The following is a 115,343-nucleotide window of genomic DNA, read 5'->3' as shown; positions in this document are numbered from 1 at the left end:
GAGGGGTTATGCGGTGCGTTGGGCTTTCTCTTCTTCGCCCAAGCAGGCCGCAGCGGTAAACAGCACGTCGGTGGAGGAGTTCAACGCGGTCTCGGCCGAATCCTGCAATACCCCAATGATGAAGCCCACCGCAACCACCTGCATGGCGATCTCGCTCGGGATGCCGAACAGGCTGCACGCCAACGGAATGAGCAGCAGCGAACCACCGGCAACGCCCGACGCGCCGCACGCGCAGACCGCCGCGACCAAACTGAGCAAAATGGCGGTTGGAATGTCCACCGCGATACCCAGCGTGTGCACGGCAGCAAGCGCCAGCACGGTAATAGTGGTCGCCGCCCCGGCCATGTTGATGGTGGCCCCTAGCGGGATAGACACCGAGTAAGTGTCTTCATGCAGACCCAGACGCTTGCTCAATTCCAGGTTGACCGGAATGTTCGCCGCTGAGCTGCGGGTGAAGAACGCCGTGATACCGCTTTCGCGCAGGCACTTGAGGGTCAACGGATAAGGGTTGCGGCGCAACTTCCAGAACACGATCAGCGGGTTCATCACCAGCGCCACGAACAGCATGCAGCCGAGCAATACCGCCAGCAGATGCGCATAACCGATCAGTGCATCAAAACCTGACGTGGCGAGTGTCGACGCGACCAGGCCAAAAATGCCCAGCGGGGCGAAGCGAATCACCACGCGCACGATCACGGTCACACCGTTGGACAGATCGCCCAGCACTTGGCGGGTGGTCTCGCCGGCATGGCGAATGGCAACGCCCATACCGATGGCCCAGGCCAGAATGCCGATAAAGTTAGCGTTCATCAGTGCATGAATCGGGTTATCGACCGCACTCAGCAACAGGCTTTGCAACACTTCGGTGATGCCGCCCGGTGCGGTCACTGCGACGTTGTCCGTGGACAGCACCAGGTTCGATGGGAACATCATGCTGGCAACCACGGCGACCGCTGCCGCACTGAACGTACCCAGCAGGTACATGAACAGTATCGGACGGATGTGGGTTTCCTGACCGTGCTTGTGGTTGGCAATCGAGGCCATCACCAGCACGAACACCAGAATCGGTGCCACGGCCTTCAGCGCCGAAACAAAGACCTTGCCGATGAACGCCGTGGATTTCGCGGCCTCGGGCGCGACCAGCGCCAAGGCGATACCCGCGATCAGGCCGATGACAATTTGTGTGACCAGGCTCAGTTTGCTTAAGCGTTGCAAGAAAGAAGGGGATGAAGCATTCATAGCGGCATCTCTGATTTTTTATAGGGTGCAGGGTTGCGTAAATGCGCTGGCGAAACAGGGCAGGCCAGCGCCACGAACCGAAAGTGTTGACGCAATTTCAACGCCATTAAACCGGCCGCTGAACAGGGTGTACGTTTTGCAGGGCGCGGACTTTACCACAGCGTAGGCCTTATCCTTCAGGCATGTGACGATCTGCCACCCGATTCGCCGGCAAGATCGACAGGTTTGTGCAAGTCAGTCTGGAAACACTCTGTTAAGATTCTCCTTCCTCTTTTTCAAGTTCTGCCAGCGGGCCTTTTGGTCATCGCTGGTGTCGTCGTTTCGTTGGAGTTTCCCATGCTGTTGCCCATCCTTCTGTTGTCCGCCGCTGGCTTCACGGTGCTGACCACAGAGTTCGTCATCGTTGGCCTGTTGCCGGCGATTGCCCGAGACCTCGCGGTCACCATCCCGCAGGCCGGTCTGCTGGTGACGCTATTCGCTTTTACCGTGGCAATGTTCGGCCCATTCTTGACCGCGTATTTCGCCCGCTTCGAGCGACGCAAGCTGTTCATCACCATCCTGATCATGTTTGGCCTGGCCAATACCGTTGCTGCATTGGCGCCGAATATTTGGGTAATGGCGGTTGCGCGGCTGATCCCCGCGCTGGGTTTACCGGTGTTCTGGGCTTTGGCCAGTGAAACCGCAGTGGACATCGTCGGTCCGGACTACGCCGGGCGCGCCATCGCCAAGATCGGCTTCGGCATTGTCTGCGCCACGGTGTTTGGCATTCCTGTCGGTACATTGATTTCCGATGCTTTCGGCTGGCGCAGTGCCTTCGGTATTCTCGCGGTGATCGCGTTTGCCAAGGCGTTGCTGCTGTTTGTATATCTGCCGAAAACCAGTCTGCACCAGCATCAGGTCAGCTTCCGCTCGCAGTTCAAAATCCTGCGCAGCCCTTTGATGATCGGCCATATTGTGCTGTCGATTCTGGTGTTTAGCGGCATGTTTACCGCTTACACCTATCTGGCAGACATCCTTGAACGCCTCGCCGGTTTCAACGGCGCGGTGGTCGGCTGGTGCCTGATGGGCTTCGGCGCGGTCGGGCTGATCGGCAACTCGCTGGGCGGACGTGCGGTGGATCGGCATCCGCTGGGGGCGTCGGTGTTGTTCTGTGCGTTCATGATTGCCGGCATGGTGTCGCTGGTGCCAAACATTCATTCGCCGCTTGGGTTGGCAGTGGCGATGGGGATTTGGGGCGTGACCCAAGCGGCGTTGTTCCTGGTCAGCCATGTGCGCCTGATGAAAGCCGCACCACAAGCACCAGCCTTTGCCGCTTCGCTGAATATTGCCGGGGCTAACCTTGGCATCGGCCTTGGCGCCATGATCGGTGGACGGGTGATCGACAGCGCGGGGCTGGGCTTCCTCGGCTTCGCCGCTGCCGGGTTCATTCTGCTGTCGGTATTGCTCGCCATGGTGTTGATGACGCTCAAGCCGCGCGAAGTCTGCGCTGAACTCTCATAACGCGGTAAACAGCTCGCGTCGGGCACCTTCGGTAATCGCAACGATGCCGGGGTGCTTGACCTTGCGCTCCACTGAAATGGCATAGAACGACTCGGTCACTGCGTCAGTCTGACCCATTAATTCAACGCCGTACTGGCGCTTCACTTCTTCGGCAATCACGCTCGGGCCGATAAAAATCCCGCTGCCGGATTGGCCGAATGCCTGCATCAAGGCACTGTCATCGAACTCGCCGACGATTTTCGGCTGGATCTGCTGCTCGGCAAACCAGCGCTGCAAACGGCTGCGCACCACGGTTTCTGCGCCGGGAATCAGCAGCGGTGCGCCATGCAGGCTGCGCGGGAAATCCTGCCCATAGCGTGCCACCAGTTCGGCGGTGGCGAAGAAACTGATCCCGCATTCGCCGAGTTTCTGGCTATAGCCCTTGATATCGAGATGTGATGGCATCGGGCTGTCGGAGATCACCAAATCCAGACGCTGGATGGCCAGATCTGCCAGCAAGCGTTCGAGTTTGTCCTCGCGGCAGGTGATGCGTAGCGGCTCGCTCAACTCCATGGTTGGCGCGATCAGACGATAGACGATGGATTTGGGTACCACGTCGGCCACGCCGACGCGGAACAGAATCTGCTGCTCGTTGGGTTGCGCGCGCAGCATCAACTCCAGTTCGCCACCGAGCTGAAACATCTGCTCGGCGTAGGGCAGGGCTTGGCGCCCGGCTTCGGTGAGTTCAAGTTGCCGCCCCACGCGCTTGAACAAATCGACGCCGTAGGTTTGTTCGAGCAGGGAGATCTGCCCGCTGATGGTCTGTGGGGTCAGGTTCAGTTGCTCGCAGGCACGCACAATGCTGCCGGTCTTGGCCACGACCCAGAAGTAATGCAGTTGTCGATAGTTGAGCATGAGGGTCTACAGTTCGTGAAAATCGAAGTATAGCCGCTAAAAATACGAATTTTCCTGAAGTGTCTCCCTCCCTAGAATGCCCAGCCATTGAGGGCCGGTCTGTGGCCCTGTCTGTTGATTGGGAGGAAACCTCATGAAATACGCATTTCCTGTGCTGATGTTTACGTCTTTACTGGTGCTGGCTGGTTGCGATCAGGCCGAGAAAAGCGCCCAACAGTTAATGGGTAAAGCCGCCGAAAGCGCCAAGCAGGCGATCGACGATACCCACAAAGCCGCCGAACAAGCGCTCAGCGAAGCCACGGGCGGGTTGATCGAGAAAAAAGAAGCACCGGAAAAAGATACGCAAACATCTGAATCTTCCTCAAAGACTATCTAAACCGTCTTACAACGAGTCAGGACTGACCCATGGAATATCTGTTAGAACTAGCCGCCAGCCCCGCTGCCTGGGTTGCTTTGGCCACACTGGTGGTCATGGAGATCGTGCTCGGCATCGATAACCTGATCTTTATCTCGATTCTGACCAACAAGTTGCCCGAGCAGCACCGCCAGAAGGCGCGCCGCATCGGTATCGGCATGGCGTTGATTCTGCGTCTGGCGTTGTTGAGCACCATCGCCTTCATCGTGCAGTTGACCGAGCCTGTGATCGAAATCCTCGGCCAGGCGTTCTCCTGGAAGGACATGATCCTGATCGCCGGCGGTTTGTTCCTGGTCTGGAAGGCTACGACCGAGATTCACCACAGCATGGATCCGGCGCCGGAAGACCCGAAATCGGCCACTTCGACGGTGACCCTGGGCTTTGCAGCGGCAATCGGGCAGATTCTGATGCTCGACATGGTGTTCTCGATCGACAGCATCATTACGGCAGTCGGCATGACCGAACACTTGCCAATCATGATCATCGCGGTAGTGGCCTCGGTGCTGGTGATGCTGTTTGCGGCTGAGCCGCTGGCCAGGTTCATCAACGACAACCCAACGGTGGTGATGCTGGCCCTGGGCTTCCTGATCATGATCGGCATGACGCTGATCGCCGAAGGCTTCGGCGCCCACGTACCGAAAGGTTATGTGTATGCGGCCATGGCGTTCTCGGCGGCGATTGAGGTGCTGAACATGATGTCCCGTCGAGCAAGGCAGAAGAAACTGGCTGAGCAAGCGTAATCGTTAAGCCGTAAAAAAGCCGCCCGAACTCCCAGAGTAAAGGCGGCTTTTTTGTTTGCAGTTTTACCGACAGTCAGTGTGCAGTCGCAGGGTGCGCGCGGTGCTTGCCCGGTTTCTCGATCGGTGCAGGTTGGGCGGGGTGATGATGGTGGCGTCGGGAAATACGCAACACGCCCCACAGCATGGCAGTAGCAACGGCCAGCCAGCCGGCAATCAACATTACGATAGTCATGGTCAGGCTCATGAGTGCCTCCTCTTTGCCCAGGCTCGGGCACACATTTCTCTCAAATCGCTCTATGTCAGTGACAGTCTAGTCAATGGGGTGTTTCAAGCTATTGACCAAAGGTCGGTGGCGACCAATCAGTTTGCTCTATGCAATCGTTGAGTCTGCGGTTTAAGGCTATACCGCAGCTTTTTGCGGCCCTATGATCGCAGGCACTGCCGGAACACGATGACCGGCGTCTTGAACAGAGAGTGATGATGGTGCAGGTATTTTCTCGAATTCGCGCGGCGCTGCTGGTGGCTGGTTGCGCAGCCGTACTGGCCGGGTGCGCAGGTAGTGTGGCACCAGAGGTGAAGCGTCTGCCCGAGCGGGTTGAGCTCAGTGGTACGTTCTATCGCGGCGACGCCAATCAATCAGGGCCGCAAGTGTTGGCCAGCCTGTTGTCGCAGCAAGGCATCGTGATCACCCCGGGGTTGTTGGCAAAACCGCTGCACCTGCCGGGCGCCGAAGATAAATTGCAGCAGAACATGCAGAAGCTTGCACGGGAATATGGCTTGGTCGTCTATCCGCTGGACCGCAATCTGCCAGCGCTGCTGACGCAGGTTGCTGCGGGCTATCCGGTGATGGTGCGCTTCAGCGAAGGTTCAGCGTTTTGGGCGCAACCGCGCTATGCCATTCTTTCCGGCTACGACCGCAATAAACAGAAAGTGCTGCTGCGCGCGGGCATGAACCGTCGCGAAATCATGAGCTTCAGCGCTTTTGAATCGGCATTCGAAAAGTCCGGTGGCTGGGCAATCTTGATTCAAAAGCCTTCGCAGATTCCGGTGGCGGTTGATCGTCAGCGCTGGCTCAAGGCCGCCGATGAGTTGTCACAGGCCGGTCAGGAGCCGGAAGCCGCGCAGGCGCGCAAGGCATTGGCGGCGCACTGAGCTCCATTCGTCATCTGCCGGGCACGACTGCGCCCGGCCAGCCTCTTAGGGTTATAGCCCGGTTTTACGGGTGAATCAGGAGGCAACATGACAGATTCCCCATCCCCGAAAGGCCCGCATTCTTCTGAGCATTCTTCAGGTAACGATCTGGGGTTCGATCCCGACTCGCCGGATCTCGAAGATCCGCAAGTCGACCCCATTGGCCCTGCAAAGGCGCCCAAAGATGTGAAGCCTGGCGAAGACGACACCAAACCGGCCCAGCCCTACGATCCGTTAGCCGATCTCAAACCTTGATGCGAGGTGCGTATGAGTACCGATTCAAGCTTCGATGACCAAAAGCCCGACAGTGTGCCGACCACGCCTGAACAGGAAGTGGACCCGGTGCTGGATCCTGAGAGCCCGCTGCGTGATCCGTTGGCGCGACCCAATGTAGTTACGCCGCAGCCTGCGCGGGATCCGAGTGCCGGTGACGGGATTCCTGATGACGACGAGATGCCGCTGCCTAACGACTGATGTGCAGATGAGAAAAAGCCCCGAAATTTCGGGGCTTTTCCTTATGGCGCGAATTACTTGGAGGCTTCGACCACGCCACTCTGGCGCGCCTTGAGGTTTTTGTCGGCTTTGTACTGTTGAGCCGCCGCTGGAACGCTAGCGCTCCTGCCGGTTTCCACCCAACTGCGGATGCGGCTAGCATCGGCAAAATGGGTGTATTTGCCAAACGCGTCGAGAATCACCAGCGCGACCGGGCGGTTGCCCATTTTCGTTACCAGTACCAGGCAATGACCGGCAGGATTGGTGAAGCCGGTTTTGGTGATCTTGATGTCCCAGTCGGCCTTATTGACCAAGTGATCGGTATTGCGAAAGCCCAGTGTGTAATTGGGTTTACGGAAAGAGACGGTCTTTTCCTTGGTGGTGGTGAGTTCGCTGAGGATCGGGTACTTGCTGGCGGCTACCAGCAACTTGCTCAAGTCACGGGCAGTCGACACGTTGCGCTCAGACAAACCGGTCGGCTCGACGAAGTGCGTGTTGGTCATGCCCAGCGCCTTGGCCTTGGCGTTCATCGCCGCGATAAAGGCTGCGTAACCGCCCGGGTAGTGATGCGCGAGGCTGGCGGCCGCACGGTTTTCCGAAGACATCAGAGCAATCAACAGCATCTCGCGGCGCGGCAGTTCACTCTTGAGTTTGACTCGGGAGAACACGCCCTTCATTTCCGGCGTATTGCTGATATCGACATTGATCCATTCGTCCATGTTCTGTCGGGCTTCAACCACCACCAGGCCAGTCATCAGCTTGCTGACGGAAGCGATCGGCACAATCACGTCAGGGTTGCTGGAATAAATGACTTTTTGGGTCTGCATATCCATGAGCAGGGCGCTACCAGAGGCGATCTTCAATTGCGAAGCGTCACGGGGGGCAGCGATGGTTTGCGCGGCATTGATCGATGGCGTGATGAATGTGCCTGTAAGTGCAAAAAACAGGCTCAGAATCGAAAGACGAATTTTCACGCGGGCGAACTCATAAAGGTTGGATATTCCGTTAGTTTGTAACGGGTTATTTCTTAAAAGCGTCGCATTTTAGGAGTATGGCTGAATAACTGTCGATGGTTGTTTGAGTGGCCTGAAAATCTTGTGAAAAGGCCTGTAGAAATAGGGGTTTCCGGCGAACGGTTACAGTTTTTTCTCAGGCATGAAAAACCCCGCACGCGGCGGGGTTCTCGGGGGTATTGCTAGCGCGTGAAAAATACCACTCAGGCGTGCAGGGTTTCCGCTGCGTAGAGGGTGTTTTCCAGCAGGCAGGCACGGGTCATCGGGCCGACGCCACCCGGTACCGGCGTGATCCAGCCAGCGCGGGGCAGGGCGGTTTCGTAGACAACGTCACCGACCAGTTTGCCGTCGTCCTGACGGTTGATTCCGACATCGATTACGATCGCGCCTTCCTTGATCCACTCGCCTTTGACCAGGCCCGGCTTGCCGGCAGCCACAACGACCAGATCAGCACGGCCGACGTGCTCGGCCAGATCCTTGGTGAAGCGATGGGTCACGGTCACGGTACAGCCGGCCAGTAACAGCTCCATCGCCATCGGGCGACCGACGATGTTGGAGGCGCCGACCACAACTGCGTCCAGTCCGTAAAGATCAACGCCTGTGCTTTCCAGCAAAGTAATGATGCCTTTAGGGGTGCACGGACGCAGCAGAGGGATACGTTGGGCCAGACGCCCGACGTTATAAGGATGGAAGCCGTCGACGTCTTTGTCCGGGCGAATGCGCTCCAGCAGTTTGGAGGCATCCAGATGCTCGGGCAGCGGCAGTTGCAACAGAATGCCGTCGATTGCCGGGTCGTCGTTGAGGCGATCAATCAGATCGGTCAACGCTTCTTGCGTGGTTTCAGAGGGCAGGTCGTAGGCTTGAGAGAGGAAACCGACCTCTTCACAGTCTTTACGCTTGTGCGAGACATAAACCTGAGAGGCAGGATCGCTGCCGACCAGGATCACCGCGAGGCCGGGAGTGCGCAGGCCTTGCTGGCGACGCTCGGCAACTCGTTTGGCGATCTGCTGGCGCAGGCTGGCGGCGATCGATTTGCCGTCGATTAGTTGTGCAGTCATTGCGCGTGATTAACCATCGAGAGGGGAAAAAAAGAGAACGCATTCTCGCATGTCGAGCGTTGACGGCAAAGGCGCTTGGTCAGCAAATTCCTCTAACTCCTTTAATTAAATGAATTTTTTTTAAAAAGGATTTGACGACATCCGGAGCGCTCTATACTATTCGTCGCACTTGTCGGGCACAGCCTAGCACTGGTTAAGAAGGTGGAGCGGAATCAAGGTTCTGCGACACTGGAAAGCACTTAGTTTGTAGTCCTTTAAGAGTACAGATTAATAAGGCGCCCGTAGCTCAGCTGGATAGAGCATCCGCCTTCTAAGCGGATGGTCGCAGGTTCGAGTCCTGCCGGGTGCGCCATTAGGCAGCTTTGGCACAAGTAACGCGATATGGTGGGCGTAGCTCAGTTGGTAGAGCACGGGATTGTGACTCCCGTTGTCGTGGGTTCGATCCCCATCGTCCACCCCATATTTCGAAAGGCGCCAGATGTAACAGTCTGGCGCCTTTGCTTTAAAAGCTTGATCCGCGGATGTGGTGGAATTGGTAGACACACTGGATTTAGGTTCCAGCGCCGCGAGGCGTAAGAGTTCGAGTCTCTTCATCCGCACCAATTAAAGCTTCATTCATGTCTTCGGGCGGGTGAGGTTCAACAAAGAAGTTGTTTGGCTTTTTTGTTACGCAATATGGTGGGCGTAGCTCAGTTGGTAGAGCACGGGATTGTGACTCCCGTTGTCGTGGGTTCGATCCCCATCGTCCACCCCATATTTCGAAAGGCGCCAGATTTAACAGTCTGGCGCCTTTTTTGTTTTAGCGATTTGAAGACTTGGCGATTGCCGGCTTCGATTCGCAGGAGTGGGGCGTTTCGTCGTGTTTATGTTGCTCGATGATTCTGTGCTGCTCGCCGGGCTTGCTTGCAGGGTCGGCCGTCAGGGCGTGATTGGCGGTCTCTTCTATATATAGAGGAGATCGGCGCGGAGCCCTGGCGTGATTGGTTGTATTCGCCTGTGGGGCGCGACGCATTCGTGCAACGGTCCCTATAAATTGCCTGCTGTTTTTTTACCCGTTTTCAGTAGGGTGACTTCTTGAGTTTGACCCACTAGAATGCATGCCCTTGATTCTGGGGTCGGAAACGGCCGGCTAACGTCTGTGCAACGAGGAATATCCATGCAAGTTTCTGTTGAAAATACTACTGCTCTTGAGCGCCGCATGAGCGTCACCGTGCCGGCTGAGCGCATTGAGAGCCAGGTCAACAAGCGTCTGCAGCAGACTGCCCAAAAGGCCAAGATTGCTGGCTTCCGTCCAGGCAAAGTGCCAATGAGCGAAATCAAGCGCCGTTTCGGTGCTGACGCTCGCCAGGAAGCTGTTGGTGATGTCATCCAGTCCTCCTTCTATGAAGCTGTGGTTGAGCAGAAGCTGAACCCGGCTGGTTCGCCTTCGATCGAGCCTAAATCGCTCGAAGCTGGCAAGGATCTGGAATACGTTGCTGTATTCGAAGTGTTCCCTGAGTTCACCGTTGCCGGTTTCGAAGGCATCACCGTTGAGCGCCTGAGCGCTGACGTGGCTGACGCTGACCTGGACAAAATGCTCGACATCCTGCGCAAGCAGAACACCCGTTTTGAAGTGGCTGATCGTGCTGCCCAGAACGAAGACCAACTGAACATCGATTTCGTTGGCAAGGTTGATGGCGAAGTGTTTGCAGGTGGCTCCGCCAAAGGTACTCAGCTGGTTCTGGGTTCCGGCCGCATGATCCCGGGCTTCGAAGAAGGCCTGGTGGGCGCTAAGGCGGGCGAAGAGCGCGTTCTGAACCTGACCTTCCCTGAGGACTATCAGAACCTGGATCTGGCGGGTAAAACCGCTGAGTTCACCGTGACTGTCAACACTGTCTCCGAGCCAAAGCTGCCTGAGTTGAACGAAGAGTTCTTCGCTCAATTCGGTATCAAGGAAAGCGGCATCGACGGCTTCCGCACCGAAGTTCGCAAGAACATGGAGCGTGAACTGCGTCAGGCGATCAAATCCAAGGTGAAAAATCAGGTAATGGACGGTCTGCTGGCCACCAACCCGATCGAAGTGCCTAAGGCTCTGCTGTCCAATGAAGTTGACCGTCTGCGCGTGCAGGCTGTTCAGCAGTTCGGTGGCAACATCAAGCCTGACCAACTGCCGGCCGAGCTGTTCGAAGAGCAAGCTAAGCGCCGCGTAGTGCTGGGTCTGATCGTGGCTGAAGTGGTCAAGCAGTTCGACCTCAAGCCTGACGATGCCCGTGTTCGTGAAATGATTCAGGAAATGGCTTCGGCTTACCAAGAGCCTGAGCAGGTCGTGTCGTGGTACTACAAGAACGACCAACAACTGAACGAGGTTCGTTCGGTTGTGCTGGAAGAACAAGTTGTGGATACTGTTCTGCAGAAAGCTAGCGTGACCGACAAATCGGTCTCTTACGAAGAAGCGGTCAAGCCGGTAGAAGCTCCAACAGCCGACTGATTGTTTTTGCGTTAAGAAGTGCACACCATAAGCCAGCTCTCGAGCTGGCTTATGCGTATTCAAGACATAACTATTTGGGAGTGACTGCAGAGCATGTTCCGTAATTCGTATATTCAGCAGAACTCTGATATCCAGGCCGCAGGCGGCCTGGTCCCTATGGTTGTCGAGCAATCTGCTCGTGGCGAACGCGCCTATGACATCTACTCGCGCCTGCTCAAGGAACGAGTGATCTTTCTGGTTGGTCCGGTAGAGGACTACATGGCCAATCTGATCTGTGCGCAACTGCTGTTCCTTGAAGCGGAAAACCCGGACAAGGACATCCATCTCTATATCAACTCCCCGGGCGGTTCGGTGACAGCGGGCATGTCGATTTACGACACCATGCAGTTCATCAAACCCAACGTATCGACCACTTGCATCGGTCAGGCATGCAGCATGGGCGCGTTCTTGTTGACCGCCGGTGCTCCAGGCAAGCGTTTTTGCCTGCCGAACTCGCGCGTGATGATTCACCAGCCACTGGGTGGTTTCCAGGGGCAGGCATCGGATATCGAAATCCATGCCAAGGAAATCCTCTTTATTCGCGAGCGCCTGAACACGCTGATGGCCAAGCACAGCGGTCGTACCCTTGAAGAAATCGAGCGCGATACCAACCGCGATAACTTCATGAGTGCAGAAGCTGCGAAGGAATATGGCTTGATCGACGAAGTGATCAACCAGCGCCCAGCTTAAAATAAGCAGCTCAAAATAGGCTTGGTCGGCGCGTCTGATCAGCGGCGGGCTTGAAAAAGCCCGCAATAGCCTTCATCTTGTGTTGCAAGCCTATCGGATTTGGATCGAACGAATGACTGACACCCGCAACGGCGAGGACAACGGCAAGCTGCTCTATTGCTCCTTCTGTGGCAAAAGCCAGCATGAAGTGCGCAAATTGATTGCCGGCCCCTCGGTCTTTATCTGCGACGAGTGCGTCGACCTGTGCAATGACATCATCCGCGAGGAGGTGCAGGAAGCCCAGGCCGAAAGCAGCGCGCATAAATTGCCTTCGCCTAAAGAAATCAGCGGCATCCTTGATCAGTATGTGATTGGTCAAGAGCGTGCGAAGAAGGTTCTGGCCGTAGCGGTGTATAACCACTACAAACGCCTGAACCAGCGTGACAAAAAGGCTGACGACGTCGAACTCGGCAAGAGCAACATCCTGCTGATCGGCCCGACAGGCTCTGGTAAAACCCTGCTGGCCGAAACACTGGCCCGCTTGCTGAACGTTCCGTTCACCATCGCTGACGCAACCACCCTCACCGAGGCGGGTTACGTAGGTGAAGATGTCGAGAACATCATTCAGAAGCTGCTGCAGAAGTGTGATTACGACGTAGAGAAGGCCCAGATGGGTATTGTCTATATCGACGAAATCGACAAGATTTCCCGCAAGTCCGACAACCCGTCGATCACCCGGGACGTTTCCGGTGAAGGCGTGCAGCAGGCCTTGCTCAAGTTGATCGAAGGCACGGTCGCTTCCGTACCGCCGCAAGGTGGCCGCAAGCATCCGCAGCAGGAATTCCTGCAGGTCGACACCCGTAACATTTTGTTCATCTGCGGTGGTGCGTTCTCGGGTCTCGAGAAGGTTATCCAGAATCGTTCCACCAAAGGTGGCATCGGTTTCAATGCAGAAGTTCGCAGCAAGGAAGAGGGCAAGAAAGTCGGCGAGTCCCTGCGTGAAGTCGAGCCTGACGATCTGGTCAAGTTCGGTCTGATCCCGGAATTCGTCGGTCGTCTGCCAGTCCTTGCGACACTGGACGAGCTGGACGAGGCTGCGCTGATGCAGATCCTCACCGAGCCGAAAAACGCTCTGACCAAGCAGTATGCAAAGCTGTTCGAGATGGAAGGCGTGGATCTGGAGTTCCGCTCCGACGCGCTGAAATCGGTCGCCAAGCGTGCCCTGGAACGTAAAACCGGTGCCCGTGGCCTGCGTTCGATTCTCGAAGGTGTGCTGCTTGATACGATGTACGAAATCCCCTCGCAGTCCGAGGTGAGCAAAGTCGTCATCGATGAGAGTGTGATCGAAGGCAAGTCCAAGCCACTGTATATCTACGAGAACAGTGAGCCGACTGCCAAGGCAGCACCGGACGCTTAAGCGTCTACGCTGCCGGAACAAAGAAGGGGCCTTCGGGCCTCTTTTTTTTTAGTCGTTTTTTACATCCGCTTTGCGCTTGTTTTTTTTCAAGGCAGCCCCCATCTTGGTTTCAAGCTTAATTCCATCTGATTACGGCCATATGGCCGCCGTAGAGGCGAAATCATGAAGACAACCATCGAATTGCCTCTCCTGCCATTGCGTGATGTCGTCGTTTATCCGCACATGGTTATCCCGCTGTTCGTGGGGCGCGAGAAATCCATCGAAGCCCTCGAGGCAGCGATGACGGGCGACAAGCAGATTTTGCTGCTGGCCCAGAGAAACCCGGCTGATGATGATCCCGGTGAAGACGCTCTCTATCGCGTAGGTACCATTGCCACTGTTCTACAGCTGCTCAAGCTGCCTGACGGCACCGTCAAGGTTCTGGTCGAGGGTGAGCAGCGCGGTACCGTTGAGCGCTTCAGCGAAGTCGACGGCCACTGTCGTGCCGAAGTCTCCTTGATTGAAGAAGTCGACGCTGCCGAGCGCGAGTCCGAAGTGTTCGTGCGTACACTGCTGTCTCAGTTCGAACAATATGTGCAGTTGGGCAAAAAAGTCCCCGCGGAAGTCCTGTCGTCGCTCAACAGCATCGAAGAACCGGGCCGTCTGGTCGATACCATGGCCGCCCACATGGCGCTGAAAATCGAGCAGAAGCAGGAAATCCTCGAAATCATCGATTTGTCGGCCCGGGTTGAGCACGTCTTGGCGTTGCTGGACGCCGAGATTGACCTGCTGCAAGTCGAAAAACGCATTCGCGGTCGCGTTAAAAAGCAGATGGAGCGCAGTCAGCGTGAGTACTACCTGAATGAGCAGATGAAGGCCATTCAGAAGGAACTCGGCGACAGCGACGAAGGCCACAACGAAATCGAAGACCTGAAAAAGCGCATCGACGCTGCCGGTCTGCCGAAAGACGCCTTGGCCAAAGCCACTGCCGAGTTGAACAAGCTCAAGCAAATGTCGCCGATGTCCGCAGAGGCCACTGTGGTGCGCTCGTACATCGACTGGTTGGTGCAGGTGCCGTGGAAGGCCCAGAGCAAAGTGCGCCTGGACCTTGCTCGCGCAGAAGACATTCTCGATGCTGATCACTACGGTCTCGAAGAGGTCAAGGAGCGCATCCTTGAATACCTCGCCGTACAAAAACGCGTGAAGAAAATCCGTGGCCCGGTGTTGTGCCTGGTCGGTCCTCCGGGCGTGGGTAAAACTTCGCTGGCGGAGTCGATTGCCCACGCCACAAACCGTAAATTCGTCCGCATGGCCTTGGGTGGCGTGCGTGATGAAGCGGAAATTCGAGGTCACCGCCGGACTTACATCGGTTCGATGCCCGGAAGATTGATTCAAAAGATGACAAAGGTAGGCGTCCGTAACCCGCTCTTCCTGCTCGATGAAATCGACAAAATGGGCAGCGACATGCGTGGCGATCCAGCATCGGCGTTGCTGGAAGTGCTCGATCCCGAGCAGAACCACAACTTCAACGACCACTATCTGGAAGTCGATTACGACCTCTCGGATGTGATGTTCCTGTGCACCTCCAACTCGATGAACATCCCGCCGGCGCTGCTGGACCGGATGGAAGTCATCCGTCTGCCGGGCTACACCGAAGACGAGAAGATCAACATTGCGGTCAAATACCTGTCGCCAAAGCAGATCACTGCCAATGGTCTGAAGAAAGGCGAGCTGGAATTCGACGAAGAGGCGATCCGCGACATCATCCGCTACTACACCCGTGAAGCCGGTGTGCGTGGCCTTGAACGTCAGATCGCCAAGGTCTGCCGCAAGGCCGTTAAAGAGCACGCGATGGAAAAACGCTTCTCGGTGAAAGTGACAGCAGACTTGCTGGAACACTTCCTCGGTGTGCGCAAATTCCGCTACGGTCTGGCCGAGCAGCAGGATCAGATCGGTCAGGTTACTGGCCTTGCCTGGACTCAGGTGGGGGGCGAATTGCTAACCATTGAAGCCGCTGTTGTGCCAGGTAAAGGCCAGTTGATCAAGACTGGTTCGCTGGGCGATGTAATGGTCGAATCGATCACTGCTGCCCTGACCGTGGTGCGCAGCCGTGCGAAGAGTCTAGGCATTCCTTTGGACTTCCACGAGAAGCGCGACACACACATCCACATGCCGGAAGGGGCGACCCCGAAAGATGGACCGAGCGCGGGTGTAGGCATGTGCACGGCATTGGTTTCGGCCTTGACCGGCATTCCGGTGCGCGCTGATGTCGCCATGACCGGCGAAATCACTTTGCGTGGTCAAGTGCTGGCCATTGGTGGTCTGAAGGAAAAACTGCTTGCGGCGCACCGCGGCGGAATCAAGATTGTGATTATTCCGGAAGAGAATGTGCGCGATCTGAAGGAGATTCCTGACAATATCAAGCAGGATCTGCAGATTAAACCGGTTAAATGGATTGACGAGGTCCTGCAAATTGCGCTGCAATACGCGCCGGAGCCCTTGCCGGATGTGGCTCCGGAGATAGTTGCCAAGGACGAAAAACGTGAGTCTGACTCTAAGGAAAGAATTAGCACGCATTAATACGTTTTTGCTTGGGTGGCTTCCTTGACAGCTTTTTAGAGCCCTTGTTATAAAGCGGCTCTTAAGTGTCTGTAGGCCATTCAGCACACGTTTTTGCTTTCACCAAAAAACTTAGAATCATCTCAAAATAGATATAAGGGGACTTAGAGTGAACAAGTCGGAACTGATTGATGCTATCGCTGCATCCGCTGATATCCCGAAAGCTGCTGCTGGCCGTGCGCTGGACGCAGTAATCGAATCCGTCACTGGCGCTCTCAAGGCTGGCGACTCCGTTGTTCTGGTTGGTTTCGGTACTTTCTCCGTGACTGATCGTCCGGCTCGCGTTGGTCGTAACCCACAGACCGGCAAGACGCTGCAGATCGCAGCGGCCAAAAAACCAGGTTTCAAAGCCGGTAAAGCACTGAAAGAAGCTGTTAACTAAGTTTTCAGGTTTTTACCTATCCGGGTCGGGGTCATGCCTGACCTGGCAGCGGAGCGGTAGAGCAGGTCGCTGAAACAGCTGCCTGTAACGCCGGGATCGAGGGTTCGAGCCCTGTCCGCTCCGCCAGTTACGAGAAGGCGCATCCTCGGATGCGCCTTTCTTCTATCCGGATTCTACCCACGCTCCACGGTTGCCTAATTTTGAAGTTCAACCGTTTCTGGGGGACGCATGCTGCAGAATATCAGGGACAATTCACAAGGCTGGATTGCCAAGACCATTATCGGAGTCATCGTTGCACTGATGGCTCTGACCGGTTTCGACGCCATTTTCAAGGCCACGACGCACTCTAACGAGGCGGCCAAGGTCAATGGTGAGGAAATCAGCCAGAACGAGCTGAGCCAGGCCGTTGACATGCAACGCCGTCAGCTGATGCAACAGCTGGGCAAGGATTTCGATGCTTCCTTGCTCGACGAAAAGATGCTGCGCGAGTCGGCTCTCAAGGGGCTGATTGATCGCAAGCTGCTGCTGCAAGGTGCCGAACAATCGAAATTCGCTTTCTCCGAAGCTGCTCTGGACCAAGTGATCTTGCAAACACCTGAATTTCAGGTGGACGGCAAGTTCAGCTCTGATCGTTTCGACCAGGTGATCCGTTCGCTGGGATACAGCCGTATGCAGTTCCGCCAGATGCTGGCTCAGGAAATGCTGATCGGCCAACTGCGAGCCGGTGTCGCTGGCAGCGGTTTCGTCACCGACGCTGAAGTGCTGGCATTCGCCCGTCTGGAGAAACAGACCCGCGATTTCGCCACCCTGAACGTCAAGTCCGATCCGGCTGCGATCAAGCTGACCGACGATGAGGTCAAGGCTTACTACGACGAACACGCCAAGGAATTCATGACCCCGGATCAAGTGGTCATCGATTACCTCGAGCTGAAGAAGTCTTCCTTCTTCGATCAGGTCGCCGTCAAGGACGAAGACCTGCAAGCGGCGTATCAGAAAGAGATCGCCAACCTGTCGGAACAACGTCGTGCGGCGCACATTCTGATTGAAGTGAACGACAAGACCACCGAAGCGCAGGCCAAGGCGAAAATCGAAGACATCCAGGCGCGTCTGGCCAAGGGCGAGAAGTTCGAAGCACTGGCCAAAGAGTTCTCGCAAGATCCGGGTTCAGCCAACAATGGCGGTGACCTGGGTTATGCAGGTCCTGGCGTTTACGATCCAGCTTTCGAGAAAGCCCTGTACGCCTTGTCCAAGGACCAGGTTTCCGGGCCGGTTCGCACCGACTTCGGTTTCCACCTGATCAAGTTGTTGGGCGTGGAAGCACCTGAAGTGCCGACCCTTGCAAGCCTGAAAGACAAGCTGACCCGCCAACTGAAAGAGGCGCAAGTCGAGCAGCGTTTTGTCGAGGCGACCAAGCAACTGGAAGACACTGCGTTCGAGGCATCTGACCTGGCTCAGCCAGCGGCGGATCTGAAGCTGACCGTGCACACCTCCAAGCCGTTTGGCCGTGAGGGTGGCGAAGGTATTGCGGCCAACCGTGCCGTGGTCACTGCCGCGTTCAGTACTGAAGTGATCGATGAAGGCGCCAACAGCACTGCCATCGAACTGGATCCTGAAACCGTGGTCGTGCTGCGCTCCAAGGAGCACCTCAAGCCTGCGCAACTGCCTTTGGAAAGCGTGAGTGCGGCCATTCGTACACAACTGACCAAAGAGCACGCCAGCGCTGCTGCCAAAACCAAGGCCGAGAAGCTGATCGCTGATCTGCGCGATGGCAAGGCGGTTGATGGTCAGAGCTGGAAAACCACCGAAGCGGCAACCCGTGCTCAGGAAGGTGTTGATCCTGCTGTGCTGCAAGCGTTGTTCCGCATGCCGAAGCCGGCTGCCAAGGACAAGCCTACGTACAGCAGCGTGACCCTGCCGGACGGTAGCCTGATGATCGTTCGGCTGAACGGCGTCAACGAAGCGGCTGCACCGACTGATGAAGAGAAGGCTCAATACCGTCGCTTCCTCGCGTCTCGTGAAGGTCAGCAGGACTTCGCTGCGTATCGCAAGCAGTTGGAAGCCCAGGCAGAGATCAAGCGTTATTGATGTCTGACTGAGCGGCAAGACAAGAGCCCCGGCCTGACAGCCGGGGTTTTTTGTGTGCGCTGTTTGTTGGCAGTTCAGGCGACATAGCCTTTTCAGAGGCTCAACGAGCGACCTTCCCTGAGTCGTTTTCCTCACCGCTACCGCGAAGTCGCGGATTTTTATCGATGATTTATCGTTGCGGCTTTCTCCCGCAACTGAAGGGCGATAGCGTTGTAACTGTTTTAAGACACTAATCCATACGCCGCCGGGCCGCGATCTGTTGCACAATACGCCCCGGACTGTTTTCCCTCAGGATGTTCAATGTTGATTTCCACTCCCCTGCGTGTTGTCGGGTTGGCGCTGTTGTTGACCGCTGTTGCTGGCTGTTCGAAGGACAAGCCGATTTATGAGCATGAGAGCTTCGACGATTCCGGCACGTTTTCGCGTAACTATCCGGTAAGCGACACGGGCAGTTGCGAAGCGGCCCGTCGTGCGCTGCTCAGTCAGGGCTACATCATCACCAGCAGTGACCCGAAACTGGTCAGTGGCCACAAGAGCTTCCAGCAGACCGGTGAAACTCACTTGGAGATCAGTTTCAACGTGGTCTGCGCCGAAGATGGTAGTGGCAAGCACCATGCGACGGTGTTCGCCAACGCCCTGCAAGATCGCTACGCACTGAAGAAGACCAACAACTCGGCCAGTCTGGGTGTCGGTGTGCTGGGCTCCGTGTCTATGCCGATCGGCTCATCGGACGATTCGATGGTCAAGGTTGCCAGCGAGACGGTGACCGCGCAAAAGTTCTACGAGCGTTTCTTTACCCTGGTAGAACAGTTCCTGCCGGCAGAAACGAAGAAAGCGGCGCATATCGAAGAAAAGCCAAAGACGGATCTGGGCATGCCTGAGCCTAAAACAGCTCTTGCCGCAGAACCTGCTCCTGCGCCCGCCGCTGAGCCTGTTCCTGCACCCACGCCAGCTCCAGCGGTTACCGCGCCGGCGCCAGTTGAAACCGTCCCGGTCAGTTCAGAGCCGGTTGTACCGCCAGCCGAGTCAACCCCGATTACCCCAGCGCCGAGTGCTGAACCGGTGGCGCCAGCCACGCAAACCATCACGCCACCCGCCAACCCGACGGACATCCCGCCGCCGTCCGAGCCGATTCCGGCGATGCCAGCCTCCGGCCAATAATTCGCCTACCGGAGCTCTGTGGGAGCAGGCTTGCTCGCGAATGCGGTTTGTCAGTCTGGATTTCCATCGACTGACACAACCTCTTCTCGAGCAAGCCCGCTTTTGTTTTATGGGCTGTCAAAAAAACTGCGATAAATTCCTGACCACCTGCTACGTTTTATTCATGAAGGCGCTGTTTCATTTTTCCTTCACACGGGCGCGCTATGCTCGGGACACTATCGAATAGAGCAGTAGGGGGATGACACAATGGACGACTATCAAGAAGAACTGCTCGAATTCCAGGCCTATGAACTGGATCAGCCCGAGCCGGCCGAAGACGCCACCGAGCTATAAGGCTTCAAGCTGTTTTGCGATGACTGCGGCGAAATTCGCCCGGGGTTTGTCCGCTCCAGCGTTTGAACGCTCGCTGGAACGCTTCGGCTGAGGCAAAGCCCAGCAGGTAGGCGATTTCGCCGAACGCCAGTTCGGTGTCGCGGATGTAGGTCATCGCCAGATCACGGCGAGTGTCATTGAGGATCGCGCGAAACTGTGTGCCTTCTTCGGCCAGTTTGCGCCGCAAAGTCCAGGTAGGCAGCTTAAGGCGTGCCGCCACTTCTTCCAGGTCCGGTTCCCGGCCTCCACTGAGCAAAGGCCCGAGCAATTGCGTGATGCGTTCGCGCAGGCTGCGAGTGCGGGTCAGTTGTTCCAGTTCTCGTTCACACAGTTGCAGCAGGTGCCGCCAGGTGCTCGGGCAGTGCTGAGGGTTGCGCAGGGCGAGGCTGCTCAGGTTCAGGCGCAATTGATTGCGCTCGGCGCCGAACTGGATTGGGCAATCGCCCAGCACGCGGTAGGCGTCGTGGTAATCCGGCGCGTCGAATTCGATTTCGATGCGCTCGGCCTTGAGCACTTCGCCGCCGACACTGGATAGCTGATGCAGCCAGCCGGCGATGATTGAATCCACCACAAAGCGGTTATAGGCGTTGTATGGGCTGATCGAATAGAAACGCAGCCACGCGCCGTTGGCGTCCTCGTGGAAACTCGACTGGCCGCGGTAATTGGAGCCGTACAACGGTTCAAAACGGATCAGACATCGGGCCGCTTCGCGCACCGTGGGGGCCTGCGACGCTGTGACACCGGCCAATCCCGCCTGGCTCAGGCGACTGAGTTGGCCCATGCGCAAGCCCAACGCCGGATCTTCCGTCAATTGAATCGCGCTATAACCCAAACGCATATAACGCGGGATCGAAAGCCGTGCACCGGCCTCGGCCAATCGCGCCGCATCCAGACCGTACTGGTCCAACAACGGCAGTGGGTCGACGCCATGACTGCGCACGGCGTCGGCGAGGCTATGGACAAAGCCTACCGACAGATCCCCGAGGCGCATCGGCAGCGGCTTCATGGCTTACAACCAGATATTCAGCAAACATGCACCGCGTGCATCGCCTGCGGCAAACTGCTGACCGTTGCTGCTGAGGAAGCTCTGACCCGAACTCGCCTTGTCCCAGAATTGCCCACGCAGGAATACGCTCATCCCGGCAGTCGCCCGGCTGCTGGGCGGCTGCGCGGTCAGGGTCAGGCGATGCCAGGCTTGGCCTTCGCTGACTTCACCGGGTTTGAGGCTGACTGAACTCGGTGTACTCGAACCCTTATAGCCGCGCCACGGCTGATCCCATGCACCATGTCCGAGCACCTGCGCCGGCACCGCCACCAGTTGCGCGCTTTGTTCATCGAGTTTGCGGTAGTTGTCCGGATACCAACTGTCGCTGCCGATCAGCACGCCGAGGCGTCCGGCCGGGGTGTCGACGACGTTGATCGTCTGTTCACTGGCCTGGATGACGTCACGCTGGTCGAAGACCGGATGCATCTGGCGTTGCGGCTGGCCGAGGGGCACACCGTCGCGGCCAAAGACCACGCTGCTGTTGTAGAGCGCGCCGCTGCCGGGTTTGAGTTGGCCGTCGCGGATGCTCGGCTCAGGCAGCACAATGGAGCCAGCCACCAGGGTCACATGAAACTCTTTGGCCAGACCCCCGAACAGCGCCTGATAGTCTTTGGCCATGGCGCGCGATTTCATGCGCAGGTGAGCGTCGTCGAGACGGTCGCTACCCTTGGCGCTGAGCCAAGCCCTGGCGAACAGCAGCGGATTGCTCGCCGCCAGCCAGTTCATCGCTTCGGCAAGAGTCGGTGCCTGATACAACTCGTCTTTCTCGCCGCTGATCATCAGCCAGGTGCCGACATGTTCGGGCAGCACCACCACGGTTTTGTCATTCAACAAGCCCTGATCCTGCGCTTGCTGCAAATAAGCCGCGAGCTTGCGGTGCAGTCGCTCGGGGTTTTGATAGTCGGTAGGAAACAGCTCTGGCTGGATACCCAGCAAATTGCCACGGTCGGCAGGCGTGCCCTGATCGACCGCCAGTTTGATGCGCAAGTCCGACAGGTAATGCCCCGCAGGCCGGTCTGCCGCCCACATGGCATAGGTGGTGAGAACGGCCACGATGGCCATGGAAAAAAACAGGTACAAAAGTTTGCGCATGAAAACCAACAACAGCCGGGTGCAGGGTGTGGCGACTAGGGTAGGGCCCATGGCGGGACTTGCCAAGGGGCGCTGCGCATTTGGATCAATAAGTTGTCAGTTACGGTCATTGAGTGACAGCGATGCGACTCTTAGTCTGTCGAGCATGACTGATGGGGGACAAAGAGCTCCCGCAATTTTTCCGTGATTGCTCGTTGTGGAGTTACCGATGACCGCCGCTCATTACCCGCACCTGTTGGCCCCGCTGGACCTGGGATTCACCACGCTGCGCAACCGCACCCTGATGGGCTCGATGCACACGGGCCTTGAAGAAAAACCGGGCGGTTTCGAACGCATGGCGGCGTACTTCGCCGAGCGTGCCCGCGGCGGCGTCGGCCTGATGGTCACCGGCGGTATCGGCCCGAACGACGAGGGCGGCGTGTACTCCGGCGCAGCCAAGCTGACCACCGAGGAAGAAGCGCTCAAGCACCGCATCGTCACCCGCGCGGTGCACGAGGCGGGCGGCAAGATCTGCATGCAGATCCTCCACGCCGGACGTTATGCCTACAGCCCGAAACAGGTCGCGCCGAGTGCGATCCAGGCGCCGATCAACCCGTTCAAGCCCAAAGAGCTGGACGAGGAAGGCATCGAGAAGCAGATCAGCGACTTCGTCACCTGCTCGGTGCTGGCGCAGACTGCCGAGTATGACGGCGTTGAGATCATGGGGTCGGAAGGTTATTTCATTAACCAGTTCCTCGCCGCGCACACCAACCACCGCACTGACCGCTGGGGCGGCAGCTACGAAAACCGTATGCGCCTGCCGGTGGAAATCGTTCGCCGCGTGCGTGAAGCGGTCGGCCCGAACTTCATCATCATCTTCCGTCTGTCGATGCTCGATCTGGTCGAGGGCGGCAGTACCTGGGATGAAATCGTGACCCTGGCCAAAGCCATCGAGCAGGCGGGTGCGACCATCATCAACACCGGTATCGGTTGGCACGAAGCGCGGATTCCGACCATCGCCACTAAAGTCCCGCGTGCGGCGTTCAGCAAAGTCACGGCCAAGCTGCGTGGGTCGGTGAGCATTCCGCTGATCACCACCAACCGCATCAACACCCCGGAAATCGCCGAACAGATTCTTGCTGAAGGCGATGCCGACATGGTCTCGATGGCCCGGCCGTTCCTCGCCGACCCGGACTTCGTCAACAAGGCCGCTGAAGGCCGTGCCGATGAAATCAACACCTGCATCGGCTGCAACCAGGCGTGCCTCGATCACACCTTCGGCGGCAAGCTCACCAGTTGCCTGGTCAACCCGCGTGCCTGCCACGAAACCGAGCTCAACTACCTGCCGGTGCAGCAGATCAAGAAGATCGCCGTGGTCGGTGCCGGGCCTGCCGGTCTGGCCGCCGCGACCGTGGCGGCCGAGCGCGGCCATCAGGTGACTCTGTTCGATTCGGCCAGCGAGATTGGCGGCCAGTTCAACATCGCCAAGCGCGTGCCGGGCAAGGAAGAGTTTTTCGAAACCCTGCGTTACTTCAAGCGCAAGCTGCAGACCACGAATGTCGAGGTGTGCCTGAACACCCGCGTCGATGTGGCGAAACTGGTAGACGGCGGCTACGACGAAATCATCCTCGCCACCGGTATTGCGCCGCGAGTGCCGGCGATTCCGGGGGTGGAGAACGCCAAGGTGCTGAGTTATCTGGATGTGATCCTCGAGCGTAAACCGGTCGGCAAGCGTGTGGCGGTGATCGGCGCGGGCGGGATCGGTTTCGACGTCTCGGAATTCCTTGTGCATGAAGGTGTGGCCACCAGCCTCGATCGAGCCGCGTTCTGGAAAGAATGGGGCATCGACACTCACCTTGAAGCCCGAGGTGGCGTGGCCGGCATCAAGGCGGCTCCGCACGCGCCGGCCCGCGAAGTGTTCCTGCTGCAACGCAAGAAAACCAAGGTGGGCGATGGCCTGGGCAAGACCACTGGCTGGATTCACCGTACCGGTTTGAAGAACAAGCAGGTGCAGATGCTCAATAGCGTCGAATACCTGAGCATTGATGACGAAGGTCTGCACATCCGCATCGGCGAAACCGGCGAGCCGCAAGTGCTGGCAGTGGACAACATTGTCATCTGCGCGGGACAGGACCCGCTGCGTGAGTTGCACGATGGCTTGGTGGCAGCAGGCCAGAATGTGCACCTGATCGGCGGCGCCGATGTGGCGGCGGAGCTGGATGCCAAACGCGCGATCAATCAGGGTTCACGCCTCGCCGCCGAACTCTAAGCAGGGCAAATTCCCCGCCCCCACTGGGGGAGTGTCTCTGGCTGCTAAGATGGCGGTTCTTGTTCTGGAACCGCCATTAATGCTTTTCCCCTCCAACGATTGGCTTGCTCAAGCCCCCCTCGAACGCCTCCAACTGGACTGGCTCAGTGCCGCGAATGTGGAAGTGGCGATCCTGCGTCTCGATCAGATCGATCCGCTGATCAGCGGCAACAAGTGGTTCAAACTCGTCGAGCACCTGAAAGCTGCCGATCTTGCCGGTGCCGAGGGCATCATTAGCCTTGGCGGGGCACATTCCAATCATCTGCACGCGTTGGCGGCGGCGGGCAAGCGTCTAGGCTTCAAAACGGTCGGGCTGTTGCGTGGCCATGCCCAGGAAACGCCCACCGTAAAGGATCTGCAAGCGTTCGGCATGCACTTGCACTGGCTGGGTTACGGCGGTTATCGGGCGCGGCATGAACCGGGATTCTGGCTGCCGTGGCAGGCGCAATATCCCACGCTGCATGCGGTACCGGAGGGGGGCGGTGGATTAAGCGGCGCCCTCGGTTGCGTCGCGCTCAAAGCGCAGGCCAATGCGCAACTGAGCCATTTGGGCTGGAGCGATTTTCACGGCTGGTGGTTGGCTTGCGGCACAGGAACGACGCTGGCGGGACTGGTGCTGGCAGAGGCGGGCGAACGTCCGGTATACGGCGCATTGGCCGTGCCCGACGACCACGGCGTGGCACCACAAGTCGAAGCGATCATTCGCGAGGCCGGGCTGTGCAAGGCGCAATATGAGCTGCTGGACGCCAGTCGTGGCGGTTTCGCCAAGGTTGATCCGCCATTGCTTGGGTTCATCGAACAGACCGAACAGGTCAGCGGTGTGCCGTTGGAACCGCTGTACACCGGCAAGGCGTTGCTGGCGCTCAGGCAGCAAGTCGAAGCGGGCAGGTTCACCAGCGGCACGCGACTGATCTTCGTGCATACCGGTGGTTTGCAAGGACGGCGCGGATTTGCGGCCGCGCCGTGAGGTTCAGTTGCGTTTGGGCATCATCCGCACCAGCGTGTTATCGCGCACCACATAGTGGTGATAGATCCCCGCCAGTGCATGCAGCCCGATCAACCAGTAGCCAATCGTGGCGATGAGTACGTGCCAGTACTCCACCTGTTTGGCGAGTGCCTTGTCCTCATTCACCAGCAACGGCAGGTCAAAACCATAGAACATCACTTGATGCCCCTCGGCGCTGGTGATCAACCAGCCGAGAATCGGCATGCTGATCATGAACAGGTACAACGCCCAGTGCATCAGACGCGCCAGCACGGTTTGCCATGGCGGCGAGGCCGGGAAGATTTTCGGTGCCGGGCCGACGCTGCGGGCCAGCAGACGGAACCACACCAGCACGAACACCGTCAGGCCGAGCATGTAGTGGGCTTCTTTGATCAGCGTGCGACCGCCGCTGCCTTTGGGGAAGATGCCGCGAAATTCCATGCTGGCGTACACCAGCACCAACAACACCAGCATCAGCCAGTGCAACATGACTGAGACGGTGCTGTAACGAGATTCGGAACTGGTCCACGGCATACGGTGTTTCCTCACAGATCAGGGGGCAAACGCACCGTTCTTGTATGACGGCATGTCTTAACTGTAATCCGCTTTGGCGGATTTGCCTGTTGCTGATCGGCGTTTCAATGCGCTGTGTCAGGAAGTGGTCAAAAAAAACACCAAGGTCGGGACAGACACTGGCGTTTTCGTTTGCAGCAGGCGATGAATCAACTCGATTGCGGCATTTCACCCTTGGCCAGACGCTTGTTGATGTCGGCAATCACCTCGGGCAGATCCGTAATGGTGTCGATCATGTAGTGCGGGCGCGAACCTTCGAACAGTGCGTGGATGCGCTTTCGCTCGCTGGCCAGTTCATCGCTGCCCAGTGCGCGGAACCCCTCGTAGTCCAGACCCAGTGCGTTACCGGAGCAGATCAGCGCCACCGTCCACATCCCGGCACGCCGACCTTCGAGAATGCCCGGCACAGTGTCATCGATCTTCACACAAGCGCCGACGTCGTCGATGCCCAGCGCAATCACGTTGGCCAGTGCCTGGGCCGGCCATGGGCGGCCATTCGGCACTTCGTCAGTGGCGACGACGTGGTCGGCGACGTAGCCGTTGGTGGCGGCCAGTTCGACGACTTTGTCCATCACCTGCTTCGGATAACCGGAGCAGGAGCCGATTTTGATCCCTCGCTCGCGCAGGTGGGCGATGGTGTCCAGAGCGCCTGGGATCAGCGCCGAGTGTTCGGCGATCTTCTCGATCTGCAGCGGCATGAAACGGTTATAGATCGCGGTGACATCGTCGTCGGTCGGCGTGAGACCGAACACTTGGCGATAACGCTCGGCGACCTGTGGCTGATCGCACAGAGTGCGGATGTGATCCCACTTGCCCATGCCCATCGGGCCACGGGCTTCTTCGATGGAGACCTGAACGTCGAACTCGGCGAAGGCTTCGACGAAGATCTGGGTCGGCGCGAAAGAACCGAAGTCGACCACGGTGCCGGCCCAATCGAGGATGGCGGCTTGCAGCTTGTTTGGATTTACATAGTTCATGGCAAAAATTCCTGAGTTGGCAATGCGGTTCTTTGTGGGAGGGGCTTGCTCCCGAAGGCGGTGTGTCAGTCGACATCAATGCTGAATATTCAGCCGTCTTCGGGAGCAAGCCCCCACCCACAGGGATTTGTGGTGAATCAGATGTCGAGGACTTCCATCTCGCGCAACGCTTCACCGACTGCTGCGACGGCCTGGCGCATTTCGTCCGGGCTGACGTGGCCGATGCAGCCGACGCGGAAGGTTTCAACCTGGGTCAGTTTGCCGGGGTAGAGGATGTAGCCCTTGGCCTTGACCCGTTCGTAGAAGTCCTTGAACTGATAACGCGGATCGGTCGGCGCATGGAACGTGGCGATGATTGGTGCCTGAATCGCTGCCGGCAGAAAACTGCGTAAACCCAGCTTGCCCATCTCTTCCATCAGCGCCTGGCAGTTGGCCGCGTAGCGCGCATGCCGTGCCGGCAGGCCACCTTCTTCGTTGTATTGCCGCAGGGCTTCGTGCAGCGCCGCGACCACATGGGTGGGCGGGGTAAAGCGCCACTGGCCGGTCTTCTGCATATAGGTGTGCTGGTCGAACAGGTCCATCGCCAGCGAGTGCGAGTTACCGGCAGCAGCGGCCAGCGACTCTTTGCGAGCAAAGACGAAACCCATCCCCGGCACACCTTCCAGGCATTTGCCGGACGCGGCGATCAGCGCGTCGAACGGCACTGTCTGCGCATCCACCGGCAGCGCACCGAAGGAACTCATGGCGTCGATGATCAGGCGTTTGCCGTGTTGCGCGATAACGTCGGCAATTTCTGGCAGCGGATTGAGAATCCCGGTGCTGGTTTCGCAGTGGATCAGCGCGACGTGGGTGATGGCGTTGTCGGCACGCAGCAGGCGGTCAACGCCGGCGGCCGTGGTCGGTTCGTCTTCAGCGGTTTTGAAGGTGCTGAACGAGCGGCCGAGCACCTCGCAGATTTTCGCCAGACGCTGGCCATAGGCACCGTTGATCAGCACCAGCACTTTGCCGTCACGCGGTACCAGCGTGCCGATGGCCGCTTCGACGGCAAATGTCCCGCTGCCTTGCAACGTCACACAGTGGTGGGTGGCGGCGCCGTTGAGGATCGCCAGCAGTTGTTCGCAAAGGATGGCGGTCAGTTGGTTGAAGCGGTCATCCCATGACCCCCAGTCGATCATCATCGCCTGGCGGGTGCGGGCCGAAGTGGTCAACGGGCCGGGAGTCAGCAGGATGGGTTCGGCGATACTCATTGGTATGTCCTTGGATAGCGCTGTGGGGTGAAGCTACGGGGCATACGTTGCAATTCGCCGTTGCATCAATCAAATTGTTTGTTGTTATGCCAGCCATCAGTGAGGGTTATTCATGAACCTGTTTCAGCTACGGGCGTTCGACGCCGTAGCCCGGGAGGGCAGCTTCACCCGCGCCGCCGCGCGTTTGTTCATCAGTCAGCCGGCGGTCACCGGGCACATCAAAGCGCTGGAGGAGCACTACCAGATCACCCTCTTGCGGCGTACCGCGCGGCGCGTGGAATTGACCGAGGAGGGCACCAAACTCGCGGCGATCACCCGGGCGATGTTCGGCCTTGCCGAAGAAGCGCAGGCGATGCTGGAGGCCAACCGGCAGTTGCTGACCGGGCGCCTGGAAGTGGCGGCAGATGGGCCGCACATGGTCATGCCGATGTTGGCGAGTCTGCGGGCGAGGTATCCCGGGATCACGGTGAATTTGCGCTTGGGCAATGCGCAGGAAACGCTGGCAGCGCTGTTATCTGAGCACGCGGACGTTGCAGTAATGACCGAAGTCGAACCGCGCAAAGGCTTGCATCTGCAAGCGCTGAGCGAGTCGCGGATATGCGCCCTGGTGCCCGCGGGCCATCCATGGGCGGCGCGGGCCGGGGAGGTGAAACTCAAAGCGCTGGATCAGGTGATCATGGTCTTGCGTGAGCCAGGTTCGATTACCCGGCGCACGTTTGATCAGGCTTGCGCGCAGGCGTCGATTCATCCACGGGTCTTGCTGGAACTGGACAGCCGCGAGGCGGTGACCGAAGCGGTCGCCGCAGAATTGGGAGTTGGTGTGGTGTCATCGGTGGAGGTTAGCCATGACCCTCGGGTGGTGGCCATTCCGATTGCCGGCGAAGGGCTGGGAAACCGGCACATGATTGGCTGCATGGAGCGGCGGCGGGAGCTGCGCTTGATTCAGGCGTTTTTTGGCTTGGCGCCGGCCTGACAGGTTCGCTTCAGGCCCCCAGCAGGAATTGTCGCAGGCTGCGACAACGCCAGCAGGGAGGACTGTCATGGCGCGGTGCTGTTGAGTAGCCAATCCAGTAAAAGGCTGCTGTCAGGCATCGGCGCTGTCTCGCGTGGCGGCGGACTGCGTCTGCTGTCGAGGCACAGGATTGGTCGGTCCGGATCGCTGTCGAGGAAGCTCACCCAGACTTCACTGCCAGCAGACGGCAGTTCATCCGCTGCCAGTCGTCTGTTGGCCCGGGTCATGGCTATGGGCAGCCACAGCGCGTCGGTTTCAGTGGTGTTCGGGTCTTGCGCAGGCCATAGAATGACGGCGACGCGCCCCTGTTCATCGAGTTGCGCGGGTTGCCCCGACGCGCCAAGTATCTGCGCCAGATGAAAGCCTGCGACGCTCGGACGCGGTTCTTTGAGGGGCGGGCGATAGTCAGTTGACCAGGGCTGGGCAGTGAAGTCGTTGTAATAACGGTGCTGGGTCGGGGTTGTGTCAAGAATCGATGGGTGTTGCCCGTGATGGCGTATGGCAATGATTCGCCATTGGTCGTTGAAGTTGCTGATCGGGTGCTCTGTCACTTGCAACAAGTGCCCACTGAGCAAACCGACGCAGTCGCTGCGGCCATTGATTGAGCGATGCTGGCAACGTTGTCGCTCCAGATGGCGGCGACTGCGTTGTTCGGCATGACGTTGTTCAAGCGACAACGTGGGCTGCGGCGCGATAGGCGAAGTCTGATTGGCTGCATCCTCGCCGAGAGCCTGTTGCCCTCGATTGCGCAAGGCGTGGAGCGTCGCAATGGGCGTGGCGTGATGATGCTGGTACAGCGCACTGACGCAGGGCGAGGCTGTTTGCTCGTCGACGTTGAATGGCACCAATGCGGGTTCTTGCGGCAAGCTCAGGCTGTCATCGGCGAACACGACAACGTGACCGTCCACCCGGTGTTCGAAGTGATAGTGAATGCCTTCCTCTTCGCAAAGCCTGTGCAGCAGCGCCAGATCGCTTTCCTCGAACTGAATGCAGAACGGCCGCGTCGGGTACTGACCCACGGTCATTTCAATACGATAACTATTGCTCGGCAGGGCATTTTCAACGAGCAACTGCTGGAGAATTTGCGGCACGCTCAGTTGTATAAACACGCGCCGTTTAATCGTTCGCGACAGTCTTTGCAGGTGTGGCACCAAGACAAGTCGATAGCCAATCCGATGCGTGCCACGGTGTTCGCAAGTGGCACTGTGGATCATGCCGTGGATCCCGTGATGGTCGTTCAGGCGCAGAAATGCCGGTTGCTGCAGCAGTGTACCCGGGGGCACGGCGGGTGCCAGGCCGATCAGGTCGATGTCGAAACGGTAGGTCTGGTTGAGCGCTTCCTCGCCTTGAAAACGCAGCACTGGCAGGCATAACCCGCTGTCGGTCAGGGTGAGGGTGAGCGGACTTTCCTTGTCATTGAGCATTCGAACAGGCTCTGTCAGGCAATACGGGCCTCAGAGGGTACGAAACCCCAGCGTTGAATGGTTATGTCAAAGGGGTTTTTCAGAATCCCCCTACAAGGTCTGGTGAATAAGTCGATTCCACATTGGATTTTTTTGGTCGATTGCCGACTTTAGGCCGTATAAACTTGGCGCCACGCGTCGGCCAATAGATGTCTCGGCGCCACAGATCAAGAGAGTGAGTAATGGGCGCACAGTGGAAGGTTAAACACAAAGAAGCGGCAGCCAACGCCAAGGGCAAAATCTTCGGCAAACTGGTGAAAGAAATCACCATTGCTGCCCGCAACGGTGCCGATACCGCCACCAACGCACACCTGCGTCTGGTGGTCGAACAGGCCAAGAAAGCCTCGATGCCGAAAGAAACCCTGGATCGCGCAATCAAGAAAGGCGCGGGCCTGCTGGGTGAAACCGTGCAATACCATCGCGTGACTTATGAAGGCTTCGCGCCGCACCAGGTACCGCTGATCGTCGAGTGCGTGACCGACAACATCAACCGCACCGTCGCGGAAATCCGTGTGGCGTTCCGTAAGGGGCAACTGGGCGCTTCCGGCTCCGTTGCCTGGGACTTCAACCATGTGGGCATGATCGAAGCATCGCCGGACACCCCGGACGCTGATCCGGAAATGGCTGCCATCGAAGCCGGTGCCCAGGATTTTGAACCGGGTGAAGACGGCGCAACCCTGTTCCTGACCGATCCGACCGACCTCGACTCCGTGCAGAAAGCCCTGCCGGAGCAAGGCTTCACCGTGTTGTCGGCCAAGCTTGGCTACCAGCCGAAGAACCCGGTCAGCGGTTTGAGCGATGAGCAGATGGCTGAGGTTGAAGCGTTCCTGGAAGGCCTCGACAACCATGACGACGTACAGGATATGTTTGTCGGTCTGGCGGGCTGATTCGTTTTACCGGTAACGCGGTCAATCGCGGGCAAGCCCGCGATTGACCGCGTTGCGGTCACTGCTTGTCCAGTACCGCAATCACTTCACTGAACCCCGGCCGCCCCAGCACATCGGCCTGACAGCAGCGCCGCTGCAAATCCTCCAGCACCCCACGCCGCTCATCACTCAACCCCGAGTCGATCCGCGCGAGCAGTTCCCCGAGCAAAACCCCGAACGCACGCACTTCGATGCGTTGCAGTGATCGTGTCTCCAGATTGTCCGTGGTGGCATGGAAGGACGCCGCGCCGAAATCTCCCAGCAAACAATCGCCCTCGTCGTTCAACAGAATGTTGTGCCCGTAGAGGTCGCCGTGGGTGATGCCCTGTTGATGCAGATGTTCGGCCGCCGACGCGATGCCCTTGGCAATCCTTAGCGCAACGTCGGCCGTGAAGCGGCAATCTTCGGCGTAAACGTCCCGTGAGCAGGACGCCAGGCTCGGCAATGCCGCCAGATTGCGAAAGCTCGGATCAATCAATTGCATCACCAGCCCTTGCTGGCCTTCGGGATGGCCATCGATACGACCTTCAACCCGGATCAGATTCGGGTGCAGCCCGGCCGTGATGCAGGCGTTCATTTCATGCAGCGGCGAGCCATCGCTGGTCATTTCACCTTTGTATAACTTCACGGCGACCGGCTTCAGTGAGCCCTCGGCTTGCTGCCAGGTCGCCCGGGAAATCACCCCCGAAGCGCCTTCGCCCAGTTGCTGCTCCAGGCGCAGCGTTGACCAGTCAATCTGCGGTGTGGCTCGGAGGGCGGCGGCGTCGGCTTCGGTTTCCAGTGGATTACCGGCATAGGCCAGCCACGTCAGGCTCGGCAACGCCAGCAGAAAGGGTGGCAATTGGCTCAGGCGGTTGGCGGCGATGCGGATCAGCTCCAGCCGATGGCAGTTACCCAGAGAAGCGGGTAGCGATTGCAGGCGATTGCCCGCCAGCATGAGTTTTTGCAGGTCAGGACGTTCGCCCAGTTCGCTCGGCAGGGTTTCGATGCAGTTGTCGGTCAGGATCAGCCAGCGCAGCCGCGTTGGCAGGGCGGCACCCGGCACATCGACGATGCGGTTAGCTTTAAAACCGATCATCGTCAACGCGGCGCATTGGCCGAGGCAGGCGGGCAGCTCGGTGAACTGATTGTCGGAGCAGAACAGTACGCGCATCCGAGTCAGCCGATGCAAATCATCCGGCAGACTGCTCAAGGCGTTGCCGCTGAGGTTGAGCACCTCGAGGGTGTCGGCCAGATCAAAGATCTGCGGCGGGAACTCGGTCAGCCCGCAGGACAGATCCAGCCGCGTGATGCCCGACAATTCGCCGGCGCGCAATTGAGCAAGGGTATGCATAAAGGTCTTCGCAATAGAGGAGTCGCAAGGAATGGGCGACATGATAACGGCAGATTCAACACTGTCGAATTCTTCCGCTGCACTGCGATCGCGCTTTCGCAGGGGAACTCGGCTTGTCAGGTAATGGGGCGGACTTCCTGCAACTGCCCCAACCGGCTCCGCGTGCGGGCCAGGTCAATGGCATTGCCGCCCAGACTCTCAAACAGCGGCAGTTGACCGAGCAGGGTCAAGCATTTGTCCTGATCGTAGAGCACGTCGATCAGATTGATGAAACGCTGTTGCGCGGCGATCGAGCATTCAGCCAGTGCCGGCAGATCATCAATGACCCAGTGGTCGAAACGCCGACAAAGCTCCAGATAATCCATCACCGCCGTCGGCTGTTCGCACAGATCACTGAAGGTAAAACCGACCCGCTGACTCTCGCACAACCGTGCCTGCAATTGCCGGGTGCCGACCGCTAGGGCGAGAGCTGGAGCATCGTGCGGTGGCAGGTTCAGGATGTGGCGCTGAGCTGGCGTGGCCGGCCACACATAGTGACCTTGCGTGAACAATTGATGCGCCTGGTTGCGCGCCTGGCTTCGGTAATCGTGCGGCCCGCCGACTTCCATGACCTGCATGCGTGAGTTGATCAGTTCGATGACGGGTTTGAAGCGGGCGTGATAGAGCGGGTTGGGCAGCAAGCCCTCAGGTGGGTAGTTCGAGGTCACCAACAGCACAATCGCGCGCTGGAACAACGCCTTGAACAACCGGTTGATCAGCATCGCGTCGCCGATGTCATGCACATGAAACTCGTCGAAACACAGCACCCGGCAGTCTTGCAGCAGTTCATCGAGCGTGAGGGCGAGGGCATCGCCCTGTTCGCGATGGCGGAACATGCCCTGATGCAGATGAGCAAAGAACTCATGGAAATGCAGCCGCCGTTTCTGCGTGATCGGCAGCGCCTGAAAAAACCCCTCCAGCAGCCAGCTCTTGCCGCGTCCAACGGCGCCGTACAGATACAGACTCGGCGGGGTGTGTGATTCTGCGCCGAACAGCAGACTGGCCTGCTGCGCCAGACAATCGATCACGCGCTGCTGGCTGTGGCTGAGGGTGTAACCCTGGCTGTGGGCCTTGTGCCGGAAGTAGTCGCGGATCGACTGGGCACTGGCGTCATGGCCAGCACCGGCGGGCAGGCGTTTGCCGAACCAGCGGCGTAACACTGGCCAGCGCTGGATCAATCGCGTTCGTTTTGGCGGTCGGGCGGGCACTTTGTGGTGACTCCGTGTTCGTCAAACCGGCTCCCCGGAGCGCGGCGGCGTAGTGTAACCACACGCAGAGCGCGTCTTCTACTGCAGCCGCTCGAGAGTGGGCGGCCATTGAACACAAATCTGCGTCCGGGCCCGCTGTATTGGTCGCGTCCGCTCCCACAGGGTTATATCGCGTTTCACAGTGGCAGGGATTGCTTGAGCAGTGGGGCGACCGGCGTATCAACCGGGCTGACCATCGCATAGTTATACCCGTGCCCGGACCAGTATTCGGCCTGCAGATCCCCATCGTTGCGGCTGCCACGCGGCAGAAAGGTATTTTTAGGTCCCGGTGGTCGCACATAAAAACTGACTTTGTGCCCACCTCCATCCTCATACATCACCATCGCCGCCGGGCCTTCGTCGGTGCTGAGCAACCGTCCGCTGACCGGTTCAAACCCGGCAGCCTTGAGATCCGGCAAGCGACTCGCCTGAGTGAAATAGCGGTCGAGCCAGCGCTGCATGTCGCCGTTACTGTCGACCTTGTAATCGGCCGGGAGCATTCCCTGCTGGGCAATCAAGCGATAGGCCTGCAAGGCGTCGGTCATTGGTAATGCCGAGGCGCGCACGAGGGTCATTTCTCGCGCTTGCCAACCACTGAAACCACCCACACTGACAGCGATCAGCAACACGGCGGCGCTGGCCAGGTGTCGACGTGACTGACGTTTGCGGCGCTGGCGAATCAGTGCCGGGTCAAGCTCCGGATTGGCCGGCTGCTGCAACGCGCCCCCCAGTGCCGCACGTAATTGCTGGGCGTCGCGTTGCCAGGCGCGAACCTGCGCGGCTTGGTCTGGGTGATTCGCCAGCCAGGTGTCCAGCACACGCCGGTCGGCGTCGCTGAGTTGGTGGTCGACGTAGGCGTGCAGGTCATGCTCGCTGGGAGGCAGGCTGATCATTTGAGTATCCGCAAAGAAGGGCTGCTGATTTCACCATCGCTGAGTTGGCGCAAGGCCTGGCGCGCGCGGGACAGGCGCGACATCACGGTGCCGATCGGGGCGCCAAGGATCTCGGCGACCTCCTTGTAGGAAAGGCCTTCAACCGAGACCATCAGCAGTAGCGCGCGCTGTTCGGTGGGCAATCTATCAAAGGCTTGCAGTGTCGATTGGGCGATGACGGTGCGCTCAACCGAAGGTTCGGCATCGTCGCGCCCGGTGAAAAATTCGAGCATCCGCGCATAGCGTCGGGCGCGGCGATGCGCATCGAGAAACTGTCGGTAGAGGATCGCAAACAGCCAGGCGCGCAGATCACCGTCGACGCGTTTGCCGCCCCAACTCGACAAGGCCCGCTCCAGGCTTGCCTGCACCAGATCGTCGGCGCTGCTGCTATTGCGCGTCAACGACACGGCGAAACGCCGCAATCCGGGAATGATTTCTCTCAATTGTTCGTCGAATTCGCTCATGAAATTCTGCTGGTTACTACGCTGTGGACTAGGGAGACGTCCGCCGTTGGAGGTTATTCCACGTTCGGAAAAATAAATACCGGACTGTGGAATAAATCCAGACGGGGTGCGTCTTGCTGACTCTTCCTACTTGTGGCCGATGGTCCTGGAGTTATTCATGGTTGATCGCACTTCACCCTCAGGCGGGCCGCAGCGCCCGCCACTGAGTGCCGCGAGCCTGGTACTGCGTCTTGGCGGCATTGCCGTGGTAGTCGCCGCAGTGGCCGGGGCGTTTGCCTACGTTCACGGCACCTTTGACCCACAACGCCTGACGCCAAAGGCGCTGGTCGATGTGCTGGAGAAAAACAACGGCGTGCATCCCGGATTCCGTCGCAATCATGCCAAAGGTGTGTGTGTGATCGGGCATTTCGAGAGCAGTGGCGAGGCGCGGGTGTTCTCGGCTGCGCAAGTGTTCAACGAGCCGCGCACCCCGGTGGTGGGGCGTTTTGCGTTGCCGGCGGGTAATCCCTATGCGCCGGACAGCAGCGTGCCGATTCGCAGTCTGGCGCTGCGCTTCACCCAGGCCAATGGTCAGCAGTGGCGCACCGGGATGAACAGCATGCCGGTGTTCCCGGTGGGCACGCCTGAGGCGTTCTATCAGTTGCAGCAGGCGCAGTCGCCGGATCCGGCCACGGGCAAACCTGACCCAAGCAAGGTGCCGGCGTTCTTCGCCGCGCACCCGGAAGCTGTGCCGTTTCTGACTTGGGTGAAGACCGCGAAGCCATCGGCCAGTTACGCCACCGAAACCTATAACAGCGTCAATGCGTTCTATCTGGTGGACGCCAGCGGGAAGAAGCAGGCTGTGCGCTGGAGCATGACGCCATTGGCTAAAGACGCGGCGGGTGACAGCGCACCCGAGGGCGGTGACTTTCTGGAAAGGGATCTGGTGCAACGGCTTGCCGCTGCACCGTTGCGTTTTCAGTTGAATATCACGTTGGCTAACGCCGGTGACCCGGTGAACGACGCCAGCAAGGCCTGGCCCGAAGGGCGCAAGGTTGTGAACGCCGGCACCCTGGTGCTGGAAAAGACTCAGCCGCAACTGAGCGGTGAGTGCCGCGACATCAATTACGACCCGCTGGTGTTGCCGGCCGGGATTCAAGGCTCCGACGACCCGTTGCTCGCGGCCCGTTCCGCCGGTTACGCCAATTCCTATCTGCGTCGCACCCGCGAAGTCAGCCAGTTGCCCGCCGCCAAACAGGAGGCTCGTCCATGAGCGCTCAACCGACTCATTTCGCGCTGTTGGCGCGCCTGCTGCATTGGCTGATGGCGCTGATGATCATCGCGATGCTGTTTATTGGTGCCGGCATGGTCACCTCGGTCTCCGAACGGCATGAATGGCTGATCCACCTGCACAAGCCCTTGGGCATCGCGATTCTGTTGCTGGTGATCGTGCGTCTGTTGGTGCGTTTCTCCACACGCCAGCCGCCGCTGCCGGAGGATCTACCGGGCTGGCAGGTGATGGCTGCGAAGGCCTCGCATGTGTTGCTTTATGCGTTGATGCTGGTACTGCCACTGCTCGGTTGGGCGATGATCAGCGCCTCGGGCGAGCCGGTGATGCTCAGTGCGTCGCTGCAATTGCCGTCGATTGTCCCGGCCGATGCGCAGTTGTTTGCGTTGCTGCGCAGGGCCCATGGTTATCTGGCTTATCTGCTGTTTTTGACGGTGCTGGTGCACTTGGCGGCGGCGTTGTTCCATGGCTGGGTGCGCCGCGACGAAGTGCTGGACAGCATGTTGCGCGGTCGCAATCGCGGTTAGCTGACCGCAATGGCGCATTGTGACGATGCGCCATTTTTCAGGGGCAGCTACCCAATCTTTTGGTCAGGCGAGGGAGAGTGGATCGCGCAGGGTATCGACCATGCTGGCAATGGTCGTCAGCACGTCTTTGCCTAGCTGGCTGGAGCGTTTGCCCGACCAGCCGGTTTGCGGGTTCGGCGCGTCGTCGTGATCCTTGAACGGCATTTCCAGGGTCAGTGACAGGCAATCGTACTGTTGGCCAACGCTGTTGCACGCCAGGGTCATGTTGGCTTGGCCCGGTTCGTCACGGGTGTAGCCGTATTTGGTCTGGAAGTCTTTGGTGGTGTGTTTCAGATGGCTGCGGAAATGTTCTTCGAGTTTCTCCAGCCGCGGCGTATACCCCGGATTACCTTCGCAACCGGCGGTGAAGACATGAGGGATTTCCTCATCGCCGTGTACGTCGAGAAACAGATCGACGCCGTACTTTTCCATCTGCTGCTGCACGAAAAGGACTTCAGGGCTGATTTCCTGACTGGCGCTCTGCCAGGCACGGTTCAAGTCTTGTCCCATGGCGTTGGTGCGCAGATGCCCATGGAAGGCGCCGTCCGGGTTCATGTTTGGCACCAGGTACAGATCGGCACTGGCGAGCAGTTTATTCAGCACCGGATCGTCGTGTCTTTCCAGGCGTTCGATCACCCCTTCCATGAACCACTCGGCCATGTGCTCGCCCGGGTGTTGCTGGGCGATGATCCAGATTTTGCGCTGACCTTGCGCGCCGCTGCCTTTGCGCAGTAACTGAATATCGCGGCCCTCGACACTTTTACCTGTCGCCAGCAACTCGGTGCCGGCCTTGGTCAGCGCTTGTTCGATCAACCAGTCGTGGCGGCCGCGGCTGTAGGGTTCGAAATAGGCGAACCAGGCGTGAGTCTGGGTGGCTTCGAGGCAGAAACGCAGGCAGTCGCCTTCGAAAATGGTGGGTACACGGAACCAGTTGACGTGATCGTAGGAGGCTACGGCCTGATAACCATCCCAGGCTTTGTTGTACGAAGATTGGCTGGCGTTGTTGAGGCGAAACCAGTGTTCCTGGCCGACATGAAGACCACTGGCCTTGAAGTGGAACCACTGAAAGTGGGCGCTTCGGGTGTCCGGGCGGATGGCCAGAACCGGATTGAGCGGATTGCTGATATCGATGACTTGAATATTGCCGCTGTCGAAGTTGGCACTGATGTCGAACGAAGATTTGGCCACGGTCATAATCGATTCCTGAATATGATTTTTATGGTGGCTACTTTACACGCAAGACAGAGATGAAACCGAGGGGAAATGCTGGGGCGTGGCGGGGGCGTCCTCCATGACGCTCATGCAGCTTAGAGGCTATGCGATTGATTCTCAAGCGCTAATTGCTATTAGTTTGCCCCAATGTGCTCGGGCTTCGTTTGCCAAGCAATACTCTTTTGATACTATCCGCGTCATCGAATTTGCAGCACTTAAAGACTTCATTAGCCTGAAGCCATAAGCCCGAAAAACGGGTAAAAAAAAGACCCGGCAAAAAGCCGGGTCAAAAACCGTGATTAGCCTGATGAGGAGATAGTCCAGAAGACCGACCTAAGGTCTCTGGTCCATCGACTGATCTCGCGACCAGTTGCTTGCAATAATAATCATTATCATTTGCAAGTCAAATGTTTTTATTGGCGTGATTGGAAAATTCTTTCCCGCGCCACTGGCCCCCGTTCCTCAGACTTCATCGCCATCGAGCGAGTGGTCGACCATCGCCCGCGCCATATCCACCATGTGCACCACTGAAAAGGCCAGGTCGCGATTCGCGCCTTGCAGGTTTTCCGCTGCCTTGAAAGCAGTGGCGGCCGCGCAGCGCAAGAGATCAGAGGCATGCACCAAGGCTTCTTCGCCACTGAGATGCCGTTTGACATCGAAAAAACGCTCATCGACCTCGGGTTCTGACACAGCTGGTTTCAAGTAGTAATCCAAGGCTCGCTGCGCCGCGGCGTTGCCTTGCGGCGAAGTAAACGTGGTGTCCATTTGCAGATCGGGCAAGTCTTTGCTGCTGATATTCATGATGAGAGGCCGCTCCTTGTTCGATTGAAAATCCGTGCCTTCAGGATAGTACGAAGTGTATTTGTGACCATAATTTAAATACTACAATATGTGTTTTGTTGGCCGGAGGTGTCCGAGTAAGGTGCCGCACATGGATAAATGGATTGAGTTGGTCAAGGCCAAGATGAGTGAGCTCAAAATCACTCAAACAGAGCTCGGAGAGCGTGTCGGCATGTCCCAGGGGGGCATCGGTCATTGGCTGAACAAACGTCGCGAACCCGGTATCACGGAAATGAACCGCGTGCTGCAAGCGCTCGGCATGGATTTCCTTGAAGTGGTGCTGGTGATTCGTGAGCCGCAGGTGACGCCGGATGACGAGATGCCGCTGGCGCAGAAGTACAACCCGTACTTTCGTTACCCGGTCAGCGACTGGAAGACACCCTGCGAGGTGCGCGAGAACGAACCCGTCTACGTCCCGGCATCAGCCCGCCAGCGATTCGCACTCACGGATTATCATGCCCGTGGCGCGGCGTTCTGGCTGACGGTGGTGGGCAATTCGATGACCGCTCCCAGCGGTCAGAGCATTGCCGAAGGCATGCTCATTCTGGTGGATCCAGAGGTGGAGGCAGCGCCCGGTAAACTGGTGATTGCCCAGTGGACGGACAGCGATGAAGCGATTTTTCGCAAGCTCGACGAAGAGGGCGGCCAGCGTTACCTGGTGCCGCTCAATCCGACTTGGCCGAAAGCCCTGTTTACCGATGAATGTCGAATCATCGGCGTCGTGGTTCAGGCAACGGCGCGTTTCTAGTCAGATCGATCCTCGCCAGGTGCAGGATCGATCCTTCATTCACGCTTCTTCCAGTTCAACCAAAGCGCTGCCTTCGCCGACCATTTCGCCTTCCTGGCAATACAGCGCTTTGATCACCCCGGCATGTGGCGCGCGGATGCTGTGTTCCATCTTCATGGCTTCCAGCACCACCAGTTGCGCACCGGCCTCGACCTTCTGCCCGGCCTCGACCAATACCCGTACGATGCTGCCGTTCATTGGCGCAGTCAGGCCGCCCTGATGAGTGTGACTGGCTTCGACCGCGCTGATCGGGTCGTACGCCTCGATACGCCGCAACTCGCCATCCCAACGCAGATACAGCGAATCTCCCTGACGAATAGCGCGCAACGTGCGACGTACGCCGTCTTGCTCAACCACCAGTGCCTCGCCCGAGAGTGTGGCGTTGCCACCTGAACTCAGCGTCAGCGCTCGATCCTGGCCCTCACAGCTCAAGTGCAGGGTGATTTCCTTTGGCAGGCCGGCGCGCAAGCCGCTGTTAAGCGACCACGGCGAAGAAGGATCGTCCGCCCGCAAAACACTCGGCAGACTCTGCGCGAACGCCTGCGCCGCTGCATCCCAGAACGCATCGCTCAACTCGCCCGGTGCCGGCAGTAGTTGCTCCTGATAACTCGGAATAAACCCGGTATCCAGTTCTGCTGCCGCAAACGCCGGGTGAGCGATGATGCGTCGCAAGAAGTTGATGTTGGTCTTCAATCCGCCAATGGCGAATTCGTCGAGCATGCTCAACAAACGCAGGCGCGCCTGTTCACGATCCTCGCCCCAGGCAATCAACTTGCCGAGCATCGGGTCATAGAACGGCGAAATTTCATCACCTTCTTCAACGCCGCTATCAACCCGGCGCCCTGGACCTTCAATCGATTCGCGATACAGCGCCAGGCGCCCGGTCGCCGGCAAGAACTCATTCGCAGGGTCTTCGGCATACAACCTAACCTCAATCGCATGGCCATTAAGCGGCACTTGATCCTGCGTGATCGGCAGCGTTTCACCACGGGCAACGCGGATCTGCCAGGCCACCAGATCGAGACCGGTAATCGCCTCGGTCACCGGGTGCTCAACCTGCAGCCGGGTGTTCATCTCCATGAAGAAGAATTCGCCGCGTGCGTCGAGCAAAAACTCCACCGTCCCCGCGCCGACATAGCCGATGGCCTGTGCCGAACGCACCGCCGCTTCACCCATGGCCTTGCGCAGTGTCGGCGACAGGCCCGGTGCCGGGGCCTCTTCGACCACTTTCTGGTGACGGCGCTGAATCGAACAGTCACGCTCATTGAGGTACAGGCAATGGCCGTGCTGATCGGCAAACACCTGGATTTCCACATGACGCGGTTTGAGCAGGTATTTCTCCACCAGCATCCGCGAGTCGCCGAATGACGACTGTGCCTCACGCTGAGCGGAGGCGAGGGCTTCGGCCAGTTGACTGACGTCCTCAACCACTTTCATGCCTTTGCCGCCGCCACCGGCCGTGGCCTTGAGCAACACCGGGTAACCGATGCGTTCGCAGGCGTCACGGAAGGTGTCGATATCCTGTGCTTCGCCGTGATAACCCGGCACCAGCGGCACACCGGCGGTTTCCATGAGCGCTTTGGCGGCTGATTTGCTGCCCATGGCGTCGATGGCCGAAGCCGGTGGACCTAGAAATATCAGGCCTGCCGCTTCGATAGCGCGAGCGAAACCGGCGTTTTCGGAAAGAAAACCATAACCCGGATGAATCGCTTGAGCGCCGCTGGCCTTGGCCGCCGCGATCAGTTTGTCGATTTGCAGATAACTGTCAGCCGCTTTGCTACCACCGAGATCAACACGGATATCCGCTTCTCGGCTGTGCCGCGCTTCACGGTCGGTAGCGCTGTGCACAGCGACGGTGGTCAGGCCCAAGGCTTTGGCGGTGCGCATGACCCGGCAAGCGATTTCGCCACGGTTGGCCACCAGCAGGGTGGTGAGAACAGGTGCGCTCATCAACGCGGCTCCTTGGTGGTGGTTGCGGCTTGCCAGTTCGGCGGACGTTTTTGCAGGAAGGCACGCAAGCCTTCCTGGCCTTCGGGGCTGACGCGGATGCGCGCGATGGCGTTTTCGGTGTAGCGGCGCAGGGCCGGGGTCAGCGCACCGTTGCCGACTTCGCGCAGCAGATCTTTACTGGCGCGCAGCGCAGCGGGGCTGTTGAGCAGCAGGTTGTCGATCCATTGCTCAACCTGTTGCTCCAACTCAACGGCCGGATAGCTCTCGGACAATAAACCGAGTTCTCGCGCTCGCTGGCCGCCAAAACGCTCGGCAGTCAGGGCATAACGACGTGCTGCGCGTTGACCGATGGCTTGCACCACGAACGGACTGATCACTGCGGGCGCCAGACCGATGCGTACCTCCGACAGGCAGAACTGCGCATCATCGGCGCCGATGGCCATGTCGCAGCAACTGATCAGGCCCAATGCGCCACCGAACGCCGCGCCTTGCACCACGGCCAGCGTCGGGATTTTCAGTTTGGCGAGGTTGTACATCAGCTCCGCCAACTCGCGGGCGTCGTCCAGGTTGGTGTGGTAGTCGAGTTCCGCCGATTGCTGCATCCAGGCCAGATCGGCGCCGGCGCTGAAGTGCCGGCCACGGCCGCGCAGCAGCAGGAAGCGCAGGCTGGCATCGCTGGCAACTTTGTCGAGGGCCAGGATCAGTTCGCGGATCATCTCGGCATTGAAGGCGTTGTTCTTTTCTGCGCGGTTGAGCCACAGCGTCGCGAAACCCCGTGGGTCACTGTGCAGTTCGAGGGTGTTGAAATCGCTCATATTCGTCCGTCTCCACGGTCCTTGTGGGAGAGGGCTTGCTTGCGAAGGCGTCTATTGAGGTACATCCATAGTGGATGTGCCGCCGTCTTCGCGAGCAAGCCCGCTCCCACAAAAAATCACATCCGGAACACGCCAAAGCGGCTCGGTTCGATAGGCGCGTTCAGTGACGCGGACAAGGCCAGGGCCAGCACATCGCGGGTCTGTGCGGGGTCAATGACGCCGTCGTCCCACAGGCGTGCGCTGGAATAGTAGGGGTGGCCCTGTTCTTCGTACTGGTCGAGGATCGGTTGCTTGATCTCGGCTTCCTGCTCGGCGCTGAACGCTTGGCCGCTGCGTTCGGCCTGCTCGCGCTTGACCTGCACCAACACGCCTGCTGCCTGTTCGGCGCCCATCACGCCAATTCGCGCATTCGGCCACATCCACAGGAAGCGCGGATCGTAGGCCCGGCCGCACATGCCGTAGTTACCGGCGCCGAAGCTGCCGCCGATGATCACGGTGAATTTCGGCACCTTGGCGCAAGCCACGGCGGTGACCAGTTTTGCGCCGTGCTTGGCGATGCCGCCCGCTTCGTATTTCTGACCGACCATGAAGCCCGTGATGTTTTGTAAAAACAGCAGTGGAATGCCGCGCTGGCAGGCCAGTTCGATGAAGTGCGCGCCTTTTTGGGCGGCTTCGGCGAAGAGGATGCCGTTGTTGGCGAGAATCGCGATCGGATACCCGTGCAGATGCGCGAAACCGCACACCAGCGTGGTGCCGAACAGCGCCTTGAATTCATCGAACACTGAACCGTCGACCAACCGCGCAATCACTTCGCGCACATCGAACGGTTGCTTGGCGTCCGCCGAAACCACGCCATACAACTCGTCGCTGGCGTACAGCGGAGCAATCGGTGTGCGCTGCTGCACTTCGCCGAGTTTGCGCCAGTTGAGGTTGGCGACGCTGCGGCGGGCGAGGGCGAGGGCGTGTTCGTCGCTCTCGGCGTAATGGTCGGCGACCCCGGAAATCTTGCAGTGCACATCGGCACCGCCCAGCTCCTCGGCGCTGACCACTTCACCGGTCGCGGCTTTCACCAGCGGCGGGCCTGCGAGAAAAATCGTCGCTTGATTGCGCACCATGATCGCTTCATCGGCCATCGCCGGCACATACGCGCCGCCCGCCGTGCACGACCCCATGACCACGGCGATCTGCGCAATGCCCATCGCGCTCATGTTGGCCTGGTTGAAGAAAATCCGCCCAAAGTGCTCGCGATCCGGGAACACCTCGTCCTGACGCGGCAGGTTGGCGCCGCCCGAGTCCACCAGGTAAATGCACGGCAGCCGGTTTTGCTGGGCGATGGTTTGTGCACGCAGGTGTTTCTTCACCGTCAGCGGGTAGTACGAGCCACCTTTTACGGTCGCATCGTTGGCGACGATCATGCATTCGACGCCTTCCACGCGGCCGATCCCGGCAATCACCCCGGCGGCTGGCACGTCCTCACCATAAACGGCGTAAGCCGCGAGTGGGCTGATTTCCAGAAACGGCGAACCCGGATCGAGCAAGCGATTGATACGCTCGCGCGGCAGCAATTTACCGCGCGAGGTGTGGCGTTCCTGGGCTTTCGCGCCGCCACCTTGTGCCACTTGGGCGAGGAGGGTGTGCAGGGCGTCAACCTGTTTGAGCATCGCTGCGCTGTTGGCGGCGAATTCCGCTGAACGGGGATTGAGCTGAGTGTGCAGGGTAGCCATGGTCAGCTCCGTTTAGCGGGTTTCGTTGAACAGTTCGCGACCGATCAGCATGCGACGGATCTCACTGGTGCCTGCACCGATTTCGTACAGCTTGGCGTCACGCAGCAGGCGGCCAGCCGGGAATTCGTTGATGTAACCGTTGCCGCCAAGAATCTGGATCGCGTCGAGAGCCATTTGTGTGGCGCGTTCGGCGGTGTAAAGGATCACGCCGGCGGCGTCCTTGCGCGTGGTTTCGCCGCGTTCGCAAGCCTGAGCCACCGCATAGAGGTAGGCACGGCTGGCGTTCAGTTGGGTGTACATGTCGGCGACCTTGCCCTGAATCAGCTGGAATTCGCCGATGCTCTGGCCGAATTGTTTGCGGTCGTGGATGTACGGCACGATCAGGTCCATGCACGACTGCATGATCCCGGTCGGGCCGCCGGACAGCACGACGCGTTCGTAATCGAGGCCGCTCATCAGCACTTTCACGCCGCCGTTGAGCACGCCGAGGATGTTTTCTTCCGGCACTTCGACGTCATCGAAAAACAGCTCGCAGGTGTTTGAGCCGCGCATGCCGAGCTTGTCGAACTTGTTGCTGCGGCTGAAGCCTTTCCAGTCGCGTTCAACAATGAAGGCGGTGATGCCGTGAGGGCCTTTTTCCAGATCGGTCTTGGCGTAGATCACGTAGGTATCGGCGTCAGGACCGTTGGTGATCCAGGTTTTGCTGCCGTTGAGGACGAAGCGGTCGCCACGTTTATCGGCGCGCAATTTCATCGAGACCACGTCGGAACCGGCGTTCGGTTCGCTCATCGCGAGGGCGCCGACATGCTCGCCGCTGATCAGCTTCGGCAGGTATTTGCTTTTCTGTTCGTGGTTGCCGTTGCGGTTGATCTGGTTGACGCAGAGGTTGGAGTGGGCACCGTAGGACAGCGCCACCGAGGCCGAGCCTCGGCTGATTTCTTCCATCGCGACCACGTGCGCCAGATAACCCAGGCCAGCGCCACCGTACTCTTCCGGCACGGTAATGCCGAGCAGGCCCATGTCACCGAATTTTCGCCACATGTCGGCGGGGAACAGGTTGTCGCTGTCGATCTGCGCCGCGCGCGGGGCGATTTCTTTAGCGACAAAGGACTGAACCTGATCGCGCAGCATGTCGATGGTTTCACCGAGGGCGAAGTTCAGGGATGGGTAGCTCATGGGTCACCTTTTGGCTTTTTTGTAGGGTGGGGAGGGCGGTCGCTCGGCTCTCACCTTTACGTTAACGTAAGCCTGCGATGAATGACTGTCAATCACCCTTTACGTTAACGTCAACTTGAGCGAGAGTAGGAGCAGTTCAAGATCGAAAACGGATTGTCTTTTGTGGGAGGGGGCTTGCTCGCGAAGGCGGTGGTTCAGTCGCCATATTGGTTGAATGACACGCCGCCTTCGCGAGCAAGCCCCCCTCCCACCAAAAATAGAACTCCGGTAAACCCACTAATAAAGATAATAGGGGTCGTCATGGATCAACCCAGTGCAAACCCGCAGCGCAGCTACACCCGCGGTTCCCAGGACAAAGCCTTGCTGGCGATGACCATCGGGCAGAAGTTCGACCAGACTGTCGCGCAATACCCGAACGGCGAGGCGCTGGTGGTGCGTCATCAGTCGTTGCGCTATTCCTGGCGGCAACTGGCGGATGCCGTGGATTTGCATGCCAGAGCCTTGCTCGCATTGGGGTTGCAGGTCGGTGACCGCCTCGGTATCTGGGCGCCGAATGGCGCGCAGTGGTGCATCACGCAAATCGCCACGGCAAAAATCGGCGTGATCCTGGTCAACATAAACCCGGCCTACCGCAGCTCCGAACTTGAATACGTATTGAAACAATCTGGCTGCCAATGGCTGGTCTGCGCCGGGTCGTTCAAGTCCTCCAACTACCACGCCATGTTGCAGGGGCTGGTGCCGGAACTGGCCGAGCAATCCATCGGTCAGTTGCGCAGCGAGCGCCTGCCGGATTTGCGCGCAGTGATCAGTCTCGACAAACAACCGCCTTCAGGTTTTCTGCCGTGGTCGCAACTGGCCGATCTGGCAGCCAGTGTCCCCCCAGAGCAATTACGCGACCGCAGCAACAGCTTGCACTTCGATCAACCCATCAACATCCAGTACACCTCCGGCACCACCGGTTTTCCCAAGGGTGCGACCCTCAGTCACTACAACATCCTCAATAACGGTTACATGGTCGGCGAAAGCATCGGCCTGACGCCGCTTGATCGGCTGGTGATCCCCGTGCCGCTGTACCACTGTTTCGGCATGGTCATGGGCAACCTCGGTTGCATCACCCACGCCAGTACGATGATTTACCCCAGCGACGCCTTTGATCCGCTATTGACCCTGCAAACCGTCGCTGAAGAGAAAGCCACCGGTCTGTACGGCGTGCCAACCATGTTTATCGCCATGCTCGATCAACCACGGCGCGCCGAGTTCGACCTGTCGAGCCTGCGCACCGGGATCATGGCCGGCGCCACGTGTCCGATTGAAATCATGCGTCGGGTGATCAACGAGATGCACATGAGCGAAGTGCAAATCGCTTATGGCATGACCGAGACCAGCCCGGTGTCGCTGCAAACCGGTCCAAGTGACGAACTGGAACTGCGCGTGACCACCGTCGGCCGCACCCAGCCGCAACTGGAAAGCAAGATCATCGATGAGGCTGGCAACCTCGTACCTCGCGGCACCATCGGCGAACTCTGCACTCGCGGTTACAGCGTAATGCTCGGTTACTGGAGCAACCCGCAAGCCACGGCCGAGGCTATTGATGACGCGGGCTGGATGCACACAGGTGACCTGGCGAGCATGAATGACGAGGGTTACGTGAACATCGCCGGGCGTAACAAGGACATGATCATCCGTGGTGGCGAAAACGTTTATCCGCGCGAGCTGGAAGAATTCTTCTTCACGCATCCAGCAGTGGCGGACGTGCAGGTAATCGGCATTCCCTGTTCGCGTTACGGGGAAGAGATCGTCGCCTGGATCAAGTTTCACCCCGGCCACAGTGCTTCGCAGCTGGAACTGCAAACCTGGTGCAAGGAACGCATCGCGCACTTCAAGACGCCGCGGCACTTCAAGTTCGTCGAAGAGTTTCCGATGACGGTGACGGGCAAGGTCCAGAAATTCAGGATGCGTGAGATCAGTATCGAGGAGTTGAAAAGCATCGAGCGGTAACCACTACCCCTGTGGGAGCGGGCTTGCTCGCGAATGCGCAGTGTCATCCACCAAAGATGTTGACTGACCTGATGCATTCGCGAGCAAGCCCGCTCCCACAAGGGACGCGGTGAAAATACAAATCGCAGAAAGCACAAAGGGGAGCCGAGGCTCCCCTTTAATTTTGTCGTCGCGTGCTCTTTTTATTATTGAGGCTCGGTCTATTGTTGTTTTTAGCAACCGTGGCCTTCTACCGCTTTTTTGGCGACCCCCATCCGGGGTCAAGAGCAAACGTATTTTTTTGAGCGCTGATCTGCTTTCTCGTTAAACGATCCAACCGATTCGGGAGCTACCTGAAGGTAGTTTTATTGTTCTCTGCCCGGTTGCGGGTCACTCCTGAGAGCACCCTGAAAAGCACACCTTCTCCAAAAAAATCTGTTAGCTGCGTCTCTGCCGTGTTGTTTTTGTTATGTCAGAGTCGGTACGTCTTATTTTTATTGGTTTGCCGCTTTTTATTCTTGTTATGCCATAGAGATAGCAGAACGCGTGCCAACTTTTAAAATGCCTTATAAATCAATAGCTTAATATTTTTCAGGGTTTTTTCGTTCTGCCAAAGCCAGACAATTTGTTTCCGTGTTACTCGTTTAAGCCCACATCGGCGACACCGCGGTAACACAGTCCTTCATCACTGTGCGCTACGTGCCTTGGCCACACGCGAACCGCTTGGGCGACCGAGCACCGCGCTGATCTGTTGGCCCGCGTCAATCAAGGCGTCCAGGTCGATACCGGTTTCGATCCCCAGGCCGTTGAGCAGGTACACCACGTCTTCGGTCGCCACGTTACCGCTCGCGCCTTTGGCGTAAGGGCAGCCGCCGAGTCCGGCGATAGAGCTGTCGAACACCGCAATGCCTTCGAGCAGACTGGCATAAATGTTGGCCATGGCCTGGCCGTAAGTGTCGTGGAAATGCCCGGCGAGTTTGTCCCGTGGCACCTGTGCCGACACCACGTCGAACAGACGCCGGGTCGCGCCTGCCGTGCCAGTGCCGATGGTGTCGCCAAGCGATACTTCATAGCAGCCCATGGCGTACAACTCCCGCGCAACCATGGCCACTTGCTCTGGCGCGACCGTGCCTTCATAGGGGCAGCCGAGCACGCAGGAAACGTAACCGCGCACGGTAACGCCGTGTTGTTTCGCCGCATCCATGATGGGTGCAAACCGCGCCAGGCTTTCGCTGATCGAGCAATTGATGTTGCGCTGCGAGAACGCTTCCGACGCGGCGGCGAACACCGCGACTTCCTTGACCCCGGCCGCGATAGCGTCTTCGAAGCCGCGCAGGTTCGGCGCCAGTGCGCCGTAGGTCACGCCGGGTTTGCGCTGGATCTGCGCGAAGACTTCGGCGGAGCCGGCCATCTGCGGGACCCATTTGGGCGAGACGAAACTGCCGACTTCTATATAGCCCAGACCTGCGGCGCTCAGAGCATCGACCAATTGCACTTTGTCAGCGACGCTGATGGGCTGGGCTTCGTTCTGCAGGCCATCGCGCGGGCCGACTTCGATCAGGCGTACTTGGGAGGGGAGGGACATGGCGTTGACCTGTTCTTTTGAATTCGAGGTGACCCCCCTTGTGGGAGCGGGCTTGCTCGCGAATGCGCAGTGTCAGGCGACAAATTGCTATCTGATACACCGCATTCGCGAACAAGCCCGCTCCCACCGGGGAAATGTTGTGCTCAATTACTGCGCGATCTGCTGGCTCTTGAGCGTCTGCTCCAGCGCCTGCACGCAACGCTCTTCGGCGGTATCGAGTTCCAGCTTCATCTGTTCGATGTCGAGCAACTGCTGCTCTAGCTGTTCGCGGCGTTCGCTGATCTTCGCCAACATGCTGTTGAGCTGTTTGGTGTTACCGCTGGACGGGTCGTAGAGCTCAATCAATTCGCGACATTCGGCCAGCGAGAAACCGATGCGCTTGCCGCGCAGGATCAGCTTCAGACTGACTTTGTCGCGTGGTGAATAGATGCGTTCCTGGCCACGACGCTCGGGGCTGAGCAGGCCTTGCTCTTCATAAAAGCGGATCGCCCGCGTGGTGATGTCCAGCTCGCGGGCGAGGTCGGAAATGCTGTAGGTCTGGCTGCTCATCAAAGCGCTCGAAAAAAGGTCTTGGCGCTAAGCTAATGGCAGGTTGACGTTTACGTCAAGGCTCAAAATTTGCGCTGTGTTTGCTGGTCTCTTCGCGAGCAGGCTCGCTCCCACATGGAAATGCGATCCCGTGTGGGAGCGAGCCTGCTCGCGATGGCAGCGCCGCGGTAAAACTTCCTACACCTTATCGAGCTTCTTCTCATACGCCGTCACCTGCTGGCACAACTCGATCATCTGTTCGCGCATCCAGCGGTTGGCCGGGTCCTGATCGGTGCTTTCGTGCCAGTAAAGGTGTGTCTCGACCGGCGGTACATCGTTGACCGGCAAATTGAACGAATGCAGTTCGTGCCGACGGGCGAAACGCTCCGGCACGGTCATGACCATGTCGGTCTGCTGCATCACTTGGGACGCCATCAGGTAATGCTGGGAGCGCAGGGCGATCTTGCGCTGGATGCCCATTTTGCCCAAGGCCAGATCGACATAACCCAAGCCGCTGCGACGGCTGGAAATATGGATGTGGGTCAGCGAGAGATAGTCATCGAGGCTGAGTTTTTCCTTGCCCGCCATCGGATGCCCCTTGCGCATCGCACAGACGTAACGGTCTTCCATCAGTTTGACGTGGCGCACCTGCGGGTCGGTGTTGAGTGGCGCGTCGACGGCAAAATCCAGCCGCCCGGCCGCCAGTTCCTTAGTGGTTTCCCGGCGTTTGGACAGAAAGCTTTCGATGATCACCGTCGGTGCCAGTCGGCGCAGACGCTGGAACAGCGGCGGCAGAATCACCGCTTCAGTGAGGTCGGTCATGCTGATGCGGTAGGTCTTGGCCGCTTGCGCCGGATTGAAAATACGGCTTTCCTGAACCGACACTCGCAACAGCGACAGCGCGTTGCGCACCGGGCCGATGATGTTCTGCGCCATCGGCGTCGGCACCATGCCTTGGGCCGTGCGCACGAAGAGTGGGTCGTTGAAGGTCTCGCGCAACCGCGCCAATGCGTTGGACACCGCTGGCTGAGTGATGCCGACAATCTGCCCGGCGCGGGTCAGGTTGGCTTCGGTGTAGATCGCGTCAAAGACGATGAAAAGGTTGAGGTCGACCTTGCTCAGATTCATAACGCGGCTTCTCTTGTTTTTAAGGGCAGGTGTTTTAGGGGCTGACGATCACTGGATCATATATCGGTGATGAATGTTTATACACGCCGAGAATAGGCTAGGTAAATTATCAACGCTGTTCTAGCATCGATTGCATGACCTGAACAACCTCTCCAAAAAGAAGGTACTGCCCATGGATTTCGCTTATTCGCCCAAGGTGCAAGAACTGCGTGAGCGCGTGACCGCGTTCATGGACACTTACGTTTACCCGGCCGAAGCCGTGTTTGAGCGCCAGGTTGCCGAGGGCGACCGCTGGCAGCCGACCGCGATCATGGAAGAGCTCAAAGCCAAGGCCAAGTCTGAAGGACTGTGGAACCTGTTTCTGCCCGAGTCGGAACTCGGCGCCGGCCTGACCAACCTCGAATACGCACCGTTGGCGGAAATCATGGGCCGCTCCTTGCTGGGGCCAGAGCCGTTCAACTGCTCGGCGCCGGACACCGGCAACATGGAAGTGCTGGTGCGCTACGCCAACGAAGAACAGAAGCAGCGCTGGCTCGAACCGCTGCTGCGCGGCGAGATCCGCTCGGCGTTCGCCATGACCGAGCCGGACGTTGCCTCGTCCGACGCCACCAACATGGCCGCCCGTGCTGTGCGTGATGGTGACGAGTGGGTGATCAACGGCAAGAAGTGGTGGACCTCCGGCGCCTGCGACCCGCGCTGCAAAATCCTGATCTTCATGGGCCTGAGCAATCCCGACGCGCCGCGCCACGCCCAGCACTCGATGATCCTCGTGCCGGTCGATACCCCCGGTGTGAAAATCGTCCGTCCGCTGCCGGTGTTTGGCTACGACGATGCACCGCACGGACACGCCGAAGTGTTGTTCGACAACGTGCGCGTGCCGTACGAAAACGTCCTGCTCGGTGAGGGACGCGGCTTCGAAATTGCTCAGGGCCGACTTGGCCCCGGCCGGATTCACCACTGCATGCGGTCGATCGGCATGGCTGAACGGGCGTTGGAGTTGATGTGCAAACGCTCGGTGAACCGCACGGCATTTGGCAAACCATTGGCACGCCTGGGCGGTAATATCGACAAAATCGCCGACTCGCGAATGGAAATCGACATGGCCCGTTTGCTGACGTTGAAAGCGGCGTACATGATGGACACCGTCGGCAACAAAGTCGCCAAGAGCGAGATCGCGCAGATCAAAGTCGTCGCGCCGAACGTGGCATTGCGCGTGATTGACCGAGCGATTCAGATCCACGGCGGGGCCGGGGTGTCGAACGATTTCCCGCTGGCCTACATGTATGCCATGCAACGCACCCTGCGCCTGGCTGACGGCCCGGACGAAGTGCACCGCGCGGCGATCGGCAAGTTCGAGATCGGCAAATATGTGCCGAAGGAAATGCTGCGCAGCGAGCGCTGATCCAGCACCGCGTTATCGTTCTTCGCGAGCAAGCTCGCTCCCACATTCAACCGCATTCAACCGGAAGAAATGCGATCCAATGTGGGAGCAAGCCTGCTCGCGAAGGCGTCAATGCAGGTGCCAATGAACACTCAATACACCCAAACCTCCACCCGCCGATTCTTGATCCGCCCCTCATCGGCACTGTTAGTCGCCACCGGCATCAGCGCGCCAAAGCCGCGAACTTCACGCAACACCACGCCGTTCTTGACCAGTTCGCGCCGCACCGCCATCGCCCGCAATTTCGACAGCAGATCCGCGCGCGCCGGGTCATCCTTGGCATCACCAAACCCCACCAGTGTTACCGCGCGATCGGTCTTGTCGTGACCCTTTATATAGTCGAGCACCCGCGCCAGATCTTGCCGCGCCTTGTTATCCAGGCTGGCGCTGCCTTCTTCAAAACGGAAGTTCACGGTCAGACGTTGGGCGTGGCGGCTGAGGGATTGATAACCCTCGGGCATCAGTGAATTGGGGGTGACGCTCATCGCACGTACGGTCTGACTGATAAAGCCGTTGGCGGCGACAATCGTCTGGCCCTGAGGGCTTTGTGCAAATGCCACCAACGCTGTCGCCCACAGGTTTTTGCTGTCTGGCGGCAGATAGAAGAACAGCCGTCGAGACAGCGGATAGTCTTCGGTGGCAATCAGATTGTTAAGCGCCAGCATCGATTGCGAAGCGCCATCAGCGATTGCCACGGCTTTTGCCTGGCGCACATACGGCAGGCCAATGAAGCCAATGCCTTGCGGGTCGCTGCTCACGGCGTCGGACAACTGCTCGCTGGATTCGAACCTTTTCGCCGAACTGTTCAGACTTTTCCCGCGAGGGCTGAGGACCAGTTCCTTAAACGTGTCGTACGTGCCGGACTGATCATCCCGCGCATATAAATGAATCGGGCCGCCACGACCGCCGAGGTCTTTCCAGGTTTTCACCTCGCCACTGAAGATGCGCGCCAGTTGCTCGGTGTCCAGTTGCTGCAGCGGGTTGTCGGGGTGAAGGATGATCGCCACACCATCGATGGCAATGACTTGCTCGGCAGCGGGACTTTTCAGATCGCCCAGCGATTGCAGGCTGAGCAACTCGCTGTCCTTGATCTCTCGGGAGGAGGCCGCCAGATCGGCGCTGGCGTTTCCCAGCGCGGTGAAACCGGTGCTGGAACCGTGGGCGGCGACTTCCACCACGACGCGTTTACCTTGGGCGGTCAGGCCGACGATGCGTTGTTCGTTGGCGGTATCCGGGGGCTCGCGGTGGATTTTCAGCAGGCCTTGTTCCTGCAAAAGACCTTCGACCAGCGCCGGGCCGAGTTCAGCGCCGATGGTGTTGGAGCCTTGAATGCGCAACGCCGGGCCGTTTTCGGGTATCGGCAGGGCAGCGGCAGAGACCGTCAGCCCTGCACTCAATAGAAAAACGAACAGAACACGCAGGATCATGCCGGCACCGAATCAAGCCAAGGGGATTGCCCGGGAGATTAAGTCAGTCGCATGACCAAAAGATTACAGCGCGTCAGCGTGGGCGCGGGCGTGCTCGCGGATGGCGGCGTATCAGCGACATTTTCGTCAACTGACACACCGATTTCGCGAGCAAGCCCGCTCCCACAGGGGAATGTGTGATGTCCTGAATCAGCTCAATTCAAGCCAGATCGGCGCATGATCCGACGGTTTTTCCATACCGCGCAGTTCATAGTCCACGCCCGCCGCTTTCACCCGTGGCAGCAGACCGTTGGAGGCCAGGATCACGTCAATGCGCAGGCCACGCTTGGGCTCGTCTTCAAAACCACGGCTGCGGTAGTCGAACCAGCTGAACATGTCGGTCACGTCCGGGTTCAGGTGGCGATAGCTGTCGGTCAGGCCCCAGTTTTTCAGACGCGCCATCCACTCGCGCTCTTCCGGCAGAAAGCTGCATTTGCCGGTTTTCAGCCAGCGCTTCATGTTGTCCGGGCCGATGCCGATGTCGCAATCTTCTGGGGAAATGTTCACATCGCCCATCACCACCAGCGGCTGTTCGTTGTTGAACTGGCTTTCCAGCAGTGCTTGCAGATCGTTGTAAAAACGCTGCTTGGCCGGGAACTTGGTGGGATGGTCGCGGCTTTCACCCTGAGGAAAGTAGCCGTTCATGATCGTCACCGGCACGCCGTTGGCGTCGGCGAAGGTGCCCCAGATGAAACGGCGCTGTGCGTCTTCTTCATCGGTGGCGAAACCTTTATGGATGGCAATCGGTTCCTGGCGCGAGAGCATGGCCACGCCGTAATGGCCTTTCTGGCCATGGTAATAGACGTGGTACCCGAGGGCGCGTACTTCCTCGAGCGGGAACTGGTCGTCGTGGACTTTGGTTTCCTGCAGGCCGATCACGTCCGGCTGATGTTTTTCGATCAGCGCTGCCAGCTGATGCGGACGGGCGCGCAGTCCGTTGATGTTGAAGGAAACAATCTTCATGGTCGGCAGTCCTGGCAAAAGGGCGATGCTAGCTGACATGTGGGATGGGGGCCAGTGTGGGGTGGGAGAAATCATTTTGGCCTGTGGGATTTGTATTGCCTGGGAGGGCCTCTTCGCGAGCAGGCCGGCAAAATCGATGAAGATCCCGAGTTGGTCTATACCTGAGGGGAACCGTGCCAACACCAAAAGGTTCGTACCAACAAGAGCGCAGCCATTTGAGCCGTGCCCCGGGGAGAATCCACGTCATGCCTGAAACCCAGACCGCCATCGCCGACATTCATATGCTCGACCGCGGCTATTCGCGTGAAGCCCGATCACTGCTGTATCAGGCCTACCGCCACGAGCCGACTTTCGGTTACCTGTTCGAAGCCGAGCGCCCCGGCTACGAGCAACGCGTGCGGGCGACGGTGCGTGAATTGGTCAAGCAACACTTCCTGCAGGATCTGCCGGCCATTGGCCTGTTGGTTAACGACCGCTTGATCGGCATCGCCCTGATCGCGCCGCCGCAACGTCGCTTGGGCATCACCGACAGCTGGGCGTGGCGCCTGCGGATGGTGCTCAGCACCGGTTTGCGTTGCACTCGGCGCTATCTGGAGTATCACGATGCCGTGTCCGCGTGCGTGCCCGGCGATTCGGTACACATGCTGCCGCTGCTGGGGGTTCATCCGCAGTTCCAGGGCAAACACTTCGGCGAACAATTGCTGACGGCTGTGCACAACTGGTGCGCGGTGGACGAAACGTCCCAAGGCGTGGTGCTCGACACCGGCAATCCGCGTTACCTGGACTTCTATAAACGTCAGGGTTATCAGGAGATTGGCGAAGTTGCCGTAGGTCCGGTGCGCGAACACGTTTTTTTTCACGCCAATCCGCAGCTGTTACAAACTGCAACAGCATAACAATCGAACTTCTTGGGAAATTTCCTGTTCTATCACGCTCCCAAGCCCGTGATAGCATCCGCGCCTATGAAGTTTCCAGGAAGATTTACCAGTGGCGTGCTCGTGCTGTTAACCAGCTGCGCGGCGCTGGCGCAAAGTGAATTGGACGTGCGGATCAAACCGTCCAACGACGAACTCAAAGCCAATATCGAAGGGTATATCGGCGGCTTGGGCGACCGTGACGAAGAAGCCTTGCAGCGCTTCAGTCGCGGCGCCGAAGAGCAGGCGCGCAAGGCCGCTCAGGCATTGGGTTATTACCAGCCGCAGATTGAAAGTGACGTCAAGGGCGGGGCAAAACCGCGCCTGGTGCTGAACATCGATCCCGGTGAGCCGATTCGCCTGCGCAACGTCACCCTTCGCATCGACGGCCCCGCGGCCTCTCTCAAATCCTTTCGTGTGCCGAAAAGCGACGTGCTCAAGCCCGGCGCGGTACTCAATCATGGCCGTTACGAAGACGCCAAACGGCTGATCCAGAATCAGGCCTCGCGCTTCGGTTTTTTCAGTGGCCGCTTCACCCGTCAAAAACTCTTGGTGGATCCTCGTGCCGGGATTGCCGACGTCGAATTGATCTACGAAAGCGGCCCGCGTTATGCACTGGGCAACGTCAGTTTCGAGGGCGACACGCCGTTCGACGAAGACCTGCTGCAACGCATGGTGCCGTTCAAGGAAGGTGAATCGTACGATTCCGAGTTGATCGCCGAATTGAACCGCAATCTGCAATCAAGTGGCTATTTTGAAGGCGTGCGCGTGGATGCCGCACCGACTGCTGCGAAAAACAACGTGATCCCGGTGGAGGTCAAACTCGACACCCGCAAGCCGCGCACCATGGGCCTGGGCCTCGGTTACTCCACCGACGTCGGGCCGCGAATCAAGGCCAACTGGACGCGCCACTGGGTCAATCCGAAGGGCGACAGCTATGGCTGGGAAGCCGAATTGTCGGCGCCACGGCAAAACGTCGGGCTGTTCTATGACATTCCACTCGACCCGCCGCTGACCGACAAACTGCGTTGGGCCGGCGGTTATCAGTTCGAAGACATTGATGGCTCCGACACGTCGAGCAAGCTTTTGACCTTCGGCCCGGAATGGCACAGCAAGTTGCCCAGCGGCTGGCAACGGGTGATCTCGCTGAAATGGCAGCGCGAAGAATACGAACTCGGTGATGACTCCGGCCTGAGTACCTTGCTTATGCCTGGCATCAGCTATTCGTACCTCAAAAGCGACAACCGCATCGACCCGCACAACGGTTATCGCCTGGCCTTTGAAAGCAAAGTGGCGAAGGAGGGCGTCGGCTCCGACAACAATCTTCTGTATGGCACCGCGTTGGTCAAAGGCTTGACCACGGTGTTCGATAAGCACCGCTTCCTTGGTCGCGTGCAGGTCGGCGGCAGCGCCACCAATGGCTATAACTCGGTGCCACCGTCGCTGCGATTCTTTGCCGGTGGTGATCAGAGTGTGCGCGGTTACGACTACCAGAGCCTGTCGCCGGAAAACTCCAAGGGCGACCGCATCGGTGGCCGCTACATGGTCGCCGGTAGCGTGGAGTATCAATATTCGGTCGCCGAAAAATGGCGAGTCGCGACGTTCGTCGATCAGGGCAACTCTTTCAACAAACTCGAACTGCCGAACCTCAAGACCGGGGTTGGCATCGGTGTGCGCTGGGTTTCACCGGTGGGGCCGATCCGCCTCGACCTGGCCCGCGCGCTGGACGACGATGGCGGCTTCCGGCTGCACTTTTCCATGGGGCCTGAGCTGTGAAGCGTGGTTTGAAAATAACGGCGCTGGCCCTGTTGGCGCTGGTGTCGTTGATTCTCTTGAGCATCGCTGCGGTGCTGGGTACGCAGGCTGGCAGCCGTTGGGCGCTGAGTCGGGTGCCGGGCTTGAGCGTGGAAAATTTCCAGGGTCGCCTCGGCGGACAATGGAGCGCCGACCATCTGGTGTGGCAGCAGGACAGCAGTCGTGTCGAGCTGGACAAGCCGATCTTCGCCTGGTCACCGCTGTGCCTGACACGCATGACGTTGTGCATCGAACAGCTCAAGGCTGATCAGGTCATCCTTCAATTCCCGCCGAGCGAAGAGACCACCGAAAGCGGCCCGATCAAACTGCCGGATCTGCAATTGCCGGTGGCTATCGAGTTGGGCGACGTCGAGGTTGGCAGTTTGCTGTTCAACGGCAGCGAGCAACTCAAAGGCCTGAAACTGGCGGCGCACTGGACGGCCAAGGGCCTGCAGATCGACAGCGTGAAATTGCAGCGCGACGACCTCAGCCTGAACCTGTCGGGCCTGTTGCAGCCGAATGCCGACTGGCCGCTGAACATCGCCGGTGATCTGACGTTGCCTTCGCCGGGTAGCGATCCCTGGACACTGGCCCTGAAGATCGACGGCGATTTGCTCAAGACCCTCAACCTGCACGCCGACAGCCATGGCTATCTTGATGGCCAGTTGAGTGGTGAGCTGCAACCGCTGGCAGATAATCTCCCGGCCAAAGTGCGCATCACCAGCGAGGCGTTCAAACCGAGCGCCGACCTGCCAGACACTTTGCAACTCAATCAATTGCTGCTGACCGGTGAAGGCGACCTGAAAAACGGTTACCAGTTGCTCGGTCACGCGAAGCTGCCTGCTGAGCAAGGTCCGGTGGCGCTGTTACTCAAAGGCAAGGTCGACGCCAGCGGCGCGCAAATCGCCGGCCTGGACCTGAGCGCCAATGACAAGCAAAGCCTCAAGCTGACCGGCAGTGTTGACTGGAGCAAAGGCATCACCGCTCAGGCCAACATCAATTGGCAGGACTTTCCGTGGCATCGGCTTTATCCGGTGATCGACGAGCCAGAAGTCGCTTTGCGCACCTTCAATGGCGAAGTCTCCTACACCGACGGTCAATACATCGGTAACTTCGCCGCCGCGCTGGATGGCCCGGCGGGGGCGTTCAGCCTGAGCAGTCCGTTCAGCGGCAGCCTCAAACAGATCGCCCTCCCGCAATTCAAAATGGAAGCCGGGCAGGGCAAGGCCGAAGGGCATGTCAACGTGCAGTTCGCCGATGGCATCGCCTGGGACACCGCGCTAGACCTGTCGGCGTTGAACCCGGCGTACTGGGTCGCGGAACTGCCAGGCACCTTGGCAGGGCCGCTGAAAAGCAAAGGCGAGTTGAAGAATGACCGCCTGAGCCTGACCGCCGACCTCGATCTCAAAGGCAAACTGCGTGGCCAGCCGGCCGTGCTGCAAGCCAAGGCTGACGGTGCTGGCGAACAGTGGAACCTCAATGCCCTGCAAATCCGTCTCGGCGACAACAGCATCAACGGCAAGGGCAGCCTGCAAGAGAAACTCACCGGGCAGATCGACATCAAGCTGACGCGCTTGGCCCAGCTCTGGCCGCAATTGCGCGGGCAGGTCAACGGTCAGGTCAACGTCGCCGGCACCTTGAAAGCGCCGCAAGGCAAACTCGGCCTGCAAGGTTCGCAACTGGCCTTCCAGGACAATCGCCTGCAAAGCCTCAACCTCGACGCCACGCTCGACAGTGCACAGCGGGCGAAAATCGATCTGAAGGGCAGCGGCATTCAGGCCGGCGATACCAATCTGGGCGTGTTGACCGCCAGCGCTCAGGGCGACATCAAGAACCAGAAACTCAGCCTCGACCTGCTCGGACCGAAGCTGAAACTGGCCTTGGGCCTGGACGGCAATCTGGACAAGGGCAACTGGCGTGGACGCCTGGCCAGCGGTGACATTCAGGCCGGTGGCCAGGATTGGAAGCTGCAAACCCCAGCCAGGCTGGAACGATTGGCCGACGGCAAAATCAACTTCGGCGCGCATTGCTGGGTGTCCGGCAGCGCCAGCCTGTGCGGTGAGGATCAACGGCTGATGCCCGATCCGAAGCTGCGCTACCACCTCAAGCAGTTCCCGATTGAAAGCCTGGCGCAGTGGTTGCCCAAGGACTTCGCGTGGCAGGGCAAGCTCAACGCCGATCTAAAACTGGACCTGCCGGCCAGCGGCCCGAACGGTGTGATCAGCGTCGATGCCAGCGGCGGCACCTTGCGCGTGCGTGAAAAGGATCAGTGGCTGGATTTCCCCTACCAGACCCTCAAGCTCACCAGCAAACTCACGCCGAAGCGCATCGACACCGACCTCAACTTCGTCGGCGGCAAACTCGGTGAATTGAGTGTGCAGGCGCAGCTCAATCCCTTGCCGAAGAACAAACCCCTGAGCGGTACCTTCCGCCTCACCGGGCTGGATCTGTCGGTGGCGCGGCCGTTTGTACCGATGGTCGAGAAACTCACCGGCCATCTCAACGGCAGCGGCACGATATCCGGTGGGCTGCTGGCGCCGCTGGTCAACGGCACGGCAAAGCTCAGTGAAGGCGAAGTGTCCGGTGCCGAGTTGCCGATGGAACTCAAGGATCTGCAACTGCAAGCGATCATCGCCGGGGAATCCATACGCCTCGACGGCGGCTGGAAAAGCGGCAAGACCGGGCAGGGCAGTCTCAATGGCAACGTTGCCTGGGGTCAGGCACTCATGGTCGATCTGGCGCTCAAGGGCACGCAGTTACCCGTCAACGTCGAACCGTACGCCAAGCTCGAAGTGGCGCCGGACCTGAAGATTTCCATGGCGGGCGACGAGCTGAAGATTGCCGGCAAGGTGCTGGTGCCCAAGGGCGAAATCACCGTGCGTGAATTGCCGCCATCGACGGTAAAAGTCTCCGATGACACGATCATTGTCGGCGCGCAGACCGAAGAGGGTAAACCGCCGATGGCCATGAAAATGGACATCGACGTGGTGGTCGGTGACGACAGACTCAGCTTTGCCGGGTTCGGCCTCACGGCCAACCTGAAAGGGCGTGTGCACATCGGCGACAACATGGACACGCGTGGCGAGTTGTGGCTCAACGACGGCAGATACCGCGCCTACGGGCAGCGGCTGACGGTGCGGCGTGCGCGTCTGTTGTTTGCAGGTCCCATCGATCAGCCGTATCTGGACATCGAAGCGATTCGCCAGACTGACGACGTGATCGCCGGTATTCGCCTGAGCGGCAGTGCTGAGCAACCGACCACGCAGATCTTCTCGGAACCGGCGATGAGCCAGGAGCAGGCGCTGTCCTATCTGGTCCTGGGGCGTCCGCTGAGCACCAGCGGTGAGGACAACAACATGCTCGCGCAAGCGGCGTTGGGCCTTGGCTTGATGGGCAGTTCCGGAGTGACCAGCAGCCTGGCCAAGGATTTGGGGATTCAGGACTTCCAGCTCGACACCCAGGGCAGCGGCACCACCACCAGTGTGGTTGCCAGCGGCAACATCTCCGAGAAGCTCAGTTTGCGCTACGGCGTTGGCGTGTTTGAACCGGCCAGCACCATTGCCTTGCGCTACAAGCTGAGCAAGAAGGTTTATATCGAGGCGGCCAGTGGCGTCGCGAGTTCGCTGGATATCTTCTACAAGCGCGATTTCTAGGTCGCGTTGCCCATAGCCGGGTCGCGACACTGCGATCCGGCTTTTCCAGAATGAATTAGACTCACCGCAACTCGAACGCTTTGCGGTATAAGGCTGCCCGAAGATAACAGGGGTGCATATGGTTCGCTTGAGTAGGGTCTTGCTCGGTAGCGATTTTGTCCGCAAGCGTTGGTCTGCGCTGGCGCTGACGGGCATTGTCTGGGGGGCGGCCGGTGTGGCCATCTTCATTGATGCGCTGGACGGCGTTCTGTATTTCCCGTTGCATCTCTTCGGCTATCTGTTGTTGCTCGAAGCCCTGATCATTCTGTTTGTACCGGCACCTCGAACCGGGACTGCCGCCGCTCTGCGCAAGGCGCGAGGTTTGGCGTTTCTGGTGTTGGGGTTGCTGATCGTCGACAGACAACACGCCGCCGGCCTGATTCTGGCGGTGCTGTTTGGTGTGGCGTTTTTGCTCGACGGGGGCTTTCGACTGGCAGCGGCGTTGGTGGTGCGCTTTGTCGGTTGGCAAGTGTCCCTGCTGACGGGGTTGTTCGAAATCGGCTTTGGGCTGTTCATCCTTGAACCGTATCCGACGCTCTATAAGGGCACGGTGCCGTTCTGCATTGGCATGAGCGTTTTTCTCTCAGGCTGCGCGCTCTTGCGGCAGGCGTTGCGCTTTAAAAACTGGCAGTCGCCGGTCAGCCCTGCTTCGGTCAGTGCGCCGGCATGCAGCGCCGCGCTGGTGATCCACGTCTGGACACCCAGCGGCACCGTTGATGACACCCTGGTGCGCAACCGGCTGCTCAACCGCTATATCGCGGCGGTCGACATCAACGGCGTGATCTCCGCCGGCCACGCGGCATTGGAATGTGGCCCGGATATCTACATCAGTCATTACCCGCAGGACGACATTGATCGTTCAGCGGGGGATTTCGTGCGCTTGCTGCGGGCGACGCCGAACAATGATGTCGCCGGCAGGTTTCTGCCGGACTATGCGGGTGAAGTGGCTGACTGGTGTCCGTCTTCGGTTCAGGTCAGTTTTGCCCACTACGATGCCCGCCGGCTGAATGCGTTCTGGGCGCAATATCGCCAGAACGGCACTTACAACCTCACCAGCCGTAATTGCTCCAGTGCCGTCGCCCACAGCCTTGAAGCGGCCCTTGAAGGGGCGATGAATCGGGGGCATTCAAGCATGCTCGACTTTGTCCGAGTCATCATCAGTCCCGAGTTCTGGGTGGCGGCTCAAGTGCGCAAGCGCGCCGAGGTGATGGCCTGGACCCCCGGGCTGGTGCTCGATTATGCGCGGGCATTGCATGCGGCCATCGAGCCGGCGCCACCGGGCTGGCACAGCATTTACGCGGTGACCAAGCGTGCTTGTGGTTATGCGGTGACGGCCTTGCGGGGGCGCGAGGTGCATCCGGTGCAACCGCCAGCGCCTGCCCATCCTTCCGACGAGTCCTGATCGGCCTCTCTATAAGCCGGATTTCTGGATCGCTTTCATTTCTTAAACCGAGTCGCTGCCTTCGCGAGCAAGCCCGCTCCGACACTGGATCTGCGTTCGACGCGAAATCCTCTGTGGGCGCGAGTTTGCTCGCGAAGGCGTCAGTGTGTTCATCGCAAAAAGCTAAGTCCGCTGGTCAACTAATTACAAAGCAACCTAACTATTACGTTGACATTCGCTGCCTAGGCAGTAACATCTCGACATACATTCACTGCCTAGGCAGTTATTAGGTGAGCACATGAAGCATTTCACCCCGGACGAATTCAAACACTGCCACCTCGGCCTGTTGCTTGGCCGTGCTGCGCTGCTCAAGGACCGGATCATCGACACCCACATGGAACCCCACGGCATCACCGCCGCGCAGTTCAAGGTGTTGATCATCATGGCCCAGTTCGGCGTCGACACCCCGGCCGAACTCTGCCGGCATCTGTCGCTGGACAGCGGTTCGATGACGCGCATGCTCGATCGTCTGGAGCAGAAAGGCTTTCTCGCTCGCCAGCGCAGCGAAGGCGATCGCCGTCAGGTGCAACTCAAGCTGACCGAACAAGGCCAGCAACTGGCCGATCGTCTGCCGCACATCGGCGCCAATGCGATGAATGAACTGGCGGGCGCCGTCACTCCGGACGAGTTGAAGACCCTGGAATACATCCTCAAGAAAATCCTGCTGGCAGCCGGTGACCCGATCACCCTCCAGCGGTTAGGTGAACACAATGAGCGGTAAAACCTTGCGCAGCAGCCTGACGCTGGTGTTGTCGGCGATGATCCTCGCCGGTTGCGCCAACTACAGTGGCCTCGACACCCAAGGCCAAAGCCTCGATGCGAAAAGCCTCAAGGCTGGCCAATCCCTCAACGGCGTAACCCTGTCGCCGGCCGCGTGGCCGAAAAGCGACTGGTGGACCAGCCTCGGTGATCCGCAACTCGATGGCCTGATCCGCGAAGCGCTGCACGATAGCCCAGACATGCAGATCGCCGAAGCCCGCGCCCATCAGGCCAGCGCCGCCGCGTATGCCGCCGATGCCGCGCGCTATCCGACCCTCGACGCCAGCGCCGGCATCAGCCGTTCGCGCCTGGCCAAGGATCAGGATCCGCGGGGGCAGGGCGATGCCTACGCCACCGTGCGCAACATCAGCGCTGGCTTCAATTACAACTTCGATTTGTGGGGCGGTCAGCGTGACGCCTGGGAAGCTGCCCTCGGTCAGGCCCGCGCCGCCGAAGTCGACCGTCAGGCTGCGCAGTTGACCCTCGCCGCCGACGTGGCTCGGGCCTACAGCGATCTCGGTCAGGCACACATCGTCTATGACCTGGCCAGCGAAGACCTCAAGCGCACTCAACAAATGCTTGACCTGAGCCAGCGTCGTCTGAGTTCCGGGATCGATAGCCAATACCAGTTCCAGCAAACCCAAAGCCTGGAAGCCAGTTCCGAAGCCAGCCTGATCGATGCGGAAAAACGCCTGAACAGCGCGAAAATCACTTTGGCGGTTTTGCTCGGCAAAGGCCCGGATCGCGGCAATGAAATCGCTCGCCCGAAAGTCCTGCAAGCGAGCGCCGTGGCTGTGCCGTCTGTGCTGCCGGCGGAACTGCTCGGTCGTCGCCCGGATCTGGTCGCTGCGCGTTGGCGTGTAGAAGCGGCGAGCAAAGACATCGATTCGGCGAAAACCCAGTTCTATCCCAACCTCAACCTGACGGCCTCGGCCGGTGCCGAATCCCTGTTGGGTGATGCGATGTTCGGTTCGGCCAGTCGCTTCTTCAGCATTGCGCCGACTGTCTCGGTGCCGATCTTCGATGGCGGGCGACTGCGCGCCAACCTTGATGCGCGTGACGCCGATTACGACCTGGCGGTGGCGCAGTACAACAAAAGTCTGGTGAAAGCACTGGGCGATGTCAGCGACACGATCAACCAGTTGCGTGACATCGGCCGGCAGATCGGTGCGCAGCAACACGCCACCGACATTGCCCGGGACTCTTACAACACGGTGGTCCAGCGTTACGGTTCCGGCATCGGCAACTACCTGGACGTGCTCAGTATCGAGCAGCAATTGCTCCAGGCCCAACGTCAGTTGGCCAACCTCAATGCCGAGCAGATCGACCTGTCGATTCAACTGATGCAAGCGCTGGGCGGCGGCTTCCAGGGTGAAACCCTGACCGCAGCCAACGCCACCCCAGCCACGCCGCACAACTAATTCAAGGTATTTGTCATGGCCACTGCCCAAAACACCCAAGCTCAAGACAACACCCCGGACACCGGCAATCCACGCAAGCGCAAAGTCATGCTGCTGGTGCTGGCTGTTATCGTCCTTGTCGCCTGTGGCGGCGTCTGGGCGTATCACGAATTCATCGGGCGCTTTAACGAAAGTACCGACGACGCCTACGTCAACGGCAACGTCGTTGAAATCACGCCGCTGGTCACCGGCACCGTGGTCAGCATCGGCGCCGATGATGGCGACCTGGTCCACGAAGGCCAGGTGCTGATCAACTTCGACCCGAACGACGCCGAAGTCGGCCTGCAAAGTGCCCAGGCCAATCTGGCCCGCACCGTGCGTCAGGTGCGCGGCTTGTACAGCAACGTCGACGGCATGAAAGCCCAGGTCAACGCGCAACAGGCCGAAGTGCAAAAGGCTCAGGACAACTACAATCGCCGGAAAAATCTCGCCGCTGGCGGGGCGATTTCCAAAGAAGAACTGTCCCACGCCCGCGACGATCTGACCTCGGCGCAAAACGCCTTGGCCAATGCCAAACAGCAACTGAAAACCTCCAGCGCGCTGGTCGATGACACCGTGGTGTCGTCGCACCCAGACGTAATGGCCGCTGCCGCGCAGCTGCGTCAGGCCTACCTGACCAACGCCCGCAGCACGTTGATCGCGCCGGTCACAGGTTACGTTGCCAAGCGCACCGTGCAACTCGGCCAACGCGTGCAACCGGGCACCGCGCTGATGGCGGTGATTCCACTGGATCAACTGTGGATCGACGCCAACTTCAAGGAAACCCAACTGAGCGACATGCGCATCGGTCAGCCAGTGGATATCGAATCCGACATCTACGGCAGCGATGTGAAATACAGCGGCACCGTCGACAGCCTCGGTGCTGGCACCGGTAGCGCGTTTGCCCTGTTGCCTGCGCAGAACGCCACCGGTAACTGGATCAAGATTGTTCAGCGTGTGCCGGTACGCATTCACATCAACGCCGAAGAGCTGGCCAAGCACCCGCTGCGCGTCGGTCTGTCGACCACTGTCCAGGTCAATCTGCATGACCAGAGCGGCCCGGTACTGGCTCAACAATCGCCGCAAAAAGCGTCTTTCAGCACCAACGTCTACGACCGTCAACTGGCCGAAGCCGACGCAATGATCGCGCAACTGATCCACGACAACAGCGCTGCGGTCAGCAAAACCGCGCAACGCTGATTCACCACTGACCCTGTGGGAGCGGGCGTGCTCGCGAAAGCGGTGTGTCATTCAACATTGATTTGTCTGACAGGCCGCCTTCGCGAGCACGCCCGCTCCCACAAGGGCGGGGGCAACGCTATTCAGGTTCCAAAGGATTCGCGATGAGCAATAACGCCTCTTTTACGCCGCCCAGCCTGTTGCTCAGCACCATCGGCCTGTCGCTGGCGACTTTCATGCAAGTGCTCGACACCACCATCGCCAACGTGGCGTTGCCGACGATTTCCGGCAACCTGGGGGTGAGTTCGGAGCAGGGCACTTGGGTGATCACCTCGTTTGCCGTGAGCAACGCCATTGCGCTGCCGCTGACCGGATGGTTGAGCCGGCGTTTCGGCGAGGTGAAGCTGTTTCTATGGGCCACCATTCTGTTTGTGCTGGCCTCGTTTCTCTGCGGTATTTCTACGTCGATGCCCGAGCTGATCGGTTTTCGCGTGTTGCAGGGACTTGTTGCCGGGCCACTGTATCCGATGACGCAAACCCTGTTGATCGCCGTGTATCCGCCCGCGAGGCGAGGCATGGCATTGGCACTCTTGGCGATGGTCACGGTGGTTGCACCGATAGCAGGCCCCATTCTCGGTGGCTGGATCACCGACAGTTACAGTTGGCCGTGGATCTTCTTCATCAACGTGCCGATCGGGATCTTTGCGGTGATGGTCGTGCGCTCGCAATTGGCCAAGCGCCCGGTGGAAACCAGCCGTCAACCGATGGACTACGTCGGGCTGATCTCGCTGATCATTGGCGTGGGGGCGTTGCAGGTGATCCTCGACAAGGGCAATGACCTGGACTGGTTCGAGTCGAACTTCATCATCATCGGCGCGGCGATTTCAGTGATCGCGCTGGCGGTGTTCATCATCTGGGAAATGACCGACCAGCATCCGGTGGTCAATCTGCGCCTGTTCGCGTACCGCAACTTCCGCATCGGCACGCTGGTGCTGGTGCTGGGTTACGCCGGGTTCTTCGGCATCAACCTGATCCTGCCGCAATGGCTGCAAACCCAGATGGGCTACACCGCGACCTGGGCCGGCCTGGCCGTGGCGCCGATCGGGATTCTGCCGGTGCTGCTGTCGCCGTTTGTCGGCAAGTACGCACACAAATTCGACCTGCGTTTACTGGCCGGGCTGGCGTTTCTGGCGATTGGCCTGAGCTGCTTCATGCGCGCCGGGTTTACCAACGAGGTGGATTTCCAGCACATCGCTCTGGTGCAACTGTTCATGGGGATTGGCGTGGCGCTGTTCTTCATGCCGACCCTGAGCATTCTGATGTCGGACTTGCCGCCGAGCCAGATCGCCGACGGCGCGGGCCTTGCGACATTCTTGCGGACGTTGGGCGGTAGCTTCGCGGCGTCGCTGACCACCTGGATCTGGATTCGCCGGGCCGATCAGCACCATGCGTACATGAGTGAAAGCATCAGCACCTATGAGCCCGCGACGCGGGAGGCGTTGAATCAGTTGGGCGGGGCGAGCAATCCGGCGTATGCGCAACTCGATCATGTGTTGACCAGTCAGGCGTACATGCTCTCCACCGTGGATTACTTCACGCTGCTCGGGTGGGGGTTTATGGGGTTGATTCTGATTGTGTGGCTGGCGAAGCCGCCGTTTGCTGCCAAAGCAGGCCCAGCAGCCAGCGGTCACTAAGTTAAACGCGGTCAAAAATGTGGGAGCGGGCTTGCTCGCGAAAGCGGTGTGTCATTCAGTAGAGATGTCGACTGAACCACCGCCTTCGCGAGCAAGCCCGCTCCCACATTGGGTTTTGTGTGTGGTTTAGAGGGTGGGAGCGGGCAGTGCCGGCGGCGGCGCAAAATCAAACGGCGCCAACACATACCCGTTCTCATCCACCTGCAACGCCCAACCTTGACGATCCCAGTCCCCCAGCACAATCCGCTTTGCCGCCTGCTCTCCCAGCTGCAGCTTGTGAATCGCCGGTCGATGGGTGTGCCCGTGAATCAGGGTCTTCACGCCAAACGCCTGCATGATCCGCGGAATCTCTTGCGGCGTGACATCGACAATGTCATTGGCCTTCATCCGCGTCTGCGCCCGGCTTTCGCTGCGCAGTTTGCGCGCCAGTTTGTGACGGGTGCTCAGCGGCAGGTGGCGCAAGATGAACAGGGTGATCGGGTTACGCAGGTAACGACGCAGCTTCATATAGCCGACGTCGCGGGTGCAGAGGCTGTCGCCGTGCATCAACAGCACCGGCTCGCCGTAAAACGGCACGACACTCGGGTCCTTCAACAACGTGCAGCCGGCCTGTTTGCAGAAGGCCTTGCCGAGCAGGAAGTCGCGATTGCCGTGCATCACAAATATGGCCGTGCCGCTGTCGCTCAATTCGCGCAGGGCCAGGCAGATGGAACGCTGGAAGGGCGTCATGGCATCGTCGCCAATCCACGCCTCGAAGAAGTCGCCCAGAATGTACAACGCACTCGCCGAGCGGGCGCGTCCGGCGAGCAAATTCAGAAACGCCCGGGTAATGTCCGGGCGCTCCTCTTCCAGATGCAAGTCTGAAATCAGCAGTATCACGCTTCGATGATCTCGGCTTTCTCGATGATCACGTCGTCTGCTGGTACGTCTTGGTGGCCGGCCTTGGAAGTGGTCGAAACACCTTTGATCTTGTCGACAACTTCAGTACCGGCGGTCACTTTGCCGAACACGGCGTAGCCCCAGCCCTGAACGTTCTTGCCACTGTGGTTCAGGAAGGTGTTGTCGGCCACGTTGATGAAGAACTGCGCGGAAGCCGAATGCGGCTCCATGGTGCGCGCCATGGCAACGGTGTATTTGTCGTTGGAAAGACCGTTGTCGGCTTCGTTCTGGATGCTTGGACGCTTGTCTTTCTTTTCTTTCATGCCTGGCTCGAAACCGCCGCCCTGGATCATGAAGTTACCGATGACACGGTGGAAAACGGTGTTTTCGTAGTGACCGGCGTTAACGTACTCGATGAAGTTGGCGACGGTGATCGGCGCCTTTTCAGCGTTCAGTTCGATGACGATGTCGCCATGGTTTGTTGTCAGTTTGACTTGAGTCATGATCGCTACTCTTGATAGGAATTCGTGGTTTTGGGACATTGCGCCCCGCAACCGGTTCAGCCAGCGTCGGCCAAGGTGCGCAGTTTAGCGTGACAGGCGCGAATTTCGAGGCTGTTTTTCAAATCCCGGCGATTAAATGCACGCCTTTATAAGGCCTGCTCTGTCAGCCCCTTGACAGCATCGGCTATGATAGCGGCTTTGTTTTGTCTGGCCCCTCTCTGCGGCCGCGCACATGTAAGTCAAGGATCCTATGAGCAAGCCCACTGTCGACCCTACCTCGAATGCCAAGTCCGGCCCTGCCGTGCCGGTCAATTTCCTGCGGCCGATCATCCAGGCAGACCTGGACTCGGGCAAGCACACCCAGATCGTCACCCGTTTCCCGCCTGAGCCCAACGGCTACCTGCACATCGGCCACGCCAAGTCGATCTGCGTGAACTTCGGCCTGGCCCAGGAGTTCGGCGGCGTCACGCACCTGCGTTTCGACGACACCAACCCGGCCAAGGAAGATCAGGAATACATCGACGCGATCGAAAGCGACGTCAAATGGCTGGGCTTCGAATGGTCCGGCGAAGTGCGCTACGCCTCGCAGTATTTCGACCAGTTGCACGACTGGGCGGTGGAGCTGATCAAGGCCGGCAAGGCTTACGTCGACGACCTGACCCCTGAGCAGGCCAAGGAATACCGTGGCAGCCTGACCGAGCCGGGCAAGAACAGCCCGTTCCGTGACCGTTCGGTTGAAGAAAACCTCGACTGGTTCGCCCGCATGCGCGCCGGTGAGTTCCCGGACGGCGCCCGCGTACTGCGCGCCAAGATCGACATGGCCTCGCCGAACATGAACCTGCGTGACCCGATCATGTATCGCATCCGTCACGCGCATCACCACCAGACCGGTGACAAGTGGTGCATCTACCCGAACTACGACTTCACCCACGGTCAGTCGGACGCCATCGAAGGCATCACTCACTCGATCTGCACCCTGGAGTTCGAAAGCCATCGTCCGCTGTACGAGTGGTTCCTCGACGCACTGCCAGTGCCGGCGCAACCGCGTCAGTACGAGTTCAGCCGTCTGAACCTCAACTACACCATCACCAGCAAGCGCAAGCTCAAGCAACTGGTCGATGAAAAGCACGTCAATGGCTGGGACGATCCGCGCATGTCCACGCTGTCGGGTTTCCGCCGCCGTGGCTACACGCCGGCGTCGATCCGCAACTTCTGCGACATGATCGGCACCAATCGCTCCGACGGCGTGGTCGACTTCGGCATGCTCGAATTCAGCATCCGCCAGGACCTGGACGCGAACGCCCCGCGCGCCATGTGCGTGCTGCGTCCGTTGAAAGTCGTGATCACTAACTACCCGCAAGACCAGGTCGAGAACCTCGAACTGCCGCGTCATCCGCAGAAAGAAGAACTTGGCGTGCGCAAGCTGCCGTTCGCCCGTGAAATCTACATCGACCGCGATGACTTCATGGAAGAACCGCCAAAGGGCTACAAGCGCCTGGAGCCGAACGGCGAAGTACGTCTGCGCGGCAGCTACGTGATCCGTGCCGACGAAGCGATCAAGGACGCCGACGGCAACATCGTCGAACTGCGTTGCTCGTACGACCCGGACACCCTCGGCAAGAACCCTGAAGGCCGCAAGGTCAAAGGCGTGATCCACTGGGTGCCGGCTGCCGCCAGCATCGAGTGCGAAGTGCGTCTGTACGATCGCCTGTTCCGTTCTCCGAACCCGGAGAAGGCCGAAGACAGCGCCAGTTTCCTCGACAACATCAACCCTGACTCACTGCAAGTGCTGACCGGTTGTCGTGCTGAGCCATCGCTTGGCAATGCACAGCCGGAAGACCGTTTCCAGTTCGAGCGCGAAGGCTACTTCGTTGCGGATATCAAGGACTCGAAACCAGGTCAGCCGGTATTCAACCGTACCGTGACCCTGCGTGATTCGTGGGGCCAGTGATTTAGCGTCAAGGAAATTAAAAGTGCTGACGATTTACAACACGCTCACCAAGAGCAAAGAAGTCTTCAAGCCGCTCGATGGCAATAATGTGCGCATGTACGTCTGCGGGATGACCGTGTACGACTACTGCCACATTGGCCACGGCCGCAGCATGGTCGCGTTCGACCTGGTGACCCGCTGGTTGCGGTTCAGCGGTTACAACCTGACCTACGTGCGCAACATCACCGATATTGAAGACAAGATCATCAATCGCGCCCGCGAAAACGGCGAGCCGTACGACGCACTGACCGAGCGCATGATCACGGCGATGCACGAGGACGAGGCGCGCCTCAACATCCTCAAGCCGGACATGGAACCGCGTGCCACCGACCATATTCCGGGCATGCTGAGCATGATCCAGACGCTGATCGACAAGGGTTACGCCTACGCCCCGGGCAATGGCGACGTGTACTACCGCGTCGCCAAGTTCATGGGCTACGGCAAACTGTCGCGCAAGAAGATCGAAGACCTGCGCATCGGCGCGCGGATCGAAGTCGACGAAGCCAAGCAGGATCCGTTGGACTTCGTACTGTGGAAAGCCACCAAGCCGGGCGAGCCAAGCTGGGAATCGCCGTGGGGCGCCGGGCGTCCGGGCTGGCACATCGAATGCTCGGTGATGTCCACCTGCTGCCTCGGCGAGACTTTCGACATTCATGGCGGCGGCAGCGACCTTGAGTTCCCGCACCACGAAAACGAAATCGCCCAGAGCGAAGCGGCCACCGGCAAGACCTACGCCAACGCGTGGATGCATTGCGGCATGATTCGCATCAATGGCGAGAAGATGTCCAAGTCGTTGAACAACTTCTTCACCATTCGCGACGTGCTGGAAAAGTACCACCCGGAAGTCGTGCGTTACTTGCTGGTGTCGAGCCACTACCGCAGCGCGATCAACTACTCGGAAGACAACCTCAAGGACGCCAAAGGTGCACTCGAGCGTTTCTACCACGCGTTGAAAGGCCTGCCGAACGTGGCACCGGCCGGCGGCGAAGCGTTCGTCGAACGTTTCACCACCGTGATGAACGACGACTTCGGCACGCCGGAAGCCTGCGCGGTGCTGTTCGAGATGGTTCGCGAGATCAACCGTCTGCGTGAGAGCGATCTCAATGCAGCGGCCGGTCTGGCGGCGCGTCTGAAAGAGCTGGCCAGCGTGCTGGGCGTGTTGCAATTGGAAGCCGATGACTTCTTGCAGGCGGGCGCCGAAGGGCGAGTTGATGCGGCTGAAGTCGACGCGCTGATTGCTGCGCGTCTGGCGGCACGGGCGGGCAAGGACTGGGCTGAATCCGACCGCATCCGCGACCAGCTCACCGCCATGGGCGTGGTGCTGGAAGACGGCAAGGGTGGCACGACCTGGCGTTTGGCTGACTGATTGGCTGATCCGCTAAAAACAAAACCCGCCTTGTGCGGGTTTTTGTTTTTGGGTTATCTCAGGAATCTACAGGGACAGGGCTGAAATCATCGCAGGCTTGCCAGCGATCAGAACCGCCCAGACATCTTGTCATTCAGCCTGACGCAACCGCTTGTAAAGGGTATTGCGGCTCACACCCAGCCGCCGCGCCAAGTGCGAAATATTCCCCCCAGCCGCCTTCAACTCCCGGTTCAACGCTTCAACATCATTCAAATCCAGCCCCAGCGGCTGCGCGCGTTCAACCGGCTCCATTTCCAGATCGACAAAAAAATCATCCGGCAAATGCTCCGGCCGCACGGGTTGCTCTTCAGCCATGGCCAGCGCCACCTGCATCACGCTGCTGACCTGACGCAGATTGCCTGGCCACGGATGCTTATCGAACAGTTCCAACACTTCGCGGCTCAGCCCCGCCCATTGCGTCGGTTCACGATGCTGTTCCCACAGTCGTTTGAATAACGCCTCTTTGTCACTGCGCTCTCTCAATGGCGGCAATTCCAGGGTCAGCCCGCCGATGCGGTAATACAAATCCTCGCGAAACCGCCCCAGTTGCACCTGCTCCCGTAGCGAGCGGTTGGTCGCCGAGATGATCCGCAGATCCACCGGGAACAACTCACTGCTGCCCACCGGTTGCACGCAGCGCTCCTGCAACACCCGCAGCAACCGCGCTTGGGTCGGCAACGGCATGTCGCCGATTTCATCGAGGAACAGCGTGCCTTTGTCAGCCTTGCGGATCAGGCCGATGCTGCCTTTCTGGTTGGCGCCGGTGAATGCGCCTTTCTCGTAGCCGAACAATTCCGATTCGACCAGTTCGGCGGGGATCGCCGCGCAGTTGACGGCGATGAATGCCTGTTTGCTGCGGGAGCTGGCCTGGTGCAAGGCTTTGACGAACACCTCTTTGCCAACGCCGGTTTCGCCGTGGATCAGCAGCGGGATGTCTTTTTCCAGCAAACGCTCGGCCTGGCGCACGGCTTTTTCCACGCGACTGTCGCCGAAGTGGAGTGTGTTGAGGCTGATCGCGGTTGGCGCGGCGGCTTTGGGGTCAGACGTAAACACTCGCGCCTCAATGGGCGCCTGTTTCGGCCGCTTCAACAAACACTGAAAACGGTTACTCCCGCAGGTCTGCAAGGCAAACGGCAAGCCGTCCGGCTGATTGATCAACTCAAGCAGCGACACCTTGAACAGGCTCTCAACGCTGACCCGCGACAAGCGCACACCCAATAGATTGTCGGCCCGGCGATTGGCCGACAGTACCTGACCGCTCTCATCGAAAATCAACAAGCCTGCCCACTGACTGTCGAGGTTGTTCAACCCGGTGTTGAAGGTCAGTTGAAAGTGCTGGCCGTGGAACAGGTTGAGGATCAGCCGGTTTTCCACGGTCTGGCTCATCATTTTGACCATGCCCAAGGTGTGTGATGGCGGCAGATAGCTGTCGCTGGACACATCAAGCACCGCGATCACCTTGCGCTCAGCGTCGAAAATCGGCGCAGCGGAACCGGTCATGAAGCGGTTGGCTTTCAGAAAATGTTCATCGTGTTCGATGTGTACCGCTTGCTCGCAGGCCAGCGCCGTACCGATTGCGTTGGTGCCGCTGCAGCGTTCCATCCAGCTCGCCCCGGCCTGAAAGCCCCGGGCCAGATTCGGCGCGATAAACCGTTGCGTGCCCCACGACGTCAGCACCTGGCCCTGGTTGTCGGCGAGCATGATCAGGCAATTGGAATTGCTCAGGATGTTCTCGTAGTAGGGCAACACTTCCTGATGGGTGGTCTGCACCAGCGAGTGCTGACTGTCGAGCAGGTGCGCAATGCCGGCGGCGGGGAGCTGATCGAAGGCTGGAGTACTTTGATGATCGAGACCGAACGCGCGGCAGCGTTGCCAGGAACTCTGGATGATCGCGTCGTGGGACAGCGGCGGGGCAGGTGCGGCCATGGCAGTCAGCCTCTGATGCAGCGATTTTTATTGTTGTTATGAACCCATCTCTTGAACACAACACAGATCAACTGTGGGAGCGGGCTTGCTCGCGAATGCGGTGGATCAGTCAATGAATCAGTTGAATGACACACCGCATTCGTCGGATCGCCGCCCGGAGCAAGCCCGCTCCCACATTTGGATCTTCAGCGGTCATGAGATCGGGCAAAAAGCATCCATAGAGTGTTGTTCACTATTGTTCATTGTCAATCGCGCAACTGTTCAAATGTGTTCAGCAATGAACGCCGTTTCCCGGCGGTTTCAACGATTTTCACAACAAATCAACAACTTGCCATTTCTGGCACGAATGTCGCTCTACTGCACAGGTCGCTTGACTCCAATAATAAAAAGGCCGAGCCATGTCACTCACCCTGGAGCACGTCTGCCGCACCGTCGAGGGCCAGAGCTGGATCGACGATGCGTGCCTGAAATTCGAACCCGGATCCTTCAACGTTTTGCTCGGTCGCACGCTGTCCGGCAAAACCAGTCTCATGCGCTTGATGGCCGGTCTGGACAAGCCCGACAGCGGCCGAATCCTGATGAACGGCGTCGATGTCACCCAACGCCCGGTACGTCTGCGCAATGTGTCGATGGTCTATCAGCAGTTCATCAACTACCCGACCATGACGGTGTTCGAGAACATCGCCTCGCCGCTGCGTCAGTCCGGTGTGTCGAAAGAGATCATCCACAGCAAGGTGCAGGAAACCGCGAAGATGCTGCGCATCGAGAAGTTTCTGCAGCGCTATCCGCTGGAGCTTTCCGGGGGGCAGCAGCAACGCACCGCCATGGCCCGGGCGCTGGTCAAGGATGCCGAACTGATCCTGTTCGACGAGCCGCTGGTCAACCTCGACTACAAACTGCGCGAAGAACTGCGTCAGGAAATGCGCGAGTTGTTCAAGCTGCGCCACACCATCGCCATTTACGCCACCACCGAGCCTAACGAAGCGCTGGCGCTGGGCGGCACCACGACGATTCTTCACGAGGGGCGAGTGATCCAGAGCGGCCCGTCGACCTCGGTGTATCACCAGCCGAAAACCGTGCTGGCTGCCGAGTTGTTCTCCGAGCCGCCGATCAATCTGATGCCGGGGCGCATCGCCGGTAACGAAGTGAGTTTTGCCAACTTCGTACACTTCCCGTTGAACGTTGATCTGCGTCCGGTGGGCGAGGGTGAGTTCCGCTTCGGCGTGCGCCCCAGCCACATCTCGCTGGTGCCGAGCAACGATGACGATCTGGAATTGGCCGTGACGGTGGAAGTCGCCGAGATCAGCGGTTCGGAAACCTTCCTGCATGTGCGCAACGAGCATTTCCTGTTGGTGCTGCACCTGTCCGGCGTTCACGAATACGACGTCGACGAGCCGATCCGCATTTATATCCCGACCCACAAACTGTTTGTTTTCGATGCGCAGGGCCGCTTGGTGCAAGCACCTAGCCTGCGTGTCGCGAGGGTTGCCTGATGGCCGAAATCCGTTTGCAACACCTCGCCCACAGCTACAGCAAAACCCCCAGCGGTGCGGAGGATTATGCGATCCGCGAGATGGATCACGTTTGGGAGCAGGGCGGCGCCTATGCGCTGCTCGGCCCGTCCGGTTGCGGCAAATCGACGTTGCTCAACATCATTTCCGGCTTGCTCAGCCCCTCGCAAGGGCATGTGTTATTCGACGGCAAAGCGGTCAACGACCTGACCCCCGAGAAGCGCAACATCGCTCAGGTTTTCCAGTTTCCGGTGGTCTACGACACCATGACCGTGTTCGACAACCTGGCGTTTCCCCTGCGTAATCAGGGCATGGCCGAGGCGAAAGTGCACAGCAAGGTGCAGGAAATTGCCGAAGTCCTCGATCTGCAAGAGTTGCTGAGCAAAAAGGCGCGCAACCTCACCGCCGACGAGAAACAGAAAGTCTCTATGGGCCGGGGCCTGGTGCGCGACGACGTGTCGGCGATCCTCTTTGATGAACCGCTGACAGTGATCGACCCGCACCTGAAGTGGAAACTGCGGCGCAAGCTCAAGCAGATCCACGAGCAATTCAACATCACCATGGTTTATGTCACCCACGATCAACTCGAAGCCTCGACCTTCGCCGACAAGATCGCGGTGATGTACGGCGGCCAGATCGTCCAGTTCGGTACGCCACGGGAGTTGTTCGAGCGGCCGAGCCACACCTTTGTCGGCTACTTCATCGGCAGCCCCGGCATGAATCTGATCGACGTGCAGCCGCAACCGGGTGGGGTCGGTTTCGGCTCGACGCACCTGCCGCTGTCTGACGCCTTGCAGCGTCATATCGAACACGGTCAGTGGAAAAATCTGAAGGTCGGTATCCGTCCCGAGTTCATTCATGTCTGGGATGAGCCGTTTGACGACGCGATGCAGGCACACGTCGTACACGTCGAAGACCTCGGCACCTACAAGATCATGACCCTCGATCTCGACGGCGTGGCGCTGAAAGTGCGCCTGGCGGAAGACAAACCGGTGCCGCAGGGCACGGCGTACATCAGTTTTCCGGCGCAGTGGCTGATGGTCTATGCCGACGAATTCCTGCTGCCAGTCACTGAAGACAATGAGGTGCAGCCATGAACAAGGTGCAGAACAACAAGGCCTGGTGGCTGGTGTTGCCGGTGTTTTTGCTGGTGGCGTTCAGTGCGGTCGTCCCGATGATGACCGTGGTCAACTACTCGGTGCAGGACATCTTCGACCAATCCAGCCGCTACTTCGTCGGCACTGAGTGGTATCGGCAGGTGCTGCTGGATCCGCGTCTGCATGATTCGCTGCTGCGCCAGTTCATCTATTCGGCGTGCGTGTTGCTGATTGAAATCCCGCTGGGCATTGGGATTGCCCTGACCATGCCGACCAAGGGCCGCTGGTCGTCGCTGGTGCTGATTATTCTGGCGATTCCGCTGCTGATCCCGTGGAACGTGGTGGGCACGATCTGGCAGATTTTCGGCCGCGCCGACATCGGCTTGCTCGGGTCGAGTCTCAACGCGATGGGCATCAGCTACAACTATGCGGCCAACACCATGGACGCCTGGGTGACGGTGCTGGTGATGGACGTCTGGCACTGGACCTCGCTGGTGGCGCTGCTGTGTTTCTCCGGATTGCGCGCCATTCCCGATGTGTATTACCAAGCGGCGCGCATCGATCGGGCGTCAGCCTGGGCGGTGTTCCGGCACATTCAGTTGCCCAAGCTCAAGAGCGTGCTGTTGATCGCGGTGATGCTGCGTTTCATGGACAGTTTCATGATCTACACCGAGCCGTTTGTGCTCACCGGGGGCGGGCCGGGTAACGCCACGACCTTCTTGAGTCAGACGCTGACCCAAATGGCCGTAGGCCAATTCGACCTGGGTCCGGCAGCGGCTTTCTCGCTGGTGTACTTCCTGATCATCTTGTTGGTGTCCTGGCTGTTCTACACCGCCATGACGCACTCCGACGCCAACCGCTGAGGCCCGGCCATGAGCAAAAGAAAGCTGATCCCGTTGCTGGTCTACATCCTGTTCCTGCTGGTGCCGATCTACTGGCTGCTGAACATGTCGTTCAAGAGCAACACCGAAATCCTCGGCGGTCTGACACTTTTCCCACAGGACTTCACGCTGGCGAACTACAAGGTGATCTTCACCGATCCGAGTTGGTACAGCGGGTACATCAACTCGCTGTACTACGTGAGCCTGAACACGGTGATTTCCCTGAGCGTGGCACTGCCGGCGGCGTATGCGTTTTCACGCTACCGCTTTCTGGGCGACAAGCACCTGTTCTTCTGGCTGCTGACCAACCGCATGGCGCCGCCGGCGGTGTTCCTGTTGCCGTTCTTCCAGCTCTATTCGTCGATTGGTCTGTTCGACACGCACATTGCCGTGGCCTTGGCGCACTGCCTGTTTAACGTGCCACTGGCGGTGTGGATTCTCGAAGGCTTCATGTCCGGCGTGCCGAAGGAAATCGACGAAACCGCCTACATTGACGGCTACAGTTTCCCCAAGTTCTTCGTGAAGATTTTCATCCCGTTGATCGGTTCCGGCATCGGCGTCACGGCGTTTTTCTGCTTCATGTTTTCCTGGGTCGAGCTGTTGCTGGCGCGCACGTTGACCTCGGTAAACGCCAAGCCGATTGCGGCGGTGATGACACGCACGGTCTCGGCCTCGGGGATCGATTGGGGGGTGCTGGCGGCGGCGGGGGTGTTGACCATTTTGCCGGGCATGCTGGTGATCTGGTTTGTTCGCAACCATGTGGCCAAGGGCTTTGCCCTCGGCCGGGTCTGAGGAGCTGATGATGGAATGGATGAGTTGGACCACCCCCACAGCGGCATTCTTCATTGTCATAGGCTTGCTCCTGGTGGGCATGACGACGTGGGAGCTGCGTTCGCCGAGCGTCCTGCGGCGAGGTTTTCTGCCGATTGCCACCACCCGTGGCGATCGCTTGTTTATCGGTCTTCTCGGCAGCGCCTACCTGCATTTGCTGGTCATCGGCGCCACCGACTGGAGCATCTGGGTGGCGTCCGCGTTGTCCCTGGTGTGGCTGTTGGCTGTGATGCGTTGGGGCTAGTCGAGTCGCTCGACAACCGTGCTCCGAAATCCTAAACAGGAGGTCTCTATGTTCGACAAAAACAATAAGCTGCGACATAGCATTTCATTGGCAGCCATGCTGGCACTCAGCGGTTTGAGCGCGTCTGCCTGGGCCGATGCCTACGAGGACGCTGCGAAAAAGTGGATCGGCAGCGAATTCAAACCGTCGACCCTGACGGCCGATCAGCAACTCGAAGAGTTGAAGTGGTTCATCAAGGCTGCAGAGCCGTTTCGCGGGATGGAAATCAAGGTGGTTTCGGAAACCCTGACCACCCATGAATACGAGTCCAAGGTGCTGGCCAAGGCCTTCAGCGAAATCACCGGGATCAAGCTCACCCACGACTTGCTGCAAGAAGGCGACGTGGTGGAAAAAATGCAGACGGTGATGCAGTCCGACAAGAATATCTACGACGGCTGGGTCAATGACTCGGACTTGATCGGCACGCACTTTCGTTACGGCAAGACCGAATCGATCACCGACCTGATGGCCAACGAAGGCAAGAACTTCACCTCGCCGACCCTCGACATCAAGGACTTCATCGGCATTTCGTTCACCACGGCGCCGGACGGCAAGATTTATCAACTGCCCGACCAGCAGTTCGCCAACCTGTACTGGTTCCGCGCTGACTGGTTTGAACGCGCGGACCTGAAAGCCAAGTTCAAGGAAAAGTACGGCTACGAATTGGGCGTACCGGTGAACTGGTCAGCCTATGAAGACATCGCCAAATTCTTCAGCGAAGACGTCAAGGAAATCGACGGCAAACGTGTTTACGGGCACATGGACTACGGCAAGAAAGACCCGTCGCTGGGCTGGCGCTTCACCGATGCCTGGTTCTCCATGGCGGGCGGCGGCGACAAGGGCTTGCCTAACGGTTTGCCGGTGGACGAGTGGGGCATTCGTGTCGAGGATTGCCACCCGGTGGGTTCCAGCGTGACCCGAGGCGGCGACACCAACGGCCCGGCGGCAGTGTTTGCCACGACCAAATACGTCGATTGGCTCAAGGCGTACGCGCCTCCGGAAGCAGCGGGCATGACGTTCTCCGAGTCCGGCCCGGTGCCGTCGCAAGGCAACATCGCTCAGCAGATTTTCTGGTACACCGCCTTCACCGCCGACATGACCAAACCGGGTCTGCCGGTGGTCAACGACGACGGCACGCCGAAATGGCGGATGGCGCCATCGCCGCGCGGGCCGTATTGGGAGGAGGGCATGAAGCTTGGTTATCAGGACGTGGGTTCGTGGACGTTCATGAAATCCACGCCGGAGAAACAGAAACTCGCGGCGTGGTTGTACGCGCAGTTCGTGACTTCGAAAACCGTATCGCTGAAGAAAACCATCGTCGGTTTGACGCCGATTCGTGAGTCGGACATCAACTCGCAAGCGATGACCGATCTGGCGCCGAAACTCGGTGGTCTGGTCGAGTTCTACCGCAGCCCGGCCCGCGTGCAATGGACCCCGACCGGGACCAACGTGCCGGACTATCCGCGTCTGGCGCAATTGTGGTGGAGCCACATCGCCGAAGCGGCCAGCGGCGAGAAGACCCCGCAGCAAGCGCTGGATGGTTTGGCCAAGGATCAGGACGCGATCATGTCGCGTCTGGAACGCTCCAAGGCCCAAGCCACGTGCGCACCGAAAATGAACCCGGAACGCGACGCGCAATACTGGTTCGATCAACCGGGCGCGCCGAAACCGAAACTGGCGAACGAGAAGCCGAAGGGCGAGACCGTGAGCTACAACGAACTGCTGAAATCCTGGGCAGATGCGCGTAAATAAAAGCTGATGTGTGAAGGGCAAACGGCACCGCAAGGTGCCGTTTTCAGTTGTGCCAGAACCACCGCCATCGAACGCCCACAGGTTTCGCGTTGATCCAATAGAGCGGCGACGCATTACGAATAGGTAATGCCCTCGCCCAAGTCATTGCCTTCACAACAGTCCTGGTGCTGGCGAGTATTTCGATTCGGGATGTTTAAAGGTTTTCCGAAAATACAGAACCTTCCCACAATGTTTTCAGGTTGTCCGTCGGACGTCGGCTCTCTAGGCTGTGAACGTCGCTGCCAAATCAGCGATCGGGATTGGAACCCCGGAGAACGTATCAACGCCAAAGCGTCTTTCATGACGTATGCTTGCCCACCTTCATGGTGTGCAGTCTGTTATGGCGGCTGTACGCGGGAGACTTTCGAGTCTGCCGGGTTTCTCCGTTCCCCGGGTTCCAACCTGCGTACAACTGCCACCCCTTCGCGTGGAACCGAATGGATCAGCTTCAACGTTCAGAAGGAGAAACAACATGAAAAAGCCAACACCCAACCCCCCGGCAACAACCGTTCCTGCGGACGCCAATACAACGTCCCCCTACGCGGGCGAAGACACCCGCAAACTCCACGAAGCCGCCGACCGCGCCCTCGACTTTTACCTCAAACCCACGGCCGCCATCATGGCCACGCCCTATGTCCAGAACCAGATGTTCCTGGTCAACCCCACCGCCGACACCGAATCCCTGCTGGCCAACGCCAGCGAGTCCCTGTCCTCGGCCAGCGTCATGCTCGGTGACTTCGCCGCGTTGCTCGAAGGCACGCACCGCAAGACGTTGCTGGGGATTGCACAGATCGTCATGCTCGGCGAACTGGCGGTGAACAGCGCGCTGGATAAGGTCGAACCAGCCGCCTAAACCTGTGGGCGAGAGCCTGCTCGCGAAAGCGCTGGGGCCGCCAACGAAGATGCTGGCTGTGCTGACGCCATCGCGAGCAGATTCGCTTCGCCTATCAGGCTGACGCACCACCCGGCGGCGTCATGCTGTTGAAGCGTGATGCGCGCCTCGGTTTCAGCCGCCTGGCGCCAGTAAGCAATCTGCCGCACGGGCAAGCCGCGGCTGTCGATGGCTGTCAGGCGCGGGGAAGATGAATCAATGCCGATCTTCATGACCACCAGTTGCCACGCCGTTGTTCCGGTGGCGGTTCAAACAGGTCGTTCTCATCGAAGGCCACCGTGCACCAGATCCAGTACCAGATTTCCCGGCGCAAGGGCTTCAATGTCGCCGGGTTGCCTTGCAGCATTTTCTTGGCCAGCACGGTTTCGGTCGGGCGCCCCGCCGCGTCGTAGAATTGCTGGTCGTGATAGGCATGTTCGCGCATTGACCGGTCATTGATGTAGCGCGGCTGGTCGGCGAAGTAGGGCCGGTAGATCCGCACTTTTTTGCCTTTGTTGTTGTACTCCACCGGTTCGTTGACGCGCCACCGTCTCGACACCTGGGCTTGCTCTGGCGTGCCGTCAGGCTTGAGGATCAGTTCACCGTTTTCATGGGTCAGCCAGGCCAGGCCAGGTTCGACTTCCTGTTTGGTTTGCAGGGTCCGGCCAAAGCCGTCCAAACAGGTGATGCTGACCCGCACTTGCATCTTTTCAACATCGTCGGGATAGCGGTCGGCCAGCATGGCAACGGCGTAAACCGGTTCACGTTGTGCCACGTCGATTTGTTGTTTGAGAATCGTCTCGTTCGGGTCGGGTTTTTCCAGGGCGGCAATATGTTGCCGGGCCCTGTCGCAGAGGTGCCCGCCAGGCAATACAAATCCTTCAGCCCTGGCCCATTCGAACCATGCCGGGGAGGGTGGTGCGGTTCGTGAGAGACGGCCCATCCAGCTGAAAGTATCGGAGAACCCGGCACTGGCAAAATTGCCGATGGCGTTGTGCGGATCGGCGATGGCGATGGCTGGGTCACGGTCAGGCGCAGGCACATAGGTCTCCAGCGGATCGAAGCCCACCGGCTCTCCCAGTTCCGTGCCATGGAAACTGGTAATCAGCGGTTCGCCGAACGCGTTGTAGCGCGCCTCTTGGATATTGTGATTGGCGTCCTCGATGGCGGCCGGCAGGAAGGTGCGGTAATCCACATCGAGGCTGCGCGTGGTGCAACCGTCCGGCAAGGTCACGGCGATGGTCAGGCACCAGTGTGTGTCGTAGGTGATCAGGGTTTCGCCGTGGCTGCGGGTTTCCCGGTACTTCTGGACGTTATAAAAGCCATCCAGCGTGTGGTAGGTGGGAAAGCCGTGATGCACCGACCACAGATAATTTTTGGCGTCCCCGGGATCTTGCACCGCTTGCCGGGTTACCTCGGGCAGGAACCGATCCATGATGTGGTAACCCACTTGCGGTGATTCGAGTTTCTCTTTCAGGTTGAAGGGCATGTTGCCTTGATCATCCTTGAGCCTGTCGTAGGCGCTCAGGGCGATTTCATCGAGTTCGGCTGTTTCAAGGTGAGCGGTCAACCCTTCGAAGGTCGCGGCCCCAGGCGCCAGGGGCTGGCCGTTCTCGGGGTCCATGTAGTGCTGGCGGGACAGACTCGTCAGCATCGCCTGTTTTGCCCATTCCCCATTTTCCTGGCTCAGTTCAAGAAACCGGTCATGGTGGATACTGGCGGGGCTCAGTGCGGTATTTTTCAGAACCAGGGCATTCGTGCGGTTTTGATAGGGCAGGCCCAGGCGCCACGCCTGGGTGTTCGGCAAGTGGATGGGCAGCGATCTGGTTTGCGTCAGGTACCAGTTCTGTTGCGCCTCGTCATGGGCATCCTTCCACCAGTTTTTCTGATGTTCGTCACTGAAGGGCGGCGTATCGTCAACGTGCTTGCGTCGTGCGTAGTGGACGTCGAAGCTGTGGACGCAGGCGCCATATTCGTCCCACTCAAGGTTGATGTGATGCTGGCACAACGGGTCGTCCGCGATGGCTGGCTCATATTGGTAACTGATGGACTCCAGAGCCAGAGGTTGAAGCACCGCGTAGGGCTGATGCTTGCCTTTGGGACGCAGCACCCGCACCAGATGGCGGTGTTCCTGAACCGCGTACGGCACCGCGGTGAGGGGGTCGTCATCTGCCGCATAGGTTTCCGAGCGCAGTACCCTGCCGCTCAGGGCTCGGGCTATTTCACGGTTGATGCTTTCATCATCGGCGGTGAAGGGCTGCGTCGCCCGATCATTGAAGTGGTAGTTCTGCAGCAACGTGGGTTGCAGGGCAACAGCCAATTCATCTCCAACGTAATAACCGTCCCTCGCAGGATCGATGGCATCCCCCGTGTGGAACCAGGTCTTGCTGAGGATTGGCGCGGTGAAACCGACTGTTGCGCGCTCCGCCGCCGAGGCTTCGGTATCGGTCTGCAGCAGTACACGAAAACCGCGGAACTCGCGTTCAAGGCGATCGTAATAACCACCCCGATAGCGCAAGCCCTGGCTCAGTCGATTACCCGTGATGTCGTCGAATTGCGTTTGCCGGCTGACCAGATGCATGGCGAACGGCAGGCGGGAGACCGGGTTTTCGACCTTGGCGGCATGTTGCTCCTGTTTTTCATCGAGCCATTCCTGGGCCGAGCTGCGATAGGTGACGCCGGTACTGGCACCCATATTGTTGCAGGTGCGATTCATCAGGTAAGGCTTGGCTTTGACGAAATCATAGCGCCAGTGTTGGGGCGTCATGTGCGGCACCGTCAGGACGATGCTGGAGCAACCGAGCCCTTGCAGGTCGGCGGTGCTGACCTGGCAGAGCCGATCGTAGTGCACGCCTTCGGGCCAGGACAATACGTCCCAGGTCTGCTCGTAACCGTTGCCACCATGGTTCATGAATACCCGCAGGCCATCGGGCTCCAGGTAGATCAGATCGGTCGCCCCCGAGCCGTCGAGGTCGGCCAGCAACACCTGCGCGCAATTGAATTCGCTGTCGACAAATGGCAAGGCACACAGCACAAAACCCTTGCCGAAACGCCCATGGCCCAGGTTGGGCCAACATTTGACTTCGTTATAACGGATGCGCACCAGATGTTGTTGGCCGCTGCCGAGTACATCGGCGAAGGCCACCAACTCGGTTAGCGTATTACTCGGTGTTGGCAGTTCATCGTCATCCCCTTCAGTTGTTTTTACCGAATGAGGCACGTCGACGCCGTTGGCAAACCCTGCCGCACGGCGGTTGGCGTAAAGGCGCACACTGCGGGTGCCGATCAGCGCAAGGTCGATCAGGCCATCACCGACCAGATCGGTCATCTGCGCCTTCGGGTGGAAAAACTCGTTGGGAAACGCATCGAAGGGCACGAAAGCGGACCAGTTACGGTCCGGATCAAGGGTGAAACAACCACACATCCCCGGCATGGCAATTACCCAGTCGAGCTTGCCGTCGCCGGTCTGGTCAGTCAGCGAATGGTGAATCGGCTTGCTGCTGTCTGTCACAGGAATGTGCTCCAGACGTTTCCAGTCGCTGTAGCCCACGTTGTCGCCGCCGGTCTCGCTGCGTAACGGTTCGCGGTAATACCAGGCCTGGTCGTAACGACGCAGCACCCCCGGAATACCTTCGCCGTACAGGTCCACCAGTTGATAGTGCTGGCCGTCGTTGAGCCCGGGCATTTGCGCGAACGGTGTCCAGTTGCGATGCGTCGAGTCGAGTTCGAACGGGTTGTAGCTGAACTCCATCGGCGGTCGGCTTTCTGTCTGGCCCAGGCCATCGTAAGCCTGAATATGAGCCGCGGTCAGTTGGTTGTAACCCAACGGACTGACCCGGTGTTCCAGCAGCAGACGCTGGACCAGTGCGGGCGAATCCCCCAGTTCCTTGGTGAAATGATGAAACATCAACACTTGCCGACACAGGCGTTGGGTACCCAGTCCGAAACCGTAGCTGTAGTTCCAGAACGGGTCGCCGCGACCGGACCAGGTTTTTTGTTCAGCGAAGGTCGGTACCTGCTCAAGATCGGTGCTGCGCTCGCCGTAATCGAACACCAGTTGAAAGTGCCAGTGCTGCTTTTTCCAGCTATCGGTTTCCCATGCGTACAGGTGCGGGTTGGCCTCGGCATTGCCGTAACACACGCGCTTGAGATAGCGCTGAGCGCGGTAGTCATGCCATTGCGGGGCTTGGGGCGGGTCGGTTTCGACTTTGTACTCGTAGACGATGTGCTCGCCTCGGGTGTTGAGGCTTTCGTCGATCATCCACACGCCGACATGCTGCGGGTTGTTCGGGTCGCTGCGACGCGAGCTTTCGGTTTTGCCATACACATGCAGACTGCCATCTGCGCCGTGTATCAGCCAGAAACCCGCAGTGTCGGTGGCAGAGGACCAATGTTCGATCAGGGCAAACTCACCCTCGACCCGCGGCCAGTGACGCACCACGTTGTACTCGCCGGCCAGTGGCCGGTGGTTGTATTCGGTGACGCTACGGAAAATCGGTTTACCGTCACTTTCGTCACGCTCGGGCATCCACACATCGCCACCAGGCCCCACCACCTGGTCGGTGCCATCGTACATTGGCGTACCTTGAGTGGTGCGCAGGCTGATGGCATTGTTCGTCATTTGCCAGCCGATTCCGAACGGGCTGTTGCCGACATTGCTGCTGTAACCCAACCCCAGCGCTGGGGCAAAGCCGCGGCCGGGAGAGATCGGCAGGGCCAGTTCCAGGGACGCCGTGCCGGAGGTGCCAACGCCTCCCCAGCCCTTGCCAACGCTTTGAATGGCGCCGCCCATTTTCGGTAGAGCAGGGGTGTTGATTTGCATCGTCGACTGTTGCGGTGGCTGTTGTCCGTTCATAGCGAACCGCCCTCGCGTCTGGCCGTGTAACACAGGTGCAGGATGATGTCCTGGAGGGAGAGGATCATGGCCTTTTGGGCTTCGTGGTTGGGTAAGGTCAGAACCCAGCGCGAAATGGCCCCGGTGCATTCAAATGGCAGGTAGCGTTCGTCCTGGAAGTTGAGCTGGAACAGGCCGTTGTCGTCGGTGCCGTGGGAGAGGGCGATCTGTTGGCTCGCGCGCAGGTTTTCCTTGGCGTTGCCGAGGGTGGCGGCCATTTCAACTTTGCTGTAGGTCTGAGTCAGCACGGCGCAGATATCTTTATAAGGCCCAATGCTGATCGGCAGGGTCGCGCTGATCGTCTTGATCCGACGCAGGTAGTGGTTTTGCCCGGCGTAATCGTCGTCGAACATTTTTTGCGTCAGTTCGAATTCACAGGTGCCATTGTCCGTCAGAGTCTGCTTGATCTCTTCCCAGGTCTTGTTGCCAGCGACGTCTGGATACTTGGTCTTGAGTTCTTTGAGCGAGACGGTTTTGCGGATCTCCAATTCGCGTTTATTGTTTTTCAGGTAATCGCCGTGCATGCGCTGCAGGCTCATTTTCAGCTCTTCGCCGGCACCGAGGCCGCGGTAGGTGGCGTTCCACCCACCGGGCCGGATGAAGGTTTGCGTGAAATCGCCCATTTCGTACTGCCAGCAGGCCTCGGCCGCCTGGCACAGCGATTGCGCGGTGGTATAAGCACCGTTGTAGAACCCGGCGAACTTGCTGTTGAGCCAGTCATAGGTCTGTGAGCGGCTGAAGCGGTTGCTGCTGAGCAGGAAGTCGTGGGTCGCTTTGGCGTGGTTCAGCGCGGTTTGTGCCTGGCGCAGTTGCAGTTGGGTGGCCTTGTGCTGTTCTTCGTAGACGGCGAGTTGTGCTTCGATCTGTTCGGCTTCGAGTTTTGCCTGGTCGTACATGTACTTCCAATCCGCACCGCGTCGGTCGAACTGAGAGGTGAGATCTGCATTCTCAGCAGTAGCTCGATCAACTATGACTGAGCCTTCAACGGTATGAACAACTGCTTGTGACGCAGCTCCTAGGTCGATCCCGCCCAACGCAAATCCGAAAATGTTTGGTATCGTTTTAGCGAGGGATGAGGCCTTTTGAGTTAAGCCAACTCCTGATTCATATGTATTGGCATTCAAGCGTGCATCGTTGGAAATCTTTTCATTACGGCTCAATCCTTGTTCTGCTAACTCTTGGTAATAGGCAAGTTTCCCCTCAGTGATGACCTGACTCGCCAGCAACGCCTCCTTGTTTTTTTCATCAATTTTTCCAGCCTGAACCTGTATATCCACCGCCACCTTCGCCAGATTCCACGCCTGCTGCTGTTGCAACTCAAGATACTGCGCCTGCTCCTTGCGCTCGATCAGTGACAACAGCGTCGAGCCGAACTGGATCACACTGTCCACCGCGTTCTGCGCCAGAGCGAACATGAAGCTGAAGCGGTAATGGGGAATCTGTGGGTTCAACAGCCGACTCAGCGCCGCCCCGGACAGGCCCTGGCCCCAGGCAGCGAGCAGGGCGCGCGGGTCCAGTGGCGCGGCGAACAACGGCAAGTTCAAGGGATTACCCGCCATGTCGAGGTTATGGCGCAGGTTGTACAAGCGGCCTTCGGCCCTGTCCCAGCGCTTGATCAGTTCAGGGTTGAACGGACGGCGCAAATACGGATTGTCCACGGTGGACAACGATGAATCCTCGCGGTAAGGCCGCAGACACAGCAATGGCGCGTCCTGCGATTGCGGGGCCTTGCCGATGCGCAGCGGCGGCTGCTCCTGAAGTTGTCGTTGGGTGGCGATCAGTTGTTGTTCGAAGGCACGCAGGTCGTCATTTTTCGCAGCACTCAACTCATCCAGCGTAATCGGTGACCAATCGTCTACTTGCCGCACATCCGGGCGCGGCCCGAGCAAATCGAGGATATGGACATAGCGCAACTTGGCTTCTGCCAAACCGTCCGGTGTCAGTTCTCGGTACACCTGATCAGCCTGATTGCTCTCGATATCGATATAGAGTCCGTACAAGGCCTTGCGAAAGTGCACGGGAAAACTGAGTGCAATCTGATGCGGATCGTCCGGATACACAATGGCCTGGCTGGGGTCTGGCGCACCGGGCCAGACGGGCGTTTCAAGAGGCACAGCCTGCCAATAGCCGGGATGCCCCGGATCTGCGTTTTGCCGTGAAGGGTTGAAGAGATACGCCAGCCAGTGTTTGGCTTCTTCGTATTGCTGTTCCTCATTCAAGCGATACGCCACCAGCCATGGCAAGTACAGGAACAGTTCGAGGAAATACAGGTAGTACGCGCCGGAGAAATCCATCGATTGCGCGCCGAGACCATCGGGAATGGGCGGTTCTGTCTGCTGTGTCTGGGTGTGCCAACTCAGCAGCGGATCCATGCCGCTTTCGGCGAGCTGGATCAATTCCCGGGCGAAGGTGGTGTTCATGCGGATGGGCGCTCGATAACCTTCTTTAGATTCACATCCGTCACTGAAATTGATGCTTGATTCGGTAAAGTCGATGTATTGAGCATTGCCCAGAGAAGCGTTGTCGTTGTTGTTGATGAGCGGCGCTTTTTTTTGCTCTGCTGCGAGAGTCTCTCCCCAAGTGATGGATACCGCTTTGAGGGCTGCGCCAACGAGTGAATGGCCTAAGCGATGCTTGTTGTGGATCAAGACGCCGTACACGAGTGGAATTTTCAGCTCATTCGGTTTGTCGGGCCATTTAACCGGCCAGCCGACGGGTTGGTAGCTAATCTTGTCGACGGGGACTGTGATTCCTTCCCCGCCTGAGTTTTCGGGCAGTTTGTCGACGATCCCGGAGCTATACAGGGGACGTATATCTTCAAGTTTTGCAGGAAACTCAGTGGCCGTTACGTCCAGAGGGTGCCCTATGAAAAGCTGGTAACCATAAGTCTCGACGACATGATTTTGGATGAGCGGAAAGATGGACATCGTAGATTGCTCTTCACCTCTGGGAACGCGCCAGACATCAGAGAGCCAAATTTCATTAGGGGAATCGCGCAATCGGTCGAGTATGTACGAACCCGCCAATTTCCCTGCCAGAGATGCGCTGCCGCCCGGCGCTATGGGAGGAACGGAGAATTCAGTTCGGTTGTTTCTGTCAGGATCGGAAATAAGACTTCTGATGCTGTCTGGCCAGCCTCTGAAGCAATACACCGTATCGTGGCTATTCATGAATTCACCGAAGGACTTGATCTCCGAACCTTCGAGCAGCGTGAGCCATTCACGCTTGTCGGTATGACTGAACACTAGAGTTAAGTGGAAGAGCTCCTCGTTGGAATAACCATAAACAGAGAACTTGATCGTGGTGACATCCGGAAAGCCTTCATTCAGTCTCAAGGTCAATCCGATACTTGAATCGCCAGGATGGTAGACAAGCTCGACATCTTCTTCACAGGTCTTGATGCGCGACTGCCAATCGTTGAAGTCCCAAGTGTCCTTTTCTGTTTCCGGTGTTGCGTGCTCGATAGCACCAAACACCGGGGTGCTGGAGGGAAGCCAGTACTGAAAACGGCCAGCGTTTTTATTGGCGAAGATGTGGCCGATCAGCAGCACATGCCCTGAGCCATCCTGCAACGCCGTGGCGGATGGAGGCGCGCCTGGTTTGACATTGGGCACCACGCCATATGACGGAAACAGCGACGTCACATTGAAGTTCTTGTCGATCCGCACCGTTCGCAGAAAATCATATTCGTCGCGATTGCCGGGAATATCGCCAGGTATGTCCTGATAGTTCGAATACAACATGATCACCATCGACTCTGGCGATGTGGAGTGGTCATACACCGCGATGGTCTGGGTTTGCTCTGCGATCTGTTCCAGGGGCTTGGCGACGAGCGCCGGCGTCTGGCAATAGCTCTCGATATAGACCCGGGGCGTGCTCCACCTGTCGTCGTATTTCTTATAGCTGGCATACAAACGGAACCGCGGATTGACCTTGACGCTGGTCTCGGCTCTCCCTTCTTCAGGGGACTGCATGGCGTCCGCATCCTGGAGTTCCAGCTCGGCCCAGATCACGAACAAGCGGTTGTTGAACCAGCACGGACGAATCGTGTGTTCCAGGGCCTTTTCCGAAATCGGCACATTGGCGCTCTGCCAGTCCGACCAGGCATTGGGCAGGGGCTTGTCGAATTTGTCCGCAACACTGCCAGGCGCGGCGGCGGGCTCTTTCACCGGGCGTTGGCTCATGTCCAGTGAGCGCCAGTAGTAGGCATTTTCGGCGGGGGATTTGCCGATGAAGTAATAGGTACTGTTGGCGAAATCTTCGCCATCGATGTAACCGTTGCAGATCTTCAGGTTGGCGATTTCCTCGAACTTTGCCAGATAAGACAGAACGGCAGTCTGTACGGTTTCGGGCTGAATCTGTGCCTGGTTGAGGTCGTTTTCCAGTTGCTCGAAACTGCTGGTCTTGGTCAGGCGCAGCGTGGGGTCAAGGTAGATGTCAGGGAAGTAATGCAACTGCTGGATGGCGGACCAGATCGGGTAGCGATTGAGACCGTCGCGCCAGGTCTTGATCTGCTGGGGTGTGAAACTGTCGTCGCTGTACCCCGGCTCCATGTTCAGCATCATGCTGTTGATCTGTTGTTGGTAACTGGCAATGGCACAGGCCACCGGGCTGGTCGGCACATCCTGGCTGATCAGCACGTCCAGCAACCAGAACTCGTAGAGGTCGTTGGCAGTCTTGATTTGTTGGGTCAACCCCTGCTCGATCAGGTACGGGTCGTTGGGCACGGCCTCATGCAGATACAGGGCGAGCATCGCGTCACGAAATGCTTCATTGAGGGGGGCGTCGAAGGCGCTCGTCATGATCGTTCCTTAACCATTGGCCAGTGTTGAGTCAGAGGCAGAGTTGGCGGCCATCACCGCGTCTCCAACGATTTTCCAGTCGTTCAGCAGGCTTGTTTCAGTCAACCCTGTGGCTTGCAGCAGTGCTTTGGCAGACAGCCCGCTGGCCTGACAAGTGGCCTGGCAACGACGTATCCAGTCGACCTGGGCCATTGAGCTGGCGCGCTCATCGGGGAGGGTGCTGGTCAGCGTGGTCACTTCCGTTTCGGACCACTCCAGCAAACGAGCCAGTGCTGCGTTGGCCGTTTCGCTCGCGAGCGTGCGCAGCGCTTTGTTTTTCAATTGCGCCTTGGCTGGATTGGCGCCGCTGAAGTAGCTCAGCACGCTGTCCTCCGATTGGCTCTGGCTGTGGAACCATTGACTGAAGCGTTCGAGCAGATAGAGGTCGCACAGCCACGGCTCGCTGTTGCTGCCCGCGTATGCCGAGCCCCCCAGCCATGTTGGATTGACCACGAACAAGCGCAAGGCGCCGTTGCTCAATCTCAGTTGCACAACAATTTCGGCGTGGCGTGAGACGCGCTGGTAATGCTCGATCAATGCGGGGGTCAGCGTTTCCTTGAACGCTTGCACCAGAATGCTGTAGACCGACGACTGCGCCCAGTGAATGACCGCCCGGCAGCGGTCCGGCGCCAGCTTGGCAGTTTCCTGGAACAATCCTTCGAGCAACTGAACCTGGCGGTCATGTGCACCGAGCAGCAGTTCGATGAGTTTTTCGGCGCACATGTCTTTGACAGCTTGTTCAAGGTCGAGGTCTTTAAGTACTTGCGCGACACCTGTCTGTAGCCAGGTGATCGGTTCGTCCACCAGCGTCAGTGCACGATCAAGGCCCATTAACAGGCCGTCTGTCGTGATGAGTTTATGGCTGACCAGTAGTCCGAACCATTGGATGTCTTGCGGTCGGCTTTTTCCATCCTTACGCAGTGGAAGGCCCAATGCGGCCACTTGCGCTTTGGTCACCATGCTGCGGCGCGTGTCGTCCTGCAACTTGCTCAGGCGCTCAAGCAGATCGTCGGGCAGGGGCGGCGGCTCGTCCACTTGGGCTTGCTGATCACCGTCCAGTTCTTCGACCCGCACCGAGGCATGTGGGCCCAGGCGTTGTTGCAATTGTGTGACGGTCTGTTGGCTGTCCTTGAGCCAGTCTACGGCCCAGTCCAACTGCATCAGCACATCGAGAATGTCCGCTTGTTCCCTGGTCTTCTGCGCGTTCAAGTGGCCGCTCGCCAACACGGTTTTATAAGCAGAACCTCCGAGCAGTCCTGCCAGCGTCAGCAACTCGGCGACCGAGCATCCAAAGAGACGGGCAATCCGGGCCTGGCGGTAGAACGAGGAGACGGTGGGCAAATCGCGCTTGAGTGTGGTCAGGTACTTCTGGGTTTGTAAGGCAATCAACAGAAACGAATCCTCAGTCGGTTGCACACCGAGGCCGGCACACAATTGCAATACGGTTTTCTGCGTGGCGGTGTCGACGACCTCCAGGTTGATGGGCTGTTGGTCGAGGACCAGAGGGGTGTCGAACAGTTGCACGCGATTGAACACCTGATCGAACAACGGCACTTCATCCTTGCCGCTGGCATAAGGCGAGAGGTCGTGCATCAGTGCGGCGAACTCCTCCGGCTCGATGCCGTGGCGCCGATTGAGGTAGCGATAGACGCCCAATGCACGCAGAGTGTTTTCGTTAAGTTCCATCGCCAGGTTGTCTTCGCCCTCGGCACGGATCGCAGACATGATCAGCGTGTCCAGCTTGGCGAAGGGGATCTGCAACCAGCGTTGCAAGCGAATCATGCGTTGCAGGCGGTCGAGACGGTTGAGCGAGGTTTTGCTCAGGCGCCATTGCTTGCTATCGCCCACAGTGATTTGTTCCAGCCCCATCGCATTGTCGAACTGATCACGGATGATCGATTCGGCGTCAGGTTCCCGCTCGCTGTCATACAGGTCAGCACCGGCGCCGGTGCCGTTGACGTAGCAGGCGCCATACTGGTTCGGGTGGGGGAAGGGCAGCACTTTTGCGGCAGCCTGCGGGAGCGTCACACCCCCGTGTTGCGGGTTCTGGCTGGGGCAGTTGGGCGACAAACGCACCGCGCGGGTCTGTCGGCACAGGAGCATTTCAACCTGTTCGGCATTCAGGCCGGTGTGCGCCATGAAGTCTGTCAGGCGCGTCAATTGCCACGGCGGCGAACTTTGCGAAACCTCGACACCGTAAGACTTTCTGAAAAAATCCATTTGCGCAGGTGTCAGGGTGTAGTGCTCATCGAGCGTGAGGGTGAAGCGCTGTCGGGCCAGCTTGACGGGCTCGGCGCCGGCGGCGGTGGCAGTGACCAGATCGAAACTGGCGGTGTATCCCTGTGCGGTGGGCGTGGGGAGGGACGCGGCGCCCTTCAGGTAGGAAATGACGGTGTTCGTTGACGCAGCGTGCAGGCGATTGATCAACCAGCCCGTTGAAAGAACTGGAACGTTGGAACTCAGATCGACGTTGGCAGCCTGTGTCTGGGTGCCTTTGCGAAAGGTCAGCGATAGGACGGTCTTGCTGCCTGCAACTTCTGTGGGCGTTAGTGCCTGCGGATTGACGGCCGCGACATCCTCCTGATCCGTCAGCAACAAATAGCAGCTCTTGTGAGGGATATGCGGGCGCAGATGGGTGGTGCCTGGGCTTCCCCAGCCTTTGATCAGGTCATCTCGGGTCAGATAAAAATGACTGAACACTGAGGGCTCGATCAGCACGTTCTGTTGCTCCGTGCTCAATCCGCATAACAAACGTTGCGCTTGCAGTACCGGTTTCTGCACTTCGCCATAGTCGTTGCTTGATTGCTGTTTGATCGGCAGTAACAGGCTGGCCCGATAGTTCAATTCCCCCAGACGAGGCTTTTTATCGGCCAGCCCCAATTGACATTGATGGTGATAGAAGTTGTAGGGCAGTTCGAAGGGATAGCGCCGGTCAGCCACTGCCTCATGGGCGGACTTGCCTTTATCAGTCGGATTGGTTTCCAGAAAAGCACCCAAACGATCTTCCAATAACTGGGTGACCAGTTCCAGCATTGGCCTTGGGGTAAAAGTGCTTTCGTGGGTGATCAAGAGCTCCTTCAGGTCGGGACGGCGCCTGTCCATCAGTAGGCGCTTGGGGTCTTCGTTAGTCGCTTCCAGTTGCAGGAGAAACACCCTTAAATTGATCAGGTAGGCAATCACCATATCAATGGCAGCAAGCGCCCCGACCTTGCAGAAGTCGTCCCAGCTTTCCTTGAACAGATATTGAAAAGTTGGCCCCAGCGGAACAAGAGCGCGAACGCCGCTACGGTGGGTAAGTTGCTGGAATTTACCGGAGGAAGTCTGGTACTCCCGGTACAAACGCGAAATCAGCGCTGCATAGCCCATGGCATTGTCGTAGGCGAGTTCCGCGTTGGCATCGGTGAATTCGGCGAACTGGCGGACGAACGCGGCTTTGGGCTGACGTACGATATCGAAGACTGAGGTGAAACCCATTTTCTGCATGGCCGTTGCGAAGTCGGTGCGGCCCTTCTGTGTCGAGACGTCGGGTTTGACCAGCCTCTGCAGCAACGAATTGTTGTCAGCCATGAGTGTGATTCTCCTACCAGCCAAGAGCGGCATTGATGCAATGCCCGGTAGGAGCAAACTAACGATAAACGCGGGGGGCGTAACCTGTCAGACCTGACAGGTTGAGGGGGGTTATATAGAACTAATTGGAACATCTAATAATTGTTTAGAACTATTTGCTTGTTTGTAGGTTTGGTTTTTGCGGCTTTTGAAACGCTTTTTCTTGTGTTGGCTTTTTTTCTGACGACTTTTTTATAATAAAAACGAAGTTTTTTTGAAGGGTTGATTTCTGTTAGTTATGAAGGCCTGTCAGAAGTGACAGTTGTGAGTGGCCTGCGCAATAAACTATTGTGTCTTTCAGTTCGCTCCCGGTAGGTAGGCAAACTTTTGTGTTGTGTTTTTTACATTATTTGCTGCTGTGCCTTTTTCTAATTTGAATTTCCAATAGTCAGGGAGACCCCTCATGGAAACTGACGATACTAAAAAAGAAGGCAGCGCTGTGGAAGTGCCGGAAAATTCGTACGCTATCGGCGGCGGAGAATTTATTGAATATTCAGCGGGTAGCATTCAGGGGGAGGGCGCTGAAGGAAATAATGTTAAGTCATTTTCAACATTGGTGTTGCATGTGAAGTACCCGGATTTATTCCTGCCATGGGAGGCAAAGCTTTTAGTGGAGTGTTTTTGGAATCCTTCAGGCTCTTTGTTTTCTTGTCAGGCAAAGCGTTATGCGGCAACCGATAACGGCAGGCGCAAGGGTAATGTCTACTTGAGTTTTAGCTCGGCAGGGAGTTGGTCTGAAAGGGAATTAACAAACGATAACGCGATTCAGGATGGTTATTGGCATGAAATCAGTGGTGGCGGTTCTATAGCAGGTAATAAGCATTCGGCAGAAGTGGAATTCAAGTTTACGTATGATCATGAGTTAAGTTCTGACAAGTCGAAATCCCTCTCGGTAACCATGAGATTTGAAGTTGACTTTCCGCCCCCCGCGATCACAAATCCTAAGGTTGTACATACTCCGCTACCGCAAATAAGTGGAAGAGGTTATCCAGACGCCTTGGTCAAACTGTATGAGTATGATCAACGTGAGTTGGTGATCGGAACTGCGCCGGTGGATGAAGATGGCAACTGGACGGCTACCCTGACAAAGCCTCTGCCGATGACCGAGAGCTTTTCGATGACGGCGTTGCAGGTCTATGAGGATGTACCCTCTCGCTGGGCGGTCTATACCAATTTTGCCGCCCTGTTTGCGCCGCAAATTGTCGGCGTCATTGTTTACCCACACCGTAAAGTCAGCGTTAGCGGCGAGGGTGGCCTCAAGAACGCCACGCTTGAGATCTGGCTTGAGGACAAGAACAAGGGTGTTCAGTTAACCACGACTGTTTGGCAGGATGGCAATTGGTCGGTTAGTAGCGGTGAAGCGTGGCCCCCTGGTAAGCATTTGATCACTGCAAAACAGGTAGGACCGGTCAGCGGACAGAGCTCTGCCTGGTCAGATATCAAGGTCGTCAGCGTAAAACCGCCTACGCTGCAGATCGAATCTCCACCCCACTACAGCTCAGTAAAACAGGTGCTGAAGATCAATGGTGTCTGGCCGGAGAAGGCCACTCTGCAAATATTCACGGAAAAAGACGAACCCGTTGCTGGCAGCTTCAATAGCTCCACTCACACTTTCACACCGTCGGGAGCGTGGGCGGTGGGCTCCACGAAGATCAAGGCCGTGCAGACCGTGGGCGATGTGGCATCTGATTCAAGCAGACTGGTACCCGTCAATGTTCGTCCTTCCAGTCCGATCATCGAGCGGCCTCCCGTTCCGGTCACAGCCAGGCAGACGCTGAGCATCAAATCCGTTTCACTCGATGCTACTTTGCTGGAAATGTTCAACGAAGTTGACGCAAAAGTGGCAGGCGAATTTACGGGCAGCGGCACGACCCGTTCCTTCACTCCGGCGCAAGACTGGTCTGTGTCCACCCAAGTCAAGATCGTACAGACCGTAGACGGTATCCCCTCCAATCCAAGCGAGCTGGTGCCCATTGTGGTGAAACTGTTTATTGCTCCGCCACCTGACCCGGCAGCAGTAAAAGAGGTGCTGGCCATCAGTTTCTCCTCATCCGGTCAAAACGACTTGCAAATGTACACGCAGGCAGGCGGACCGGTTGCAGGCTCCTTCACGGACAGCGTCCCCGTTCGCTACTTCAACCCGACGGCGGCGTGGAAGGTGGGAAAGACCACGGTCAAGGTTGTGCAGACCGTGGGCAACGTCGCCAATACAAGCAATCTGGTTACCGTTGCGGTGCAACCCTCCAAACTGTCGATTGCTCAGCCACCGAGCTACGTGAGCTCGAGATACGCACTTATCCTTGAGGACGCTTCATTCGCCCCCGGCACATTGCACATGTTGACCGAAGCAGGCGCAACGGTGACTGGCGAATTCAGCACTGGAACCCCTTGCAAGTTCACACCGTCGCCGCCTTGGCCTGCGGGCAACAATGCGGTCATGGCCGTGCAGTCCGTGGACGGCGTGTCATCCGATCCAAGCAATGTGGTTACCTTTTTGGTGCAACCCTCCCAGCCGGAAATCGACCAGCCACCGAAACCGGCCGTGCCGAGACAGCGTCTGAACATTACCGGCGTCGTCCCCGGTGCCGTTGCCTTGCAAATGTTTACCGAGGACGGCGCGGCGGTTGAAGGTGATTTTACGGGAGTCGACGCATCGCGTACGTTCACACCGACTGCGGACTGGGCCGGCACGCAAAAAATCAAGGTCGTGCAGACCATCGACGGTGCAGCGTCGTCGCCAAGCGTATTGGTTATTGTGTACGCGCCCCCCAAAAAACCGGAAATCGAACAACCACCCATCCCGGCGTCATCGCATCAGGTGCTGACCATCAAGGATGTTTCAAGCGGTATTGTCACCCTGCGAATGTTCACGGAAGCAGGCACCAGGGTGGATGGCGAATTCAGATCAAACGGTTATATCGCCACCTTCACGCCAAGGTTCGGGTGGGCACCGGGCAGGACTTCGGTCAAGGTCATGCAGACCGTCAGTGGCGTGAATTCCGAGTCAAGCGATGTGGTTTGCGTTGTGATGCGCCCCTACAAACCGGTCATCCGACAGCCATTGAACCCGGTCACTTCGAAACAGCAACTGACCATTACCAGCGTAGTGGCCGGTGACGTTACCCTGCAAATGCTGACCGAGGACGGCGAAACGGTGCCGGGTTATTTCGATGGCAGTGACGTATCGCGCATCTTTACACCCGCCATGGATTGGACAGGAACCACCCAGGTCGAGGCGGTACAGGCCGTGGATGATGTGTTCTCTGACCCAAGCGACCCGGTCACCGTTTCGGTGACCGCGAAACCACCCAGGCCAGCGATCACCCACCCTCTACCGAAAACCGGTCATTTGGCCAATGTCAGGGTGGAAGGAACTTGCGTGGCTGGGGCGACAGTCTTCGTGCAATTCGACAGTGGCGAACCTGTACCGGGCACCGTGACCTACGACGCAACCCTATGGTTTTTCGAATTCCCCTGGCAGCCCGGGCAACAACTGATCAAAGCGCAACAGAGCGTAAACGGGGAAACGTCCGAAGCCACCGATAGGCTTGAGTTCTACATCAAGCCTCCAAAACCGGCTATCGCGGCACCGCCCGCCCCGGTCGCACTGAAACAGCCGCTGAACATTACCGAGGTGGCATCCGGAGCGGTCACCCTGAAAATGCTCATCGACAACGATGAACCGGTGGCTGGCGACTTCACCGGCAGTGGGGCGGAACGTACCTTCACCCCGTCAGCGGAATGGGTGCCTGGCGAAAATACGGTCAAGGTCGTGCAGACCGTAAACAGCGTGGACTCCGATGCCAGTGACACCTGTACCTTTACCGTGGACGCGGCGGACAGGCCCGATCCCCCCAGGTTCCAACAACCGCAGGCGGGCAGCGGAACCTCGAGATACCCCACCATTCAGGTCGTCGGCCTGCCCGGTGCACTGCTCACCGTCCGGCTTGTCGGTGGTGATACGTTGTGCGAGGACACAGCAAACGCCGATGGCATTCTGGAGTTCATGGTGGTGAATCCTTTGGTGCCTGGCACCAACGAACTTCAAGCGAAACAGGCAAGCAATGGCCCGGATTCCGATTGGAGTGCACCTCACGTGTTCACCGTACACGCACCCCCAGCAACTCCGGTTATTCGAGTGCCAGGAGCGAATGGCAATGCATTGCGCCGTCCCAGGATCCAGGGCAGCGGTGAAACCGGTGGGCAGATCGTGCTGCGCCATGTCGCAGAACCCGAGCTCCCGTTTGCCTCTATCGACGGCTCTATCACTTGGCGCTGGAACGCCGAGGAGGAGTGGGAAGTTGATACTTACGACATTCAGGCGCAGCAGATAGCCGACGGAGACTGTTCCGAGTGGACTCAACCTCACCGTTTCCACGTGGTCGAGTCACTGTACGGAATCGGTGACGCCATTCCGGTACTTGGCACGCCGGTCGTTGGCACAGGGCAGAGCGTAGTGTTGCGTGTACAGGTGATCTCTGCAGACAACGGGCAGGCAATCGAAGGCGTGAAAGTGCAGTGGCGCCTCAAAGGCGAGTTGGAACCCTTGACGGAAACCACGACCGACCTCAAGGGCTGGACGCAATATGCCTATACCCCGGACACGATCGGCAAGCGTGAGATCCTGGCGGATATCACCCAGGCCAACGAGGGTGTGGTCATGACCGAAACTTACGAGGTGAACGCTGTTCAGCAGGACGAATGGGCGCAGGAGGCCGAGCTGTATCTGGACGGTCAGCAGGTTGACCTGACCAAGGGCGATCTCGTGTTGTTAAGGGGAAGAGACGTAGCCTATAAGCTGGAACTCAAGGTCAACAAAGACAGTGTTTTGATCGGCTCCAGTGTCACCTTGCAAGACCTGTGGGGCGCTGCGGAGCGTGGCCTGACCTTTTCCCCGGACCTGGAAATGCCTCAGGAGATAAAGGAAGGGCAATCAGCGCATTGGTATATTTTTACCGACAACGGGAATGGCGGCATCTTCGGCTTGAACCTGACCACCCCGGTACTGCCTGACTGGCAAATACCTGCGTATGTGGAAGCGGGGGATTTGGCCGAGGCGGTGAAGGTTGATTTCGATGCATTCCCGCAGCTGTTTGGCGGCGGCCCGGCGTTCCCCTGCCTTGGAGCGACACATACAGTGACCGTGCGACCCCAGGACCGCAGTTTCTTGCTTGGTCACGACGTGGTGCTGGAGTTGAGTGCGCAAGCGGCCGAACTTGGCGTTACCGTGAGTCCGACCGACCCGCAGACATTGAGTGATTCCGGTGTGAACTGGTCGTTGAACTGCGTCAAAAGCACTGCACTTGGCAGTTTTTCGGTGCGGTTGAAAGTCTTGGAGCGGGATTTCAGTTCCTTGGACTTGCCTATGTCTCTGGGGCATAACAAGGCCAGGATATCTGAAAGGTTCGGTCCTCAGGAAATGGGAGGATCAGCCTCGTATTGGAGGTATGGCATTCGCGCGACTTCGACCTTTACGGGACAACCTGCGGAGAGGGTGCCGGTGACTGTCGCGGTGACTGGCAAGCCAACGGTAGAAAACCTCACCGCTTACAATGGTTGGATATATATCAATTACTACGACGGCGAATCTGCAAGTTTGATCATTCGCAACCGCTATGACGGAAGTAGTGGCTGACAAACATTGGTTCGCAGAATGTAGTCAACGCCTTTCCTCGCCAGAGGAAAGGCGTTTTCACTTCTTCAGGCGAACTGTGAACATCAGCTCAGAGGCGCCAGTTGTTCGATCATCTGCGCAAAACGCTGAACCAGACGAATCAGCGTAGTTGCTTGCGCATTAGGTATGGCGCGGTCTTGTTCCCGGTTTTCGAGCGTTCGGGCGTTGGTGTGCAGATACATCGCAAACACCGACCGGGAGAGATTGAGCTTTTGACGGATGGCGACCACTTCTTCAGCGGTGATTGGCAGCCGTTTGCTCGACACATACTGTTTGCTATTGAAAAAATCACACATAAAAAACGGCACCCGAAGGTGCCGTTTTTGTTTGTAGCTAAAGGCGACGGAGCTATCAGCCCGCCAGACCCGCCTGCTGAACCAGTGTCAGCAATGGCTGCGGGTACACACCCAGGAAGAATGCGACCAGAGCGATGGCCAGCAGCATGACGCCGCCTGCCTTCTGTTCCCAGTGCAATTGCGCATCGTGGCGGCGCAGGTTTGGCTCGATCAGGTACAGGGTGACCATCACGCGCAGGTAGTAGAACACGCCGATGGCGCTGCCCAGTACCAAGGACCCGACCAACCACCATTGGTGCGATTCGACACCGGTGGCGATGATGTAGAACTTGCCGATGAAGCCAGCGGTCAGCGGGATGCCGGCCAGGGACAGCATCATCACGGTCAGTACGGCGGTCAGGTACGGACGGCGCCAGAACAGGCCGCGGTACTCGTACAGTGCATCGGCGTCGCGGCCGTTGTACGGCGAGGACATCAGAGTGATCACGCCGAACGCGCCGAGGCTGGTGATCACGTAGGTGACCAGGTAGACGCCGATGGCTTCCACCGCCAGACCCTTGCTCGCCACCAGTGCAATCAGCAGGTAGCCGAAGTGCGCGATGGACGAGTAACCGAGCAGACGCTTGAGGTTGCTCTGGGTCAGTGCCAGCAGGTTACCGAACAGGATCGAGGCGATGGCGATGACGGTCAACACGTCGCTCAGTACGCCACTGCTCGCGGCAGGGGAGATCTGGAACAGACGCACCATCACCGCAAACACGGCCACTTTCGAAGCGGTCGCAAGGAACGCAGCCACTGGTGCCGGAGCACCTTCGTAGACGTCCGGCGTCCACAGGTGGAACGGTACCAGCGACAGCTTGAACGCCAGACCGATCAGCATCATGCCCAGGCCCAGTTGCGCCAGCGAGCTTGGCAGGCCGGTAGAGGCCAGCGCCTGACCGATACCGACGAAGCTCAGCGAACCCGAGTCTGCGTACAGCAGGGCCATACCGAACAGCAGGAACGCGGAACCGGCGGCCGACAGCACCATGTACTTGATACCGGCTTCCAGCGAACGCTTGTTGAAGAAGGCGTAAGCCACCAGACCGTAGACCGGCACCGACAGCAGTTCCAGACCGATGAACAAGCCGGCCAGGTGCTGCGCGCTGACCAGAACCAGACCACCGGCGGCGGCCATCAGGATCAGCAGGTACAGTTCTTCACGGTTGCCCGGGTAACCCGAACCGCCATCGCCCAGGTAGGCGTGGGCGAGGGTGACGCAGGCGAGGGTGGCGACCAGAATCAGCGCCATGTACAGGCAGGCAAAGGTGTCGATCTGCAGCAATGGCGTCACGGCCAGAGGCGCGACTTTCAGGGCTGGCAGGATCGACAGCAAGGCCAGGTTCAGACCGGCCACCGAGATCAGGAAGGTCTGCGAGTGGTTGCGGCGCCAGGCGATTGCCAGCATCACCACGATAATGGTGAGGCTGGTGATCAACAGTGGCGCAAGCGCAATAAAGTGTTGAATCGTGAATTCCATAGCGCTCTTACCGGGCCGAAGCGAGTTGAGTGAAGGCGGTGCCGAGCCACTGCTGAACGCCATGCATCGTGGCGGCAGAAGTGTCGAGGAACGGTTGCGGGTAGACGCCGAGGTAAATCAGCAGCACCGCAAGGCCCAGCACCATGATCAGTTCGCGAGCGTCCATGCCGTGCAGGATCGAATCCGATTTCGACGGACCGAAGTAGGCACGGTGGATCATGATCAGCGAGTAGACCGAACCGAACACCAGACCGGACGTGGCAATCGCAGTGATCCATGGAGCGCTGGCGAAGGTGCCGATCAGGATCAGGAACTCGCCGACGAAGTTACCGGTGCCCGGCAGACCCAAGGAGGCGGCTGCGAAGAACAGGCTGATCGCCGGCAGGTAAGCGATACGCGACCACAGACCGCCCATCTCACGCATGTCACGAGTGTGCAGACGCTCGTACAACTGACCACTGAGGATAAACAGTGCCGCCGCCGACACACCGTGTGCGAGCATCTGGATCACGGCACCTTGCAGCGCCAGTTGGCTACCGGAGTAGATGCCGATCAGTACGAAGCCCATGTGGGAAACGGACGAGAAGGCGATCAGACGCTTGATGTCGGTTTGTGCGAACGCCAGGAACGCACCGTAGAAGATCCCGATCAGACCGAGGGTCATGGCGATCGGCGCGAACTCGGCCGAGGCGTTCGGGAACAGCGGCAGGGCGAAACGCAACAGACCGTAAGCAGCGGTTTTCAGCAGGATACCGGCGAGGTCGACGGAACCTGCGGTCGGCGCCTGGGCGTGAGCGTCAGGCAACCAGGAGTGGAACGGTACGACAGGCAGCTTGACCGCGAAGGCGATGAAGAAACCGAGCATCAGAATGTACTCGGTGGTCATCGACATCTTGGTTTTCAACAGGTCGGCGTAGTTGAAAGTAATCACGCCAGTGTTGTTGAAGTTGACCAACACCAGACCGAGGATCGCCACCAGCATGATCAGGCCAGACGCCTGAGTGAAGATGAAGAACTTGGTCGCTGCGTAGATCCGGGTTTTCTTGCCGTCCGAAGAACTGTGACCCCAGAGCGCGATGAGGAAGTACATCGGCACCAGCATCATTTCCCAGAAGAAGAAGAACATGAACAGGTCGAGGGCGAGGAACACGCCGACAACGCCGCCCAGGATCCACATCAGGTTCAGGTGGAAGAAGCCAACGTGACGTTGAATCTCTTTCCACGAGCAGAGTACCGAGAGGATACCCAGCAGACCGGTCAGCAGGATCATCAACAGCGACAGGCCGTCGAGGGCCAGGTGCACGTTGATGCCGAAGCGCTGGATCCAGACATGCTTGAACTCAAGCGCCCAGGTCGGATCGGCGCCAGGCGCCGGAGCAAATGAATAGTCACCGTGGGCCCACAGCCAGAGGCCGAGGGCGAGTTCCAGGGTCATGGTCAACAGCGCAATCCAGCGGGGCAGGGTAGCGCCGAAGCGCTCACCCATCCAGCACAGCAGGCCGCCGATGAAGGGGATCAGGATTAGCCAAGGCAGAATCATGACGGGCTCGTTTCCTTTCGCAAATTCGCAAGGTTCATATCAGACCGCTACCAGCACGATGGCGCCAATAACCAGCACGGCACCAGCAGCCATCGAAGCAGCGTACCAACGCAGTTGACCGGTCTCGGTGCGGCTCAGGGCAGTGTGACCACCCTTGGCCATACGCGGGATCAGACCGATGGTCTGGTCGAGCGGGTCTTTGCGCAGTACGTGGCTGATCGCAAGGTAAGGCTTGACGAACAGTTTGTCGTAGATCCAGTCGAAGCCCCAGGCAGCGAACCACCAGGCCGAAAGGAAACGGCCGATGCCGCTGTTGGCGATTGCCGTCACGAAACGACGCTTGCCGAGGAACAGCAGGGCCGCCAGCAGGATACCGGCCAGGGCGATGGCGCCCGACGCGATTTCCAGACTGTGCTTGGCTTCGCCACCGGCATGGCCAACGCTTTGCGGCAGTACGCCGTGCAGCGGTGGCACGATCATGGCGCCGACGAAAGTCGACAGCACGATCAGCACCGACAGTGGCAGCCAGTGAGCGATGCCGTGACCGGCGTGGGCTTCGGTCTTGGCTTCACCGTGGAACGCGATGAAGATCAGGCGGAAGGTGTACAGCGACGTCATGAACGCACCGACCAGACCGGCATACAGCAGACCGTGGTTGCCGCTGGCGAACGCTTCCCAAAGGATTTCGTCCTTGGAGTAGAAGCCTGCGGTGACCAGTGGCAGGGCGGACAACGCCGCGCCGCCGACGATGAAGCTGGCGTAGGCCAGTGGCAGTTTCTTCCACAGGCCGCCCATCTTGAAGATGTTCTGCTCGTGGTGGCAGGCAACGATCACCGCACCGGAAGCAAGGAACAGCAGGGCCTTGAAGAAGGCGTGGGTCATCAGGTGGAAAATCGCGCCATCCCATGCACCAACGCCCAGCGCCAGGAACATGTAGCCGATCTGGCTCATGGTCGAGTAGGCGAGGATACGTTTGATGTCGGTTTGTACCAGTGCGGCGAAACCTGCCAGCACCAGCGTCACACCGCCCACAATGCCTACCAGGTGCAGGATGTCCGGCGCCAGGGTGAACAGACCGTGGGTACGGGCGATCAGATAGACACCTGCCGTTACCATGGTTGCGGCGTGGATCAGTGCCGAAACCGGCGTCGGGCCAGCCATCGCGTCCGCGAGCCAGGTTTGCAGCGGCAGTTGTGCCGATTTACCGACCGCGCCACCCAGCAGCATCAGGGTCGCCAACGTGATCCAGAAATCGCCGACCTGGAATTTCTGCGGTGCCAGCACCAGCAGTTCCTGGATGTTCAACGTGCCCACTTGCTGGAACAGGATGAACAGGCCGATGGCCATGAACACGTCGCCGATCCGGGTCACGATGAAGGCTTTGAGTGCGGCGTTACCGTTGTTGCGGTTGCTGTAGTAGAAACCGATCAACAGGTACGAGCACAGGCCCACGCCTTCCCAGCCGAAGTACAGGAACAACAGGTTATCGCCCAGTACCAGGAACAGCATGCTGGCGATAAACAGGTTGGTGTACGAGAAGAAGCGCGAGTAACCCGCTTCACCGCGCATGTACCAGGAGGCGAACAGGTGGATCAGGAAACCTACGCCAACCACCACGCCGAGCATGGTGATCGACAGGCCGTCGATGTAAAGCGCGAAGTCAGGCTTGAAGCCTTCCACCGCCATCCACTGCCAAAGCACCAGGGTGTAGTGACCGCCTTCGGGAGGTGCGACGTTGAATTGCCAGATGACGTAGGCGGTGACAATCGCCGACAAGCCAATGGAACCCACGCCGATCAGCGCCGAGAGGTTTTCCGACCAGCGTCCACGAGAGAACGACAGCAGCAGGAACCCGATCAGAGGGAATACGAAAGTCAGAAAGATTAAGTTCATCCGCGCATCTCACTGGCAGCGTCGATATCGAGCGTGTGGAAGCGGCGATACAGTTGCAGCAGGATCGCCAGACCAATACTGGCCTCGGCGGCTGCAAGGCTGATCACCAGGATGAACATGATCTGTCCATCCGGCTGGCCCCAACGGGCGCCCGCAACGACGAACGCCAGTGCAGAGGCGTTCATCATCACTTCCAGACTCATCAACACGAACAAAATGTTGCGGCGGACCATCAGGCCGACCAGACCAAGGCAGAACAGGATGCCGGCGACGGCTAATCCATGTTCGAGAGGGATAGCAGGCATGTCTTACTCCTTCGCCTCGTTACGGCCCAAATGGAACGCCGTGACGGCTGCGGCGAGCAGCAGCATCGAGGCGAGTTCGACCACCAGCAGATACGGGCCGAACAGGCTGATGCCCACGGCTTTGGCGTCTACGGTGGTGTGGCCGATGGCCTGACCGCTCTGGTGAGCGAACAGCACATACAGCAGTTCGGCCAGCAGCAAGGCTGCGAGAATCACCGGCCCTGCCCAGATGCCGGGCTTGAGCCAGGTACGTTCTTGCTGAACCGAGGCCGGGCCCAGGTTCAGCATCATCACCACGAACACGAACAGCACCATGATGGCGCCGGCGTAGGCGATCACTTCCAGCACGCCGGCGAACGGGGCGCCGAGTGCGAAGAAGGTCATGGCCACGGCGATCAACGAAATGATCAGGTAGAGCAGGGCGTGCACAGGGTTGGTGTTGGTGATCACGCGAAGCGTGGACACAACAGCGATACCCGATGCGAAATAGAAAGCGAATTCCATCGTTCTTCCTTAAGGCAGCAAGCTCTTCACGTTGATCGGTTCGGCTTCGTTCTGCGCGCTGCCTTTGGGCTTGCCAGCGATTGCCATACCTGCAACACGATAGAAGTTGTAATCAGGGTTTTTGCCGGGGCCAGAGATCAAAAGATCTTCTTTCTCGTACACCAGGTCCTGACGTTTGAACTCGGCCATCTCGAAATCCGGCGTCAACTGGATTGCGGTGGTCGGACAGGCTTCCTCGCAGAGACCGCAGAAAATGCAGCGCGAGAAGTTGATACGGAAGAAGTCCGGGTACCAGCGACCGTCTTCGGTTTCAGCTTTCTGCAGCGAGATGCAACCGACCGGGCACGCCACGGCGCACAGGTTGCAGGCTACGCAACGCTCTTCGCCATCGGGGTCACGGGTCAGGACGATGCGGCCACGGTAGCGTGGCGGCAGGTAGACCTGCTCTTCCGGATATTGCAGGGTGTCGCGCTTGCGAAAGCCATGGCCGAAGACCATGACCAGGCTGCGCAACTGGGTACCAGTACCCTTAACGATGTCGCCAATATATTTGAACATGGGTCAAATCCTCACTGAACCGCAACCGCAGGTGTGTTCCACAACACAACCGCAGCGGTTATCAGCAAATTGATCAGGGTCAGTGGCAGGCAGAATTTCCAGCTGAAATCCATCACCTGGTCATAACGCGGACGCGGGATGGAAGCGCGCAGCAGGATGAACAGCATGATGAAGAACGCGGTCTTCAGTGCGAACCAGACGAAAGCCAGTTGCGGCAGGATGCCGAACGGACCGTGCCAGCCACCGAAGAACAGGGTGACCAGCAGCGCCGAGATCAGGATGATGCCGATGTATTCACCGACGAAAAACATGCCCCATTTCATACCGGCGTATTCAATGTGGTAGCCGTCAGCCAGTTCCTGTTCCGCTTCCGGCTGGTCGAACGGGTGACGGTGAGTCACGGCCACGCCAGCAATGAAGAAGGTACAGAAGCCGAAGAACTGCGGAATGATGAACCACAGGTTCTGCGCCTGGTACTCGACGATGTCGCGCATGTTGAACGAGCCGACCTGCACCACGATGCCCATCAGGGCCAGGCCCATGAACACTTCGTAGGACACGGTCTGCGCCGAGGCACGCAAGCTGCCGAGCAGGGCGAACTTGTTGTTACTCGACCAGCCGGCGAACAGCACCGCGTAGACCGACAGACCGGCCATGGCGAAGAAGAACAGCAGGCCGATGTTCAGATCCGCCACGCCCCAGGTCGGGGTGATCGGGATGATCGCAAACGCGATCAGCAGGGCGGACATGGCCACCACCGGCGCCAAAGTGAAGATCACTTTGTCGGCAAACGGCGGGGTCCAGTCTTCCTTGAAGAACATCTTCAGCATGTCGGCGGCGATCTGGAACATACCAAACGGGCCAACGCGGTTCGGACCGTAACGGTCCTGCCACCAGCCCAGCAGGCGACGTTCGACAAAGCTGAGCAACGCGCCTGCAACCACAACGGCCAGCAGAATCACGATGGCTTTGATGACCGAGAGGATCACATCGATCACTTCAGGGGTGAACCAGGTCATTGCGCTGCCTCCTGCAGACCGTCGACGGATACGCCGGCGAATGCCGGTGGAATGCCGGCGATGCCCGCAGGCAATGCCACCAGACCTGCGCCCAGTTCTTCATTGATACGCAATGGCAGACGCAGGGTCTGGCCGGCCACGTTCAGGATCAGCAGTGCGCCGTCGTTGACGCCCAGTCGATCCGCTTCGGACTTGGCCAGTGCAACGTAAGCCGTCGGAATGCGTTCCTGAACCGGAGCGGCTTTCGAAGAGGTTTCTTCGCTGCCGAACAGGTGGAAGAACGGCACGGCTTGCCAGGTGCCCGGCGCCGGGTTGAATGCGCGCGGAGCGGCAGCGAACCAGTTCAGCGAATCACCGGTGCTTTCGATCAGGCGGGTGCCCGGGTCGCCAGCGCGGATGTGACCACCGACTTCGTCCTGGAACTTGTTCCAGGCTTGCGGCGAGTTCCAGCCCGGCGACCAGGCGAATGGCACCTGCTGACGCGGTTCAACCGAGCCCGAGTAACCTTCCATGGAGAAGGCGAACGCGGTGTCTTTGTCTTGCGGGGTGCGTGGTTCGTGAACGCTGATGTCGGCGCGCATCGCGGTGCGACCGGAATAACGCAGCGGCTCACGCGCCAGTTTCAGACCCTTGATGCGGAACGCGGCAGACGGTGCCGCGTCGACGATACGTGCCAGTTGCTCGGTGCTCGAAGCCACGGCAGCGGTGACGTGGTCCAGTTGCGTCCAGTCGATCGGCTGGTTCAGCAGGGTCGAGCGCAGGGCGTGCAGCCAGCGCCAGCCTTCGTGAACCAGAATGCTTGCATCCATGTATTGCGGGTCGAAAACCTGGAAGAAGCGCTGGGCGCGACCTTCCTGGCTGACCAGCGTACCGTCGCCTTCAGCGAAGCTGGCCGCTGGCAGAACCAGATGCGCGCGATCGCTGGTGGCCGTCTTCTGATGGTCGGCAACGATCACCACTTTCGCAGCGTTCAATGCGGCATCGACCTTGGCTTTCGAGGTGCGGGTGTACAGGTCGTTTTCCAGCACGACGATGGCGTCGGCTTTGCCGTCGATCACGGCTTGCAGCGCAGCATCCACCGATTCGCCACCGAGCATGGCCAGACCGAGGCTGTTGGCTTCCGGGACGATCAGGCTGATCGAACCGTTCTTCTCGCGCAGCTTCAGAGCCTTGGCGATGTTCGCCGCCGCTTCGATCAGGGCTTTGGAGCCCAGCGAAGTACCGGCGATGATCAGCGGGCGTTTGGCCGCGAGCAGGGCGTCAGCAATGCGCTTGGCCAGTTCCAGTGCTTCAGCGTCCAGACCTTCAACGGCAGGGGCGCTGGCATCCAGTGCGTGAGCCACGGCAAAACCGATGCGAGCCAGATCGTCGGGAGCGGCGTGAACGCATTCTTCGGCGATGTCGTCGAGCTTGGTTTCAGCCAGGCTGGCGATGAACAGCGGGTTCAGCGCGTGCTGACCGATGTTCTTCACCGCAGCGTCGAGCCATGGCTGTACGCGCATGGCTTCGGCCATGTCTTCAGCCTTGCCCTTGACCGACTGACGCAGGGACAACGCCATACGCGCAGCAGTCTGGGTCAGGTCTTCACCGAGGACGAACACGGCGTCGTGGTCTTCGATGTCGCGCATGTTCGGCACTGGCAGCGGGCTGTCTTTGAGCACTTGCAGGACCAGACGGATGCGCTCCAGTTCGCAGGCTTCGATACCTGAGTAGAAGTGCTCGGCGCCAACCAGTTCGCGCAACGCGTAGTTGCTTTCGAGGCTGGCACGCGGCGAACCGATACCGACAATGTTGCGACCGCGCAGCAGATCGGCAGCCTTGTCCAGCGCCTGATCCAGGCCCAGTTTGGTGCCGTCGGCCAGCAGCGGCTGACGTGGACGGTCGGTGCGGTTGACGTAGCCATAACCGAAACGGCCACGGTCGCACAGGAAGTACTGGTTCACCGAACCGTTGAAACGGTTTTCGATGCGACGCAGTTCGCCGTAACGCTCGCCCGGAGAGATGTTGCAACCGCTCGAGCAGCCATGGCAGATGCTCGGCGAGAACTGCATGTCCCATTTACGGTTGTAACGCTCGGAGTGAGTCTTGTCGGTGAACACACCGGTCGGGCAGACCTCGGTGAGGTTGCCGGAGAACTCGCTTTCGAGGGTGCCGTCTTCAACGCGACCGAAGTACACGTTGTCGTGGGCGCCGAATACACCGAGGTCGGTGCCGCCGGCGTAGTCCTTGTAGAAACGCACGCAGCGGTAGCAGGCGATGCAGCGGTTCATTTCGTGGGAAATGAATGGGCCCAGTTGCTGGTTCTGGTGGGTGCGCTTGGTGAAGCGATAACGGCGCTCGTTGTGGCCGGTCATCACCGTCATGTCTTGCAGGTGGCAGTGACCGCCTTCTTCGCACACCGGGCAGTCGTGCGGGTGGTTGGTCATCAGCCATTCGACAACACTGGCGCGGAACGCCTTGGATTCTTCATCGTCGATGGAGATCCAGGTGTTGTCGGTGGCAGGCGTCATGCAGGACATGACGATGCGACCACGGGTGTCGTTCTCGTCGGTGTACTGCTTGACCGCACACTGGCGGCAGGCCCCGACGCTACCAAGCGCGGGGTGCCAGCAGAAATAAGGGATGTCGAGGCCCAGCGACAGACATGCCTGTAACAGGTTGTCTGCCCCGTCGACTTCGAGCGCTTTGCCGTCTACGTGGATAGTGGCCATGGTTCAAAGGTCTTCGTTGGCCCGGTGTCAGCGGGCGTGGCTAATGGAATCTTGTTATGCGTCCGAATCCAGTCAGCCCCTAAAGGCGTCATCGGACGAAAGGCGAAGGGCACGGACCCTTCGCCTTTTTAAGCGTTTACGCGCCGATTACGATCGGCCTTGCCAGAGGCGGGACGGCGGCGCTTGCAGGCGCAATACCGGCTTCGAACTCTGGACGGAAGTATTTGATGGCACTGCCCAGCGGTTCCACGGCACCCGGTGCGTGAGCACAGAAGGTCTTGCCTGGGCCGAGGAAATTGACCAGCCCCAGCAGGGTCTCGATGTCGCCTGGCTGACCGCGGCCTTCTTCGATGGCCATCAAGAGCTTGACGCTCCATGGCAAGCCATCACGGCACGGGGTGCAGAAACCGCAGGATTCGCGTGCAAAAAACTGCTCCATGTTGCGCAGCAGCGACACCATGTTGACGCTGTCGTCCACCGCCATGGCCAAACCGGTACCCATACGGGTGCCTACTTTGGCGATGCCGCCGGCATACATTTGTGCGTCGAGATGTTCTGGCAAGAGGAAACCGGTACCGGCGCCACCCGGCTGCCAGGCCTTGAGCTTGAAGCCGTCGCGCATGCCGCCAGCGTAGTCTTCGAACAACTCGCGACCGGTCACGCCGAACGGCAGTTCCCACAGGCCAGGATTCTTGACCTTGCCGGAGAAGCCCATGAGCTTGGTGCCCATGTCTTCGCTGCCTTCGCGGGCCAACGATTTGTACCAGTCAACGCCGTCGGCAATGATCGCCGGCACGTTGCACAGGGTTTCAACGTTGTTCACGCAGGTCGGCTTGCCCCACACGCCCACGGCGGCAGGGAAGGGCGGCTTGGAGCGCGGGTTGGCGCGGCGACCTTCGAGGGAGTTGATCAGTGCGGTTTCTTCACCGCAGATGTAACGCCCGGCGCCGGTGTGGACGAATAGTTCGAAATCAAAACCGCTGCCCAGAATGTTCTTGCCCAGCAGGCCTGCTGCCTTGGCTTCTTCCACGGCACGGTTGAGGTGCTTGGCGGCGGTGGTGTATTCGCCACGCAGGAAGATGTAGCCACGGTAGGTTTTCAGTGCGCGAGCACTGATCAGCATGCCTTCGATCAGCAGATGGGGCAGTTGCTCCATCAGCATGCGGTCTTTCCAGGTGTTCGGCTCCATTTCATCCGCGTTGCATAGCAGGTAGCGGATATTGATGGATTCGTCTTTTGGCATCAGGCCCCACTTCACGCCAGTGGGGAAGCCTGCACCGCCGCGACCTTTGAGGCCGGCGTCTTTCACGGTCTGGACAATGTCGTCCTGAGCCATGTCGGCGAAGGCTTTGCGCGCAGCGGCGTAACCGTTCTTGGCCTGGTATTCGTCGAGCCACACGGCTTCGCCGTCGTCACGCAGACGCCAGGTCAGCGGGTGAGTCTCGGCCGAACGCTTGATGCGGTTGGCCGGGCCGAAAGATGTCAGGGTCATACGTAGCCCTCGAGCAGTTTGGCCACGCCAGCAGGCTGCACGTCGCCAAAGGTGTCGTCGTCGATCATCAGCGCCGGTGCCTTGTCGCAGTTGCCGAGGCAGCAGACAGGCAGCAGGGTGAAACGACCGTCGGCGGTGGTCTGACCCAGGCCGATGCCCAGATTGTTCTGGATTTCGCTGACCACTGACTCATGGCCGCCGATGTAGCAGACCATGCTGTCGCAGACGCGAATGATGTGACGGCCGACCGGCTGACGGAAGATCTGGCTGTAGAACGTCGCCACACCTTCAACATCGCTGGCCGGAATGCCGAGGATCTCGCCGATCGCGTACAGGGCGCCATCTGGCACCCAGCCACGTTCTTTCTGAACGATCTTCAAGGCTTCGATCGACGCCGCGCGCGGGTCTTCGTAGTGATGCAGCTCGTGCTCAATGGCCGAGCGCTCGGTTTCACTGAGGGTGAAACGGTCTGTCTGGATAAGCGTGCTGTTCATGCTTAGCGGTCCACGTCGGCCATAACGAAGTCGATACTACCCAGGTACGCAATCATGTCCGCGACCATGCTGCCTTTGATCACCGAAGGGATCTGTTGCAGATGCGGGAAGCTCGGAGTGCGGATCCGGGTACGGTAGCTCATGGTGCCGCCGTCGCTCGTCAGGTAATAACTGTTGATGCCCTTGGTCGCTTCGATCATCTGGAAGGATTCGTTGGCCGGCATGACCGGGCCCCACGAAACTTGCAGGAAGTGCGTGATCAGGGTTTCGATGTGCTGCAGCGTGCGCTCTTTGGGCGGCGGCGTGGTCAGCGGGTGATCCGCCTTGTACGGGCCTTCCGGCATGTTGCGCATGCACTGGTCGATGATCTTGATGCTCTGGCGCATCTCTTCGACGCGGACCATGCAGCGGTCGTAGGCATCGCCGTTGGCGGCCAGCGGCACTTCGAACTCGAAGTTTTCGTAGCCGGAGTATGGACGCGCTTTACGCAGGTCGAAGTCGCAACCGGTCGAGCGCAGGCCCGCACCGGTGACGCCCCATTCCAGGGCCTCTTTGGTGTTGTACTGGGCAACGCCGATGGTGCGACCCTTGAGGATGCTGTTCTGCAGGGCTGCCTTGGTGTATTCGTCGAGGCGTTTTGGCAGCCATTCAACGAAATCTTTCACCAGTTTTTCCCAGCCGCGTGGCAGGTCGTGCGCGACGCCACCGATGCGGTACCAGGCCGGGTGCAGGCGGAAACCGGTGATGGCTTCGATCACCGTGTACGCCTTCTGGCGGTCGGTGAAAGTGAAGAATACCGGGGTCATAGCGCCGACGTCCTGGATGTACGTACCCAGGAACAGCAGGTGGCTGGTGATCCGGAAGAACTCGGCCATCATGATGCGGATGACGTCGACCTTCTCGGGCACTTTGATGCCGGCCAGCTTCTCGACCGAGAGCACGTACGGCAGGTTGTTCATCACACCGCCGAGGTAGTCGATACGGTCGGTGTAAGGAATGAAGCTGTGCCAGGACTGACGCTCAGCCATCTTCTCGGCACCACGGTGGTGGTAACCGATGTCAGGGACGCAGTCGACGATCTCTTCACCGTCCAGCTGCAGGATGATGCGGAAAGCACCGTGAGCCGAAGGGTGGTTCGGACCCAGGTTGAGGAACATGTAGTCCTCGTTCGGCCCGGAACGCTTCATGCCCCAGTCTTCAGGGCGGAAACGCGCGGCTTCTTCCTCAAGCTGTTGCTTGGCCAGGTTCAGGCTGTACGGATCGAATTCGGTGGCGCGCGCCGGGAAGTCCTTGCGCAGCGGGTGACCTTCCCAGGTCGGCGGCATCATGATGCGCGACAGGTGCGGGTGACCTTTGAAATCGATGCCGTACATGTCCCAGACTTCACGCTCGTACCAGTTGGCGTTCGGCCAGATGCTGGTGACGGTCGGCAAGCTCAGGTCGCTTTCGGACAAGGCGACCTTGATCATCACGTCACTATTACGCTCAAGCGACATGAGGTGATAGAACACGGTGAATTCGGCGTCCGAAGGCAGCCCTTGACGCTTGGTGCGCAGACGCTCGTCCACGCCGTGCAGGTCATAGAGCATGACGTACGGCTTGGGCAGGTTTCGCAGGAAAGTCAGGACTTCGACGAGTCTGGCGCGCGCCACCCACAGCACCGGCATACCGGTGCGGGTCGACTGAGCGGTGAACGCTTCGGCGCCAAAACGGTTGTTCAATTCAACGACCACATCCTGGTCGTCTGCCTTGTAAGGCGGGATGTACAGAGCGCTGCCTGTAGTCATGGTTATTTTTTCGCTTTCGGTCAACGTAAAGAATGAAGCCAGCTTCTCGTTTCTTTGTAAGAACAGATCTGGATCAGACTTCGTCAGGGCTGCGCAGGTTGGTGACTGCGATTCGCTGTTCGCGGCGCGCATCCTTCTGCGAAGGCATGTCGGCGCGATAAACGCCTTGATCACCAACGACCCAGGAAAGTGGGCGACGCTCCTTGCCAATCGATTCCTGCAACAGCATCAAGCCTTGCAGAAATGCTTCTGGACGGGGCGGGCAGCCAGGTACGTAGACGTCCACCGGCAGGAACTTGTCCACCCCTTGAACCACGGAGTAGATGTCGTACATGCCACCGGAGTTGGCGCACGAACCCATGGAGATAACCCACTTCGGTTCGAGCATTTGCTCGTAGAGACGCTGAATGATCGGCGCCATCTTGATGAAGCAGGTACCGGCGATAACCATGAAGTCGGCCTGACGCGGCGATGCCCGGATAACTTCGGCGCCAAAGCGCGCAATGTCGTGGGGCGCCGTGAAGGCGGTGGTCATTTCCACGTAGCAGCAC

The 115,343-nt window shown here is 58.8% G+C and carries 85 protein-coding genes, 4 tRNA genes and 1 pseudogene (1 of these 90 only partly in view); 45 read left to right on the top strand and 45 right to left on the bottom strand.

Features of this window, described 5'->3' with window-relative positions; all coding sequences use genetic code 11:
* Positions 1-6 precede the first annotated feature (6 nt).
* Positions 7-1,239 carry a serine/threonine transporter SstT gene (sstT, locus tag K5E40_RS09310; RefSeq protein WP_221730461.1) on the bottom strand — a complete coding sequence of 411 codons (1,233 nt, stop codon included), beginning with the start codon at positions 1,237-1,239 and terminating at the stop codon, positions 7-9.
* Positions 1,240-1,575: 336 nt separating this feature from the next.
* Between sstT and K5E40_RS09305 the strand changes: the two genes are divergently transcribed.
* Positions 1,576-2,739, top strand: a complete 1,164-nt coding sequence (locus tag K5E40_RS09305; protein WP_221730460.1) for an MFS transporter — start codon at positions 1,576-1,578, stop codon at positions 2,737-2,739.
* Here the strand turns inward: K5E40_RS09305 and nhaR are convergent.
* Positions 2,734-3,633 carry a transcriptional activator NhaR gene (gene nhaR / locus K5E40_RS09300; RefSeq protein ID WP_221730459.1) on the bottom strand — a complete coding sequence of 300 codons (900 nt, stop codon included), beginning with the start codon at positions 3,631-3,633 and terminating at the stop codon, positions 2,734-2,736. The genes K5E40_RS09305 and nhaR overlap by 6 nt on opposite strands.
* Before the next feature lie 133 nt (positions 3,634-3,766).
* Between nhaR and K5E40_RS09295 the strand changes: the two genes are divergently transcribed.
* Both K5E40_RS09295 and K5E40_RS09290 read left to right on the top strand, forming a co-directional pair.
* Positions 3,767-4,009 (top strand): hypothetical protein, encoded by a 243-nt coding sequence (locus K5E40_RS09295; RefSeq protein WP_221730458.1) that lies wholly within the window; start codon positions 3,767-3,769, stop codon positions 4,007-4,009.
* 29 nt (positions 4,010-4,038) lie between these two features.
* Positions 4,039-4,788 carry a TerC family protein gene (locus tag K5E40_RS09290; protein ID WP_221730457.1) on the top strand — a complete coding sequence of 250 codons (750 nt, stop codon included), beginning with the start codon at positions 4,039-4,041 and terminating at the stop codon, positions 4,786-4,788.
* A gap of 73 nt (positions 4,789-4,861) precedes the next feature.
* Here K5E40_RS09290 and K5E40_RS09285 read toward each other — a convergent pair whose 3' ends face one another.
* Positions 4,862-5,020, bottom strand: coding sequence for a hypothetical protein (locus K5E40_RS09285; protein ID WP_221730497.1), 159 nt, complete (start codon positions 5,018-5,020; stop codon positions 4,862-4,864).
* A 248-nt stretch (positions 5,021-5,268) separates the two neighbouring features.
* Between K5E40_RS09285 and K5E40_RS09280 the strand changes: the two genes are divergently transcribed.
* The 3 genes from K5E40_RS09280 to K5E40_RS09270 all read left to right on the top strand — a co-directional run bounded on the left by K5E40_RS09280 (position 5,269) and on the right by K5E40_RS09270 (position 6,453).
* A complete protein-coding gene (locus K5E40_RS09280) occupies positions 5,269-5,940 on the top strand; it encodes a peptidase C39 family protein (RefSeq protein WP_221730496.1) in 672 nt (223 codons plus the stop codon).
* Between the two features lie 87 nt (positions 5,941-6,027).
* Entirely contained in the window at positions 6,028-6,234 is a 207-nt protein-coding gene (locus tag K5E40_RS09275) for a DUF6021 family protein (protein ID WP_221730456.1), read from the top strand.
* A 12-nt stretch (positions 6,235-6,246) separates the two neighbouring features.
* Positions 6,247-6,453 (top strand): hypothetical protein, encoded by a 207-nt coding sequence (locus K5E40_RS09270; protein WP_221730455.1) that lies wholly within the window; start codon positions 6,247-6,249, stop codon positions 6,451-6,453.
* 53 nt (positions 6,454-6,506) lie between these two features.
* On the opposite strand, the gene pbpG is transcribed toward K5E40_RS09270, so the two are convergent.
* Both pbpG and folD read right to left on the bottom strand, forming a co-directional pair.
* Complete coding sequence (gene pbpG, locus K5E40_RS09265; protein WP_221730454.1) at positions 6,507-7,445, bottom strand: D-alanyl-D-alanine endopeptidase; 939 nt, start codon at positions 7,443-7,445, stop codon at positions 6,507-6,509.
* Between the two features lie 242 nt (positions 7,446-7,687).
* Entirely contained in the window at positions 7,688-8,542 is an 855-nt protein-coding gene (folD, locus tag K5E40_RS09260) for a bifunctional methylenetetrahydrofolate dehydrogenase/methenyltetrahydrofolate cyclohydrolase FolD (RefSeq protein ID WP_221730453.1), read from the bottom strand.
* Between the two features lie 275 nt (positions 8,543-8,817).
* Between folD and K5E40_RS09255 the strand changes: the two genes are divergently transcribed.
* From K5E40_RS09255 to K5E40_RS09205, 11 genes are all read left to right on the top strand, one after another.
* A tRNA-Arg gene (locus tag K5E40_RS09255) sits at positions 8,818-8,894 on the top strand.
* A 32-nt stretch (positions 8,895-8,926) separates the two neighbouring features.
* Positions 8,927-9,002: transfer RNA gene (locus K5E40_RS09250), tRNA-His, on the top strand.
* Between the two features lie 57 nt (positions 9,003-9,059).
* Positions 9,060-9,144: transfer RNA gene (locus tag K5E40_RS09245), tRNA-Leu, on the top strand.
* 76 nt (positions 9,145-9,220) lie between these two features.
* A tRNA-His gene (locus tag K5E40_RS09240) sits at positions 9,221-9,296 on the top strand.
* A 402-nt stretch (positions 9,297-9,698) separates the two neighbouring features.
* A complete protein-coding gene (gene tig / locus K5E40_RS09235; RefSeq protein WP_221730452.1) occupies positions 9,699-11,009 on the top strand; it encodes a trigger factor in 1,311 nt (436 codons plus the stop codon).
* A 93-nt stretch (positions 11,010-11,102) separates the two neighbouring features.
* Positions 11,103-11,738, top strand: a complete 636-nt coding sequence (gene clpP / locus K5E40_RS09230; protein WP_007951559.1) for an ATP-dependent Clp endopeptidase proteolytic subunit ClpP — start codon at positions 11,103-11,105, stop codon at positions 11,736-11,738.
* Positions 11,739-11,850: 112 nt separating this feature from the next.
* Positions 11,851-13,134, top strand: a complete 1,284-nt coding sequence (gene clpX, locus K5E40_RS09225; protein WP_016775335.1) for an ATP-dependent Clp protease ATP-binding subunit ClpX — start codon at positions 11,851-11,853, stop codon at positions 13,132-13,134.
* A gap of 162 nt (positions 13,135-13,296) precedes the next feature.
* Positions 13,297-15,693, top strand: coding sequence for an endopeptidase La (gene lon, locus K5E40_RS09220; RefSeq protein ID WP_221730451.1), 2,397 nt, complete (start codon positions 13,297-13,299; stop codon positions 15,691-15,693).
* Positions 15,694-15,841: 148 nt separating this feature from the next.
* Complete coding sequence (locus tag K5E40_RS09215) at positions 15,842-16,114, top strand: HU family DNA-binding protein (RefSeq protein WP_008077714.1); 273 nt, start codon at positions 15,842-15,844, stop codon at positions 16,112-16,114.
* Between the two features lie 228 nt (positions 16,115-16,342).
* A complete protein-coding gene (locus K5E40_RS09210; RefSeq protein WP_221730450.1) occupies positions 16,343-18,199 on the top strand; it encodes a SurA N-terminal domain-containing protein in 1,857 nt (618 codons plus the stop codon).
* A 300-nt stretch (positions 18,200-18,499) separates the two neighbouring features.
* Positions 18,500-19,360, top strand: a complete 861-nt coding sequence (locus K5E40_RS09205; RefSeq protein ID WP_221730449.1) for a DUF2242 domain-containing protein — start codon at positions 18,500-18,502, stop codon at positions 19,358-19,360.
* A 337-nt stretch (positions 19,361-19,697) separates the two neighbouring features.
* Here K5E40_RS09205 and K5E40_RS09200 read toward each other — a convergent pair whose 3' ends face one another.
* Positions 19,698-20,738 carry an AraC family transcriptional regulator gene (locus K5E40_RS09200; RefSeq protein WP_221730448.1) on the bottom strand — a complete coding sequence of 347 codons (1,041 nt, stop codon included), beginning with the start codon at positions 20,736-20,738 and terminating at the stop codon, positions 19,698-19,700.
* Positions 20,739-20,741: 3 nt separating this feature from the next.
* Positions 20,742-21,869 (bottom strand): carbon-nitrogen hydrolase family protein, encoded by a 1,128-nt coding sequence (locus K5E40_RS09195; protein ID WP_221730447.1) that lies wholly within the window; start codon positions 21,867-21,869, stop codon positions 20,742-20,744.
* 208 nt (positions 21,870-22,077) lie between these two features.
* On the opposite strand from K5E40_RS09195, the gene K5E40_RS09190 reads away from it, so the two are divergent.
* Positions 22,078-24,117 (top strand): NADPH-dependent 2,4-dienoyl-CoA reductase, encoded by a 2,040-nt coding sequence (locus K5E40_RS09190; RefSeq protein ID WP_221730446.1) that lies wholly within the window; start codon positions 22,078-22,080, stop codon positions 24,115-24,117.
* 79 nt (positions 24,118-24,196) lie between these two features.
* Positions 24,197-25,123 (top strand): 1-aminocyclopropane-1-carboxylate deaminase/D-cysteine desulfhydrase, encoded by a 927-nt coding sequence (locus K5E40_RS09185; RefSeq protein ID WP_221730445.1) that lies wholly within the window; start codon positions 24,197-24,199, stop codon positions 25,121-25,123.
* Between the two features lie 3 nt (positions 25,124-25,126).
* Here the strand turns inward: K5E40_RS09185 and K5E40_RS09180 are convergent, their stop codons facing one another.
* From K5E40_RS09180 to K5E40_RS09170, 3 genes are all read right to left on the bottom strand, one after another.
* Positions 25,127-25,675 (bottom strand): cytochrome b, encoded by a 549-nt coding sequence (locus K5E40_RS09180; RefSeq protein ID WP_221730444.1) that lies wholly within the window; start codon positions 25,673-25,675, stop codon positions 25,127-25,129.
* 188 nt (positions 25,676-25,863) lie between these two features.
* A complete protein-coding gene (phnX, locus tag K5E40_RS09175; protein WP_221730443.1) occupies positions 25,864-26,691 on the bottom strand; it encodes a phosphonoacetaldehyde hydrolase in 828 nt (275 codons plus the stop codon).
* A 137-nt stretch (positions 26,692-26,828) separates the two neighbouring features.
* A complete protein-coding gene (locus K5E40_RS09170; RefSeq protein ID WP_221730442.1) occupies positions 26,829-27,938 on the bottom strand; it encodes a 2-aminoethylphosphonate--pyruvate transaminase in 1,110 nt (369 codons plus the stop codon).
* A gap of 112 nt (positions 27,939-28,050) precedes the next feature.
* Here K5E40_RS09170 and K5E40_RS09165 point away from each other — a divergent pair, with 112 nt between their 5' ends.
* The gene (locus tag K5E40_RS09165; RefSeq protein ID WP_221730441.1) at positions 28,051-28,911 is read left to right on the top strand and encodes a LysR substrate-binding domain-containing protein; all 861 of its coding nucleotides are present in this window, start codon (positions 28,051-28,053) and stop codon (positions 28,909-28,911) included.
* Between the two features lie 65 nt (positions 28,912-28,976).
* On the opposite strand, the gene K5E40_RS09160 is transcribed toward K5E40_RS09165, so the two are convergent.
* Complete coding sequence (locus K5E40_RS09160) at positions 28,977-30,374, bottom strand: type VI secretion system Vgr family protein (RefSeq protein WP_221730440.1); 1,398 nt, start codon at positions 30,372-30,374, stop codon at positions 28,977-28,979.
* A gap of 221 nt (positions 30,375-30,595) precedes the next feature.
* Between K5E40_RS09160 and K5E40_RS09155 the strand changes: the two genes are divergently transcribed.
* Positions 30,596-31,300 (top strand): YebC/PmpR family DNA-binding transcriptional regulator, encoded by a 705-nt coding sequence (locus tag K5E40_RS09155; RefSeq protein ID WP_123529345.1) that lies wholly within the window; start codon positions 30,596-30,598, stop codon positions 31,298-31,300.
* A 58-nt stretch (positions 31,301-31,358) separates the two neighbouring features.
* On the opposite strand, the gene K5E40_RS09150 is transcribed toward K5E40_RS09155, so the two are convergent.
* From K5E40_RS09150 to K5E40_RS09135, 4 genes are all read right to left on the bottom strand, one after another.
* Entirely contained in the window at positions 31,359-32,672 is a 1,314-nt protein-coding gene (locus K5E40_RS09150) for a protein kinase (RefSeq protein WP_221730439.1), read from the bottom strand.
* Between the two features lie 116 nt (positions 32,673-32,788).
* Entirely contained in the window at positions 32,789-33,919 is a 1,131-nt protein-coding gene (zapE, locus tag K5E40_RS09145; RefSeq protein ID WP_221730438.1) for a cell division protein ZapE, read from the bottom strand.
* A 176-nt stretch (positions 33,920-34,095) separates the two neighbouring features.
* Positions 34,096-34,851 carry an anti-sigma factor gene (locus tag K5E40_RS09140; RefSeq protein ID WP_221730437.1) on the bottom strand — a complete coding sequence of 252 codons (756 nt, stop codon included), beginning with the start codon at positions 34,849-34,851 and terminating at the stop codon, positions 34,096-34,098.
* Positions 34,848-35,354: a sigma-70 family RNA polymerase sigma factor gene (locus tag K5E40_RS09135; protein ID WP_221730436.1), complete on the bottom strand. Its 507-nt coding sequence runs from the start codon at positions 35,352-35,354 to the stop codon at positions 34,848-34,850. The genes K5E40_RS09140 and K5E40_RS09135 overlap by 4 nt, the downstream gene beginning before the upstream one ends.
* A 157-nt stretch (positions 35,355-35,511) precedes the next feature.
* On the opposite strand from K5E40_RS09135, the gene K5E40_RS09130 reads away from it, so the two are divergent.
* Together K5E40_RS09130 and K5E40_RS09125 are read left to right on the top strand one after the other, a co-directional pair.
* On the top strand, positions 35,512-36,606 hold the full coding sequence (locus K5E40_RS09130) for a catalase family peroxidase (RefSeq protein ID WP_221730435.1): 1,095 nt from the start codon (positions 35,512-35,514) through the stop codon (positions 36,604-36,606).
* Positions 36,603-37,148: a cytochrome b gene (locus K5E40_RS09125; RefSeq protein ID WP_221730434.1), complete on the top strand. Its 546-nt coding sequence runs from the start codon at positions 36,603-36,605 to the stop codon at positions 37,146-37,148. The genes K5E40_RS09130 and K5E40_RS09125 overlap by 4 nt, the downstream gene beginning before the upstream one ends.
* Before the next feature lie 63 nt (positions 37,149-37,211).
* Here the strand turns inward: K5E40_RS09125 and K5E40_RS09120 are convergent, their stop codons facing one another.
* The gene (locus K5E40_RS09120; protein ID WP_221730433.1) at positions 37,212-38,381 is read right to left on the bottom strand and encodes a M14-type cytosolic carboxypeptidase; all 1,170 of its coding nucleotides are present in this window, start codon (positions 38,379-38,381) and stop codon (positions 37,212-37,214) included.
* 97 nt (positions 38,382-38,478) lie between these two features.
* On the opposite strand from K5E40_RS09120, the gene K5E40_RS09115 reads away from it, so the two are divergent.
* On the top strand, positions 38,479-38,643 hold the full coding sequence (locus K5E40_RS09115; RefSeq protein WP_221730432.1) for a hypothetical protein: 165 nt from the start codon (positions 38,479-38,481) through the stop codon (positions 38,641-38,643).
* A gap of 218 nt (positions 38,644-38,861) precedes the next feature.
* On the opposite strand, the gene K5E40_RS09110 is transcribed toward K5E40_RS09115, so the two are convergent.
* Entirely contained in the window at positions 38,862-39,200 is a 339-nt protein-coding gene (locus K5E40_RS09110) for a DUF6124 family protein (RefSeq protein ID WP_221730431.1), read from the bottom strand.
* Positions 39,201-39,330: 130 nt separating this feature from the next.
* On the opposite strand from K5E40_RS09110, the gene K5E40_RS09105 reads away from it, so the two are divergent.
* Positions 39,331-39,987: a LexA family transcriptional regulator gene (locus K5E40_RS09105; RefSeq protein ID WP_221730430.1), complete on the top strand. Its 657-nt coding sequence runs from the start codon at positions 39,331-39,333 to the stop codon at positions 39,985-39,987.
* A 39-nt stretch (positions 39,988-40,026) separates the two neighbouring features.
* On the opposite strand, the gene K5E40_RS09100 is transcribed toward K5E40_RS09105, so the two are convergent.
* The 4 genes from K5E40_RS09100 to K5E40_RS09085 form a co-directional block, all read right to left on the bottom strand.
* Complete coding sequence (locus K5E40_RS09100; RefSeq protein WP_221730429.1) at positions 40,027-41,976, bottom strand: acetyl/propionyl/methylcrotonyl-CoA carboxylase subunit alpha; 1,950 nt, start codon at positions 41,974-41,976, stop codon at positions 40,027-40,029.
* A complete protein-coding gene (locus K5E40_RS09095) occupies positions 41,976-42,791 on the bottom strand; it encodes a gamma-carboxygeranoyl-CoA hydratase (protein WP_221730428.1) in 816 nt (271 codons plus the stop codon). The genes K5E40_RS09100 and K5E40_RS09095 overlap by 1 nt, the downstream gene beginning before the upstream one ends.
* 116 nt (positions 42,792-42,907) lie before the next feature.
* The gene (locus K5E40_RS09090) at positions 42,908-44,515 is read right to left on the bottom strand and encodes a carboxyl transferase domain-containing protein (RefSeq protein ID WP_221730427.1); all 1,608 of its coding nucleotides are present in this window, start codon (positions 44,513-44,515) and stop codon (positions 42,908-42,910) included.
* A gap of 12 nt (positions 44,516-44,527) precedes the next feature.
* Positions 44,528-45,691, bottom strand: coding sequence for an isovaleryl-CoA dehydrogenase (locus K5E40_RS09085; RefSeq protein WP_221730426.1), 1,164 nt, complete (start codon positions 45,689-45,691; stop codon positions 44,528-44,530).
* 300 nt (positions 45,692-45,991) lie between these two features.
* Between K5E40_RS09085 and K5E40_RS09080 the strand changes: the two genes are divergently transcribed.
* On the top strand, positions 45,992-47,689 hold the full coding sequence (locus K5E40_RS09080; protein ID WP_221730425.1) for an AMP-binding protein: 1,698 nt from the start codon (positions 45,992-45,994) through the stop codon (positions 47,687-47,689).
* Between the two features lie 664 nt (positions 47,690-48,353).
* Here K5E40_RS09080 and K5E40_RS09075 read toward each other — a convergent pair.
* The 3 genes from K5E40_RS09075 to K5E40_RS09065 all read right to left on the bottom strand — a co-directional run bounded on the left by K5E40_RS09075 (position 48,354) and on the right by K5E40_RS09065 (position 50,909).
* Positions 48,354-49,253, bottom strand: coding sequence for a hydroxymethylglutaryl-CoA lyase (locus K5E40_RS09075; protein ID WP_221730424.1), 900 nt, complete (start codon positions 49,251-49,253; stop codon positions 48,354-48,356).
* 147 nt (positions 49,254-49,400) lie between these two features.
* Entirely contained in the window at positions 49,401-49,802 is a 402-nt protein-coding gene (locus tag K5E40_RS09070; protein ID WP_003223708.1) for a MerR family DNA-binding transcriptional regulator, read from the bottom strand.
* A gap of 177 nt (positions 49,803-49,979) precedes the next feature.
* Complete coding sequence (locus K5E40_RS09065) at positions 49,980-50,909, bottom strand: LysR family transcriptional regulator (protein ID WP_221730423.1); 930 nt, start codon at positions 50,907-50,909, stop codon at positions 49,980-49,982.
* A gap of 172 nt (positions 50,910-51,081) precedes the next feature.
* Between K5E40_RS09065 and K5E40_RS09060 the strand changes: the two genes are divergently transcribed.
* Positions 51,082-52,311 carry an acyl-CoA dehydrogenase gene (locus K5E40_RS09060; protein WP_221730422.1) on the top strand — a complete coding sequence of 410 codons (1,230 nt, stop codon included), beginning with the start codon at positions 51,082-51,084 and terminating at the stop codon, positions 52,309-52,311.
* A gap of 131 nt (positions 52,312-52,442) precedes the next feature.
* Here the strand turns inward: K5E40_RS09060 and K5E40_RS09055 are convergent, their stop codons facing one another.
* Positions 52,443-53,777, bottom strand: a complete 1,335-nt coding sequence (locus tag K5E40_RS09055; RefSeq protein ID WP_221730421.1) for a substrate-binding domain-containing protein — start codon at positions 53,775-53,777, stop codon at positions 52,443-52,445.
* A 189-nt stretch (positions 53,778-53,966) separates the two neighbouring features.
* Positions 53,967-54,779, bottom strand: a complete 813-nt coding sequence (gene xthA / locus K5E40_RS09050) for an exodeoxyribonuclease III (RefSeq protein WP_221730420.1) — start codon at positions 54,777-54,779, stop codon at positions 53,967-53,969.
* A gap of 245 nt (positions 54,780-55,024) precedes the next feature.
* On the opposite strand from xthA, the gene K5E40_RS09045 reads away from it, so the two are divergent.
* From K5E40_RS09045 to K5E40_RS09010, 8 genes are all read left to right on the top strand, one after another.
* Positions 55,025-55,675 carry an N-acetyltransferase gene (locus tag K5E40_RS09045; RefSeq protein ID WP_221730419.1) on the top strand — a complete coding sequence of 217 codons (651 nt, stop codon included), beginning with the start codon at positions 55,025-55,027 and terminating at the stop codon, positions 55,673-55,675.
* A 66-nt stretch (positions 55,676-55,741) separates the two neighbouring features.
* Positions 55,742-57,469 carry an autotransporter assembly complex family protein gene (locus K5E40_RS09040; RefSeq protein WP_221730418.1) on the top strand — a complete coding sequence of 576 codons (1,728 nt, stop codon included), beginning with the start codon at positions 55,742-55,744 and terminating at the stop codon, positions 57,467-57,469.
* A complete protein-coding gene (locus K5E40_RS09035) occupies positions 57,466-61,140 on the top strand; it encodes a translocation/assembly module TamB domain-containing protein (protein ID WP_221730417.1) in 3,675 nt (1,224 codons plus the stop codon). The genes K5E40_RS09040 and K5E40_RS09035 overlap by 4 nt, the downstream gene beginning before the upstream one ends.
* A gap of 118 nt (positions 61,141-61,258) precedes the next feature.
* Positions 61,259-62,581, top strand: coding sequence for an HdeD family acid-resistance protein (locus K5E40_RS09030; protein ID WP_221730416.1), 1,323 nt, complete (start codon positions 61,259-61,261; stop codon positions 62,579-62,581).
* A gap of 277 nt (positions 62,582-62,858) precedes the next feature.
* Positions 62,859-63,341 carry a MarR family winged helix-turn-helix transcriptional regulator gene (locus tag K5E40_RS09025; RefSeq protein ID WP_221730415.1) on the top strand — a complete coding sequence of 161 codons (483 nt, stop codon included), beginning with the start codon at positions 62,859-62,861 and terminating at the stop codon, positions 63,339-63,341.
* The gene (locus K5E40_RS09020; protein WP_221730414.1) at positions 63,331-64,800 is read left to right on the top strand and encodes an efflux transporter outer membrane subunit; all 1,470 of its coding nucleotides are present in this window, start codon (positions 63,331-63,333) and stop codon (positions 64,798-64,800) included. Before K5E40_RS09025 ends, K5E40_RS09020 begins: the two co-directional genes overlap by 11 nt.
* A 15-nt stretch (positions 64,801-64,815) precedes the next feature.
* Positions 64,816-66,018: an efflux RND transporter periplasmic adaptor subunit gene (locus K5E40_RS09015; protein ID WP_221730413.1), complete on the top strand. Its 1,203-nt coding sequence runs from the start codon at positions 64,816-64,818 to the stop codon at positions 66,016-66,018.
* 143 nt (positions 66,019-66,161) lie between these two features.
* Positions 66,162-67,691 (top strand): DHA2 family efflux MFS transporter permease subunit, encoded by a 1,530-nt coding sequence (locus K5E40_RS09010; protein ID WP_221730412.1) that lies wholly within the window; start codon positions 66,162-66,164, stop codon positions 67,689-67,691.
* Between the two features lie 126 nt (positions 67,692-67,817).
* Here K5E40_RS09010 and lpxH read toward each other — a convergent pair whose 3' ends face one another.
* Complete coding sequence (gene lpxH / locus K5E40_RS09005; protein WP_221730411.1) at positions 67,818-68,570, bottom strand: UDP-2,3-diacylglucosamine diphosphatase; 753 nt, start codon at positions 68,568-68,570, stop codon at positions 67,818-67,820.
* On the bottom strand, positions 68,567-69,073 hold the full coding sequence (locus K5E40_RS09000) for a peptidylprolyl isomerase (protein WP_221730410.1): 507 nt from the start codon (positions 69,071-69,073) through the stop codon (positions 68,567-68,569). The genes lpxH and K5E40_RS09000 overlap by 4 nt, the downstream gene beginning before the upstream one ends.
* Positions 69,074-69,323: 250 nt before the next feature.
* Here K5E40_RS09000 and K5E40_RS08995 point away from each other — a divergent pair, with 250 nt between their 5' ends.
* A complete protein-coding gene (locus K5E40_RS08995) occupies positions 69,324-71,024 on the top strand; it encodes a glutamine--tRNA ligase/YqeY domain fusion protein (RefSeq protein ID WP_221730409.1) in 1,701 nt (566 codons plus the stop codon).
* 22 nt (positions 71,025-71,046) lie between these two features.
* Positions 71,047-72,429, top strand: a complete 1,383-nt coding sequence (gene cysS, locus K5E40_RS08990; RefSeq protein WP_221730408.1) for a cysteine--tRNA ligase — start codon at positions 71,047-71,049, stop codon at positions 72,427-72,429.
* A 129-nt stretch (positions 72,430-72,558) separates the two neighbouring features.
* Here cysS and K5E40_RS08985 read toward each other — a convergent pair whose 3' ends face one another.
* Entirely contained in the window at positions 72,559-74,394 is a 1,836-nt protein-coding gene (locus K5E40_RS08985; RefSeq protein ID WP_221730407.1) for a sigma-54-dependent Fis family transcriptional regulator, read from the bottom strand.
* Positions 74,395-74,792: 398 nt separating this feature from the next.
* Between K5E40_RS08985 and K5E40_RS08980 the strand changes: the two genes are divergently transcribed.
* The 7 genes from K5E40_RS08980 (at position 74,793) to K5E40_RS08950 (ending at position 81,641) form a co-directional block, all read left to right on the top strand.
* Positions 74,793-75,887, top strand: a complete 1,095-nt coding sequence (locus K5E40_RS08980) for an ABC transporter ATP-binding protein (RefSeq protein WP_221730406.1) — start codon at positions 74,793-74,795, stop codon at positions 75,885-75,887.
* Positions 75,887-77,002 (top strand): ABC transporter ATP-binding protein, encoded by a 1,116-nt coding sequence (locus tag K5E40_RS08975; RefSeq protein ID WP_221730405.1) that lies wholly within the window; start codon positions 75,887-75,889, stop codon positions 77,000-77,002. Before K5E40_RS08980 ends, K5E40_RS08975 begins: the two co-directional genes overlap by 1 nt.
* Positions 76,999-77,865 (top strand): carbohydrate ABC transporter permease, encoded by an 867-nt coding sequence (locus K5E40_RS08970; protein ID WP_221730404.1) that lies wholly within the window; start codon positions 76,999-77,001, stop codon positions 77,863-77,865. Before K5E40_RS08975 ends, K5E40_RS08970 begins: the two co-directional genes overlap by 4 nt.
* Before the next feature lie 9 nt (positions 77,866-77,874).
* Positions 77,875-78,675, top strand: coding sequence for a carbohydrate ABC transporter permease (locus K5E40_RS08965; RefSeq protein WP_123450806.1), 801 nt, complete (start codon positions 77,875-77,877; stop codon positions 78,673-78,675).
* Between the two features lie 10 nt (positions 78,676-78,685).
* On the top strand, positions 78,686-78,958 hold the full coding sequence (locus K5E40_RS08960; protein ID WP_221730403.1) for a DUF2160 domain-containing protein: 273 nt from the start codon (positions 78,686-78,688) through the stop codon (positions 78,956-78,958).
* A 48-nt stretch (positions 78,959-79,006) separates the two neighbouring features.
* Positions 79,007-80,749: an ABC transporter substrate-binding protein gene (locus K5E40_RS08955; RefSeq protein ID WP_221730402.1), complete on the top strand. Its 1,743-nt coding sequence runs from the start codon at positions 79,007-79,009 to the stop codon at positions 80,747-80,749.
* A 511-nt stretch (positions 80,750-81,260) separates the two neighbouring features.
* Positions 81,261-81,641 carry a DUF6124 family protein gene (locus K5E40_RS08950; protein WP_221730401.1) on the top strand — a complete coding sequence of 127 codons (381 nt, stop codon included), beginning with the start codon at positions 81,261-81,263 and terminating at the stop codon, positions 81,639-81,641.
* Positions 81,642-81,888: 247 nt separating this feature from the next.
* Here the strand turns inward: K5E40_RS08950 and K5E40_RS08945 are convergent, their stop codons facing one another.
* From K5E40_RS08945 to K5E40_RS08935, 3 genes are read right to left on the bottom strand one after another with little or no spacing between them, the layout of a single operon-like run.
* Positions 81,889-86,514: a SpvB/TcaC N-terminal domain-containing protein gene (locus tag K5E40_RS08945; RefSeq protein ID WP_221730400.1), complete on the bottom strand. Its 4,626-nt coding sequence runs from the start codon at positions 86,512-86,514 to the stop codon at positions 81,889-81,891.
* Positions 86,511-91,355 (bottom strand): neuraminidase-like domain-containing protein, encoded by a 4,845-nt coding sequence (locus K5E40_RS08940; protein ID WP_221730399.1) that lies wholly within the window; start codon positions 91,353-91,355, stop codon positions 86,511-86,513. Before K5E40_RS08940 ends, K5E40_RS08945 begins: the two co-directional genes overlap by 4 nt.
* A gap of 9 nt (positions 91,356-91,364) precedes the next feature.
* Positions 91,365-94,961 (bottom strand): Tc toxin subunit A, encoded by a 3,597-nt coding sequence (locus K5E40_RS08935; RefSeq protein WP_260455567.1) that lies wholly within the window; start codon positions 94,959-94,961, stop codon positions 91,365-91,367.
* Between the two features lie 442 nt (positions 94,962-95,403).
* Here K5E40_RS08935 and K5E40_RS08930 point away from each other — a divergent pair, with 442 nt between their 5' ends.
* Positions 95,404-100,635 (top strand): hypothetical protein, encoded by a 5,232-nt coding sequence (locus K5E40_RS08930; protein ID WP_221730397.1) that lies wholly within the window; start codon positions 95,404-95,406, stop codon positions 100,633-100,635.
* Positions 100,636-100,718: 83 nt separating this feature from the next.
* Here the strand turns inward: K5E40_RS08930 and K5E40_RS08925 are convergent.
* From K5E40_RS08925 to K5E40_RS08865, 13 genes and pseudogenes are all read right to left on the bottom strand, one after another.
* Positions 100,719-100,931, bottom strand: a pseudogene (locus K5E40_RS08925) (helix-turn-helix domain-containing protein); the annotation flags it as partial.
* A 94-nt stretch (positions 100,932-101,025) separates the two neighbouring features.
* The gene (nuoN, locus tag K5E40_RS08920; protein WP_221730396.1) at positions 101,026-102,489 is read right to left on the bottom strand and encodes an NADH-quinone oxidoreductase subunit NuoN; all 1,464 of its coding nucleotides are present in this window, start codon (positions 102,487-102,489) and stop codon (positions 101,026-101,028) included.
* 7 nt (positions 102,490-102,496) lie between these two features.
* Complete coding sequence (gene nuoM / locus K5E40_RS08915) at positions 102,497-104,029, bottom strand: NADH-quinone oxidoreductase subunit M (RefSeq protein ID WP_064117787.1); 1,533 nt, start codon at positions 104,027-104,029, stop codon at positions 102,497-102,499.
* Positions 104,030-104,068: 39 nt separating this feature from the next.
* The gene (nuoL, locus tag K5E40_RS08910; RefSeq protein ID WP_221730395.1) at positions 104,069-105,922 is read right to left on the bottom strand and encodes an NADH-quinone oxidoreductase subunit L; all 1,854 of its coding nucleotides are present in this window, start codon (positions 105,920-105,922) and stop codon (positions 104,069-104,071) included.
* Positions 105,919-106,227, bottom strand: coding sequence for an NADH-quinone oxidoreductase subunit NuoK (gene nuoK, locus K5E40_RS08905; RefSeq protein WP_221730394.1), 309 nt, complete (start codon positions 106,225-106,227; stop codon positions 105,919-105,921). Before nuoK ends, nuoL begins: the two co-directional genes overlap by 4 nt.
* A gap of 3 nt (positions 106,228-106,230) precedes the next feature.
* Positions 106,231-106,731 (bottom strand): NADH-quinone oxidoreductase subunit J, encoded by a 501-nt coding sequence (gene nuoJ, locus K5E40_RS08900; protein ID WP_221730393.1) that lies wholly within the window; start codon positions 106,729-106,731, stop codon positions 106,231-106,233.
* Positions 106,732-106,740: 9 nt separating this feature from the next.
* Positions 106,741-107,289 (bottom strand): NADH-quinone oxidoreductase subunit NuoI, encoded by a 549-nt coding sequence (gene nuoI / locus K5E40_RS08895; RefSeq protein ID WP_221610035.1) that lies wholly within the window; start codon positions 107,287-107,289, stop codon positions 106,741-106,743.
* 11 nt (positions 107,290-107,300) lie between these two features.
* Positions 107,301-108,308 (bottom strand): NADH-quinone oxidoreductase subunit NuoH, encoded by a 1,008-nt coding sequence (nuoH, locus tag K5E40_RS08890; RefSeq protein WP_221730392.1) that lies wholly within the window; start codon positions 108,306-108,308, stop codon positions 107,301-107,303.
* Positions 108,305-111,019, bottom strand: a complete 2,715-nt coding sequence (gene nuoG / locus K5E40_RS08885) for an NADH-quinone oxidoreductase subunit NuoG (protein WP_221730391.1) — start codon at positions 111,017-111,019, stop codon at positions 108,305-108,307. Before nuoG ends, nuoH begins: the two co-directional genes overlap by 4 nt.
* Positions 111,020-111,155: 136 nt before the next feature.
* Positions 111,156-112,511, bottom strand: a complete 1,356-nt coding sequence (gene nuoF, locus K5E40_RS08880; protein ID WP_221730390.1) for an NADH-quinone oxidoreductase subunit NuoF — start codon at positions 112,509-112,511, stop codon at positions 111,156-111,158.
* Positions 112,508-113,005, bottom strand: coding sequence for an NADH-quinone oxidoreductase subunit NuoE (gene nuoE / locus K5E40_RS08875; RefSeq protein ID WP_003223804.1), 498 nt, complete (start codon positions 113,003-113,005; stop codon positions 112,508-112,510). The genes nuoF and nuoE overlap by 4 nt, the downstream gene beginning before the upstream one ends.
* Positions 113,006-113,007: 2 nt before the next feature.
* Positions 113,008-114,792 carry an NADH-quinone oxidoreductase subunit C/D gene (gene nuoC / locus K5E40_RS08870; RefSeq protein WP_221730389.1) on the bottom strand — a complete coding sequence of 595 codons (1,785 nt, stop codon included), beginning with the start codon at positions 114,790-114,792 and terminating at the stop codon, positions 113,008-113,010.
* Positions 114,793-114,865: 73 nt separating this feature from the next.
* Positions 114,866-115,343, bottom strand: partial view of an NADH-quinone oxidoreductase subunit B family protein gene (locus K5E40_RS08865; RefSeq protein WP_221730388.1) — the 3' portion only. 197 nt of this gene lie beyond the right edge of the window; the window shows 478 of its 675 coding nt (coding positions 198-675); the start codon falls outside the window, past its right edge — the gene reads right to left on this strand; the stop codon is at positions 114,866-114,868.

It is taken from the genome of Pseudomonas baetica, from assembly GCF_019733355.1.
In the GTDB taxonomy this organism is placed as follows: domain Bacteria; phylum Pseudomonadota; class Gammaproteobacteria; order Pseudomonadales; family Pseudomonadaceae; genus Aquipseudomonas; species Aquipseudomonas baetica_A.
This window is presented reverse-complemented; position numbering and strand designations above follow the sequence as displayed.

Coding starts and splice junctions, on each gene's coding strand:
- K5E40_RS09285 (WP_221730497.1), bottom strand. CDS start 5,020: ATGACTATCGTAATGTTGATTGCCGGCTGGCTGGCCGTTGCTACTGCC.
- nuoL (WP_221730395.1), bottom strand. CDS start 105,922: ATGAACTTAATCTTTCTGACTTTCGTATTCCCTCTGATCGGGTTCCTG.
- K5E40_RS08930 (WP_221730397.1), top strand. CDS start 95,404: ATGGAAACTGACGATACTAAAAAAGAAGGCAGCGCTGTGGAAGTGCCG.
- nuoH (WP_221730392.1), bottom strand. CDS start 108,308: ATGACCTGGTTCACCCCTGAAGTGATCGATGTGATCCTCTCGGTCATC.
- K5E40_RS09270 (WP_221730455.1), top strand. CDS start 6,247: ATGAGTACCGATTCAAGCTTCGATGACCAAAAGCCCGACAGTGTGCCG.
- K5E40_RS09055 (WP_221730421.1), bottom strand. CDS start 53,777: ATGATCCTGCGTGTTCTGTTCGTTTTTCTATTGAGTGCAGGGCTGACG.
- clpP (WP_007951559.1), top strand. CDS start 11,103: ATGTTCCGTAATTCGTATATTCAGCAGAACTCTGATATCCAGGCCGCA.
- K5E40_RS09210 (WP_221730450.1), top strand. CDS start 16,343: ATGCTGCAGAATATCAGGGACAATTCACAAGGCTGGATTGCCAAGACC.
- K5E40_RS08985 (WP_221730407.1), bottom strand. CDS start 74,394: ATGGCCGCACCTGCCCCGCCGCTGTCCCACGACGCGATCATCCAGAGT.
- K5E40_RS09065 (WP_221730423.1), bottom strand. CDS start 50,909: ATGAATCTGAGCAAGGTCGACCTCAACCTTTTCATCGTCTTTGACGCG.
- nuoF (WP_221730390.1), bottom strand. CDS start 112,511: ATGACCCTGACATCTTTCGGCCCGGCCAACCGCATCAAGCGTTCGGCC.
- K5E40_RS09180 (WP_221730444.1), bottom strand. CDS start 25,675: ATGCCGTGGACCAGTTCCGAATCTCGTTACAGCACCGTCTCAGTCATG.
- K5E40_RS09075 (WP_221730424.1), bottom strand. CDS start 49,253: ATGTCCCTCCCCTCCCAAGTACGCCTGATCGAAGTCGGCCCGCGCGAT.
- lon (WP_221730451.1), top strand. CDS start 13,297: ATGAAGACAACCATCGAATTGCCTCTCCTGCCATTGCGTGATGTCGTC.
- K5E40_RS09280 (WP_221730496.1), top strand. CDS start 5,269: ATGGTGCAGGTATTTTCTCGAATTCGCGCGGCGCTGCTGGTGGCTGGT.
- K5E40_RS09100 (WP_221730429.1), bottom strand. CDS start 41,976: ATGAGCGCACCTGTTCTCACCACCCTGCTGGTGGCCAACCGTGGCGAA.
- sstT (WP_221730461.1), bottom strand. CDS start 1,239: ATGAATGCTTCATCCCCTTCTTTCTTGCAACGCTTAAGCAAACTGAGC.
- K5E40_RS09000 (WP_221730410.1), bottom strand. CDS start 69,073: ATGACTCAAGTCAAACTGACAACAAACCATGGCGACATCGTCATCGAA.
- K5E40_RS09095 (WP_221730428.1), bottom strand. CDS start 42,791: ATGAGCGATTTCAACACCCTCGAACTGCACAGTGACCCACGGGGTTTC.
- nuoN (WP_221730396.1), bottom strand. CDS start 102,489: ATGGAATTCACGATTCAACACTTTATTGCGCTTGCGCCACTGTTGATC.
- clpX (WP_016775335.1), top strand. CDS start 11,851: ATGACTGACACCCGCAACGGCGAGGACAACGGCAAGCTGCTCTATTGC.
- K5E40_RS09165 (WP_221730441.1), top strand. CDS start 28,051: ATGAACCTGTTTCAGCTACGGGCGTTCGACGCCGTAGCCCGGGAGGGC.
- K5E40_RS09290 (WP_221730457.1), top strand. CDS start 4,039: ATGGAATATCTGTTAGAACTAGCCGCCAGCCCCGCTGCCTGGGTTGCT.
- K5E40_RS09205 (WP_221730449.1), top strand. CDS start 18,500: ATGTTGATTTCCACTCCCCTGCGTGTTGTCGGGTTGGCGCTGTTGTTG.
- K5E40_RS09170 (WP_221730442.1), bottom strand. CDS start 27,938: ATGAGTATCGCCGAACCCATCCTGCTGACTCCCGGCCCGTTGACCACT.
- K5E40_RS09110 (WP_221730431.1), bottom strand. CDS start 39,200: ATGAATATCAGCAGCAAAGACTTGCCCGATCTGCAAATGGACACCACG.
- phnX (WP_221730443.1), bottom strand. CDS start 26,691: ATGAACTATGTAAATCCAAACAAGCTGCAAGCCGCCATCCTCGATTGG.
- nuoM (WP_064117787.1), bottom strand. CDS start 104,029: ATGATTCTGCCTTGGCTAATCCTGATCCCCTTCATCGGCGGCCTGCTG.
- K5E40_RS08955 (WP_221730402.1), top strand. CDS start 79,007: ATGTTCGACAAAAACAATAAGCTGCGACATAGCATTTCATTGGCAGCC.
- folD (WP_221730453.1), bottom strand. CDS start 8,542: ATGACTGCACAACTAATCGACGGCAAATCGATCGCCGCCAGCCTGCGC.
- K5E40_RS09305 (WP_221730460.1), top strand. CDS start 1,576: ATGCTGTTGCCCATCCTTCTGTTGTCCGCCGCTGGCTTCACGGTGCTG.
- K5E40_RS09155 (WP_123529345.1), top strand. CDS start 30,596: ATGGGCGCACAGTGGAAGGTTAAACACAAAGAAGCGGCAGCCAACGCC.
- tig (WP_221730452.1), top strand. CDS start 9,699: ATGCAAGTTTCTGTTGAAAATACTACTGCTCTTGAGCGCCGCATGAGC.
- K5E40_RS09130 (WP_221730435.1), top strand. CDS start 35,512: ATGGTTGATCGCACTTCACCCTCAGGCGGGCCGCAGCGCCCGCCACTG.
- K5E40_RS08960 (WP_221730403.1), top strand. CDS start 78,686: ATGGAATGGATGAGTTGGACCACCCCCACAGCGGCATTCTTCATTGTC.
- K5E40_RS09105 (WP_221730430.1), top strand. CDS start 39,331: ATGGATAAATGGATTGAGTTGGTCAAGGCCAAGATGAGTGAGCTCAAA.
- K5E40_RS09060 (WP_221730422.1), top strand. CDS start 51,082: ATGGATTTCGCTTATTCGCCCAAGGTGCAAGAACTGCGTGAGCGCGTG.
- K5E40_RS09135 (WP_221730436.1), bottom strand. CDS start 35,354: ATGAGCGAATTCGACGAACAATTGAGAGAAATCATTCCCGGATTGCGG.
- K5E40_RS09295 (WP_221730458.1), top strand. CDS start 3,767: ATGAAATACGCATTTCCTGTGCTGATGTTTACGTCTTTACTGGTGCTG.
- K5E40_RS09275 (WP_221730456.1), top strand. CDS start 6,028: ATGACAGATTCCCCATCCCCGAAAGGCCCGCATTCTTCTGAGCATTCT.
- nuoI (WP_221610035.1), bottom strand. CDS start 107,289: ATGTTCAAATATATTGGCGACATCGTTAAGGGTACTGGTACCCAGTTG.
- K5E40_RS09120 (WP_221730433.1), bottom strand. CDS start 38,381: ATGACCGTGGCCAAATCTTCGTTCGACATCAGTGCCAACTTCGACAGC.
- nuoC (WP_221730389.1), bottom strand. CDS start 114,792: ATGACTACAGGCAGCGCTCTGTACATCCCGCCTTACAAGGCAGACGAC.
- K5E40_RS09140 (WP_221730437.1), bottom strand. CDS start 34,851: ATGATCAGCCTGCCTCCCAGCGAGCATGACCTGCACGCCTACGTCGAC.
- K5E40_RS09200 (WP_221730448.1), bottom strand. CDS start 20,738: ATGAAGCCGCTGCCGATGCGCCTCGGGGATCTGTCGGTAGGCTTTGTC.
- K5E40_RS09045 (WP_221730419.1), top strand. CDS start 55,025: ATGCCTGAAACCCAGACCGCCATCGCCGACATTCATATGCTCGACCGC.
- K5E40_RS09190 (WP_221730446.1), top strand. CDS start 22,078: ATGACCGCCGCTCATTACCCGCACCTGTTGGCCCCGCTGGACCTGGGA.
- K5E40_RS09085 (WP_221730426.1), bottom strand. CDS start 45,691: ATGAGCTACCCATCCCTGAACTTCGCCCTCGGTGAAACCATCGACATG.
- K5E40_RS08995 (WP_221730409.1), top strand. CDS start 69,324: ATGAGCAAGCCCACTGTCGACCCTACCTCGAATGCCAAGTCCGGCCCT.
- K5E40_RS08940 (WP_221730399.1), bottom strand. CDS start 91,355: ATGACGAGCGCCTTCGACGCCCCCCTCAATGAAGCATTTCGTGACGCG.
- K5E40_RS08935 (WP_260455567.1), bottom strand. CDS start 94,961: ATGGCTGACAACAATTCGTTGCTGCAGAGGCTGGTCAAACCCGACGTC.
- K5E40_RS09150 (WP_221730439.1), bottom strand. CDS start 32,672: ATGCATACCCTTGCTCAATTGCGCGCCGGCGAATTGTCGGGCATCACG.
- K5E40_RS09020 (WP_221730414.1), top strand. CDS start 63,331: ATGAGCGGTAAAACCTTGCGCAGCAGCCTGACGCTGGTGTTGTCGGCG.
- nuoK (WP_221730394.1), bottom strand. CDS start 106,227: ATGCCTGCTATCCCTCTCGAACATGGATTAGCCGTCGCCGGCATCCTG.
- K5E40_RS08975 (WP_221730405.1), top strand. CDS start 75,887: ATGGCCGAAATCCGTTTGCAACACCTCGCCCACAGCTACAGCAAAACC.
- K5E40_RS09115 (WP_221730432.1), top strand. CDS start 38,479: ATGACGCTCATGCAGCTTAGAGGCTATGCGATTGATTCTCAAGCGCTA.
- K5E40_RS08970 (WP_221730404.1), top strand. CDS start 76,999: ATGAACAAGGTGCAGAACAACAAGGCCTGGTGGCTGGTGTTGCCGGTG.
- K5E40_RS08980 (WP_221730406.1), top strand. CDS start 74,793: ATGTCACTCACCCTGGAGCACGTCTGCCGCACCGTCGAGGGCCAGAGC.
- K5E40_RS09090 (WP_221730427.1), bottom strand. CDS start 44,515: ATGGCTACCCTGCACACTCAGCTCAATCCCCGTTCAGCGGAATTCGCC.
- K5E40_RS09070 (WP_003223708.1), bottom strand. CDS start 49,802: ATGAGCAGCCAGACCTACAGCATTTCCGACCTCGCCCGCGAGCTGGAC.
- nuoE (WP_003223804.1), bottom strand. CDS start 113,005: ATGAACAGCACGCTTATCCAGACAGACCGTTTCACCCTCAGTGAAACC.
- K5E40_RS09185 (WP_221730445.1), top strand. CDS start 24,197: ATGCTTTTCCCCTCCAACGATTGGCTTGCTCAAGCCCCCCTCGAACGC.
- nuoG (WP_221730391.1), bottom strand. CDS start 111,019: ATGGCCACTATCCACGTAGACGGCAAAGCGCTCGAAGTCGACGGGGCA.
- K5E40_RS09160 (WP_221730440.1), bottom strand. CDS start 30,374: ATGCTCAATGACAAGGAAAGTCCGCTCACCCTCACCCTGACCGACAGC.
- nhaR (WP_221730459.1), bottom strand. CDS start 3,633: ATGCTCAACTATCGACAACTGCATTACTTCTGGGTCGTGGCCAAGACC.
- K5E40_RS09080 (WP_221730425.1), top strand. CDS start 45,992: ATGGATCAACCCAGTGCAAACCCGCAGCGCAGCTACACCCGCGGTTCC.
- K5E40_RS08950 (WP_221730401.1), top strand. CDS start 81,261: ATGAAAAAGCCAACACCCAACCCCCCGGCAACAACCGTTCCTGCGGAC.
- K5E40_RS09195 (WP_221730447.1), bottom strand. CDS start 21,869: ATGCGCAAACTTTTGTACCTGTTTTTTTCCATGGCCATCGTGGCCGTT.
- K5E40_RS08965 (WP_123450806.1), top strand. CDS start 77,875: ATGAGCAAAAGAAAGCTGATCCCGTTGCTGGTCTACATCCTGTTCCTG.
- K5E40_RS09030 (WP_221730416.1), top strand. CDS start 61,259: ATGGTTCGCTTGAGTAGGGTCTTGCTCGGTAGCGATTTTGTCCGCAAG.
- K5E40_RS09010 (WP_221730412.1), top strand. CDS start 66,162: ATGAGCAATAACGCCTCTTTTACGCCGCCCAGCCTGTTGCTCAGCACC.
- K5E40_RS09040 (WP_221730418.1), top strand. CDS start 55,742: ATGAAGTTTCCAGGAAGATTTACCAGTGGCGTGCTCGTGCTGTTAACC.
- K5E40_RS08945 (WP_221730400.1), bottom strand. CDS start 86,514: ATGAACGGACAACAGCCACCGCAACAGTCGACGATGCAAATCAACACC.
- nuoJ (WP_221730393.1), bottom strand. CDS start 106,731: ATGGAATTCGCTTTCTATTTCGCATCGGGTATCGCTGTTGTGTCCACG.
- K5E40_RS09015 (WP_221730413.1), top strand. CDS start 64,816: ATGGCCACTGCCCAAAACACCCAAGCTCAAGACAACACCCCGGACACC.
- K5E40_RS09125 (WP_221730434.1), top strand. CDS start 36,603: ATGAGCGCTCAACCGACTCATTTCGCGCTGTTGGCGCGCCTGCTGCAT.
- xthA (WP_221730420.1), bottom strand. CDS start 54,779: ATGAAGATTGTTTCCTTCAACATCAACGGACTGCGCGCCCGTCCGCAT.
- K5E40_RS09025 (WP_221730415.1), top strand. CDS start 62,859: ATGAAGCATTTCACCCCGGACGAATTCAAACACTGCCACCTCGGCCTG.